The organism is Dyadobacter jiangsuensis (assembly GCF_003014695.1).
Lineage (GTDB): Bacteria > Bacteroidota > Bacteroidia > Cytophagales > Spirosomataceae > Dyadobacter > Dyadobacter jiangsuensis.
In genome coordinates this window covers 287,692-373,969 of record NZ_PYAS01000009.1, presented here as the reverse complement: position 1 = coordinate 373,969, position 86,278 = coordinate 287,692, and the positions used below count along the sequence as shown (strand labels likewise).

Sequence of the window (86,278 nt, the reverse complement as noted above, 5' to 3'; positions counted from 1 at the left end):
ATCTTGCCCATGTATTTCTAATGTCGTAATTAAAAATACAAAAAAGCCCTCGTTCTACATAGTAGAAAAAGGGCTTTTGCTTTTGGGTCACCCTCACGCTATTCGCAGGCCTCTGGCCGGTCTTGCACATCCGACCGGCCAGAGGCCTGCGAACAGTTTACGCGAAGCAACAGCTTCGCGCCATAGAACAGTTTGCGGATGGCCTTTTTTATATTTTGGAATGGCTCATGGGAGAGAAATCATACCCGATATGAAACACATAGCGTAGCGAAATCCCGAAGTTCCAGCCGGAGCCGTCGCCTTCGATCCGTGCCCTTTCGGTTTCAACACCATTCACTTTGTATACCAGGTCTGTCGTCAGTGAGTTACCCATTCCCCATTGTTTGCGGGCAAAAAGCGACATGTCAATCGATTTCGCGACCTTGATCACATATTCCGCCGACGCTTCCACCAGGCCTGTCATGGACTTGGCAATGCGTGTATCGCTCGACATGAACAACGTATCCACTCCCTGCCGGCGCCCCTTTTCCCGGTAGCCTGAAAACTCCATATAATCTTTCGATTTGCCCGAATTCGGTACCAACCCGGCACCCGCGCTGATCCAGAATGCCGACTTGCGGACGGAGGGTTTCCCCCAAAGCAGCCGCATTTTCCCACGGACAATCAGGCTGTTTTTATCGTTTTCCATCTGGTATTTCAGCGGGTTATCCCCGTAAATCATCAGCACATTGTGAATGGCGGAGCGGTCATATTCTACCTCCACATTCCATTGCTCCTTGAAAACCCATCCCGCCGTAACACCCCAGGCCGAGACCGTAGGCGACTGCGTACCGATCAGTTCATCGAAATCATTATCTATCGTATTCTTGTCGGTCCGCACAAAACCGCTTACACCCACGTACCAGCGGTCATGGACTTTCACATCGCCAAATTTTTTGAGAAACGATTCGGTGTTATACGGCTTAGCACCAATGGGTCTGGTGTAGCTTTTGCGGTAGTAATCTTGGTCCTGAGCGCGGACATGAAGAAAAGCGATAAAGAAGAGGATCGTAAAAATGGGTTTCATAGAAGTGCTCCTTTTTTCTCTCCTTACGCGCGCACAAGCCCGATCGTTGCATGAAAACCGCCGGCTAATGCAGTTGGAAGCAATTACTTGCCGGTCTGGAAACTGATCGTAAAAGTAGTCCCCACGCCCAATGCGGATTGCACTTCGATCCGTCCGTGGTGCGCATGGATAATGCTCATTGTAGTGGACAATCCGATGCCCATTCCATTGCTTTTTCCTGTGAAGTAGGGTTCGAATATCTTGTCCATATGCTCCTCGCTGATCCCCGATCCATTATCGACAAACACCACCTGAATGTGGTCTCCATGGTTCCTTGTAGCGATCCGGAGTATACCCCGGTCCTCTTCCATGGCTTCGATAGCATTGGTAATAAGGTTCAGGAAGGCCATTTGCAGCGAAACACGGTCAAGGGGCAATGCGAGCTCTTCGTCGGCAAACTCATTGACAATCTGAATCCTTTTAAGCTGCACACGGTCGAGTGCGGCACTAATGGCCTGGCTCAATACCGAATGTACCGAACTCTCTATCAGCTCAATATCTTCCGAAGAAGAGGGTTGCAACAGCAGCGTAATGAGGTCATTGATCCGCGTGCAATTCCGCTTGATGATCTGCGTGTAGAATTTGTGGTCCTCATCGGCCAACTCCATTTCCAGCTGCTCCGCCGAAAGGTTCACGTTCGTGAGCGGGTTGCGCACCTCATGCGCGAGCATGCGTACGAGCCTGCCGGTCACCGCTATTTTTTCAGAAAACAACCTTTCCTTTTCCGACTGTTTCCGCGCCGTCATATCATGCAACCGGCCCTGGATATAGGGATGGTCGTCGTCGACCTCCACCGACGCTGAAAACAGGCAGTACTTCTTATCTGCATCCTTGGTGAGCAAGCGTATTTCATGGTCGTGAATGGGCTGTTCGGCGATGTCTTTCCAGCGCGTCCCGAACAAGGGATCGTCCACCAATTCGGTGATTTTCTTCTCTTTCAATTGCTCACCCGAATAACCGGTAAGAATACTCGCGGCTTCATTGAAATCGATGATATTGCCTTCGAGGTCACTGATAAACAGGAAGTCATTGGATTCTTCGAACACCCGGCGGTAGCGGCGCTCGCTGTGGCGCAATGCCTTCAAAACCGAGGTCCGTTCCAATGCATACCGGATACTTCTTTCCAGCTTTTCGGCATCCAGCTCGCTTTTGATCAGGTAATCTGCCGCTCCGAGGCGTAGTGCTTCAACAGCGATTTTGGTGTCGCCCTTACCGGTCAGCAGGATAATAGGCTCTTCGCATTCGAAATTGCAGGCGAGTTCGATCAGGTCGATACCCGTATTTTCTCCGAGCAGGTAGTCAAACAGGTACAGGTCAAATTTGTTATTCCTGATCTGGGATTCCGCTTCTTTGAAAGTGGCGCACCAGGTGATATCAAACTTCCAGTTGACCAGATCCTGAAAATATTCACGGGTTAGGAAATAATCATCCTCATCGTCGTCCACCAACAATACCCTGATCAGTTTACTATTCATCCCTGCTGCTGTTCCGCTGTCAGATATCAAATTGTTTCATTTTGTTGTAAAGCGTCTTCCGGTCGATATTCAACAGGCGCGCCGCTTTGCTTTTGTTGAAATTGACATCCCGCAATACCTGCATGATCATGTCATATTCCGCCTCGTTGGCTACGGTTTTAAGGCTTGGCTTGGTGTCGTCCCCATCCGCATTATCCGAAAGCAGGGATGTAGCCGCACCCGCAGCCGGAGCAGGCTCGTCGTCAAGGTCTTTCAGGCGTTTGTAATTGACAATCTCGAACGGCAGCGCCTTTTCCTCGATCAGCTCACCGTCCGAAAGCAGTGTCGCACGCTTGATCACGTTTTTAAGCTCACGCAGGTTACCCGGCCATGAGTAGTTCAGGAAATCGTTTTTAACTTCCTCCGAAAATCCTTTGACATTCTTACCGAGCTCCACATTGGTCGTTTCCAGGAACGCGCCGGCAAAAAGCATCAGGTCGTCTTTCCGGTTCCGTAATGCCGGAACTTCGATCGTAAATTCGTTGAAACGGTAGTAAAGATCTTCCCGAAACTTGCCGTTACGCGCCGAATCGAGCAGCCGCTCGTTACTCGCCACGATAATCCGGACATCCAGATCAATTTCCTTCGAGCCTCCGATACGCCGCATTTTACGTTCCTGCACCACGCGAAGCAGCGCTACCTGTATTTCATACGACAGGTTCGAAACCTCGTCCAGGAACAGCGTACCACCATTTGCCAGCTCGAAATGCCCTATTTTGGTCTGCAAGGCACCCGTAAAGGAGCCTTTTTCATGTCCGAACAGTTCACTGCCCGCCAGTTCCTTTGAAATAGCGCCGCAATCCATCGCTACAAACGGCATATCCTTGCGCTTCGAACGGTTATGGATCTCCTGAGCGATAGCTTCCTTTCCGGAGCCGCTTTCGCCATAAATAATTACGCTGAAATTCGTTGGAGCCACCAGGTCGACCTGCCGGAAAAGGTTATCCGAAACATCGCTGCTGCCCATGACATAACCTGCCCTGGTGCGTGGCTGGCTCTTGCGCGCTGGTTTCGCCGGTTCGCCATTGCCGTCGGATGAGGCCGGAGCCACATATTGCTGCTCTTCATTTTCAGAAGCCTCCGCGTCCGCGATTGCCTTCTTTACGGTCACCAGGATTTCGTCGGGGAAGAGCGGCTTGGTAATGTAATCGTATGCGCCCAGCTTCATCACGTTCACCGCCACTTTGATATCCGAATAACCGGTAATGATCAGGACGGGCACATTGGGCCTTTTCGATTTAATGGTCGTGAGCAATTCGGTCCCGGTAATATCCCCGAGCCGGAAATCGGTCATGACGAGGTCGGGCGAAATGGATTCTATCAATGCGAGCCCGTCTTTGCCGTTCTGGGCTGTTTCTACTATAAAATCATTTTTTGATAAAAAACGCTTCAACAGGAAGCAAATATCCGCTTCATCATCAACAACAACTATTTTTTTCATGCCGGGTGTAAGGGCTTAACTTGGTTTTAAATAGTAACTCTCAACCTCGCGGTAGGTATATTCAATTGCTCGCGGTACTTGGCCACCGTCCTTCTGGCAACGGAATAGCCCTTTTCGGCAAGCATATCTGTAATTTGTTGGTCATTGTACGGGTGGCGCTTGTCCTCCTCGCTCACGATTTCCCGGATCGCCTCCTGGATCTCGCGGTTCGAAACCTCGGTTCCGTCCTCGTTCGTAACGCCCTCTGTGAACAGGTCTTTCAGCAATACAATCCCGAACGGTGTCTGCACATATTTGTTGGTCGTTACACGAGATACGGTAGAAATGTCCATATCGATGATTTCGGCCACATCTTTCAGGATCATCGGGCGGAGCTTCTTGATATCGCCGGTTTGGAAATAGTCGTATTGCAGCTTCACGATCGCCTTCAAAGTGTTCAGCATCGTGTTTTCCCGCTGCTTGATGGCGTCGATGAACCATTTCGCCGAGTTCATCTTGTTTTTGAGAAACTGGTTTGTAGCCTTGTCCTGCTTCTGCTCCGCCATTTGGGTAAAAACCTTGTTCAGCTTCAATGCCGGACTATTCCCCCAGGTAAGCTGTACTTCAATCTCCCCGTCCTCGGTATACCAGAGCATAAAATCGGGCTTGATGCTCTCGTTCACAATGGAGTCGTTACGCAATCCCGACGCCGGTTTCGGATTGAGCGTGGTGATGAGCTGAATTGCCTTTTTCAACGATTCCTCATCCAGCCCGGTGATCCGCATGATCTTGTCATAATTGCGTGAACCCAATTCATCGAATGCGTCCGTAACAATCTTACAAGCCCATTTCCAGGTTTCGTTCTGGTTTTCCATGCGGTTGAGCTGGATCAGCAGGCATTCCCGCAGATCACTGGCCGCGATCCCGGGTGGATCGAGCTGTTGGATGATTTTCAGCATTGTGTTCACTTCGTCGGTATCGATAAACATGCTGTTCGCAAATGAAATATCGTCCGCAATCACATCGCTTTCCCTTCTCAGAAAACCGTCCTCGTCGAGCGAGTCGAGGATGAAGTCGGCGATCAGTTGCTGGCGTTCATCCAGTTGCAGAAAGTGTACCTGCTGTTTGAGGTCGTCCCGGAACGAGATGGCCTCCACCATTGGCCGGGTGTATAATTCATTATCGGCCGACTGGTTATTTGCATACGTTTTATAGTCGGGAATATCGTCGTCGCGGAACTCGTCCCAATCGTAATAATCTTGTACTGAATTATCATCACTACCTGATGAATTGTCCGATTCGTCGAATTCTTCGGGTGCATCCTCCGACGTACTCTCCTCCTTCCCCTCTTCCAGTATAGGGTTTTCTTCCAGTTCTTCTTTAATCCTTTGTTCAAGCTCCATTGTAGTCAGGTGCAGTAAATTCAGCATCTGAATTTGCAAGGGAGAGTATTTTAAAGTCTGTCTCTGCGTCTGCGTCTGTCTTTGCATATAGCAACTAAGGGTAAAATTTACATTCTCTTGGTGCTTTAAATTTACGACTCTTTATTCAATCTTGCCTCAACGGAGAGGTGCGTTACCGAAGATTGCGTAGTTATTTCCACATACTGAGTATTATAATTCAGAATGTAGAGCTAATCCCCATTCAAAAACGCCTCTCTGGTCACTCTGGGAGCCTTTTGAAGCCTCACGACAGCAAGGTGCGTCGCTATGGCCGCTGCCGGCGCCACCTGCGCTCCGACCGCTTCATCTGGCTGAAAATCAAAAGATATCGTACCTTCAAATGGATTCCGGCTTTCGTATCCCCGGTGTTATCGCGCTGTCGGTGCAACGTTTAACATTCGAAAACCATACAGTACAGAATGCAAAACCCTTGCCTATCCCTATAAACGACGAAACCCTCCGGCAAGGGAGGGTTTCTTATCTGGTTCGAGTCTGGTCAGGCAGGCTGTAGAGGCTTTTCGTCGGTCGCATTCTTGACCCAGTACAATCCTTTCAGCAGCAGCTCACGTCCTTCCTCGATACCGTGCTTCATAATCACCTTTTCGATCAGCAGCGGTGCGATCAGATTGAGCGGCATCGGAAGCCGCCTTAGTACGGTCTTTCCTAACAGGGCTCCCAGCCCTATTTCTACACCGCGGCCTGCCATACCTTCGGGACCGGCCATCATCAGGTCTTTGAAATAGTCGACCGTTTGAGCAGCGGTTCCCTTTTTCTTCTGCGACTTCATTGGATCACCTTTTGGTTCCATAGCTATTCCGATCAAATGTTTCCTACCTGTTCACGAGCGGCGCCTGCGTACTCTTCCGCGTACGCCTCCCCTTCCTTTTTCAGTTGGTCGGCAGCCTCGGCCGCCTTCGCCTTACTTTTTTCCAATGCCGCTATCAGGTCGCCCGCCAGCTCATTGGTTTTCTTTTTCAGTTTTTTGATCGTTTTCTTACTATCCTCCGGTGCCAGCAGCAAGCCAATCACCGCACCGGCTACCGCCGCTGTGACTATCCCTAAAATGATTTTGTTCGTTGACATAACACACTTGTTTTAATGTGGATCATTTTGTTTCACCCGGAATTGCCGCAAATCCTGTACCAAACGGAGCGATCGGGTTTAGTCCGCATATGGCAGGGTTATTGCTTTAATTACCGTCAAAGGTTAGTTCGTAATTCAAACGCCATGCGAGTGGCGCCGGAAAATACCTCCGCTACCGATGGCTGAAATTTTTACTTCTCACACAGCGCTATGAAAATTGTTATTATTGAAGATGAACGGGATTTGGGAGTGTTGATGCGCAATTTTCTAGTCAGGCAATTGAATATTAAAACACCCGATGGCAACGTCAGGGTGGTAGCCTCATTAATGGAAGGCATTGATTGCGTCCGGGATATGCGTCCCGATTGGATATTCATAGACAACAACTTACCCGATGGAAAGGGTATACAGGCAATCCGGCAAATACGCGACGTACACCCGGGTAAGCAAGCAAAAGTGGTGATGATGAGCGCCATGACGAATCTGAAAGAAGAAGCGTTCAGAAACGGCGCCGACTTTTTCCTCGATAAACCCATCAGCTTTGTAGAAGTCAAGAATATCTTCACAAAACCTGCAAACGAAATCTGAGCCTGGCGGCTACTGGCATCACAGCGAATCGTGGAAATACTTGCATCAATTGGGGATTTGTTCCGGTTGTCCGTAGAAAATATTGCTCAAACCGGCCATTTGCTGCTGTTTAACCGCAGTTAACTTCTAAAACAACACAGGGCATTTCGTCCCCGACCGCCCCTTGCCGCCGGGCATTTTTACCTTCTGGCTGCGGTACCGCACACGTTTCTTCTTACCGGTATCTGTTTTCTTTTTCTCGTAGGGAACCAGCTTGAAGTCATACTCGGGAATAAAGTAATCTTCCTTATACTCGGCCACAGGCAAAGGCATGTAGTGGCGCCCCGGGAAGGTCAATACGTCGTACTCGTAGTCGTACAGATAAATGGTCACGAAACCGTCTCTACTGTATTTGATACCAATGTCGGAGAAAGGGCTGTCTTCGTCTGAAGACGCAACGAGCCGCATGATTTCTTTCTGTTTGCCCTTCACGAGTACCGACATATTGTACTGGAAAACGCGGTGCAGCGAGTCGATCTGAATGGCGATGCCCAGGTAGTATTTCGCGTCTTTGAGCCGCTCCTGGCCTGCATACATCACGGCCGTATTGTTCAGCGCGCTCTTATCCTGATAAGTCTGGTAACTCAGCTTCGCGTCGTCGTACCGCTCCATATACCGGTACACATTCCCCTGATTCACATTATAGAACTTCCTGGCGGGTGCGGCGGCCATAGCGAGCTTGAAATCTTCAAATGCGCCGTCGTACCGGGCATTGGCTTCATTTACCTGATGTTTCTGGGAATGCCGGTTACCAATGTAGGCCTGCACGATCCCGTGGTTGTTGTGCAGGAACGGCAATTCCGGCTTTTCGCGGACAAGGCTGTCGAATACAGCCATCGACTTATCGAGCTGATCGTTTTCCAGCAGCACAATTCCCCAGCCATTCTGGGCATTGACATTTGCCCGGTTCAATGAAATGGCTTTTTTGAATACCTGATACCCCTTTTTGTACATATCAAAATGCAGGAGCAGGTTTCCGTAGTTACTCCACATCAGGTCGTAGCCCTGCTCGTATTGCAACGCTTTCGCCAGGTACTGCCCTGCTTCCGAAAACCGCTTTTGGTCTATCATAATGCCGCTCAGCCCCGCCAACGCTTCATAACGAATCGGATCCAGCTTGATCGCCTTCTGAAAGTCCTCCTGCGACTGTGCGGTCTTTTTCAGATAGTATTCCGAAAAAGCCTTGGTCACAAAAAGGTCTGCGAAAAACTTGTTGTCCTCATTCAAAGCCTTCTCGCCTTTCTTGAAATCTTTCAGAGCAAGGTCATACTTCTTTTGCCCATAGTATGCCACCGCACGGCCAAGGTAAGCCGGCAAATAGGTGGAGTCATTTTTGATCACCCGGTCAAAAAGGTTGAATGCAGTCTGATACTCGTGTTTGGTAAGATGGGTATTCGCGATCCCGGACATTAATGCAGGTGTTTCGCGCTTCAAAGTCGATGCGAGTTTGTAGTATCGTTGTGCTTCGCTGGTCTGTTGCAGGCCGTAGCACGAATGCGCCATCCCGAGATAGGCATCGCCGCGGAAGGTACGGTCGTCGGTTTCGAGGTATTTTTCAAAAACAGCTTTCGCCATTCCGAACTGATTGAGCGACAGCAGCGCATTCGCATAGCGTATCTGCGCTTTCGGGTGGGTACGAGCGACTTTTTCGAAGTCTTTTACGGCCCGTTTCTCGTTGCCGGTGCGCATCAGGATGTCGCCGCGTTGCAAGCGATAAGCCATTTCGTCTTTCTGGCGGATCGCCGTAGTGAGCTCATCCACGGCCTCTTCCATCCGGCCGCCATACTTGTGCACCATGCCGAGATTGAAATTCCATTTACCGCCGGTGTTTTTCGCGGAATTATCGGTGGCGTACCTCGCAGCCTCATTGTATCGTTTCTGCTTGCCAAGCGCCACGAGCGTATTCACTGTCGCCGCGGAGCCTCCCGGCGCATCGAAGAAATCTTTACGTGCCGCATCGTATTTTCCCGAAAGCATCGCAAAAAGGCCCCGGTTATAATGCAGATGAGCGTCGAGTTCGCCGAGGTCCAGCCCTTCCATGATATGTAGCGCCTTTGAATAGTTACCCGAAAGCGCGAGGATCACGGCCTCGTTGTTCATGCGCTGTACGGAATCGGAAGGTTGGAAGGCCTGCTTGTGGTAGATCGCATAAGCGGCCTGCAAATTGCGCACGCCGCGTTGGTATACTTCGTCGCGCAGTAACGCAGGATTATTCTCCTCGAATGACTTGTTAAAAATAGGTAGAAGTTCTTTTACAAGTCGTTGGCACTCACTAAAATCCTGCGCTGAGAGCTGCCGCGGCGCTAACACCGTCAACATCAGCAACATACCTGTCATTACAAGTAGGTGGATTTTCTGTACCATAGGGGTGCGTAATGGCTCAAAAAGCCCCTAACCTACAAGTAATCAGGGAAAATTACAATTATTGCTTAGACCGTTTGATAAATTTCGGTTAAAATATAATTTTTTAAATAAATAACATTATTTTAAGTAAACCACCGGTGATTAAAGTTGCACGGAAGTCAGAGCGTCGATAAACACCCTTTTATCGTTAACCAGTACGGTCAGAGCTCTTTCTGAGGCGTTTTCAATCACGATCGCCTGCTTCGAGACAGACACTTTCAGCAAAATCCCCCTGAAACCGATCCGGAACGAATAGCCTTCCCATTGCTCGGGAATATAGGGCTTGAACGACAGCAAGCCGTCGATAACCCGCTGTCCGGCAAAGCCTTTTACAACACTCATCCAAGTGCCTGCCATAGAAGTAATATGCAGGCCATCCTCGGTGTCGTTATTGTAATCATCCAAATCCAGACGGGCTGTCCGCAAATACATTTCATACGCCTTTTCCCGCAGGCCCAGGCCTGCCGCCAGGATCGAATGCACGCAGGGCGAAAGCGACGACTCATGCACGGTCATTGGTTCGTAGAACTCGAAATTGCGACGGATTGTCGCCGCGTCGAATTCATGTTCGAAGAAGTAAAGCCCCTGCAACACATCGGCCTGCTTGATAAAACACGACCGCAGGATCCTATCCCATGACCATCGCTGGTTAATAGGCCGCTGGCTGGCGATGTCGGCGACCGTCAGCAGCTCCTTATCCAGGAAACCCTGCTGCTGTAAATACACCTGCCGGTTTTCATCGAACGGATAATGCATGTTGTCGACAATGTGCTTCCAGTCTGCCAGTTCCGTATTGAGTTGGAGATTTGTCTTGAAAATCACCTCATTCAGCTTGCGGGAATCTTCTTTCCAGAGCTTATCGATCACTTCCAGCGTGTAACGCAGCGTCCAACAGGCGATGTAGTTGGTATACCAGTTGTTATTAACGTTATTTTCGTATTCGTTCGGCCCGGTCACGCCCAGCATCACATACTGCCCCTTATCCTCCGACCAGTTGATCCGCTGCTTCCAGAACCGCGAAATACCAATCAACACTTCCAGGCCGCTGTCCTTCACATAGGTTTCGTCGCCCGTGTAGCGGGTATAATCGTAAATCGCATATGCAATGGCGCCGTTCCGGTGAATCTCCTCGAAAGTGATCTCCCATTCGTTATGGCACTCCTCGCCGTTCATAGTCACCATCGGGTAAAGCGCCGCGCCGTCGGTAAAACCCAGCTTTCCGGCATTCTCGATCGCTTTTTCCAAATGCTTGTAACGGTAAACGAGCAGGTTGCGCGCTACCTTTTCGTCGGCCGTAGAAAGGTAGAACGGAATGCAGTAAGCTTCTGTATCCCAATACGTACTGCCGCCGTACTTCTCCCCGGTAAAGCCTTTGGGCCCGATATTCAGGCGCTCGTCCTCGCCGGTGTAGGTTTGTCCCAAATGGAAGATATTGAACCGGATACCCTGCTGCGCGGCCACGTCTCCGGCGATGGTGATATCGTTCTTCTCCCATTTGCCTGCCCACGCCTGTACCTGCTCCGCATACATACGGTCGAAGCCCTTTTCCGCAATGCGGGCAATGTAGGCTTTGGCTTTCGGAACCAGCTCGTCGTGTGTGTAGTTGGCCGAAGAGAGGTTTACAGCATATTTATAGATCGTAATCTCCTGCCCTTCTCCCGCTTCAAACTGTACAGTTCCCGCCACGTATTTTTCCCTTGAAGCGATCTGTGCCGCTGCCGTTACGGGTAATCCATTCAATTTAATATCGAACTGCATTCCGGTAGCCACACGGAATTGCTCTACCTGGTAAGGATTGCTCTTCGTTTCGAGCACGAGGTAGCCTTCCTGCCCGTACGCCTCATGCGCAATGCCATTCCAGAACGACTCATCGTAATTGGAATCGCGGTTGCGGATATGGCCGTCGAGGAATGGAGTGATGCTGAAATGGTCCGTGAAATTGAGCGGCACCATGCTGTAACTGATCGCGCCGGCCTCGTCGTCAGCCATACTGCAATAGCGTTTGGAATGAATACGCAGCTTCCTGCCGCCCGACAGCGTCACCGTAGCCGTACGTTCCAGCACACCTTCCTTCATATTGAGCACACGGCGGAATTCGTCGATTTTGCAGGTATTCAAATCGAGGAGTTCCGTACCGATGCGTATCTCAATGCCGGTCCAGTTACAGGCATTGAGTACTTTGGCAAAATAGTTGGGATAACCGTTCTTCCACCAGCCTACCCGGGTTTTGTCCGGAAAATAAACCCCCGCTACATAGTTCCCGAGCAGTGTTTTACCTGAATATCCTTCCTCAAAATTGCCTCGCTGACCCATCCGGCCATTGCCGAGGCTCATAAGGCTTTCTGTGATTTCGTTGTGTTCGGGGTGAAAACCTTCTTCTACGATGCACCATTCATCGTGCGTGATGTAATTCTTCATATGTTTTCCAATTGGGGCAAACCAAAATTTTCAAAACCGGCGATCACGATGTCGGCTTCGGTAAGCACGGACGCTTCCCCCACACCCACTGCCAGCATACCGGCCGCTTTCGCCGATTCTATACCGGCAACAGCATCTTCGAACACCGCACAATGCGCGGGCTCCACATTCAAATCGGCCGCGCCCATCAGGAACACCTGCGGATCGGGCTTACCTTTGGTGATGCGGTTGCCATCGACGATCGTGTCGAAATAATGCAGCATATCAATCCTTTCGAGAATGACCTTCGCATTCTTGCTCGCCGAGCCGAGACCACTGGGAATCCCGTTCTGTTTCAGCTCATCGAGGAAATGCCGCACACCCGGTAACGCATCTTCAGGCGTCATTTGCATGCAAAGTTCCAGGTAACGGGCATTCTTGGCGGTGGCTCTGCGAAGCTTCTCTTCGTCGGACAATGTCACTCCGCCGATCGACAGCACGATTTCGAGCGATTCCATGCGGCTAATGCCTTTGAGGCGTTCGTTTTCCTCGCGCGTAAGGTCGAAACCGAGGTCCTGCGCCATTTCGCGCCAGGCAATGTAATGGAATTGGGCCGTATCAACGATTACCCCGTCGAGATCAAAAAGGCAAGCTTGTATTGAGGGCATATCATTTCAAATTTAATATCTTGCAAAATAGTAAAAATTAGCAATTTGCTGCGCCAGGGCCGAAATACGGGCTATCCAGTCCCACCGGACCGTGCAGCAGGCTATCCCCGAACATTTTCAAAACCGAAAAAGATGTCCGCCGTTAACAAGGATAAATTCGTTATATACCAGCTATTTACACGCCTCTTCGGCAATCAGAAAACGACCAACAACGTCTACGGCACGATCGAGGAGAACGGGTGCGGAAAGTTCAACGACATCGACGATACCGCGCTGGCGGCATTGAAGGGTTTCGGCGTGACCCACCTCTGGTATACCGGCGTGCTCGAACATGCCACCCTCACCGATTATTCGCAATTCGGCATTAATCCCGACCATCCGCTGATCGTGAAAGGCATTGCCGGTTCGCCTTATGCGGTGAAGGACTATTATGATGTGGATCCCGACCTCGCCGTGGACGTGCCTAACCGGATGCAGGAATTCGAAAGCCTCGTTGCCCGCACGCATACGCACGGACTGAAAGTAATTATCGATTTTATCCCCAACCATGTTGCGCGGCAGTACCATTCGGATGTTCGGCCGGAAGGTGTCAAAGATTTCGGTGAGGACGACGACAATACGGTCGCTTTCAGCCCTTCCAACAACTTTTACTACATCCCTAACCACGATTTCGTGGTACCTGAGGGCCACAAGCCGCCATTGCCTGTAACAACACCGTACCAAGAGCGACCTGCCAAAGCGACGGGTAACGATGTTTTTCAGGCTCAGCCCAGCCAATTCGACTGGTACGAGACTATCAAGCTCAACTACGGCGTCGATTACCTCGACGGCCGATCGCCCCATTTTGATCCTATTCCTTCTACCTGGCTCAAAATGCGCGACATTCTCATTTACTGGACCCGTAAAGGCGTGGACGGTTTCCGTTGCGACATGGCGGAGATGGTACCCGTCGAGTTTTGGGGCTGGGTGATCCCGGAAGTAAAGAAGGAAAATCCTGCAATCATTTTCATTGCCGAGATCTATAACCCGCTCGAATACCGCAATTACATCAATATCGGCAAATTCGATTATCTGTATGACAAAGTTGGGCTGTACAACTCGCTTCGACGGATGATCGAGGGGTACGGAAGCGCCTCGGATATCACACGTATCTGGCAGCACGAGTCGGGTGATTTCAGCGAGCACATGCTCCGCTTTCTCGAAAATCACGACGAACAGCGCATCGCCTCCCGGTATTTTGCGGGAAATCCATGGACCGCGTTGCCGGCCATGGTGCTGAGTGCCACGCTGCATACCGGCCCACTGATGGTGTATTTCGGTCAGGAACTCGGCGTGGACCCTACCCAGCAGGAGGGTTTCCAGGGAGAGGACGGCCGCACGACCATCTTCGATTACTGGGGCGTGCCGGAATTCCAGCAATGGGTCAATGGCGGCCAATTCAATGAAGCGCTGCTCACTACCGAGCAAAAGACGCTGCGTCAGTTTTATGGCAATCTGAATGCATTTGTGCTTAAAAACGAGGCGATATATGCGGGCGGGTTCTACGATTTGCAATATGTAAATGCGAACGGACAATCGTTCAACTACGACGGCAACATCATTTTCAGCTATTTACGGCATACCGACGATCAAAAAATGCTGTTTGTATACAATTTTCATTCTTCCCACACTGTAGAAACGCTGGTTAAAGTGCCTCAGGAAGTCTGGACGGACGTGCTCAAACTAGGCAATACCGGCGAATACAAGTTAAAACCCGTGTTTCCGCTCGAAGTACCTCAGGTACAGTTGCGCACTGCCGATATTACTTCTACCGGCGTTCACCTGGAACTCCCCCCGATTTCGGCATATGCTTTCGAAATCGTGCCGAAGTAAGCCGGTTAACGGCCCGTTTGCCGTTGCAAAAGGGGCTTTTGATCATTAATTTTACATTGTTCACGAATTTTTGACTATTTTATTCTGGCAAGTTTTTTGTCGTTAACGTACCCTGGTTTTAAAGAAATTCAAGTATGATCCGATTTGTAGTCCTTTCCATTTTGTTGCTGGGTTCTGTTGCTTCTTTTGGGCAGGCCGGCCTGCAAAAGACCTTCGTGCAGAAAATGGAGCTGCCCGCCAGTCCGGATATCGGCACGCAGGTCCTGCGTATGAGCGAGTCGTTCCTGGGCACGCCTTACGTCGCCGGAAGTCTGGAAGGGAACCCTACCGAACGGCTGGTATGCAAGTTCGACGGGCTGGATTGTACAACTTTGGTAGAGAGCGTGATCGCGCTGGCCGTTGCTAAAACTGAAAATTCGACTTTTGACGAATATAAAAATGAGCTTACCCGCCTTCGTTACCGCGACGGCGTGATCGACGGTTATCCTTCGCGGCTGCATTACATCCTCGACTGGATGTACGAAAACCAGAAACGCGGCCGCCTCGAAGACATTACTTCCAAAGTGGGCGGTGTCCCTTTCAATAAGGAAATCAATTTCATGACTACCCACGCCAATTTGTACCCGTCGCTGGCTGCCAGTGAGGTGTATGAAAAATTGAAAGAACAGGAGGCGGTGATCAATTCCAGGGAGCACAGTTACATTCCCAAAAGCGCCATTCAGAAAGCCGAACCAATGCTGCACGATGGCGATATCGTCGCGTTCACGTCGTCGGTGGAAGGGCTGGATGTGAACCATATGGGCGTCATATCGAAGGTGGGCAGCCGTGCTTACCTGATCCACGCGTCGCTGACGGGCAAAAAGGTGATCATGACGAACGTCCCCCTGGCCGAATATGTGGCTTCCGTGCCGAAACATACGGGTATGATCGTGGCCCGTCTCAACGATATCTGAACCGTGAATGGATTTAACCGACCTGATTAACTACCGGAATTCCCCCTGGCTGTTGCTGTTGCTCGCCGGCGCCATTGGATTGGTCATCAGCATTATCGTCATCAGCCTGATCAAAATAACGGCTTCGAGGAAGGACTGGACGGTGGTGCGCGCTGTCCGTGAAAATCTCACCAGTGTGCTGCATTTCTTTGTGCCAATTGTACTGATTACGGCGGCCGCCAAGACTTACTCGTACTCCAATCCGCAATACGACTGGGTTTTCGCATTGAGCAAAACCGCGCTCATTGGCATTACCACATGGCTTATGGCCCGGATCGTGATCATCGTAGAAAAGATCCTGATCTCCAAACTCGACTTCAACACGCCCGATAATAACAACGCACGCCGGCTTTTTACCAAGATCAAATTCATCAAACGCATTGTGGTGATTATGGTCGTGACTATCGGCGTTTCGATATTATTGCTCAGCTTCGACAGCGTGCGGCAATATGGCGTCGGGATCCTTACATCGGCCGGTATTGCCTCGGTAATCATCGGTTTCGCAGCCCAAAAGTCGCTGGCGAACCTGATGGCGGGGATTCAGATCGCATTCACGCAGCCGATCAAGATCGACGACGTGGTGATTGTGGAAGGCGAATGGGGCCGCATTGAGGAAATCAACCTGACTTACGTGGTGGTGAATATCTGGGATTTACGGCGCATTGTACTGCCCATCACCTATTTCATCGAAACGCCCTTCCAGAACTGGACACGCAACGAAAGCGCATTGACAGGCGCTGCATTCTTCTATCTCAATTACCACACGCCCGTTGACAAGCTCCGCACAAAACTGAAAGAAATCCTGGAAGCTACACCACTTTGGGACGGCCGCGCATGGGCATTACAGGTGACGGACACACAGGGACAACTGATGGTGGTACGCGCGCTGATGTCGGCACGTAATTCCAGCGAGACTTTCGATTTAAGGTGCCTCGTACGCGAGAAAATGATCGAATTTATCGTGAACGAGCATCCCGAGGCGCTCCCGGCAAGCCGCGTGGAGGAGACTACGCAGACGAAGTTCAAAATATCCGAAACGGGTATATAAAAATTGGCCTCCGGAAGATCCGAAGGCCAGTCTTTTCTTACTACTCACCTAACTCAATTTAACTCAATACAGTTTTTCTTTGATATTTTGATCCGTTCGTTCCCCCATTGTCACAGGTGCCGCTTGGTTTAAAAAAAGGGAAATAACGGCCTGCAAAAAAGGAGAATTCCGACGGGTGAAAGCTACTGAAAATGCCTGACGGCGTGCCGTAAATCAGAACGTGCGATTTACACTACAAAAGAGCTTTTCCGTTGTTAAAGAGGCATTAACGCTGAATTAAAAAGGAATTAAAAAGGCGGGAATTTCAAAATGAAGGTCGTGCCGGAGCCCAATGCGGACTCCACCTCGATGGTCGCGCCCTGCATATTGATAATGCGTTTGGTGAGCGCAAGGCCAATGCCATAACCTGCTTTGCTGATCGTGGATTGGCTCCGGTAGAAGGTATCGAAAATATAAGGCAATTCTTCCCGCGCGATGCCAATACCCATGTCGCGGAAATAGATAATGATCAGCCGGTTTTTGATTTCCAGAAAGACGTTGCAGGTTTTATCCGGCGAATACTTGCAGGCGTTGTCCATCAGGTTCAGGAATGCCGTCCTGAGCAGGCTTTCGTCGCCGAAACGCTTCAATTGCTCCTCATCCTCCGGGATCTTATCATAATGAATATGCACCTGATAGCCCGGATTCTTCTGCTGCACCGAACCTTTCGCCTGCCAAAGCACCTCGTCGATCCGGATCTTCGAAAATGTTACCCTGAATGCATTCTCCTCCGTCCGCGCCAGTTCGAGCAGGCGGCTTACCAGCTCGTTCATTTCCTTCGCCTCGGACCAAATGCCTTTTAATGCATCCTGGTAATCGGCCGGTGAGCGTTCTTTCATCAAACTTAATTCTGCCTCGCTCATAATGAGTGCGAGGGGTGTGCGCAGCTCGTGCGAGGCATGTGAGACGAAGTTTTTCTGCGCCACGAATGCGATTTCCAGCCGGGTAAGCATCTGGTTGAATGTCTCCGCCAGCAATGCTAGCTCATCCTTTTCCCGCCCTACCCGCACTTTTTCATGCAGGTTACCGGCGGAGATGTTGTTCACCTGGTCGATAATGTCCGCCACGGGTTTGATCGCGTCATTGGAAAACTGCCAACCTGCGACGCCCACAAGGACCATAGATAACAGCCAGCCGATCAGCAGGATTTCACGCAGGCGGTTGAGCTGGTTCATACCCAGGTAATCATTCGCGATTACGGCCACAACCCACGGCTTCCGGTGATCCTGCAAAATATGCCGGATGATGACTACCTCCTTCTTCTGATGTTTCGTATGGATCTCCTTCCCGGCCCGCGCCTCGGTGAGCATCGGTTTCGATAGCCTGAAATGCTCTTTGCCGCTCACGAATATGACCGAATCGGAACCATCGTAAATCGTGATTTCCTCGTCGAGCAGGATGGTTTTGTTCTCCTTCTCGATCTTTTCAATGTCCGCTTTGCTGATGCCGTGGCTCGCTTCCACGAGCTGGGCGATCGTCTGGCCGCGCTCATTCAGGAAGGAATAGAATTGCGTTTCGCGGTATTGGTCGTAGAAAAAGTAAATAGCGAGACAAAACAGCGCCATAATGGAGCCTACCAGCAAGGTAAACAGCAACGTCAGGCGCGATTTGATATTCATTCTTCCTTGAAAATGTAGCCCATGCCAACCACCGTGTGAATCAGCTTGGTAGGATAATCCTTATCGACCTTTTTGCGGAGAAAATTGATATATACGTCGATCACATTCGTACCGGTATCGAAGCGGATGTCCCATACCTGCTCGGCAATGTCCACGCGCGAGACCACGCGCCCGCGGTTGCGCATGAGGTATTCGAGCAATGCAAATTCCTTGGCGGTGAGATCAATGCGGTTTCCGCCGCGTCGGGCCACTTTTTCGTCGAGGTTCAGTTCGAGATCCGCGAGGGTCAGTACCTGGCTGGATTGCTCGCGGGCGCTGTTGCGTTGCGAGAGTACCTTGATCCGCGCAATCAATTCCCGGAATTCGAACGGTTTTACCAAATAATCGTCGCCACCGGCTTCGAAACCATCGAGTTTGTCATCGATCGTACCCAATGCCGTCAGAAACAGGATGGGGGTCGTGAGACCGTCGGCGCGGAGCTGCTTGGCGAGGTCGTAACCGTTGAGCAACGGCAGGTTTACATCCAGAATGATCACGTCGAAACGGTAGTTGGAAGCCATTTTCTTACCGACTTGTCCGTCGTAAGCCAGTTCCACTTCCCACGATTGTTCTTCGAGGCCTCTTTTGAGAAAACCTGCGAGTTTCGGTTCGTCTTCAACGATTAGTATTTTCATAGAATGATCCAGCGGTTTAAAGTGCCAAATGTTGCACAGATTTTTGCTTAAAAAAAGGCTGCCCGAAATATCGGACAGCCTTTTTGTCTATATCCACACCATTAGAACGTTGGCATTTCTCAACATCCCACGTTCCATTATAATGCAAAATATAAAATTTAAATTATAAACAATAGGTAGTTGCCTATTTTTACAAAATTTCATGTAAGTATCAGTAATAATCTGCGGAATTGTCGTAATCCGAACGGTCGCCGTAAGCGCCGTAATCATCATCCTCTTCCAGACGCATGGCTTTCGCTGCTTTTTTAATGAGTCCGATCTGCCCTGCGTGGTAAACGTCATGCTGGATCACACCGTGAATCAATGTATAGTAGGAGTAATCACGGCCCGGCACGAATTCTTCCAGGAAGCTGTCGTCCTCGATCTTTTCGAGTTCCGAAATAAGCTCTTCCTGTGAAAGGCTCAGCTCCATCTGGATCGCCTCCCATTCAAATTCATCCACAACCGGGAATTTCTTCCAGTCCTTATCCTGCGTCTTGATATCAAACTCAGCGTCGCCCTGCAACTTGCGAACGGCGAAAATGCGCCAGGTGGTCATGTGGTACACGATTTCCGCGATCGAGTGCGTGTTGCTGCTCAGGCGCGCCTCCGCGATTTTCGGGGTAACGTCGCGCAATGCCTCTACTACCGACGGCCCATACCATGCCTCTTCGCTTTCGTAGGTGTCGTTGAGTACATCTATGATTCTTAAAATCTCTTCTTTTGCTTCCATATGATTAGATTAAACAGCTGCAAATTTACGGGGATTCGGACGAAGATTCTCCAAATGTGTTTTCAATATTAAAGAGACATTTTGCCGGCTTCCATACTCTCCTGAGCATCTGCGGGAAAGCATAACGTTCCAACCAATCCGCGAACGATGCGGTCAAGGTTTATGAGTGGATAAGTTTAAAGCTCAAAGAATCGAAACGCTCTGTCTTATGAACGCCGGACTCATGGACTCTAAACTAATCGACTCAAAACTTTCGTTTATTTAACAAATTTTAAAATGCAACTCAAATGTTCAAGAAAGCCTCTTTCCTCTTACTGATCGTCGGCCTTGGGTTGATGTCGTGTTCGAAAGACCCGATCAGCGACCTTTCCAATGAGGAGTCGTTGGTATACATAACAAATCACGATCAATCCGCCAATTTCACGCAGTATAAGACATTCAGCATTGTGGATTCGGTGCTGATCGTCGAGAATACCCGCGCCGGCACTTCTCTGGACGACATCGACCGCGCCATGCTGCAACGCCTGATCACCAATATGGAAGCAATGGGTTACAAACACGTGGGCCGCAAGGAAAATCCGGACGTAGGTATCAACGTGTCGTGGATTACCAATACTTACCTGAATGTTTACCAACCGCTATCCTCCTATTATGGCGGCTACTGGGGCGGCTACGGATACGGTTACCCGAGCTATTACAGCTACTATGAAACCAGTGAAAGTTCCTGGGTGATCTCGATGCTCGATTTTAAGAATCCGCAAACGACACCTTCCGGCAAGACTTTCAATGCGATCTGGGAAGCGCAAATCCGCGGTGCGGCCATCGGCGACCAGAAACTCGTAGACAAAATGGCGGATTCCATTTTCGGCCAATCCGGTTATCTTAAAATCAAGTAACAAATGAAACGCATCATCATTATTGCCCTTTTTCTGGGAAGTGTACTGCCTGCTTTGGCACAGGAAAAACCCAAGATATATACCATTGCCTCCCCGTTTGAACGCTACACCTATTACCTGGCTACCGCGCGCTATACGGTAGCCGTGCCTATGGGTTCTTTTAAAGACAACTATATCGACAAGTCTTCATTCCAGAACGCCTCGATCTCTATTGAATGGGTTTTAAGAAACTCGCCTGTTTCGATAGGAGGAGAAATCGGTTCAACTTATTTTGAAAAACGCGTTCCGCGCGCACTGTACGAAGGTTCGGAAGGGACGATTTCAGCAGTACAAACACGCACCGTTTCGCAATACCCGGTAGAATTGTTTGCCAACTACCACTTCCTGCCGCGCAACGCGCAGGTGCAGCCATATGTGCAGGTCAGCGCCGGTGCCAGTATTTTGGATTATACCGTTTATTACGGCACATTGTCGTCGCAGGACCAGAAAGTACGCTTCAAGTACGGTATCGGGGCCGGCTCCAAATTTTTATTCAAAAAAGACGGTAACGTCGGCCTCGACGTGCGTGTCAAGTATGATGCGACGGCTTATAAATATGACTACATCGACAAAGGCATATCATCCGTGAGCGGTTCGATAGGCCTATTCTATCGTTGGTGGTAAACAACGCATCGTGACACATAAAAGGAAGGTTTTGACCAAAACATCGCTTATCTGGCTTAGTGGCATTCTCGCATTCCTGATCGGTTCCGGCCTCTGGGCCTGGAACCGCTTTGGTCCCAGCAGCCACAAAACTTACGTACAGGTTACAGAAGGTTTCGCTATGGCGCGCACGCTCGATTCCGCCTCCCATGCGTGTGACCTGACCATCCGGCGGTACCGCCAGATTGGCCGCGAAATGCAGTTCGAACTTGCAGCCAATGCCGGTGGGCTTGCGCCTTATGACGTAAAAATCACACAGAATGGTCAAACACAAACCTTCCAGGCCGTGCCGCATCGCTACGGCACATGGCTCACAATTGCTGATGTGCAGGTCAAAGGCGGTGAAGCGCAAATCCATGTTTCGAGCCTCGGCCAGCAGGGCTGCCAGACAACCGCCGCATTCAACTTCGAAGCTGCCGCGGCCAATGAGGTGGTGGATCTAAAGGAATGGATCCGGCAGGGAAGCAAAGACAACTGGCTCGATGTACGGCCAATCCGCAAGGATGGCAAACTGTACCTCCGCGACTTTGCCAATTATAACGACAGCCGCACGAAAGTGGTGATGATCGACGGCATTGTGGTACAAGGTCTCGAAAATGGTATTGAAGTAAAACCGGGGTATTTGTACTCGGTAACCGCCAGGTGGATCGACGCTCCTTACAACGACTGGTGGAATGCCGCCAAAAACCGAAGTGTCCGCCAGCAGAATATCTACATTGCCGGTAAATCCGATCAGACAACCGCCAACGCTTTAACGCGCATCGGCATTCCCGACTGGTTCTCTCCTTCGCGTACCATTAATGTCGATTTCGATACTAAATTTCCGGAATTTGAGCCCATCAAAGGCAAACTGGTAATGCAATACCGGCTGAATAACTACGTGCCTTCCGATAACTATTACAAAAGAGGCATCGGGTATTTGTCCAACACCGAAAAAGACTACCCTGCGGAAAAGCTGCATTATACGGCCACGCCCAATTATTTTGGTGATAAGGACGAAAAATGGTTTGCGGGCCTTTCCAAAGAACAGGTGGAAGCGCTGGCAGGCGTACCTGGGTTCGGAGTGTATGCCTACGATTTTGAGTTCTGGAACCAGCATTATCCCAAAGAAGTCATTCAACGGCTGATATGGTTTTCGAAGGTGGTTAAAAAGAATCACCCGAATATGCATTTGATGGATTACTGGGGTGGCGGGGCGTACACCAATCCGCATATCAATACCGTCGGCGGGGCTAACCCGAAAGATTTCATTAAAGAATACAGCGAGCCGAAAGCCAACAATCCGAATTTCGATCCGCTGCCCAACGGCGACAGCTTCCGGGACATATTCAATACCGTCCCGATCGATGTGTATCCTAAACCGATGTTTGCGATCGATAATGCGGGTAATTCGCCCAACAATTTCGTATTGCTCTCGGCGATTCACTCGCTGCGCATCAATAAGCTCCTGCCCTATCAGAAAAACAACAAATTCATTTTCTACGGCTGGAACCGGTATATGCCTTTGTACAAAGACCCCATCGTTCCCTGGAACTACCAGCTTACCGACCCGAAAGGCGAGCTTATCATGAACCAGCTCGAAATGATGCCCGCCAGTCAGGCGTTGAGTTTCTCGCTGTTCTCATTGATCCTTTTTGATGGCTACTACCTCTGGCACGACGGCGCCCCCAGCGCGAAAAACCCTAATGCCTATAAATTATCGAAAGATATGTGGGGCTGGGGTTACGAATGGTACGCAGCCGATGGAAAAACACCTGAAAGTGAAGTCGGCCGCAACACTTCCGGCCGAACCGCGGCTCCTTACTGGGATTTCCCTACCGAATATTATGCATTGGGCAACTGGATGGCCAAGCAGGTCGAGGATGTGATTGTGGGCGGGCAGAATCAGGACCTGGCATTTCAACTGAACGGCCAATGGGTTCAGCCTAGAAAGGAACAGGCGTTGCTGGCTATCGATGGCAAGCAGCCGTTCGTTACGTCGATCGTGAAAGGTAACCAGATTGTCGTGTTAGGCGTCGATTCGTTCCAACAGCCTTCGGCCCAACGGAAGATGAAAGTGCGGTTGCCGGATGGTACCGAAGCCGAAATAGAATTATATGGCAACTGGCCTTCGCTGTACCGCGGAACTTTGAAGAAATGATTTTGAAATACGTGATAAAAGCAGAAAGCTCGCCGATGAAGCGAGCTTTCTGCTTTTAAATACACATATATTATGCAACCCTTACGTATATTATGCAACCCTTACGTAGCTTCCGAGCCATTTCAAATGCGTCCCGTACTTGTGCATAATCTCCTGCACCTGCGGATCGTCCATATGCCCGAGGAATTCCACCAGGAACCACGCCCGGAACGACGCCTCACCGCGTAACGGCCGGCTTTCGATCTTGGTCAGGTTAATGCCGCGGTCGTTGAAGTCTTTCAAGAACTCGTACAACACGCCCGGGCGGTTGGTATTCGGGAGGTTGGCGATGATTGTCGTTTTATCGTCGGCACTTCTCATATTCGTAAAATCCTTCGCCAGGATCAGGAAGCGCGTCTGGTTCTGATCGCTGTCTTCGATATTGTCGAAAAGAATAGGTACACCGAAAAGCCGGGCCGAAATCGATGAGCATATCGCCGCCGCGTCGGGTTCCTCGGATGCTAGTTTGGCCGCTTTGGAAGTAGAGTCGACTGCGATCAGCTCGATGCCCATTCCTTCGAGATACTCCCCGATAAATTTCCCGCATTGCCGGAATGCAATGTCTTTCGAATAAATCCTTTTGATTGATTTCAGGTTGTCGGACTGCGACGCGAATGTAAAATGCACTTTCAGGAGCATTTCAGCCACAATCGACAGGTTCTTTTCCCGCAGAAAATCTGCTGTTTCGACCACGATCCCCTCCTGGTTATTCTCGATAGGCACTACTCCGAACTTGGCACGCCCGGTTTCCACGCTTTCGAACACCGAATGGATCGTTGGCAATACCAAATATTCGCTCATAGCACCAAAACGACCTTCGGCCGCCTGATGCGTAAAACTTCCTTCGGGCCCAAGGTAAGATACCCGCTCGGGCAGTTCGAGGTTGCGCGATACTGCGAATATTTCGAAGAAAATGGCGTCGATCGCCTGACGCGTGAGTAAGCCGTTGTTATGTTTCGCCAGCCTGTCGAGGATTTGTTTCTCTCTTTCGGGGCGGTAGATAATCGACTGGGAAGAGCGTTTCAGCTCGCCTACCTTTTTGACAAGCTCCATGCGCTCGTTCAAAATGCTCAGCAGCTGATCGTCCAGCCCATCGATCCTGTTTCTTAAATCCTGTAATTCCACAAAAACACTTTAAATAGGTTGATCAAACCGGGAGGTGCGTTTACACTTTTGAATAAAGAACTTCCCGGCCCGATATTACTTGACCACGCCAAAGATAATGCACGCCAGGCCTAGCCCGCGAGTGCAAGCTCTTCGACATTCTTCTCTACTTTGAGATTATCGATGATAAACCGCTGTCTCTCAGGCGTATTCTTACCCATAAAATAACTCAGCAGTTTTTGAATGGATGTCTCCTTTTGCAGGATCACCGGTTCTACCCGCATATCCTCGCCAATAAACTTGCCGAATTCTTCCGGGGAAATCTCTCCCAGCCCCTTGAAACGGGTGATTTCCGGCTTGTTTCCCAGCTTGTCGATAGCCGCCTGCTTTTCTTCCTCGCTGTAACAGTAAATAGTTTCTTTCTTGTTGCGGACACGGAACAATGGCGTTTCGAGCACAAACAAGTGTCCGTTCCTGACCAGATCCGGGAAAAATTGCAGGAAGAAGGTCATCAGCAGCAACCGGATGTGCATCCCATCCACATCGGCGTCCGTAGCGATGATAATGCGGTTGAAGCGCAGGTTTTCCACACCATTCTCCACATCCAATGCATGTTGGAGCAGATTAAACTCCTCATTTTCGTAAACAATCTTCTTCGTAAGCCCGAATGAGTTCAAAGGCTTGCCGCGCAAACTGAATACGGCCTGGGTCTGAATATCCCGTGATTTGGTGATCGAACCACTCGCCGAGTCGCCCTCGGTAATGAAAAGGGTCGTTTCGTAACGCTGCTCGCTTTTCTGGTCGGTCAGGTGCAGGCGACAGTCGCGGAGTTTTTTGTTATGCAAATTGGCCTTTTTCGCGCGGTCGTTGGCGAGTTTCTTAATGCCGGCCAGTTCTTTCCGCTCCCGCTCCGATTGCTCGATGCGCTTTTTCAGTGCATCGCGCGATTCGGGGTTCATGTGCAGGAAGTTGTCCAGCCTTTCCTTCACGAAATCATTTACAAATGTCCTTACCGTCGTACTGTTTGGATCAGGCGTAATAGTATTGGAACCGAGCTTCGTTTTGGTTTGAGATTCAAAAACCGGCTCCTGCACGCGGATCGCAATGGCCCCGATAATCGACGAACGAATGTCCTCCGGCGCGTAATCTTTACCAAAATGTTCACGTACGGCTTTAACAACTGCTTCCCTGAATGCAGCGAGATGGGTACCTCCTTGTGTCGTATACTGACCATTCACAAAAGAGTAGTATTCTTCACCATATTGGTTACCATGAGTCATCGCCAATTCAATATCCTCGCCCTTCAAATGGATGATCGGATAACGGAGTGTTTCTGCGTCGGATTTGCTCTTCAGAAGGTCAAGCAGGCCGTTCTGCGAAAAGTATTTCTGCCCGTTGAAATTGATCGTGAGCCCCGCGTTGAGATAGCAGTAGTTCCAGATCATATTATCCAGGTATTGCGGGATATACCGGAAATTCTTGAAAATAGTACCGTCCGGCTCAAACGCCACATGGGTTCCGTTGCGCTGGCTGGTAGTGCCCTCCGGCGATTCATTCAAAAGTGCTCCCTGGTTAAACTCCGCGCTTTTGGTCTTGCCATCCCGGAACGACTGCACCTTAAAATGGCTCGAAAGCGCGTTTACCGCCTTGGTACCCACGCCATTCAGCCCCACCGATTTCTGGAATGCGCCCGAATCGTATTTACCACCGGTATTGATCTTCGAAACGCAGTCCACGACTTTACCCAGCGGAATACCGCGGCCGTAATCGCGCACTTCCACACGGTGTTCGGAAATTTTAATCTCGATCGTTTTCCCGTTGCCCATCATGTGTTCGTCGATCGAGTTATCCACCACTTCCTTCACGAGCACGTAGATTCCATCGTCCACCGACGAGCCGTCGCCGAGCTTTCCAATGTACATCCCGGGCCTGAGGCGGATATGTTCTTTCCAGTCAAGCGACCGGATACTGCTCTCGTCGTACTGAACATTTGTACTTTCCATATTTATAACTATTCTTTTAGGAGTATTATCGCTTTTGGATGCGGTATTTTAATATTTTGAATCTTTTGTCGTTACCCTGTTATAACTTTGCGGGGCTTCCCGGCAAGGGACCCCGATTAATAGAAATTCTTTAAAAATAGGAAAAATCTAATTTACTTTGCCATGATATACACTACCACAATATTGCGTGTACTCGAATCCCAAATTCAAAAATACTAGTCTTATACATAGTTTTAATGAATTTTCAGACTTTCAATAGTACAATAATTCTTCTTATGAACAGATCCAGGTTGGCTAAAAGTTATAAATCTGTACTTCCCTATTTCCTGAGTTTAATCATTTCGTTACCCGCTTTCTCACAGGTTACTGCCCCAACAGCCCCTTCCGGAACTGCCCCGACGTCTACCGGCGCCCAGGGCAACACGCAGTCGGGTGCGAGAGGCACTACGGGAGGTAACACACAATCCGGGGCCGGCAATCCGCAAGGCACCACGCAGCAAGGCGGAAATCAGCAGGGAGGCAACCAGCAGTCGGGTAACCCGCAGCAGGGGAACGACGGGCAGGGTGGCGACAAAGGTAAGAACGCCGCAAACCAGAACGCCCAGAATCCCGAAGGCGGAGACCAGAGCAAAGTCAATACCAGCACCAGTACCAAGCTGACTCCCGAAGAGCAGGCGAAAGAAGCGTTTCGTCAGAAAATCTACGGATATTCGATTTTTGCAGATAAAAATCTCGGACTAATCCCTGATTTACAAATCGTTACACCCACAACCTACGTCGTTGGCCCAGGTGACGAGTTGAAAATATACCTTTATAACTACGCCGAAAGTACCTACGAAACCATTGTCAACAAAGACGGCTTCATCAGCATTCCCCGCGTTGGGAATGTGATGGTAGCGGGGCGTACGATCGAAGAAATCAAGAAAATCCTGATCGACAAGTTTGCCAAATTCGTACCGGGAATGATCGGTACAGGTGGCGAAGGAGCCCGTACCAAACTGATGGTTACGCTCGGAGAAGTTCGTTCTGTAAAAGTTTTTGTGACGGGTGAAGTGGTCAATCCCGGGACCTATACAGTGTCCTCGCTGTCCTCCGCATTCAATGCATTATACCAGGCCGGCGGTCCTAATGAAATTGGATCTTTCCGTGAAGTGCGCGTTGTTCGCCAGGGCAAGGTTGTATCGAAACTGGACATTTACGACTACCTCGTAAACGGGAAAATCGATGGCGATATCCGCGTTCAGGAAAACGACAACGTGGTGGTTGGCTACTACCTGAAACGCACGGAAATCGCGGGTATGGTGAAACGCCCTGGGATTTATGAGTTGACGCCGGAAGAAAAACTGGGCGACGTGCTCCGTTATTCGGGTGGTTTCAGCGACAAGGCTTACCGCGCACGACTGAAAGTACAACGTATTACTTCCAAGGAGCGCAAAATCCTCGACGTACCGGAAAGCCAGTATGACTCTTTCGAAATGGCCACCGGCGATTCTATTAATGTTGAAACTGTACTGGACCGTTTCGAAAACATTGTGACGGTTCAAGGTGCTGTGATGCGTCCCGGCGAGTATTCGCTCGACAACAGCCCTACCCTGAAAGCACTGATCGAAAATGCACAGGGAATGCGTGAAGATGCTTTCGTAGGCCGCATCAATGTACTCCGCACCCGCGAAGACCTGACCATACAGACCATTCCACTTAACTATACCGACGTGCTCAACGGCACTACACCGGATCTGGTACTGACGCGCCTGGACGAAGTAATCGTCCCATCGAGATTCGAAATGGCCGAAACGGCATTTGTGAGCGTAGAAGGAGAAGTAAATAATACCAAAATCGGCGAGAATGAGGGCAAATTCCCATACACTGCCGATATGACGCTCGAAGACGTGCTCGTGCAAGCGGGCGGTTTGAAAGAATCTGCTTATACATCGGAGATTGAGGTTGTCAGAAGGAAAAGAAATTCGGTGGCTGGTGCAGCGAATGCACAGATTTCCGAGGTCTATAAGTTCAATGTAAACCGCGACCTCTCCCTGAATTCCAAAGCGACCAATTTTGTATTGTTCCCATTCGACCAGGTAATCGTTCGCAAATCGCCTAACTATGTGGAGCAGCAAACAGTTTTCGTAGAAGGCGAAGTGCTGGTAACAGGTCCTTACACGATCGTGAACAAAAACGACAAGATCAGCGACATTATCAAAAGAGCGGGTGGTCTGACAGAGCTTGCTTACCCCGAAGGAGCCACGCTTTTGCGCCGTACGATCGTGAAAAACCTTGACGAGCCGGTGGATTACACGGAAGTTCAGCAAACAGAGAAGCAAATCAAGCAAGGAACGCTGACTGGTGACCTGCCGAATGTAAAAGAGGAGAAAATCGGTATTGTGCTGAAAAACATCCTGAAAAACCCTGGTTCATTCGAGGACCTCGTGGTGCAGGAAGGTGATATTATCCGCATTCCGAAACGTCTGGAAACTGTTCAGGTGACAGGCTCGGTACTTTACCCTACCACTGTGAAGTATGGTAAAGGGATGAACTTCTCGGATTACATTTCACAATCGGGAGGTTTCACGGTACAATCGCTTAGAAAAAGCTCCTACATCAAATACCCTAATGGCAATATCGATCGTACCAGAAGATTCCTGTTCTTCAATGTGTACCCGAAAGTACAGCCTGGATCAGAGATTTTCGTTCCGACAAGAAACGCTCCGGCTCTGAATACGCAGCAAAGCATTCAAACAGCTACAACCCTGTTGAGCTCAATTATGGGATTGATTGTAACAGTATTGGCATTCCGTTCACTTAAATAACTATGGCGACAGCGACCACACAACAAATCCCGGACGACGAGTTATCTCCAAAGGAAGTCGTCGAGAAAATATTGGTAGTCAAAAATGCATTGATCCGTAACTGGCAATGGCTTTTGCTCCTGCCAGCCGTAGGTTTCGGTATCGGGTATGCCATGGATACTTACCAGAACAAGCCCCCGACCTATGAAGCAACCGTGGTGTTCAACCTCGGCGCCGCAGGTGCGAGCTCCGGCTTCGGTGACGTAGCGGGTCTGCTCGGTCTCGGTGCTCAACCGGATGCAAATATCTTCACCGGAGAGAACTTCTTTTACTTTGTGAAATCCCGCCCGGTATTGGAGCGGAATTTGATGAAGGAAGTTGAAATCAACGGAAAAAAGCAGCTTCTAGCCAATTTCTATATCGATTCCAGCGGTATCAAAACTTCCGACTGGGCTGATTACCCCGATTTGCAGAAGTTCCATTTCACATCTAATGATGTAAAGAAAATGGACCTCAATTCCCGTATCAACCTCAACACCATCGTGAAGCGTGCGGCTGAGGCAACCGAGATTGCATCCCTGGATCGCAAGTCGTCGTTTACGCAGATTTCTACCAAGATGGAGAACGAGCACCTCGCGGGTATGTGGGTAACTACCCTGCTGGAAACGGTGGAAGAAATGTATACTGAAAACCAGACGCAGAAAACGCGTAAGACGCTCCGCCTGCTTCAAAGCCGCGCCGACTCTTTGGCGGCGGTATTGGGTATTGCAGAACATAAACTGGCGAAACAGCTCGATTACAGCGCCCAAATCATGATGCCGGAAGCCAAAGTATCGGCGACCAGCATGGAAAGAAAATCATCGTTCCTGCAACAGCTGTATTACGAGGCAATGGCCAACGCGGAAAAAATGCGTGTTTCCCTCGTGAAGGAAGCCCCTCTGTTCACAGAAATCGAAGGTATCAAAGTACCTCTGGATGTGAAATATGAAGATAAGCGCAATGCCAAAATCGGGGCATTGGCAGGTTTGATGATCGCACTGATCTTTGTTTATTTCAGAACAGTGTTTTCCACACCTACCACCACAATCGTGCGTAAGGAGGCAGTAACGGCGTAATTATGGCAACTCAACACTCTATTACAATCAAAGCCGGCGGGTCTGAAAAGGATTATTGGAAGGACCTATGGCTCAACAAGCAATTACTCTGGATTCTTTCTAAAAGAGATCTTTCCGTTCGCTATAAACAAACACTCCTGGGTGTTGCGTGGAGCGTACTGCGCCCGCTCATGACAATGACTGTCATGGTATTTGTTTACAGCTATGTAGCTAAAATCAAAGCGGATCCCGGCATTCCGTACCCGCTTATGGTCCTTGGGGGCCTTACGATCTGGACGTTCTTTGCCAACACTTTCACGCAGATCAGCAACAGTATCCTGATCAACCATAACCTGGTTTCGAAAGTATATTTCCCTCGGTTGCTTATGCCGTTGAGCTCGGTAGCCGTTGGTTTTGTAGATTTTCTGATCACATTCGGTATTTATTTGCTGGTTACGGCATTCTTCCAAACGCCCATCAGCTGGCAGATCATATTTCTTCCTTGCTTCATTTTGCTTACATTTATTACATCAATGGGCTTCGGTCTGTTTTTTGCTGTGCTGAATGTACGCTTCCGGGACATCGGACAGTTGATTCCCTTCATGGTACAGGTGGGCATGTATGTATGCCCAGTGGCTTATCCCAGTAGCCTCGTGAAAGGCACCTGGTATGAGAAATACTATAACCTGAACCCGCTTGTTGGGATCATCGACGGTTTCCGCTGGTGTCTTTTGGGAAGCAAATCCTATTTCAACCCGCAGAGTTTGTATTCAACGGTTATTACATCATCGATCATTTTGGTTATTTCGCTGATCTATTTCCGCAAAAAAGAGAATACTTTCGTAGACCATATCTGAAATAACTACTCTTGGGCATGTCTGTAATTGTAGCTGAAAATATCAGCAAAAAATATATCATCGACCATCAGCGTAAAAACGGGTCGTCCGGCCTGCGTGACATTGTTTCCGATACGGTTGACAAATGGTTCCGCAAGCCGGAAAAGAACGGTTTCGCCGAGAAAGAGGAGTTCTGGGCGTTGCAGGATGTAAATTTTAGTATTGATCAAGGAGATCGCATTGGTATTGTAGGCCACAATGGCGCCGGAAAATCGACGCTGCTGAAAATCATGAGCCGCATTACCGAACCTACCACCGGCCAGATCAAGATCGACGGCCGCATTGCCAGCTTGCTGGAGGTAGGTACCGGCTTCCACCCTGAATTGACAGGACGCGAGAATATTTTCCTTAACGGTGCTATTCTCGGCATGTCGAAGGCTGAAATTCGCGAGTCGTTTGATGCAATCGTTGATTTTGCGGGAGTTGAAAAATTCCTGGATACTCCCGTTAAAAGATATTCTTCGGGGATGTACGTCCGCCTCGGTTTCGCAATTGCGGCGCACCTTAACCCGGAAATCCTGATTGTGGACGAGGTACTCGCCGTAGGTGACACCGAGTTTCAGAAGAAATGTCTCGGTAAAATGCGCGATGTTTCGGAAAGCGGCCGCACGCTGCTTTTCGTGAGCCATAACCTTACCGCCATTCAGGCACTTTGCAATAAGTCGTTTTATTTTGAGAAAGGCCGGTTGATAGACCAGGGTGACACAACGCACATTGTGACCAATTATCTCAGCAAGGTTTCGCACAAATCGCTGGAAAAACACTGGGATAATATCGACTCCGCGCCCGGAAACGACCAGGTGCGCGTAAAGAGTTTCAAACTTTTCCCGGAATATCAGGACGATCTGAACCACATCGACGTCCGTACACCGATCAACTTCCAGTTCGAGTTCTGGAACCTGGTAGAAGGCGCTTCATTGAACCTGAGCATGCACCTGTACACATTCACCGGTGAATGTATTTTCAATGTAGGTACACAGGCCGAGAACTTTGGCAAAGGACTGGTGAGCGGGACTTGTGAAATCCCCGGTAACTTCCTGAACGACGGCTCTTACGTGGTTTCGATGATGATCGTGAAAGACACGAGCACCGTGCTTTATAATATGGAAGAAGCCCTCGTTTTTGACATTGAGGATTACCGTGAAAATGTGACCTGGTATGGCAAATGGCCAGGATATATTCGCCCTCAACTCAATTTTTCCATTCGCCAATCTGAACACGTAGTGAATGATTAACGTCACTAAAACCTTTCTACCTGACCAGGAAGAATACCTGCAATATGTCCGTGGAATCTGGGAACGTGGTTATCTGACCAACAACGGCCCACTTTTACAACAGCTCGAAGGACAGCTTAAAGAATACCTGAAAGTCGATCATCTTTACTTCTGCGGTAATGGAACGATCGTTCTGCAAATAGCGATCAAGGCGCTGGAACTGAAAGGCGAGATCATTACGACGCCATTCTCATATGTAGCTACGTCCAATGCAATTCTGTGGGAAAACTGCACGCCGGTTTTTGTAGACATCGATCGCGCGACATTCAACATCAATCCCGAATTGATCGAGGCGGCCATTACACCGGCAACGTCGGCCATCCTCGCGACGCACGTATACGGTAACCCCTGTGATATCGAAGCGATCGAGGCCATTGCCCAAAAACATAACCTGAAAGTTATTTACGACGCCGCGCATGCATTCGGCGTAACCTATAAAGGAAAATCACTCCTTTCGTACGGCGACCTGAGCACTTGCAGCTTCCACGCCACGAAAGTTTTCCATACCATCGAAGGCGGAGCATTGATCTCCAACCACCCGGAACTCGACCGCAAGCTGCATTTGCTGCGTGCATTCGGCCACCAGGGCGACGAGCATTACGAATTCGCGGGAATCAACGGCAAGAACTCCGAATTCCATGCGGCAATGGGTCTGGTGAACCTCCCGCAGGTACCTGCGATCATCCAGGCGCGCAAGGAAGTTTTCGCGGCTTACGACAGCCTGCTCAACTGGGATATTTTGTTTAAACCGACATTGAGCGCCGACATTGAATATAACTATGCTTATTACCCTGTGGTGTTTCCTTCGGAAGCAATTATGTTCAAGGTAATGGATGCATTGAGAGTGGAAGAAATCATTCCGAGGAGATATTTTTACCCGTCGCTTAACACCCTTTCCTTCATGCCAAGGCAAATTGCCTGCCCTGTTTCCGAGGATATCGCGGCAAGAGTGTTAAGTTTGCCATTATATGTAGGGCTTCCTTACGAAGATATCGAAAGGATTTCCCGCATTATCAACGGTCATTTATCACCATAATCGCATGGTCATTTTTTATTGGCTAACTTTTTTCCTGTTTTTATACGGTATCAGCTTTGTTGCAAAAAAAATTGCTCAACCTTCGCTCACGGAGCTGATTATTACCTTCTTCATCCTTTTTGTCGGTAGCATAATCCCTACCGGCTTCGTTTTGTCGGCACTCGACCTCACGGCGAATGTCCTCGCGTGGATCGGCGGCACCTACATCGTCCTTGCATTGCAATATCTGCTCTGGACAAGGCTTGTACCCCAGCAAACACCTTATTCCATTCGCGGGCTGATCGCTAACCGACTGGGCACTTTCCGGCTTTGGTCGCGCGAACTTTCTGTGTACCTGAAAGTTATTTTTGGTGCGCTGTTCCTCACATTGGCCATTATCGGGATCACCAACCTGGTACTCGTGTTATTCACTGCCCCGAACGAATGGGACAGTATGACCGGGCACCTCAATCGCGCGATTCGCTATATTCAGCGGGGCACGATGGAACATTTCGGGGGCGCCAACTGGAACATGGATACCTATCCGAAAAGCCTGACCACGATCCACATTTATTCGTACCTGATCAGCGGGGATATTGAGAATGCATTCAAACTCATTCACCAGATGGCCTATTACGTCACGCTGGTGTCCGTTTTTGGCATTGCTCAAAGGATCGGGCGGAACTTGTCGGCCAGCTTCTTCTGCGCCCTGGCATACAGCCTTTTCCTGGACTTTCTCATGCAGGCGGTTACGACGGAGACCGACATTATACTGACGGCCTACCTGAGCTGCCTTCTGTATTTCCTGTTTACCTTTTACACCAGCCGCGACAACCGCTACCTGTATCTCGCAGGGATCACATTCGCGATCGTGACCGGCCACAAAGCAACATTTGCATTGCTCATGCCGTCGGTGTTCGTGATCATGATCTACACCGTTTTCCTGGCGCCCAGCTTCAAGGTATTCTTCGAAAGGACGCTTAGGCTCGGGCTCGCGATCGCTTTTTTCGCGTTGATTTACACCATTCCTACGGGTTACATCCGCAATATCCAGGTTTTCGGGCATCCTATCGGCCCTCCTACGGCACGTTACCATCAGTCGTACGAGCGGGCGGGCGGCGCGGCCAACCTTTTTGAGCAGGGCAGCCGGAATGTGATCCGGTATACCTATGATTTCTGCAACCTCGACGGCATTCGTAATGCACAATGGGGTTACGATCTCAATACCGCCATCCGTAAACCGCTGGTGTTGTTGGAAGATAAACTGAAAATGCGCCTAGATGAAGAGCAGGATTTCACCATTGTACCATTCTCTTTTCAGCGCGGTTTTTACTATTACAATGCGAACCCGTACTGGGGCGTGTTTGGATTTGCATTGATCCTCCCGCTCATGTTCCTGGTGTTGATACGGGTTTTCAGATCGCGGGTGCATTTTTTCCTCGTGATTGCATTCTGCCTCAACCTGGCTACTATTTCCTATTCGGCAGCTTATGATCCGTTCAAAGGCCGGTATTTCATGGAAGCAGGGCTTTTCGGAGTGCTTTTCCTCCTGCTTCTTTTCTCCCACCACCGCTTGTCGATCATCAAGCCACGCAGGAATGTATGGAAAGGCTACATTATGCTGGTTGTAGGGCTTGCCTGTATTTCGGGCATTATGGCTGTTTATTTGAACATCCGCTGCCTTCCCTTGCCGTCATACGGGATGGAATCGGCGTTGACGATGGATCGCATCCCTTACCAGACCTTCGCAAGACCTGACATTACCAAGGCTTACGTCCGTTTCGATTCCATAGTGCCAGAGAATGCTACTGTGGCACTCGCAACGGTGAACAGCGATTTCGAATACCCGCTTTACGGCAAGGATCTCACACGGAAGCTGATTTCCATCAATCCGTTCGAGGAGGGCCTGCGCCCAATCCCGAAAGACGCCGATTACCTGTTCTATGCGCGCAAGGTGGTGAACGACACCAGCAAGATCCGTGCATTGCCGACCGATATCCGTCTCGGCTCCGACACTACCCTGTACCACCGCATGTTTTTGAGTGAAAAAGGGGAAGATTATTATCTGAGAAAACTCAAATAGCCCAAGCCATGACTATTGCCATCATGCAGCCGTATATTTTTCCATATATCGGCTATTTCCAGCTGATCAATGCCGTGGACAAGTTCATTATCTACGACGATGTGAACTTTATCAACAAGGGCTGGATCAATCGAAATAACCTGCTGGTAGGCGGAAAGGCCCACCTTTTTACCATCCCGCTGAAAGACGCGAGCCAGAATAAACTGATCCTGGAAGTGGAACTTGCCAAGCATGAGCAGTGGCAAAAGAAATTACTGAAAACCATTCAGCAGTCATATCAGAAGGCTCCCTGTTATCAAAAGGTTTTTGAACTGATAGAAGAAATCGTAAATTTAGAAGTTGATTCAATCAACGAGCTATGTATATACGCCTTGCAAAAAACTTGCGCGTACATGGGCATAGGCACGGAGATTGTTCCCTCTTCAACGATATATAATAATAAACACCTGAAAGGACAGGACCGGATTCTGGATATCTGTAAACAGGAGCAAGCAAACCACTACATCAATCCGATTGGCGGCGTGGAATTGTACGATAAAGGGAAATTTGAAAACGAGGGAATAAGACTGGACTTCATAAAAAGTATATCTAGCCCGTACCCCCAATTTAAAAATGCTTTCGTACCTTGGTTGTCTGTTATAGACATTCTGATGTTTAACGGTCTCGACGATATCAGGAAACAATTAGAGGCATACGAACTGATTTAGTAATGGCGAAAGTTATCGTTTTTGGAGTACTCGACACAGCAGAATTAGCGCACTACTATTTAACCCATGACTCTGATCATGAGGTTGTTGCATTCACTGTCAATCGCCAATACATCGAACAAAACAATTTTCACGGCCTGCCGGTTGTAGCATTCGAAGATGTGGAAACCATTTTCCCGCCCTCGGAATACAAATTCTTTGCGCCTATGACTGGCCGCAATATGAACCGCAACCGCGAGGCGATTTATAATCACGCCAAAGCGAAGGGTTATCAGTTCATTTCCTATATCAGTTCCCGTGCGACGCTTTTCAACAACGAGATCGGCGAGAACTGCTTTATTCTGGAAGACAATACCATCCAGCCTTTCACGACCATCGGTAACAACGTGGTACTGTGGAGCGGCAACCATATCGGCCATCATGGCCAGATCAAAGACCACGTTTTCTTTACTTCGCATGTGGTGCTTTCGGGGCATTGTGTGGTAGAATCGTACTCTTTCTTTGGGGTGAATGCCACCATCCGCGATTACACGACCATCGCGCAGGGTACACTTGTGGGCATGGCATCGGCGATCATGAAAGAAACCGAAGAATGGGGAGTCTATGTAGGAAACCCTGCGAAAAAAGTACCCGGAAAGTTGAGCTACGAAGCTTATTGAGTCGATCCGGTGACGAAAGTTTGAGCTAGCTAATATCGGTAATGGAGCAGAAGAAAATACTTTTTGTAAGTCACGATGCTAACAGGGCAGGGAGTCAGTTGCTGCTGCTGCAGTTATTGCGGCTATTGAAAGAACGGGGCGTTCCGATGCACCTGCTGCTTTGTAACGGAGGGGAACTGGAAGCGGAATTTGAGGAAGTAGTAGGCGTCACGCGTCTTTTTCAAACCAAAAAGATTACCACTCCCCCGTTTACCGGCAAGCTGCTCCGCAAAACCAACCTGCTGAAATTCTACGAAGAGCATTCGCAGCATAAAGGAAACGAAAGAGTGCTGGCGGAGCTCGAACAACAGAATATCGGCCTCATTTTCATCAATTCCATTGCCAACGCGGAGGTTTACTACGATTTTCTGAAATCCTTCCACGACTTGCCTCTTGTACTTTTTGTACACGAGCTGGCCATGTCTGTCAAGATTTATACACAGGAACAGCAACTTTCTTTCCTGCTTAAAAAGACGGATCACCTGATCGCCGTTTCGAACGCCGTAGCTGATCATTATATCCGCAAATACGATTTCCCTGCCGCACACGTCAGCACATTTACGCTGATCGACCACGAGCATATCGACCAGCGCCTGGCAGATGTTCAGCACGACATTCTTGAAAAAACCTATAAAATCCCCGACGACGCCATCGTAATCGGTGGCTGCGGAAATGCCGAATGGCGCAAAGGGAATGATATATTCAACTGGATCGCCAGCAGGGTTATCCGCAAAACACAGCCGCTTCCTGTTTATTTCGTGTGGGTAGGCGCAGGCCCGCAGCACGAGATCTACGAGCTGATCGAAAACGATATCCGGCTGATGGGGCTGTGCGAAAAAATCATCCTTATTCCGCCAACGCCGCGTGCATTGGACTATATCAACCGCTTTGATGTATTGCTTCTGAGCTCCCGCGAGGATCCTTATCCGCTGGTCGTCATGGAAGCCGCATTGCAGGAAATTCCCGTAGTGTGCTTCGAAGGGGCAGGCGGCGCTCCGGAACTCATTGAGGGCGATGCGGGGTTTGTAGTACCATACATGGATATCTCGGCGGCCTCGGATGCAATCATCCAGCTGATCCTCGATCCCTCATTGCGGAACACCCTGGGTCAGAATGCACGTAAAAAAGTATTGGAAAGGCATAACACAGACAAAAGCGTAGCGAGCGTCGAAGCCATTATTCAGAAGTATTTACCTTTGCAGGTTTCGGAACAGCACAATCAATGACCATTGCCTTTACTATTTGCTCCATCAATTACCTCGCGCAAGCCCGGACATTAGGAGATTCGCTCAAAGCGACCAACCCGGATGTCCGGTTTTTCATTGGCCTGGTAGACACGCTTCAGGGAGTTGCATTTGAAGATTCGTACGCACCGTCCTATCCGATGATCGAGATCGACAAGATCGAAATCAGTGATTTTCAGGAAATGTGCGCACGCTACAACATTACAGAGCTGAATACAGCGGTAAAGCCATTCTATTTTACCTATTTTTTCAAGCATTATCCCGAAGCGAAAAACGTCATCTATTTCGATCCGGATATTATTGTTTTTCAGCCGCTTACCGAACTTAAAAACTCGCTAGCCAGGCACAATGCCGTGCTCACGCCGCATATCAATACGCCAATCGACGACCAGTTGACGCCCAACGAACTGCATCACCTCAACACCGGTGTTTATAACCTCGGTTTTGTGGCATTCAGCCGTTCGGAAGAAAACGACCGGTTTATCGCATGGTGGGAAGAAAAGTTGCGCTTTGAATGCCTCATAGACCTTTGCAACGGACTTTTCGTGGACCAGAACTGGATGAATTTCCTACCGGTTTTCGTCCCGAATACCTATATTGAAAGGAGTCCGGGCTATAATGCGGCTTACTGGAATCTGCACGAGCGTACATTTTCGCAGCGCGAAGGCCATTGGTATGTGAACGAAACAAATCCGCTGATCTTCTTCCATTACAGCGGCTACGATCCTGCCAAGCCTGATATTTTGTCCAAATACCAGGACCGCTTCGAACTGAATGTCCGCACCGACCTCACAGCGCTTTTCGCATTGTACAAAAACAGTTTGATCAACAACGGGAACGCTTATTATCGCAAATTCCCCTGTGCGTATATCAAGCCTGCACCTGTGCGCCGGTACCTGCGCGTGAGGAAATATCTGAAAATGCCCTTCAACTACCTGATCGGCAAGCTGCAAACGATCTGATGAAAGAGCTGGTTACCGTTATCGTCCCTATTCTTGAACCTCAGATCAACCCAACGGAGGAGAAATTGCTGCATCATGCGCTGGAAATCCTTGCCGACTATCCGATCATTTTCGTCGCCGGCGAAGGTGCTGATCTTTCGGTCGTGCGCGAACATGCGGAGCAATTCGACGTTGTGCATTTCCCGAAACGATTTTTTGAATCACGGCAGCATTTGGGGCAGCTTTTGCTCATGGCGGACTTTTACGATCGCTTCAACTGGTGTGACTTTTTATTGATCCACGAGCTGAACAGCTGGGTAGTCAGAGACGAGCTGCATTACTGGTGCAAGCAAGGTTATGATTATATCAAAGCGGGTTCGGTATTGCCCCAGCCGGGCACAGCACCCGGCATGCTCAAACGCCTTGCAGGACTGTCGGAGGATGAAAAACGATTATACGGGGCGGGTTATGCCGATAACGGGCTTTACCTTTGCCGGATTGAGCGGATGACGGCCACTTTGAAAGGCAAACGAAGTGTCGCCCATCAATACCGCCACAATGCAAGCCTCCTCAATGCCGATTCGGTGTTCTGGGACCTGGAAGCGAACAGGTTTTTGCCGCATTTGAGAAAGCCCACCGACATTGTACGCAGCCATTTTGCGCAATTTGGTGTCCAATATCAAAACGCAGCTTTGCCTTTTGCCTTGACGGGCATTTCGAGGGATAATATCCACGAAATACCCTACTTTAAAACTTTGCCTGAAACGGAATAATCGTTCATGAATATTATATACACAGTTTGTAACCGAACCAACCTGGCGCATGCACTGGCTCTGGCGGATTCTGTGTTACAACACCAGCCGGGGAGCACGTTTTACATCGGCCTGGTTGACTCCCTCCATATTGAAAAACTACCGGAGCATGTAAAACTGTTTCCGGTTTCAGAGCTCGCCATTCCCGATTTTAACAGAATGGCCGCTGAATATTTCGATTTCGAGCTTCTACCCGCGACTCGTCCCTGGTTCGCATTAGGTTTATTGAAAAAGCATCCCGAATGCGCTCAACTGACTTTTTTAAGCCCCACAGTATGGCTCAAAAATGCGCTCGACAGCTTACTCGAATCGGGTTTTGAAATGTTTTTAACACCGAATATTTCGGCGCCATTAAAGAAATCGGCCATTCTGAACGATAAGCGCATTCTCAACGCGGGCATGTTCCATTCGGGGAGCTGGATATTACGGCCTTCTGATAAGACTATCGGGGCGTTGGAATGGTGGGCTCATCGGACGGTCGATCGCGCCTATTTCGACCTTTGTAACGGTATGAATACCGATCAGCTGTGGTTGAATTATATTCCGTTGTGGGTGCCTGCGACAAAAACATTGCACAACGCCGGGTGGCATTATGGATTGAATGCTGTTTTGAATAAAAACCTGGTTATTCAAAACGGTAAGCAGCAAGTCGATGGCCAACCATTGGTTTCACTTGACTTCGCCGGCCTGGGCTACTTCGATCCGATCTGGTCGGATCATGCTCCGCTGGTTACCGAAAATAAAGTATTTCAAGACCAGTTTATGGAATACCAGCGTGCTGTCATGAAAAAGAAATACGAACTGGAAATAACCGGTGAGCCCGCATTCGGGAAATACGCCAATATTGCTCCCAACCGGTTAATGCGCAAAGGTATAGCCGCGAAATTGAAGGAGTTGACCACTTATATTGATCAGTTTTAACCAGCGAAACAGGATTCCATGCATTTTTTAGAACAAACCACACAGGACCTGCGGAACTTCGTATCAGCATTGAAACCGGCCCAATCCTCTGGTAATGCGCAGCGGTACCCGAAACTGACGGTTATCACGCCTTCTTACAACCAGGCATCTTTCCTCGAAAGGACAATCCTGAGCGTACTCAACCAGGGCTACCCCAATCTCGAATATATCATCGTCGACGGCGGCTCGAATGACGGAAGCGTGGAGGTGATCAAAAAATATGAAAAATACTTGTCGTGGTGGGTTTCCGAGAAGGATCGCGGGCAGGTGCATGCCATCAACAAGGCATTGGAGCGGGCTACGGGTGAGTATATCAGCTTCCAAAACTCCGACGATGTATATTTCCCGGGCACTTTCACTCGTTTTGGAGAAGCAGCATTGAAATATCCGGTCGATATCCTTTACGGCGACCTGTACATGATCACGACCGACGACGAAGTGACCGAAATACTCAAAACGACTTCCTACGATTTCGATTGCCAGATCCTGGAAGGGATGCAGATCCATAACCAGTCGCTTTTTTTCAAGCGCACGCTGGTGGAAAAATACGGCATGTTCGACGAGTCGTTCCGTTTTGCATTCGATTACGACTTCATTACCCGGTACACTTCGCACAAATCAACGACGACCAAAAAGATCGACGGTCTCGGAGGCGCGCTGCGCGTACATGCGGAAGCGAAGTCGTCGACCATCGCGACGACGATCGGCCGGGAGGAGCATGCGAGAGTGCAAAAATTGTACATTTCAACGAACACCGTACTCAACAAAATCAAGTATCTTTGGTGCCGTGTCCGTAAAATCGCCTATTTCATTCTGCGGTTCGATATTCAGTACATCAGATTCCGGCTTTCCAGATGAATTGGAGCTTATTTAATGTAGCCAATAATTTTAACTATCTCCGATATTCGGTGGGCATCGCGATGATGTTCAACGGGTTTCCGCTGATATTTTTTATCCGCGACACACTCGGCGTTGGACCTGCAAGCAGCGTTTTTACAGCGATGTTCTTCTCGCTGGCGTTGTTGCTAATGATCCCGCCCACACTTTTCAAGCGACTTTACAAACCAAACGTCATCCTGATCAACCTCGGAGCAGGTTTTTTGCTGCTAACACTCTGGTATTTCATGTTCATGAACCACCAGGGAAAATCCATCGCTGATATTGGTAACTTCGTGTTCACGTTCGGGTTCCTCGCATTGCTCATGCACGTTCCTAACGACGTGAAAGACACACTGATACAAGTGCTGTTCGTATTTTCATTCCTGACCAACATTACCCTCGTCTACTCGCTCATCACCGACCCCAACTGGACGCCGGGTATGCGGGCTGCCGTAAATTTTGCCAACGAAGGTGCCCAGCCGGGAGGTAATCCGCACATTACTGCGCGTAACGGGGTTATTACTTTACTTTCAGCCCTGGTTTTATTGGGAAACACCAAAAACCTGTTAACCAGGCTATTTCTGTTCTTTTCAGTATTGTTTGGAATGGGTGTGGTGGTGTTGTCGCTCGCGAAATCCAGTTATCTCGGTCTGGGAATCGCTTTCGGAGCCTACTTTTTGTTTCATTTCAAATTTTCGAACATCACCTCCGGCATCGCCAATGCATTCAAGTTCAGGAATATGGTGTTTATCATACTCATATTGCTGGCGATCAACTATTTCCTTTCGCGCTACGGTAACATCCTGAACCTGTTGCTAGGCTATTGGGACATTTTCCAGGACCGGATCATGAACGTAATCTTTACGTCCACCGGTGTGAGGCTTTCCGAAGAAGCAGACGTCGATTATTCGGCGATGGGCCGGGTGAGTGGTTTTGGAGAATTTTTAGAGACACTCTATTCGTGGGATATTTTCCTCGGCAGGGGCTATAAGAATGACTATCTCGACGTTCCGATCCTGGAATCGTGGGTGAACCACGGGATTTTCGGGTTTATTTTCTTTACGAGCTTTAACTTCTTCATGATCGTGTACGTGATACGCGAAGTGCGCCGCCATACCAATCCGCTGACGACGTTCCTGGCGTATTTCTTCCTGTCGATGGTAGTGCTGCTCTTTACCGGCGGCCGACCCTACGATATCGCATTCTGGTTCCCGTATTCGGTTATGATCCGCTTCCTGGGCATTAAATATCTGGACGCTATTCCCCGGTTTAAGAAGGTCAGGAAACCTGTTCCACAACCCGTAAGCACCGTAACCACCTGACACGCTCCCCCGAGCCGTGGGACCTTCCCGAGAGGTTCCCAGCATTCCGCGCATGAAGAACAGAGTTGAACAACTGGATGGGTTAAGGAGCATATTTGCCGTCCTGGTCATTGCCCATCACCACAATGCATTCAAAGAGTCGATTCTTTACAACAACTTTTTCGTGATCAACGCGAGCTTGTTCGTCGACTTTTTCTTTGTGCTGAGCGGCTTCGTGATTGCGCTCAACTATGTCGACCGCATTCACAGCACCGGCGATTTCCTGACTTTTCTGAAAAAACGCTTTATCAGATTATACCCCCTGCTGTTTTATACGGAGGTCGTTTTCGTTGTTGCCAACCTGCTCGGCGAGCACAGCGCATTGAAAAATGTCGCCGGGATGGGCCTAAGCTATTATCTGTACACATCCCTCGATGCCCTCACATTCATGGGTTCCAGCACGGTATTCGGCGGGTGGATCAGCAACAACTACCCCTCCTGGTCGATCTCGGCTGAAATGATTTCCTATGTGGTATTCGGACTGGTGGTTTTAATACTACCACGGTTTAAGTATGCAGCATTCGCGCTCATCGGGCTGTTGTCCGGCATTTTCATTTATTCAAGAGGCGAATATTTGCTTGCTTACGATTACGGATACGTACGCGGGTTGCTTTGCTTCTCATTAGGCATATTCACCCATAGGCTGTTAAAGCAAAAAACATTTCAGCTCTCCGCATTCGAAATTCCTTTTCTGCTTTTCATGATCGCGGCTATGTATTTCGTGCATCATTGGGAGCTTAATTTGTGGAAACTCATTTTCCCGTTCATTTTCTCACTCGGTATCATCATTTTCGCCAGCTCAACCGGCGTCGTGACGCAAATGCTGAACAGCAAGCCTTTCCAGTACCTGGGCAAAATATCCTACTCTATCTACCTGAACCACGCGATCGTGTTGATATTCGTCAACATCGTGTTATTCAGATTCCTGAAATCGCCTGAAAATGAAGGGATGTTCGCCATTTCCCTGCTCACCTCGATCGGGCTCACCATCCTTTACTCGCATTTTACCTACGAATTTGTGGAAAAACGCGTGGGCAAGTTTCTGAGAGACAATTGGAAATAATGGCATGACCTTTACTCCTGCTTTTTCGGGAGGTTTCATTAAACCTTTCGCAGCCCGGATGGGTTATCCATATAGACAAAACAGCAACGTTATGGCAACATTCTCAGAATTGATCAACAGCGATAAACCGGTTTTGGTAGACTTCTCGGCCGAATGGTGCGGCCCCTGTAAAATGATGAAGCCTATCCTTGAAAAAGTAAAAGCCGATTTGGGCGACTCGGCTACGATCATCAAAGTCGATGTCGATAAAAACCAGTCGGCTGCGCAGGCCTACCGCATTCAGGGCGTTCCGACGCTGATCGTCTTCAAAAACGGCAAGCCGCTCTGGCGCCAGTCGGGCGTAGTGCAGGCCGACCAGCTCAAATCCGTTATCAAACAATACATTTAATATTTCACTGGCTCAATGCGTAATACCCGCAATTTCGACACGATTGAAAATAAAGATTTTAACATTGAGCCATTACTGGAAAGCAGCTATGAGCAGGTCCGGTTTGTACAATGCAACATCCCGGACCTGGCCGGCATCGACTTTATCGACTGCGTGTTCGAGGAGTGCAACCTGAGCAATGCGTCCGTAAAAAATTGTAAAATTTCCGATATCGAGTTCGTTAGCTGCAAGCTCACCGGCGTCAACTTTTCGGAGGCTAAAGACTTTGCATTTGCGGCCGTTTTCGAAAACTGCATCCTCGATTATGCCATATTCGAGCGCAAGAAGCTGAACAAAACCGTTTTCAACAGCTGCAAAATCCACAACGCCGATTTTACCCAAACCGACCTGTCCAAATGCAAAGTGCATAACTGCGACTTCTGGGATGCGGTTTTCGACGGTACCAACCTGAGCGGCGTCGATTTTTCGACCAGCAAAAACTTCACGATCGACCCAACGGCCAACAATATCCGCAAGGCGAAATTCAGCTCATCGGACCTTGCCGGACTTTTGACCAAGTTTGACATAATTATCAAATAGTGCTTTGACCGGCTCTGCGTTTTTTGTTTCTTGGCCGCTTCTAAACCAAGCCTTTGATTATGTCCACCCAATTCTTTGCAGAGAAAGTTTTTACGGGAAAAGAACTCCTATTTAACCAGATTATCGTTGTCGAAAATGGCCGTATCCGCAGCGTAGAAAGCGGTACACCCAAAACCGGCATGCCACAGGTTACCAACCTCGCTCCCGGGCTTTTCGACAGCCACATCAACGGCGGCGAGCAGTTCTATTTCACAGAGCGCGCCGACGAGGAAACGATCGACGACATTTACCAGGCCAGCGTGAAAACAGGCGCAGCTTACGTGCTCCCAACCCTGATTACCTCGCCGCACGATAATATCCTGAAAGGCATTGAAGCTACCCGCAGCTACATGGCCAAAAATCCGGATTCCGGTGTTTTGGGAATGCATTTGGAGGGGCCATTTCTGAATCCTATCAAACGTGGGGCGCATTTGGCGGCATTCGTACGTAAACCGACAAATGCAGAACTGGAAGAAATTATCCGTTACGGCAAAGGCGTGATCAGCCTGATCACCATCGCGCCGGAGATGTTCACGGAAGATCAGCTGCAAATGCTGCTCGCATCAGGCATCACCGTTTCCGCAGGACATTCCAATGCGACTTACGCCGAGGCCATGACCGCGTTCGACCAGGGCATTCAGCTGGTGACACATTTGTACAATGCCATGTCCACATTCGGCCATCGCGCTCCCGGCCTTGTAGGCGCTACTTTCGACACCGAATCCGTTTACGCACCGGTGATTATCGACGGTACCCATTGCGATTTCGGTGCGGCAAGCGTGGCTTACAAAATCAAGCGCGACAAGCTCTTCCTGATTTCCGATGCATTGTTTTTAGGGCAGAAAGTCACCCAGTTCAAATGGGGAGAATTTGACGCAAGCCTGAAAGACGGGAAGTATATCAACTCGGATGGCAACCTCGCGGGTGCTACCATTTCACTTGGCGATGCGGTACGCAACGCAGTAGAGATCATTGGAATACCGGTTCAGGAGGCGATTGAAATGGCGACCATTCGTCCGGCCACCGCATTAGGGATTCAGGACAAGATCGGCAGCATTGCACCAGGTTACCCTGCCGTTTTCACCACGTTTGACGACAATCTCGAAACTTTCGAGATACTGCGCTACTAAGTATTACAACACCAGCATACCGCCATTCTTCAACTCCTGCCACGTGCGGGAGTTGAGAAATGTTTCAAAAGAGCCTATTTTGGCTGATTCAAAATCATTTTTAAACTGTTCGAATGCGTATGCCTCCGGATTGGCGATCAGTAGTCTGGGCAGCATTTCAGTCAGCCACTCTCCTACTTCAACCTCCGCTTCCACTGCCCATTCCTTCTTTTTGTTATAAAAAACGAGTTCGGCTATTTCTACGACCTTCTTGCCTCTTTTCTCTTCAAAAACGGCCATTTCAGGCAAACTGCCCGTCCAAACGATCACGGCATTCGGCCGTGCGGCGAGTTCCGTCGGTTCGTGAATGCTTTTTTCCAGATAATTGGGAGGAATAGAGGTCGGCGGCGTCTTGAAATCGAACCATTTGGACAATGGAAAATCGAGGCATACGCCGTGCATATAATTGAAAAGCGACTTGCGCAAACCTTCGGCAAATCGATCATGATCAGCGCCCAGCGGGTCATCGTGTTCGAGATCATTATTCGCAAATGTGCCTGTATGAGGCCCTAGCCGCATAACATCGAACTCCTCGGGGTGCAATCCCACTGGGCTATGCGCCGTCATGGCAAACCGATGCCAGAAGCCCGACTGCACAATGCCCAGCCGAAACATTTGCCGCACCATTTCCAGCGAATCGATCGTCTCCTGCGCTGTTTGCGTCGGGAATCCGTACATCAGGTACGCGTGCACCATAATGCCCGCCTGCGTAAATGCATCTGCCACGCGCGCTACCTGCGCTACGGTGACGCCCTTCTTCATACGGTCGAGCAGGCGGTCGGAAGCCACTTCGAGGCCCCCGGAAATAGCAATGCAGCCGGAGGCTTTCAGCAGCACGCAAAGATCGTGTGTAAAGTTCTTCTCGAATCGGATATTGGTCCACCACACGACAGTTAGTTTCCGGCGGATAATTTCCAGCGCCAGATCGCGCAGCAATGCGGGTGGCGCGGCTTCATCTACAAAATGGAAGCCATTCTGCTGCGTCTGTGCGATGATTTCTTCAATGCGATCACAAAGCAATGAGGCTGTCATCGGCTCGTACCGACGAATATAATCGAGCGAAATATCGCAGAAAGAGCATTTACCCCAATAGCAGCCGTGTGCGAGCGTTAGTTTGTTCCAGCGGCCGTCGCTCCAAAGGCGGTGCATCGGGTTCACGATCTCAATCACCGATAGGTAATCGTGCAAGGGCAAATCGCTGTAATCCGGCGTGCCGGTTTCGCGTTGCGGCACATCCTTTTCCTTGGCGCCGTTGTGGTACACCACTTTTCCATCGACCCGCGAATACACGCGTTTCAGGCTGGGCAGGTCGCGTTCCCCATCCAGGTAATCCAATAATGATTGCAGCGGTGCCTCGCCGTCGTCCAGACAAACAAAATCGATATAGTTGAAAACCCTCGGCTCTTCCAGCGAACGCAATTCCGTATTGGCAAAGCCCCCACCCATCACGATTTTGATGTGCGGGTAATGCGTTTTCAAATACTGCCCGCATTTGAACCCGCCATATAAATTACCCGGAAAAGGCACGGAAATGCAGACAATATCGGGTTGGTACCGCTTCACTTTTTGTTCCAAAACGTCTTTTAGCGTCTGCGAAAGCAAAGTATCCGGCGCCTCGAGTGCTGCTTCCATTTCATCGAAACTCGTTGCGGAACGGCCGAGGCGCTCGGCATACCGGCTGAAACCGAAATGCGGGTCGACCGCTTCCTGGATCAGATCGCCAAGGTCTTCGAGGTACAATGTCGCCAGGTGGCGAGCCTTGTCGTGGATACCCATCGTCCCGAAGGCCCAATCGAGGTCTTCGAGCTGCTGGAAACGGCTCGCCTCCGGCAAATAGGTACGATCGCAAATGCTATGGGCGAGCGTGGGATTGCTGTTTTTAAGAAAACGGATCACCGGATCAATCGTCGAAATGTACTCATCCCGCAATGCGTAAATGCGGAAACTATTGTCAGTCAGCTCGATATCGGATGCTTCCAGCATTGCAAAAAGCTTTTTCAGCCCTTTGGACGAAAACAATTCCAGGATCACATCTATTCCCAGATCGGCCTGATACGACTCCCTTCCCAAAGTATTCAAAAACCCTTTGAGGTAAGCGGTAGCAGGATAAGGCGTATTGAGCTGGGTAAATGGCGGGGTAACCAGGAGTGTCTTCTTTTTCACGGATGCACGTTTTCTTCGGTGCAAAGGTAGGGGTTTTGGATTTGAAAGAATACTGGTAACTTGGTTGGTTGGCCAACCTGCGCCGCTTTGCCTATGAAGATCCTGTCCGATGCTTTACTGGAAAGTTACCGAAACCAAGCCGGGATCGGCATTCAAGCCGCATTACAACGGCTGGATGAAACATTTGTCAGGTCCGACTCTTTTAACTTTTACACTTCCGTTGCCGTCATTACATCCTCCAAAATCGAGGGTGAACCGATGGAGATCGACAGTTACATCAAACATAAAATACAGCAGGTAGAATACCTCCCGGAGCTTACCCAAAAGCCCAACGACCTTTTCCGCGCTTACATTTATGCGAAAGAAAACAGACTGACCAGCAGTCATTTTGCACAAGCCCATCGACTTCTTACCGAACACTTGCTATCGGAACATTCTCGCGGCTTTTACAGGCAAAACCCCATGGTGGTGATGGAACACAAAACCGGCCGCATTCAGTTTGAAGCAGCGCCGGCCCATTTGGTACAGGAGGAAATGAGAAAGCTGTGGGAAGATATCGGCTTGCTCCTGCGGAGTGAGCTCTCATTGGAAGAAACCTTCTATTATGCGGCCTTCATCCATCTCGTATTTGTTTGCATCCATCCTTTCAACGACGGCAACGGCCGAGCGGGAAGACTGCTGGAAAAGTGGTTTCTCTCAGACAAATTAGGCCCCGCGGCCTGGTACATCCAATCGGAACAGCATTACTACAAGCACGTAAAGGAATATTATCTAAATCTGAACCGGCTCGGCATTTTCTATGAGCAGTTGGATTTCACAAAAGCAGAGCCATTTTTGATGATGCTGCCAAAAGCGTTGGATAATTGAGGCGTGTTCTTTGAGAAGTTAGTTCGCAGGTGAGCTGTGTGTGTATTTAGATTTACGTCTAAAAATATTCACACATACTATACATGCCCCCTCGCTATTATCTTGACACGTCTGTGTTCGGAGGTGTTTTTGACTCCGAATTTACCTATGAAACCAGCGTTCTATTTGAGCAGATAGAAACAGGTTATATCAAATGTGTTTATTCTGCGCTCGCCGAGACCGAATTGAAAAGAGCCCCCGAGAGAGTTAGGGTATTCTTTCAAAATCTCCGTTCGGATAATCTCGAAAAAGTCGATGTCAACCAAGCCGTCTTACAATTGGCGAGGAGATATATTGACGAGAATGTTGTGGGTATCACAAGTTTTGACGATTGCATTCACATCGCTCTGGCTACGTTTTATCAAGTGGATATGCTGATCAGTTGGAACTTCAAGCATATTGTAAATCCCGTTCGAATTCCCGGTTATAATTCGGTAAATTTACAATTAGGCTACAAAGTCATCGAAATACGTTCACCGAGAGACATTTTGCACGCATGAAAACCAAAGAACCCAAAATCAAAGAGTTTGATACGGTGAAGACCTTTCGCAGAATCAAAACCAGGATTTCGCAGGAAATCAAGGATATGAATTTGGAACAGTTACAGAAATATTTGGAAGACCATCGGCTCAGGCCAAAAGCTTAAAGTCAATACCCTAACCGAGAAACCCACTGAATCAATGCGGCTCCGGGTGTTCCAGGTACCCGTGAAAATCAACCTGCCGCATGCGCTTGCCCCTGCCGGGATCCTTGTATTTTGAAAATGCCCAGAGCACGTACGAAGTAATGTCCTGATAAAATTCCGAGCGGATCGGGAACAGGCCATCGCCGTTACGCAATGCGTTGGTGAAGAGAACTACGGTAATATCCTCCGGACAATGCATCCATACGCTCCTGAAACCCTTCGGATTGGCAATCCCGATTCCCGAATACCACCAGCCGTCGTGGTAGCTGAATTTCCCCTCGGGCATTGAGGCGCTGTAACTACCTAAGCCATTGTTTACGATCTCGTCACGGATGTCCTGTGTAATGACGGTATTGTTCTCAGGCGAGAAAAGCGCGGCATACAGCTTTACACCCTGGTTGGCTGTAAGATAAATACCATAACCGCCGGTAGTAGAGCTGAAATCGCCGGGATCGAAACCGTACTCGCCCGAATAAGGGAAGTCGTAACCAAAAGTGGGTGTGGGCAAACCATTCGAAAAGGGCTCATTCAAAACAATTCCCGCCTTTTCGAAAATATTTTTCTGGATATATTCCTCGTATCCGTTCAATGCAGCTACGGCATCTTCATTGTCGCTACCCGTCATTTTCAACCCGTTGATCATTGGTATCAACACCCTGAAAAGCCCGAAGTTGGCATTCTGATAACAGCTCGAACCGTGGTTTTCCTTTTTAATACCATTTTCGATAAGCAATTTCAAACCGTACCAGACATTCTCGGCGAATGCACCATTCCTGCAACTTTCGGTCATGCCTGTGATCCCGCTCGTATGCGTGAGCAGGTCCTTGAACGTAATGAGTTCTATATTAGGACCTTTCACCCAGGTCTTGGGGAGGTAATCGATGATTTTATCGGTTGTTTTAATCCCCTTTTGTTTCGCCAGTTTGAGAAAAGCAGCCGAAGTAATGGTCTTCGTCATGCTGGCAATCTGCATTTTGGTATCGGGCGTTATGGCCTTGTTTTCCTGTATCTCCGTATTTCTGGCATAAAAACCGCCCACTCCCGTGCCGATCAGCTGGTCTTTTTGATACACCGCAAAACTGTATCCGAATCCCTTTCCTTTCAACGAATCGTCGAGGATTTCAACAAACTTCTTGGCGGATTCTTCCTCTGTTACCGGATCAGGATCTTTATCTTTTTTACAGGCAATGACAGTCGCAATAAAAAGAAGGGAGGTATAAATCAGTCGTAAATGTGGCTTCATGACGTGCAATATTATCAAAATGTAAAATGAAGATAGCAACTAGTCCGATTGCTTTCCAAACGGGTATTATTGTGACCAAAATCGCCATAATTCAACATGCAATCTTTCAGTCATTTATATGCCAAATTCCTTTTTGCGGGAATTCTACTAACAGCCGGCACTGCGCCCGGTTACGCACAACAAAATAAAACATATCCGCCTTCCTCCTTCCCCGATCGTATCATATTGGGCTACAAGGGAAATCCGGCAATATCCCAGGCCGTCAACTGGCGTACCGATTCGACCGTGACGACCGCCATTGCCGCCATCCACGAAGCTGACCCGTCGCCCGACTTCCCGTCCAAGGCGCGTACTGTGCAAGCCGCTACGCACCAGGTTGTGATCGACGGCAAAACGATCCACTATCACGAAGCGAATTTCGGGGACCTGAAACCTGCCACACAGTACGTATACCGCGTTGGCGATGGAAAGGCGTGGAGTGAATGGTTCCATTTCAAAACGGCGTCCGACAAGCCGGAACCGGTTTCGTTCCTCTATTTCGGCGACGCGCAGAACGACATTCGTTCGCTATGGTCGCGGGCGGTGCGGGGGGCGTTCGCGAATATGCCCAAAGCCAATCTGATGATCCACGCGGGCGACCTCATCAACAATTCCAATGCGGATTACCAATGGGGCGAATGGTTTGAGGCGGGCGGCTGGATCAATGGCATGGTGCCTAACCTGGCCACTCCCGGCAACCACGAATATTACCGTGACGAAAAACGTAACCTCTTCGTTTCAAAGCATTGGAAACCGCAGTTTGCATTGCCTGAAAACGGTCCGCAAGGCCTTTCAGAAACCGCATACTATGTAGATTATCAGGGTGTACGCTTTATTTCACTCGATTCGCAGGCTGCGATCCTCGATTCGACGACCATGAAAAAGCAGGCGGGCTGGTTCGAACAGGTTACGATCAATAATCCGAACCGCTGGACGATCGTGGTGCATCACCACCCTATTTACTCCACCAAAAATGGCCGCGATAACGACGAATGGCGGGATACTATGGAGCCATTGTACAAAAAGCATAAGGTGGATATTGTCTTGCAAGGTCACGATCATACTTACGGACGCGGGTTGAATATCCCGGTCGGCCAGAGCCGTAAGAAACCCGACGGACCCATTTACGTAGTATCCGTAAGCGGCCCGAAAATGTATGACATCGGCCTCCAAAACTGGATGGACCGCGCGGCTTCTAATACGCAACTATATCAGGCCATTACAGTTGATCAGAACAAACTTGCCTTCAAAGCATTTACCGTCAACGGCGATTTGTACGACGCATTTGATTTGAATAAGGATAAAAATGGCGTCAACACATTGGTGGAGCTTTCTAATACTTTAAAAATGCAAGAGCGGCTCGATCTGCCCGAGCATTATATGAAAACTTTCAAGGAAGAAGAGTTGAAAGAATATAACCAGCGTTATCAGGAATATAAGAAACGCAAAGGAATTAAGTAACCGAGAAAAAGGCTTGTATCAAGGATCACACTTCATTGTCACGCTGAGAGTACGGGGCCGCTCGGCGTGACAACTTGATACAACCTTTTTCTTGATTTCTATTTCAGTTTAACTGCATACAATGCATTACGGCCGGTAATGAAAAGTGTGTCGCCCGCTACCGTCACCGTGGAAGGTCGTTCCGGCGTTTCGATCATATTAATTTCCTTACCGGAAGGATCGAATACATACACCTGCCCATCCGCAACATAAACATTACCCTGGCTGTCCACCGCTGAGCTGAATTCTCCCTTTTCGGCAAACAATTGCGGTTCCGACAGATATCCCTGCGGCCCCACTTTGAACCGCACGGTCCTTTTCAAATACTCGTCGGCGCCGTAAACCACTTTTCCAGGATAACCCTCTACCAATGCATTCGAACGAGCCAGGTCGTATACTACCGGCACGATCGTCACGCCATCCGGTGCAAGCCAGCATTCTTTGAACTGATTGGTACTTACTTTCAGGAAATCGCCCGAATCGCGGCGGCGGTTGGATGGATTCAGCGTTTTGGCAATGCCTGTAACCTTTTCCAATGGCACTTTTTGAAGCAAATGCATGGATTCTTCGGGTTGCTCAGGATTCATAGCATACACCAATATTCCGAAACCACTGTTGCCCCAACCGCTGAACGAAGTTCCCGCAGCATCCGGCGGATTCGGGAACGTCTCTGGTTGGCCCTTGTTCAGGTAACCCGGCTTGGGGGCATATTTGAATACCACGATCAGATTATCCTTCGTATCGACGCCCAGCGATAGCGGCTCCCAGGGGAAATCAGCGACGAGGCTCAATGCATTCGTTTGTGCCGACCATTTGTAAATCCGCCGCGCCCGCGATTCGCTGAAATACACGTTACCCTTGCTATCGTGACAAAGACCATCCGCAAATTCGAAGCCTTTTGCCAGTTGAACGGCTTTCCCGACCTGTAAATCAATCCCACGCGGTTTCGGGTTATCGATCACCAACCGGTTAAACTCCCAAGGTCGCACTTCGATGTCCGAATTCACATCATACAGCGGCACTGTCGATGGGTACTTGGTCTGACTGTAATTATGCACATTCAGAAATTCCAGCTTCCGGTTGTTCCACGAGCGGATCGAGTGTGGATAAGGCGTGCTTACGCGTATCACCCGGAACATATACAGGTTCGCAAACAGCATATTATCACACGATTCGATTTCCAGCGGCTGGCAACCTGAACTTTCTTTGCTTTCCTCTTCGAGCTGCAAGGCGTAGACCTTCCAGTTGGATACATTTTTGAACCGCACTTCATTCCGCACATGGTGCTCTACCGACATCGCATACACGCGCCCAGGCGCAGACGTGTTCGATACGTATGTACCTGCGGATGCGAAGGTATTCGCGGTCCAGATGTTCTTAAATGTGCCACCGCCGCCATTAGTTATCCAAAGGCTCCAATATTGGGTATCCCAATGCTGCTCGTTGCCTACATGCGATGCGTTATTCAAAACCTCCTGCCCAGGACGTTTCCGGGCGATATTACCGTGGCCGCCCAGAAATTTCACGTCATTTACATAGGAATCGGCACCTGCCATCCACTTCAAACCCACCGCGCGGGTATTGCTCGCTGCGGTCGAAATACCGATGCCGGTGAGGATATTGCTCCCGCCTTTCGACGATTCCACCATCGGCTTCGGCGGCCCGAAACTGCCGAATGCTTCGGTGTTATCGTGCAAAATGAATTGAGTAGAAACCGGATTAAGACCTATTAATACCGACTTTTCCTTCAATTTCAGGGTTTCGGTAATGCGGTACCAGCCTTGCGGAACGTAGATCGCCTCGTGCTGGTCGATGGCCGCCTGAATGGCTTTGGTATCATCGGTAACGCCGTCACCTTTCGCGCCCAATGCTTTGAGGTTTACCCACGTGTTGATATCAGGAAATGCCGGAATGTCCTTCACCGCTGGTGCGGATTCCGTTTTAAGCACCTCGATGTTTTGGGTAGTGGTGTGCACCGGCTTCGCATCGATGGCAGCCATTTGCAAACCGTGGTTCAGGCTTTTTACCCGATACATTTCGCCTTGCCCCGCAATTTGCTTTCCACTTACGCGGAAATGGGCGAGTACAGGCACTTTTTTGCAATCGACATTTCTTAAACTGATCTGGGTATACGCATTGTTTTCATTGCTGATCACCAATGCCGGGCCGCTCACATTCTCAAAGCGGCAGTCCTCCATGAACAGCTTTTCATAGAAATTCGGATTGATTTCCAACACCGTAGGCACATTCTTAACCGTCATTCGAACGATCGTCAGCCCCGACTCCTGCGAACGAATCGCCGCTTTCCGCTGGCCTTCGAAGTACGTATCGACCATCATAAACTGCCAACCGGGCGACGGCTTAAAGGTGTAGATACCATAATCTCCCCCGAAAAAGCGTACATCTTCCATTTCATTCCCCACGTCGAACATCCCCGCCTTACCGGTGCCCGCGTGGATATCCACGTGCGAGATAAAGCTGTGCTGCGCGAAATGCGTCCGCAATGCCACCGCCGACGGGTTACCCTGCCCGATTCGCAGATCTACGTTCGACATCGCGCTGTAAAAAGTACTCGCACCGGCATCCGGGATCGGCTGACCGTCTTTCGGAATCGAGGATGTAAACCAGAACATGTATTTCGCATTGCCCTTGTCCTGCGGGTATTCCTCCTGAAAACCGAGCGCATTGTCGGCCAGAACGATCAGCGGTCGCTTTTTTCCATAACCGATCACTCGCACGGCTGTGGGAATGTAGATCGTCTTGCTGATCTTATACGTGCCCTCGGGAATGAACACGATCCCGAAATTGTAATTCGTTTTCACCTCATTGATAGCCCGTTGCAGCTCATCCGAGACGTCTGTTTTCCCATCATTCGTGATTTTGAAATTTTGAGGGGTGAAATAGGTTGCGTCCTCGTCGTTCAGCCGCGCCTGGTAAAACGACTTGCTTTCGGGCACCGGGTTAACCTTCGGCTTTTTCTTTTGCGCAAAGCCGGTTTGCTGCGCCAAAACCATCAGCGCAAGCATTAAAATTCTGTTCAGCATATCCGTCTATTTTTGCGAAGCCCAGAGAATGGCGTTTTTGAAAATGGTTTTGTACGCGGCGCTCTCGAACAGCACCGGCGAATGGCCCATGAAAATGTACACATTCTTCGCCTTCTTTTTCGGGTTCGACCACACGACGGGGTGATCACCCATTTTGATCTTCGAATCGGGCTGGTAGGTAGATTCGTCGACGCTTGCGATTACATCCACATTTGCACGAGGACTTTTGTCGTAGATATACCATTCCTCTTTCTGCACCCGGAATGTAGCCGGCACACCTTTCATAATCGGATGCTTCCCATTTTCGACTTTCACCGTCGCAGCTGCAAAATCGGCGATGTAGTTTTTGTAGCGGATACCGCCCATAAAATCCGAAAACCACGGCCAGATTTTATAGCCATCGAACTCGCCCAGCAAAGTGGCATGGTGAAACCCGATCCAACCGCCCTTGCCTTCGTCAATGTATTTCTCAAATGCGGCAGCCGCCTCCGGCTTCCATGCGTAAGGCACATAGTCGAGCTGGATAATGAGTTGATATTTTGCCAGGAAGGCTTCATTAATCGGATCCGTTTTATCAATATAATCAATACTGAAATGCTCTTTGGCCGCCAGCGAATCCAGCCACGGACGGGCGGCCTTCGAATACGCGATGTGGTGACCGCCGGGTTCGGCCATCGCCAGAACGCGAAACCTGGGCTTTGGCTGAGCCCAGGCAGCCGTCGCGCCGGCCACAAGCCATAGCACGACGCAACAAACCGGGATTTTCCGGAATACATTTTTCATTGGATTTAGGATTAAGGGATTTAGGATTTAAAGGTGTTATCTTACTATCAGCGCATGACCGGCAAAGTAATGCTGCTGGGATGATCTGCGTCGTGATGGATCGAAATCCGCGATTTCTGAAAATCCGATTCGGATGCCTCAAATATATTCATGAATTTCTGCGGATTACGGTCCACCAACGGAAACCAGCTGCTCTGTATTTGCACCATCACACGGTGGCCTTTTCTGAATGTGTGCGCTACTTCGTTCAGCTTCACTGTTACCTTTTCGATCTTGCCTTTCACAAAAGGCTCCGGTTTTGAAAAGCTGTTCCGGAACTTTCCGCGAAGTACTTCCGCCCGCACCATTTGCTGGTAACCGTCCATTACTACCGGCTTTCCACCCTCCTGAGCGCCCGGCATCGTCGCCCCTGCCGGCCAGACATCGATTACCTTCACAATGAAATCTGCATCTGAGCCAGTCATAGAAACCATCAGATTTGCCACGATTTCGCCGGTCAGAGTCAAGTCCTCCGTCAAAGTATCGGTTTGGAAACTGACCACATCAGGGCGACGGGATGCAAACCGTTGGTCTTCGGCCATGTATTCGTTATTTCGATGTCCGCTGATCACATTCGTGTAAGGAACCGGTTTGGCGGGGTCGCTTTCGTAGGTAGTCGAACTCGGCTCCGATAGCAGTTTTGCCACAGCCATTCCACCGTTTTTGGCAAAATAATAGGTCGTCGGCTGAACGTTGATCGGAGGCCATTCCTGGTAATGCTTCCATTGGTTAGAGCCAGTCTCAAAAACCGTTACCTCCGACTGCTCAAATGCACCTTTACCTTTGAGATAAAAATTGAAAAACTTAGTCTCGATTTCTTGCTGATAATACTTGTTCACATCCGCTCCGAACTGATATTGCGCAAAACCTTTCCACGCAGGCGCGGCCCAGCCCCCGTGCGTCCACGGGCCCATTACGAGGCGATTATTGTTCCCCGGGCTTTGCTTTTCAATCGCCGCGTAGGTTTTCAATGCGCCATACAAATCCTCTGCATCAAACCAGCCTCCTACCACGAGTACCGCAGGTTTAATATTCTTCAAATGCTTTTTGATATTCCGCGACTGCCAGAATTCGTCATACACCGGATGCGCGGTGGTCTGCCGCCAGATACTGTTCGGATCGGCGAAATAGGGAGCGGCATTGCTCTTTTTCAGTGGGCCGAAATCGAGGAAGTACTTGTAGGCATCGTTGTACTGCGCATTGAAATGACTCTGGTAATTGGTACCGTCCTTGCTCTTCGGGCCGTCGAAACCACTGTAAAAACCGAAATTATCCATCAGGAAGAATGCCCCATTATGATAGCAATCGTCGCCGATGAATTCGTCGGACATGGGCGCCTGCGGGGAAACGGCGGCCATGGCAGGGTGCGCATTCGGTAATCCGGCAGAAGAATAGTAGCCGGGAAACGAAATACCCCATTGTCCTACCTTGCCGTTGTTTTTGGTGTTTTTTATCAACCATTCGACGGTGTCGTACGTGTCGCTCGACTCGTCTACATCCTTGTTGCTCTTTTTGTGCTCGATCGCCGGCGTCATTTCACGGAAATTGCCTTCGCTTTTATAGCGGCCGCGCGCATCCTGGTACACAAAAATGTATTTCTCACGCATGAGGTACCCGTTAGGCCCGAGCGATCGGCGGTAATTATGCTCTCCATAAGGCCGCACCGAATACGGCGTGCGCTGCATGATGATCGGGTAAGTCTGCGAATCGTCTTTGGGAGTGTAAATGGCCGTGAAGAGTTTCACGCCATCCCGCATGGTAATGTATTGCTCTGTTTTGGTGTAGTTGGCTTTGACCCAGCTGGTGTCGGGCGCCGAATTTTGGCCCACGGCCGCCCATGATAAAAAGCATAACAAATAGAGCAATACATTTCTCTTCATGACTGTTTGGTTTTGTTTGGATTAGTAAATTCAAAAATACGTAAGAAACCGTACATTCGTCCAGTTTAAACTTTCACCACTCCTCCACATGCTATGCGTAAACGGATCATTAAATTTTCCTTCATGATATTCTTCATTTTCCTGGCATTGATCGTCCTTGGCGCGTATGCATTCATGCAGCAGCCATTATTCGGAAGACACCCATCGGGCGCGCGGCTCGAAAGAATCCAAAAATCGCCGCACTACCGCGACGGGCAGTTTCAAAACGAGAGCTTTACCCCGGACCTCGCCGAAGGCAATAGTTATTTTAAGGTTTTCACGAAGTTTTTCTTCGGCAAAAGCAAATACAATGTGCCTGGTCCATTGATCCCCTCTCAAAAAACGGATCTGCTCCATTTGAAACCGGAAGAAAATGTGCTGGTATGGTTCGGGCATTCGTCGTATTTTATGCAGGTCGACGGCAAAACCATCCTCGTCGACCCGGTTTTCAGCGGCAGCGCCTCGCCTCTTAAATTCACTACACCGAGTTTCAAGGGTAGTGATATCTATAAAGTAGAAGATTTGCCTGCCATCGACTACCTCTTCATTTCGCACGACCACTGGGATCACCTCGATTATGAAACCATCCTCAAACTCAAAAACAAAGTCGGGAAGGTCATAACCGGCCTCGGTACCGGCGAGCACCTTGAATATTGGGGTTACGACGTGGCCAATATCATCGAAAAAGACTGGAACGAAAGCGCCGACCTTGGCGGCGGCTTTACGGTGAATGTAACACCCGGAAGGCATTTTTCCGGTCGAAATTTCAGCCGCAACCGTGCATTATGGGTGTCATTCGTATTGCAGACGCCGACATTAAAAATCTTCATCGGCGGAGATTCGGGTTATGACAATCATTTCAAAAAAATCGGTGCGCAATTCGGCCCGTTCGACCTTGCATTGCTGGAATGCGGCCAGTACAACGAAGCCTGGAAATACATCCATATGATGCCCGAAGAAACCGTCACCGCAGCCCGCGAGCTCGGCGCCAAAAAGCTGATGCCCGTCCATTGGGCCAAATTCGCACTCTCCATCCACGACTGGAACGAACCGATCATCCGTGCCACCGCCGAAGCTCAAAAGCAAGGTATGCCCCTGGTAACCCCGCTCATCGGACAAAAAGTGGAATTAAAAGGAAATCAGACATTTACACAATGGTGGAAGGAGGCGCGGTTGCAGCCGGAGGGGTAGGAAAAGCACCGGAAATTTTTGAACTTTGAGTATCTGACAACCGGGAGGTACTCCCTAAACACACTACGAAAATGACACAGGAACTGGTTGACAAAGTGCGGGCTTATGTGGCCGAGCGCAGGAAAGAGATCAATGGGTCAGAAGATCCCCGTCAAGCTTCGATTGATCATTTGAAGGAAGTCGGCTATTTGGATGAGAATGGCGAGGTTGCCGAGAAATATAGGGGCGGCATAACTGATAATCAGCATAAATCCGTCGCTCATCCTGCGTAGCGACATTTTTCTTCACACACTATTTTTTACATAATGCATCCCTTCCACTATTGCGATGTCGCGGTATATGGTTTTCATGGCTGCGATATCAGGGTTAAAGAGCAACTGTTGAATGGCTCTATTAAATTTCAGAGCAGCACGAACCGGTACGATTGGCTGGGTCCCGGGGTCTATTTCTGGGAAAATGATTTCATTCGGGCTCACGAATGGGCGCTGGAAGCCCACGGCAAAAATGCCGCCGTACTTGGTGCGAAAATCCGTCTAGGTCACTGCTTTGATTTATCTAATTCATTTGCCAAAGAAATCCTCCGAATTTCCTACGACGATCTGGTCCAAGACTGGAACAACACAAAGACGGCGTTTCCGGTTAACCAACCCCACCCAAGAGGTAAAGGCAATCCGGATGATTTAATTTTGAGATATCTCGATAGAGCTGTGATAGACTATGCCTTTTCGCTAGCCTCAAAAAGAAATATTCCAAGGACTTTCGACACTGTTCGCGCTCCATTTCAAGAAGGTTTCCCCGTCTACCCAGGCAGCGCATTCCGCGAGCATGACCATATTCACCTCTGTGTAAGAAATCCCGATTTACTAACGGAGCTTTTTGATCCTAGTCAATAGAAGCTGGACTATGATCTACGCAATTGGAAAGGGATCCCCAAACACAGGAAGCCGGAAAGCTGTTCTTAGGCATATTCGAATTCTATATCGGATGCCTATATCACTTCCTCCCCAACTCCCGCTCCAACTCCGCTATCCGCTCATCCTGGCTTTGCAATGCCTTACGCTGCAAATCAATGTACTCGTTTTTGGATAAAATGACATTCTCACCTGGATCGAGAACTTGGTTGACAACGCTACCATCTTTCAGCATTGTACCAGCGCCAGCAACCAGCCATTCGAGATTTATCTGAGGATATTCATTGAAAATTTTCTCCAATACTTCCACGCCGACCGTCTTGCCGTTCTTGATAGGTTTTGCCAACGCCCCCTTTGAAACGCCTATTTTCGCTTCAAACCCGGTTATTGAAGTACCGAGATAATCGATAAAGGCCTTTAAGCGGATCGAAAACATTTTTGGGTAAAACTTTCCTTAATAACTCATTTGAATTTCATGTTGAAGTAACTTGGGACAAAGACAAGGGACAAAAAATTATGGCTTTCAGGTAGTATCAAGTACTACATCACTTCCTCCCCAACTCCCGCTCCAACTCCGCTATCCGCTCATCCTGGCTTTGCAATGCCTTCCGCTGCAAATCAATGTACTCGTTTTTACTAATGGTGATGAGTTCAGCATGATTAAAAAACTCAGGCTCATTGCCGCCGCGTCCGAGCAGTAACCAATAGGGATCTACATGGAATAGGGTGATGATTTCGCTGATCGCTTCCGCAGTCAAACTTGCCGCGCCCTTTTCAAATCTATGATAGGTGCTTTGCGCAACACCTATCTTCTTAGCAAACTGTGTTTCACTAAGTTGCAAATGCTCGCGAAGTCTTCGAACTCTCTGATAATCAAACATTAATTCAAAAAGAGTAAATATTTATTCATTTTGAATTGTATTTAAATCAAATTGAATTAAATTTGGTAAAACACAATCTGTTAACCGCAAATTACACATTATGCACATCGAAACAAGTTTGGATGATCCGGCATTGGTGCCGATCAAACAGCGGCTATTACATCGTTTTGCGAAAGCGAAGGAGGCAGTCGGGCCAAGATGGCGGGAGATGCTCGCGCAACACGATCCATTCTTCGACACCCGCACGGGCGAGGCGTACATGCGATCAGTAGCGCAGGCCTATTCCGACGCCCGGCGCGGACACGTGGACCGCATCGAGCGCGTCACGCGGGCGCTTGAAAGAATCGCCGGGATCCCATCCAGCCCTATTTAAAGCATTAATACAAAAAAACGGCCGGGTCTCAACAACCCGGCCGTTTGGCATTCTAATGCTATTTGATTGATTATTCAGCCTTGATAAAGCGCAGCTTCGTCGCTTCGCCTCCATGGTTGATTTTCACAAAGTAATGTCCGCCGTTCAGTTTCTTCACATTCAGGCGATGGGTGTTTTTGCCTTCTGTGATATGGATCGACGCATTGCTCACCGGCTGACCGGCCAGGTTGTAGATCGTAACGTCCGAAGTTCCGGCGGTGCGGGATGAGAACTGGATGTTCACATAATCCTGAGCAGGGTTTGGTGCGATCACCGTTCCTGAAATAATGCCCGGATTAACCGCAACGATTTTACTTTTGGTATAAGTACCGTCGATATCGATCTGCTTCAATTGGTAGTAGTTTGTACCCAAGAGCGGATTCGCATCCAGGAAGCTGTATTTGCCGATACGCTGGTCGGTGAGCGCTACTTTGCCCAGAATCTCTTCGTTCTGCATACGATCGTCATAGCGCAGTACTTCGAATTCTTTTCCGTCTTTTTCTTCCACAACATTCCAGGTAAGTTCCACCCCTTTTTCAACGGATTTACCTTCAAAGTTCGAAATGTAGATCGGAAGCGGAACGTTCACGCCAAATGCGATGGTCGAAGGTGTCGATTTACAGTTTCCACCCTGAATTTCGAGGGTATATGCACCAGTTGCTAATGTATTGTAGCTGATCGTCGGTTTGTTGCTCGTAGGCGCAACGCTGTTCTGGCGCATAAGAACGCCGTCTTTTTTGACCTTCCAGTCGATCGCAAATACATTATCCCCATCGAAAAGGAATTGCAAGCCTGTTTCACCAGAGGATACGATCGACTGCAAACTTGGACCGCGGGTACATGCCGTACGTGTGTCGGCCGCCGAAACACTGAAACTCTTCGTAGCCACCGATGCCGCTTTGCAATCCTCAGCTTTCATTTCGAAAGTATAAGTACCATTTTGCAGGTAGCTGAATGTCAGGTTAGTTGTATTGGAAGTAAGGGTACCGGTTTTACCACTTGCGACCGCGAAATTGCTGCCATCCAAGATTCTCCATGAGAACACGTGCAGATTAGTACCGGCAAAATTGATTGTAGCGCTCCTTGGCGTGATGGATCCGACGCTGCTTACGGATGGGCCGTTCAAACAGTCGGGAATCGTTACCACCGGCTCGTTGATCGTGAATGCGCGGCTGCTCACTCCCGAAGAGCAGTTGTTGCCTTCGATTTCCAATGTATAATTGCCCGGAGCAAGCGAAGAGTACGATATGTTTGTCGAAGTCGCACCGCCGAAATCATTTGTCGTGCCTGATCTTACCTCGGTACTACCCGATTTAATCCGCCATTTCAGGCTGGTAACACCGGAGCCGGTAAAAGAAACCGTCAAAGCCGTTTGGCTGATGTTGCTCACGTTGCTGATGGCCGGGCCGGATGCACAGTTATTATCAGGTAGCGGAGTGGCTGTCTTAGGAGCATTTGGCCAGAAACAGCCTGTAACCATGGCGGTAGTCAATACACCTCTCCATTGCGGATCTAGGTAGCTACCGTTGTTTCCTGTAACGGTCTCGGACAGCAATCCCATGTAGTAGTTATCCTCACGCGAATCGTTCTCTCCCTGCTTGATTTTCACACGCAACAAACCATCCACATACTTAATAAACTGGTAGGTATTACCAGTACTACCTACAAACACACCCAAACGGTTACCATCCGGCATTACGACACCGTTACAGGTAATCTGGCCCGCGCCATTGGTTCCTAGCATGTTCACAGGTGCCGTGCTCGGGTCAACCGGGTTAATACAGCCGAGAATCAGCGCGTCGTTCGAAGCATTGGGCTGGAAAGTCCCTTCTTGCAAATGGTAAAGAATAAACAGGTTATCCGCAATGGTACCTGCCCAGTTGAGGTATATCCGGTTGTCCTTAAGAAGAATATTCACCGCTTTGCCGTCGCCTGTTCTTCCGAGGTACTCGCCGTCGGTCCAGGTACGGCCTCCGCATGAGACGCGGGAAGCCAGAGGCGCAGCCGCCTTAGCCGCAATGGTAAAAGATTCGTCCGCAGACTCTGCATAAGGATTCCTGATGTTGTAAGAACCGTTCAGGTCATTTGCAATACTGCTTTCCAGATTTACGCTGTCCACAGGCATTCCCATGCTTCCAGCGTCGTTGTTAGGAGCCGCTGCCACTGAGCTTATCACTCCTCCCGCAAAAACAAGTTTCAGTAAAAATTTCATAGAGCGTAAAAAATAAGTGGGCGATGCGAACGGAATAATCGAATGTTATATACAATTTGAAGCCGATACTTTCGTTCGTTCCAAATATACTACAAAGACCTAGAAAAGATTTTATACTTGTAGAATAATATTGCTCGCAAAATCATTGAAACGCTCCACTCGATAAGCAATAAATTAACAAAATCGGCCCTAGTGTATTCTCAGACACAATTTTTGTGACAAGCAACCCTAAAATTTAATGAGAAAAATAAAAGTTGAAAAAATGCAAAATCTGCAAATGACTGATCCTAAGCGAGAACTAGCTCCACAATTGCGTGAACTAGTTGGTAAATCGAGATTGAAATAAGAAGCAATTTGGAAGGTTGTTCAGCCATAATAGGCCATTAGCCGGTTGCTATATTCGAGGTACCACCGGGCAAATTCCGCTATTCCCCGGCTGAGGGAAACCTGAGGTTTATAATGCGTGATCTTTTCAAGGTTTTCACCACTTGCCCAGGTTCTGGGGACATCTCCTGCCTGCATTGGTAAAAAATGTTTGATCGCTTTTGCCCCCAAACTCCATTCGAGTTCTTCAATAAATTTCATGAGATTGACAGGCGACCCATTGCCGATATTCAATACCCGGTACGGCGGCTCTTCATCAAAATTCGCGGTCATGGTCTGCGCCACACTTTCTACAATGTCGCCGACAAATGTAAAGTCGCGCTCCATTTCTCCATTATTAAATACCTGGATCGGCTCACCTTCCTGGATCGCCCGGGCGAAGAGCATCGGTGCCATGTCGGGACGCCCCCATGGGCCATACACCGTAAAGAACCGCAGGCACGTGACGGGTATTTGATAGAGATGACTGTATGCATGCGCCATCAGTTCATTGCCCTTCTTTGTTGCCGCATAGAGACTCATCGGTGAATCGGCTTTATCATCTTCCACAAACGGGATTTTAGCATTCGCGCCGTACACCGACGATGACGATGCATGTACAAGATGCCTGGGCGGGAAATAGCGGCATGCTTCCAGCACGTAATGAAACCCGATGATGTTGGACTGCACATAAACATCCGGGTTCTCGATCGAGTACCGCACACCCGCCTGCGCGGCGAGATTGATCACATAATCGAACCGTTCCGACTGAAAAAGACTGAAAAGCTGCTGCTTATCTTCCAGGTTCATCCGCACGAACCGGTAACGGCTGCTAACCGAGCTTTGTACAAGCTGGTACCATTTGATCTGGTCCTGCCTGATTCCCGTTTCTTTGAGCCTCGCGTATTTGAGCTGGGGCGAATAATAATCGTTGATATTATCGAGGCCTACTACTTCGAAACCCTCTTGGAGCAGCTTCACCACAGTATGAAACCCGATAAACCCCGCGCTGCCGGTTACCAATACTTTCATAAAGAAATATACCGATTGACCGGATTGGAAGTAACTGCACCTTACAGATTTAACGAATTCTTCACATCCGAAACAAAGGTTCTCGTGCACGCCTGAAGGTGCACGCCGACATGCTTTCCGACCACTTTCAAACCGCACAACTACACTATCGGTCACATATCATGCGATATGTATTGAATTATTTCGACTAATAAATTATATATTATATTAGAAATACTTCGCAATATTTGGAAAACATAGCGGCTCACCCGGGACGTCGCTCTTCGCAACTCAACGTTTTCAGGCAATCACTTCCTATATGAGAACCAGCACTATACACATACCCAGTCAATTCCATTCTACCACCTTCCCTCACCCGCAAGTTAGTACCGGTCTTCACAGCCCGGATCGCTAGCCATTGTTCCATGCTTGCAATCTGTATTTGAAACCTTCGAATGTCCAAGGCAAAGGATCACTATGCCCGAACAAAATGTAACCGTTTTTACACCTAATCTTTACTTGACGTCCATTTAACCATTTAACTCATGAAAAAAACTACTTACCTGGCAGCAACGCTGCTCTCATTTGCATGCGCTGCCGTGTTCGCTCAAACAGGAAATGTGGGCATCGGAACCACTTCGCCGGGAAGCAAGCTTTCCGTCAATGGCAACACCGCAATCGGAAGTACGTTTGCCAATTCGGCCGCCCCGGCCAACAGTGCCGCCATCGAGGGCCAGCTTTCAGTGGGAACGCTCGCACCGGTTGGTTTAATAGAAGTGGTTGCCGACAACAAAGGTACCGGTGCCGGTAACGATCATTATTTTAAAGGATACGGAACCTCAACCGGGCCGGGTCTATTTCTGATGTCCGCGCAAGGCACTTACGCCTCTCCGACCCCGCTGGCCAATAATGATATAATCGGAGGATTGTATTTTGGTCCGTATGCCAATGGCTTCTTTACAACATCCGCGAACGTCATGGGCATTTACAAAGGTGATGGAACTTCTAACCAAACAGCAATTGCCTTCAATACTTCCGGTAATCTCGAGAGAATGCGGGTCAACGAAGACGGAAACGTGACTATCGGGGTAGTTGACCCCTTCGTAGGTTTCTCCGAGAACTCAAGACTTTCCCTGCAAACTCCATCAGGCGTTGGTCAATGGATCAGGTCTTCCAGCAGCGATTTGAACGGGCTCTTAACTCTCGAGAAGGCCACTGCCGGAACAGGTCTTGACCAATTTATTATGTTTAGAGCCGGAGGTACCTATTATGGAAACATATCTGCCGGTGCAGGGAGCGGGGTAACTTACAACTCCACCTCGGATCAACGCTTGAAAGAGAATATTCGCGATACAAAGTATGGCATTGAGGACCTGATGAAAATTCAGGTTAGCGACTATAACTACAAGGCCAACAAAACAACCAACCACACGGGGTACATTGCCCAGCAGCTTTACACGGTGTTTCCGGAAGCTGTTACCAGAGGTGGCGCTGATGTTTCGAAACCCTGGATGGTCGATTACAGTAAAATGACCCCACTGCTTACCAAAGCGATTCAGGACCAGCAGGCCGAAATCGAAGCATTGAAAAAAGAGAATGCAGCACTCAAAGGAGGCATGGCCGGGATGAGCAGCGAGCTCAATGGCTTAAAAGCAAGCGTTGAAAAGCTCCTAGGCAACGGCGGTGCCGACAAGTCGGTGGCGAAGTAATTTCCCTTTCTCTCTTTCAACCGGATTTAATTATGAAAAGAAAACACATCAACATGGCCGTCGGCGGCATGCTGCTGTTGGGCTTCCAGCAGGCCAATGCCCAGGTCTTTGTTGACGGGACCACATTTAACAATTTCGGTTACGTCAGCAATTACGACACGCACACCGAAGTAACCAGCGCCGTGGGATCAGCTTATACGGCTGCATTTGGCTCGATATTCGATCATTTCGAATCGGCTACCAATGCCCTAAGGGTAAATGGCTCCTACAACGCGAACGGTACCGGCGGCAGTACCGACAATTTCAACGGCCCGCTGGGCTCTCCGGGTGCGCAACAGATAAGCGGAACCGTGGCACCCAATTTTTCGACGCTGGTACTCAAAAATGGCGCCGCCAGCCAGTTTGATATCACCAATACGGCGGGGGCGAATGTATTTACATCGGCGAATTTCCAGAACGGCATTACCACAACAGTTCGGGCGAATACATCAGCCGGTGAATTGCGCTTTCAAAATGACGCATCATACACCGGCGGGACCACGGACGCGCAACATATAAACGGCTACGTGGGCAAGGTGGGGAACGACTCATTCAGCTTCCCAGTCGGAAGCGGCACCGATTCCCGCTTGCTGTCCATATCCGCCCCGGCGAGTGCAACAGCGCACCTGTCAACCGCCTACCAGACTTCCAATATCGAAGATGCCAGTGCAGTTTCGGCGCCGATTGAATCAGTATTTACATTGGGTAGCTGGGACTGGATCGCCGCCAATGCAACCGACGATGATGGCCTGGCCGTCACCGTTTCGATGCCTGACGCCGCCGGCTTTGCTGCAACCTCAAACCTGCGTCTGATCGGATGGAACGGCTCATCATGGATCGATCTGAGCGGCGCTGCCAACGCAACAGGCAACACCGAGGGCAGCACGATCAGCGGCACCATTCCGGCGGGCACGACCATCACCCAGATCGGCATTGGGTCAGTTGCACCGCCATTGCCCGTAACATTGGTGGCGTTCGACGTTGTTCCTGAAAACCAAACGGCACTCCTTTCCTGGTCGACGAGCATGGAGACTAACAGTGAGTCTTTCGAAGTCCAGCAAAGTACCGACACCCGTAACTGGGCTGTAATCGGGTCTGTCAAATCATATGGCGAAAGCAATGTCCTTAAAGAATATCGCTTCGTCGACAAAGCCCCATTGGCCGGAAAGAACTACTACCGCCTTAAAATGATCGACCGGGACGGGACGTTTGCATACAGCCGCATCCGCACCGCCGAATTTGAAAAAGGAGCGCTCATCATATGGCCAAATCCGGCGACTGATAGAATCACCGTTCACACGGGCAATGGTAGGTCGGTTTCTCGCATTCAGATCATTTCAGCTGCCGGTATCATCGTTTCCGAGCATATTCGACCGGCAGGATTCGAAAGTGACCAGTCGCTGGATGTAAAAAATCTCGTGAGCGGGACATACCTCGTCCGGCTGGTTCAAACTGACGGCACTGTCAACACACACAGATTCGTTAAGAAGTAGATCGCACGATTATCGTGCGATGCACATCATGCAAAAAGCGCGGAAGCGGTGATATGAAAACATACCACCGCTTCCGCATTTTTTGCAAAGGCGCCGACGCGAACGAGCCGACGTAATGCAAGAAAAAAAGCCAGTCAAGATGATGCATCTGACTGGCTTTAAACAAGTTACTTAAAAGTGCCGTTGCACGGTTTTGTGACCCATAGGGGAATCGAACCCCTGTTTCAACCGTGAAAGGGTCGTGTCCTAACCGCTAGACGAATGGGCCGACTGGTCTCCTACTTCGTGCGTTTTTTCAACACTTTCTTTCACTTTTTCCGTTTGCGTTTCCGTAACGTGGTGCAAAGATGCAGGGTCGGATTTTAAAAAGCAAGTTCCGGCCGCAAATAAAAATCAATTAATTTTTAGTTAACTCATTTTCAACAAGATTTAACACAAACTTTTTTTTATCACTTTCGCCGTGGCTGTAATTCCGGTAACTTTTTAACTTTGGGTTTACCTACTTACGCCGTTTCACTTCCTATGACCAGACTGATCCGCTTCCTTTTCATTTTGCTTTCGATTCAAACTGCATTTGCACAAACTCAGACGCCGGATCAATTCCTGGGCTTCCCGCTCGGTTCCCGATTTGCGTACCACCATCTGATCGTTGACTATTTCAAAACGGTTCAGTCACAAAACGCCGACAGGATGAAGCTCGTCCGATATGGCACCACCAATGAGGGCCGCCCGCTGATGCTTGCATTTGTGTCTTCACCGGAAAACATCGCGAAACTCGAAACGATCCGCACCAATCACCTGAAAAGTATCGGCCTGCTCCCAGGCAAAGCCGATGCCGCCGTCCCGCCGATCGTCTGGCTGAGCTACAATGTCCATGGGAACGAATCGGTGTCGGCCAACACGAGTATGAAAGTGCTCTACGAGCTGCTCAACAAAGACAACGCACTCACACAGGATTTTCTCAAAAACATGGTGATCCTCGTCGACCCCTGCATCAATCCCGACGGTTACGAGCGCTATACACAATGGTACAACCGTGTTCAAAATGCTTCACCAGATGTTACACCATTTGCACTCGAACATGACGAACCGTGGCCCGGCGGGCGTTTCAACCACTACCTTTTCGACCTCAACCGCGATTGGGCCTGGCAAACGCAGAAGGAAACCCAGGAGCGCATTGCATTGTACAACCAGTGGATGCCGCATTTCCACGCTGATTTCCACGAAATGGGCGCCGCGCGGAGCTACTACTTCCCTCCTGCCGCAAAGCCCTACAATAAGGACGTAACAGCCTGGCAACGTCAGTTCAACGACCTCGTGGGCGAGTATTGCCGCAAGTATTTCGATAAAAACAACTGGGCCTACTTCACACGGAACGACTACGACTTGTTTTACCCCAGCTACGGCGACACCTGGCCAACGGCCAATGGCGCCATAGGCGTTACGTACGAGCAAGGCGGGGGCGGACGCGCGGGCCTCGCGCTCGAACGCGTGAACGAACATGATACGCTTACCCTTAACAACCGCATTGCGCATCACTACGCTACCAGCCTGGCCACATTGGAAGCGGTAATGTCCCAAAAGGAAAAAGTCGTAACCGAGTTTATCCGCTTTCATCAGGACGCAGCCACCTCGCCGGCAGGAAATTTCAAAACCTATGTAATCAAAGCCGGCAATGGTGAAAATACGCGGGCATTCGGTAAATGGCTCGATCGCCAGGGGTTCAACTACGGTATCGCGGGTAAATCATCGTCGGCGAAAGGTACGGAGCTAACTACCCTAACCGAACAGACGCTCAAAATAGATGATAATGACCTGTTGATCAGCGCCTATCAACCCAAATCCAATTTACTGCGCATCCTGTTTGATCCTAAGCCGGCGCTCGAAGATTCTGTGACATACGATGTTACCAGCTGGGGCCTCGCCTATATTTTCGGATTAAAGGCCTATGGTTTGAAAGAAAAACTGGCGCCGGCTGCCATTCAGGCAGTTGCGGCTGAAAACACGATACCCGCCTCTCCGCCTTACGCCTATCTGGCCAACTGGTCGAATGCAACGGATGCCGCTTTCCTGGCGGAACTCTTGAAGGGTGGCGTGCTGGTCAAAACCTCCAATACGCCGTTTGAAATGGACAAAAACAGCTACGCGGCCGGTACATTGATCATCACGCGAAAGGGCAATGAACGCATTCCGTTCGATAACCTGGTTACGTCACTGGCAAACAAGCACGCCGTGAAACTCACGCCCGTCAAAACCGGCTTCGTGAGCACCGGTCCTGATTTCGGGAATGACAACGTCGTGGCGCTCAAAGCGCCGAAAGTGGTGGCCGTGGCTGGTGACGGCGTTTCTGCCACAGCATTTGGGGCAGTCTGGCATTATTTCGAACAACAGATCAAATACCCGGTAACGATTGTCAACGCCGCCAAACTGGCTACCCTGCCCTGGAACGAAGTCGATGTATTGATTCTGCCGGACGGCCGCTATGGCGACATTATCCAGGACAAGCAGTTCGAAGCCCTTCAAGGCTGGATCAAAAATGGCGGCAAGCTGATCGCCATGGAGCACGCCACCGATGCATTCGTCAATAAACCGGGTTTTGGTTTAACCAAAAAATTCTCCGACAAAAGGAAAGACGAGGATACTTTCAAAAAATACGGCGAACAGCAGCGTGAAGACGCGAGCGACTCCTCGCCGGGCAGCATGTTCCAGATCACGATGGATCGCACCCACCCGCTCGCATTTGGGTGCGGCGATGCCTATTTCACGATCGTCCGCGACGCCTACGAGCGCGATTACCTCAAAGAAGGCTGGAATGTGGGCTATTTGAAAGAAGATAATTACAAAGCCGGATTCGTGGGTACCAAGATGGCCGGCAAGCTGAAAAACACCCTCATCATCGGCGCCCAGGAAATGGGCCGCGGGCAGGTAATCTACCTGATGGACGACCCGGTGTTCCGTGCAATGTTGGAAAAGGGCAAGGTGCTGTTTGGGAACGCGGTGTTTAGGTAGTTTTGAATGGTCACTATTGTCAAAAATAGTCAGGTGTAGTCAAGTGTTGTCAGATTCGGCTTTAATCGTTTACATTTAGAATTTCAACATCTATAACTATGCCTGACAATCAATGACCATCTTGACAATATCTGACCACATCTGACGATTCGGTCATAGAAAATACCTTACCGCCAATTCATACCCCCTAAGCCCCAACCCGGCAACGATGCCCTTGCAGCGTGACGTAAGGTAACTGTGATGCCGGAACGACTCACGAGCGTGGATATTTGAAATATGTACTTCAACCGCCGGTGTGGTAACGGACGATAGCGCATCCGCGAGGGCAATGGACGTATGCGTGTAACCGCCTGCATTAATCACGATCCCGTCGAATGAGAAGCCTACTTCATGAATTTTATCGATCAGCGCTCCCTCGTGGTTCGACTGGAAGTAATGCAGCTCTACGTCCGGAAAAATAGGTTTCAGCGTTTCGAAATAATCTTCGAATGATTGATTCCCGTACACACCGGGCTCTCTTTTGCCCAAAAGATTCAGGTTCGGGCCGTTCAGGATCAATATCTTTTTCATTTGCTTTGTAGCATTCATTAATTCTTCTTTCGCTATGTGGCAAAGCTACATCAAACATTTTAAAAATTATCTCCGACTCGAACGCTCGCTGTCGGGCAACTCGGTGGAAGCATATGTACGGGATGTGGAAAAGCTGGAAGAATTTCTGGAACTAAGCAAAATCGACGTTGCGCCTGCCCGCGTGCAGGAAGAGCACCTTTCGGCATTCCTCAAATACATTGCCGAGCTCGGCCTCGCAGCGCATTCGCAGGCGCGCATGCTCTCGGGAATCAAGGCGTTTTTCAAATATTTATTATTGGAAAACGAAATCACGGAAGACCCCACGGAACTGCTGGAATCCCCTCGCCTGCCGCGTAAACTACCCGATGTGCTTTCCTATGAAGAAATTGAAACAATGCTCAGCGCTATCGACCATTCCACGCCCGAAGGCACCCGGAACCGTGCGATCATTGAGGTATTGTATAGTTCGGGGCTGCGCGTTTCGGAGCTCACGGACCTTCAACTAACCAACTGCCATTTCGATATCGGCTTCCTGCGCATTATCGGGAAGGGCGACAAAATGCGGCTGGTACCTATTGGCCGCGAGGCTATTAAATACACGCAAATCTACCTCGACCACGTGCGCGGCGATATTGCACCTCAAAAGGGCAGTGAAGACATTGTGTTTCTGAACCGGCGCGGCGGCCAACTTTCACGGGTGATGATCTTCCTGATGATCAAAGATGCGTCCGAAAAAGCGGGGATCTACAAAAACGTCAGTCCGCATACGTTCCGGCATTCGTTCGCGACGCATCTCATCGAAGGGGGAGCGAGCTTGCGGGCGGTGCAGGAAATGCTGGGACACGAGTCCATTACCACTACCGAGATTTACACCCACCTCGACCGCGATTACCTCCGCCAAATCATCACCGAATTTCATCCCAGAAGCTGAGCGGCTATTCTTCCACTTCTTTCAAAAGCGAATCCAGTTTCAGGGAGTCGGAGTCGGGCGTAGCACCGGGTAGTGCCCGTTTCAATTGTTTGGGTTTGTTCCATGGCGCTGTTGTACGGCTCGACATATCGTATGAAATGTAGGCAAACAACGCTACGAATGCGATAAAAACGAAAATGAATATTTTCCTGTTACGATTTGGCTGTTCCATTTTAATCCTCTTCTTCTCTCACCTGCTTAGGCGTCTTGTAACGCACCAGATCACCCGTTTTGGCAGATATTTCTTCCCATTTCTGATCCTTAAATTCAATAAATGCTGCGCTTCCTTTTTTCATGGAACCGATGCTTGCGCCCGACAGGTATTCCGCGAAATAGGTAATGTCGGGATTATGGCCGAACAACATCAGCGTCGAATACTGTTCCGAAGCGCCGGTCACGGCTTGCAGGTACGCCCTGGGGCCGCCGTCATAAATCCCCTCCTGTTTCTGAATCTCATCGACCGACACTTTAAATTGCCCTGCAATAATCTCGGCCGTCTTGAATGCCCGTGAGGCCGGGCTCGACACGAAGACATCGGGTTTTACGCCCTCCTGCACCAGCCATTTCCCCATTGCAAGCGACTCCGACAAGCCCTTACTGTTCAGATTTCTGTCAAAGTCCTTGATTCTGAAACTCTGGTCTTCTGCGGTTGCGTGCCGGACTAAAATGAGGGTCTTTTTCATGTGCTGGTTTTTTCTCCAAAAGTAAATAATCTGCTTTTCTAAAACTGCCGGTTCAGCCCGAAAAATTGGAACGGTTATTTTCAACCACTTAATACCGATAAACTACCTTTTGACATTATTTCCTCCACAAACCGCGACAATTAATACGTAATTTTGTTCCTTGATCAACTTATAGAGAAGAAATCCATTTGCAATAGATTATGTTACAATTCTTTAAATATGTCCTCGCGACAATCGTAGGCCTTATCCTCTTCATGGTCCTCTCCCTTTTTATCCTGGGTGGCATCGGTGCGATGTTTTCTTCGGATGAAAAAGTGACGATTTCTGACAAATCCGTGCTCAAACTAGACCTTAATCAGCCTATCAGCGAAGTGGGTGTCGATAATCCGCTGTCGGAATTTGGGTTGCCTTTCACCGGTGAAGAAACAGTGGTAGGATTGAAGGACATTCTCGACGCGTTGAAAAGCGCTCAGAAAGACGATAAGATCAAAGGCATTTACCTGAAAACAGAAGGCCCGGAAGCAGGCTGGGCAACGTTGGAAGAAATCCGGAACCAGCTTTTGGAATTCAAAAAATCGAAGAAATTCGTCGTCACCTACGGCGAAAGCTACTCCGAAAAAGGCTACTACATCGCCTCCGTGGCCGACAAGATCTACCTCAATCCCGCGGGTGGCATCGAGTGGAACGGACTCTCGGCGGAATACAGCTTCTTCAAAGGCACATTTGATAAACTCGAAATCAAGCCATTGGTATTCAGGGTAGGCGAATTCAAGAGTGCAATTGAAATGTTCTCGCGCCAGGACATGAGCGAGGCCAGCAAAAAACAGTCCATTGAACTGATCGGCGCGATCAATAACAACTTCCTGAAAAACATCTCTGCTTCCCGTGATGTTCCGGTAGATCAGCTCAAAAATCTCGCTGATTCACTGGCCGTTGAAAACCCAAAATCCGCATTGAAATACAAATTTGTTACCCACCTGGGTTATCAGGATGAACTGGAAACCGCATTGAAAAAGGAATTGAAAGTGGATGCGGATAAGTCGATTTCCTACCTAGGCGTAAGTAAGTACCTCGACGGGGCCAGCACAGCTGAAAAAGGCGATTTCAACAAGCGCATCGGCGTACTTGTGGCAGAGGGTGAAATCACCAGCGGCGACGGTGGCGACGAGAATATCGGCTCCGACAAGTTTGTTAAAGAATTGAAAGAGATCCGTGAAAACGACAAAATCAAAGCGGTTGTGATCCGCATTAACTCGCCCGGCGGCAGTGCATTGGCCTCGGATGTGATGTGGCACGAGATTCAGATTACGGCTAAAAAGAAACCGGTGATTGCATCGATGTCCGACGTAGCTGCTTCGGGCGGGTACTATATGGCGATGGGTTGCGATACCATTGTGGCCCAGCCTAATACAATTACCGGTTCTATCGGTATTTTCGGGTTGATCTTCAATGTAACCGACTTCATGAACAACAAACTGGGTATTACCTTCGATGGCGTCGGCACCAGCCCGCACGCCGACTGGCCTACCGCTACCCGCGAAATGACCGAGTTCGAAAAGTCGATGATCCAGAAAAGCGTCAACGAAGGCTACGAAACATTTACACGCAAAGCTGCCGAAGGCCGTAAAATGCCGGTTGAAAAGCTGAAAAGTCTCGCACAGGGCCGGGTATGGTCGGGCGTAGAGGCCAAGCAAAATGGACTTGTGGACGTGTTGGGCGGGGTGGATGATGCGATCAAAATTGCCGCAAAAGCTGCCAAACTCAATGAAGGCGACTATCGTGTGCGCTATTATCCCGAGAAAAAACGTCCGTTAGACGAAATGATCGACAAATTCCTGGGAAGTAATGAGGAAAAGGCCACCAACAAGGCATTGGGCGACCTCGCTCCCTATGTCAAAATGTATCAAAAACTGATGAATATGGGTGGTATGCAAACTCGCATGCCTTTCGAGCTGGTTATTCGCTAGATACCGGTTAGCATGTTAAAGTAAGAGGCCCGCACAGCATTGCATGCGGGCCTTTTTTAGTCTGTGATTTTGACGCCCGTTTTCCGGTCCAATTCCTGCCGAACGATCAACACGGCATGTTTGTTAGGCGCGATCGCTACGCCATCGAGGCGCGCGTAGACTTTCGTAAACTCAGCTCCGAAATAGAGGATAATCGACGAGTAGTAAATCCAGGTCAGTAGAATTACGATCGATGCGGACGTACCGTAGGCCGCGCCGAGGTCGGATTGTCCGAGGTAGAAACTAATGATAAATTTCCCGATCAGGAATAAAATCGCCGTAAATGCGGCACCGACGAGGCATTCTTTCCACCGTAGATCCCCATCGGGCAATACTTTGAATATTACCGTAAACAATGCGGTAATAATTGAAAGCACCAATGCGAGGTTTACAATATAAAAAACGACGACCGACGCCTCGGAAAACAGTGATTCCAATCGCGAGCTCAACACATCCACCACAGCGCTCGCACCCAACGAAACTACCAGCAAAAAGCCCAGCGTGAGGATCAGGGAAAAAGAAATCAGCCTGTTTTTCAGGTATTGTAACCAGCCCTTTTTCGGTTTGGCTTTGATAGCCCATATAAAATTGATGGAATCCTGCATTTCCGCGAACACCCCCGTAGCACCGACCAGCAATGTACCGATGCCTATCGCCGCCGCCATTCCGGACTTGTTCGACAGCTCGGCATTTTTCAGGATTTCCTGTAACTGAGAAGCGGCGGAAGCGCCTACCAGCCCGCTGATTTGCCCGAATAACTCGCCTTGGATCGCGTCCCTTCCAAAAAAAATACTGAACACCGAAATAATTACGAGCAACATAGGCGCCAGGGAAAATATGGTGTAATACGAAAGCGCGGCACTCAGCTTCATACCGTTATCGTTCAAAAATTCAGTGAAGCTATCTTGGAGTAAAGACCAGAAGAGTTTAATGTGTTTCATTGTATAATGTGTTGATAAGGTTTTTCAGATGCTGATAGCCTGCAGGTAAAAACTTTTATGCCAAACCGGGCTGTACCTATTGTTCGGGCAACCTCCTAAAACAGGAAAAGAGCAACCAATGTGCTCTTTTCATGTCTTTTCGAATAATATTTCACTTCCGCTTTTACAAAAGCAAACCTGCAAGTGTAGCCGACATATAAGACGCCAGCGTACCGGAGATTAATGCCTTGAACCCAAGTCGCGCCAAGTCGGCCCGTCGTGAAGGGGCTAGCTCGCCGATACCACCCACTTGAATGGCGATGGAGCTGAAATTGGCAAAACCACACAACGCGAAGCTGGTAATCACAATGGTTTTATGGTCGAGCGTGTCTCTCAATTTTACCATATCCAGGTAAGCCACAAATTCATTGATTACCATTTTGGTACCCATCAATGAGCCCGCAGCTTCGATATCCTTAGCCGGGACACCCATGGCCCATGCAAAAATGGAGAATACCTTACCCAGGATAAAGTTGAAGCTCAACTGTGGAAATGAGAAAATACCACCGATGTAACCCAGCAAATAGTCGAGCAATGCAACGAGCGCAATAAAGCCGATCAGCATGGCAATCACATTGAAGCCTACTTTGAGACCTTCTCCCGCTCCCGCGGCGATCGCATCCAGCAGGTTGGCGTGCGTTTTCTGAATTTCCAGCTTCACCATTCCCTTCGTATCCGATTTATCGGTTTCAGGAAACACAATTTTAGAAATAACCAATGCCCCTGGTGCGGCCATCAAACTCGCCGCGATCAGGTACGGCGCCGGTACGCCCAAAGAAATGTACACAGCCATTACGCCACCTGCAATACAGGCAAAACTTCCGGTCATGGAGGCCATGAGCTCGGAATTGGTCATGTTTTTCAGATATGGCTTGATCATAATCTGCGCTTCAACCTGCCCTACAAACGTGCTCGCCACATTGGAGAGCGCTTCCGCGCCGCTCACGCCCATGAGCCAGTACACAGCCCGCGCGATAACTGACACGACGCGCTGCATAATGCCCAAATGGTAGAGCATATTCACCAGCACCGCCACAAAAATGATCGTTGGAATAACCTTGAAGAAGAAAACGAAATCGTTGCCCGGCCCGAACGCGCGTTGCATTAATTCAGGCCGCACCAGCGTACCGAAAACGAAATCGGCACCTTTATCGGAGAAGGAGAGCAGCTTTTGAACCTTTTCCCCCAGCCATTGAAAGACTCGCTGACCAATGTCGGTTCGGAGGATAAAGACTGCGAGCCCGAATTGCAGGCCCAGGCCAACGGCGACCGTGCGGTAATTAATGGCCTTTCTGTTGTTCGACATCGCAAATGCAATGCCCAGGATCAATATGATACCCAGCAATCCTGTAAATCTCTCCATGCGTAGTTTGTTGTCACTTTTTAACCAAAGGTGCAAAATAACAACAAATTAGTCGCATGGCGGCAACTAACCTAAAATATCAGGAAGAGAGGCAATTATTTAGAAGTTTTGTCTGATTTTACGTCAGTTGGGAAGGAGTCGGCCTGGCGATGAGCGATTTTCCAGACGTTGTTTTCTTTCCGGAACAGGACTGTAACGTGCAAATCTGCTTTGCGACCGTCGGCGAAGCGATAATGCTCTTTCTGAATCAGGTAACCTTGTGTGCTACCTTCCTGGCTGGCGACTTCTTCGTAAGTGTACGTTACATCTTTCGCAGGGACCGATCCGGTGTTGTTCAAACTTGCTTCTACCGCCTTCCAGCCTTTTGAATCCAGGTTTTCAGCACCGCCGAACAAAGTAACATCGTCCTGATGCGACCATAACGATTTCAAGAATGCCGGATTACCTTTCGCCATTTCGAGATTGGCCTTGTGAAGGTCGGCAACCGCAGCGTCCAGAGAGGACACTGCAATGGCCTTGGGTGATTGTTGTTTGCTGTCATAACCTGCGGTAATGACTGGCAGCGTGTTTTCCCTTGTCATGCTCCTGTATTTAAAGGACGATGCCAGCAGGATCAGGAGGATAAAAACAGAGATATTTCTTTTCATGGCTAATAAACTATTAAGTTCTCACTTAAGTCATGCAAATATCAGGCGGTTCTCTACAAAAAAATAGCGTATAAATACCTGATTACGACACGGCATACCACCTAATTACGCCCTTTTGTAAAAATTAGTATGTTTTGGGCACAAAAAAAGAGAATAGTAACGAACTATTCTCTTTTTGCACTTTTTAAATAATACTATCTTAATATGCAAGCACCGGCGAAAGCCATTTCTCGATTTCCTCTACCGGCATGTTTTTGCGCCTCGCATAATCTTCGACCTGATCCTTGTGAATCTTGCCAACCGGGAAGTAACGGCTCTCCGGATGCGAGAAATACCAGCCGCTGACACTGCTAGCAGGGTACATGGCGAAGCTCTCCGTAAGCGTAATACCGAGCTCTTCCGCACCCAGCAAATCGAACAAATGGCGTTTTTCGGTGTGATCCGGACAGGCGGGGTAACCCGGAGCCGGACGAATGCCACTATAATCTTCTTTGATCAGCTGCTCGTTGGTGAAGCTTTCCGTTTTGGCATATCCCCACAATTCCTTGCGCACTTTTTCGTGCATCAATTCTGCCAGGGCTTCCACCAGGCGGTCGGCCAGCGCCTTGATCATGATACTGTTGTAATCGTCATGATCCTTTTCATATTTCTCTAACAATGCCTCTATGCCCACGCCAGCAGTTACCGCGAAACCGCCTATGTAATCCGTATGACCCGATTCCAGCGGAGCCACGAAATCCGACAAGCAATAGTTAGGCAGGTTAGCCGCTTTCTGACTTTGCTGGCGCAAATGGTGCAATACAGCTGCCGTATCCGCTACCAGCTCACCCGCATTCAGGTTTTCTACACCTTGCTGACTGATTTTGTATTCAATATGCTGGTGCGAGCCGTGGCGTTCGCAAGGCACTTCTTTCGTCTCTTCACTAAAATGGTGCAGCACGATATCGTCCTGGATCGAGTTGGCCGGCCAGAAACCTACTACCGCACGCGCTTTTAGGGTTTTGTCACGAATGATTTCACCCAACAGCACCGCAGCGTCTTCGTACAGCTTCATGGCTTCCTTACCTACAACCGCATCATCAAAAATTTTCGGGTATTTCCCGTGCAGCTGCCAGGTCTGGAAGAACGGCGTCCAGTCGATATATTTAGAAATGTCGGCCAGATCATAATCATCGTACACACGCGTGCCCAGGAACTGCGGCTTCACGGCCTGGAAGCCAGTCCAGTCGATTTTCGCTTTGTTGTCTCTCGCATTACCAATAGCGACATGCGCTTTTTCACCGCCGCGTTTGGAGTGATCGTCGCGCAGCTTGGCATATTCTGCCTTGATATCTGCCAACACTTCCGCCTGGCTTTGCTCGCTCTGGATCAGCTTGCCGGCAACCGGTACCGAACGCGACGCATCGAGCACGTGAATAACTGGCCCGGAGTAGTTCGGATCGATTTTCACAGCCGTGTGAATGCGGGAAGTTGTCGCACCACCAATCAGCAACGGCATTTTCATGCTTCGGCGCTCCATTTCTTTGGCAACACCTACCATTTCGTCCAGCGACGGCGTGATAAGTCCCGAAAGACCGATAATATCCACATTATGCTCCTGCGCCGCGGCAAGGATCTTATCGGTCGGCACCATTACGCCGAGGTCGATGATCTCGTAGTTGTTACATCCGAGCACCACCCCCACGATGTTCTTGCCGATGTCATGCACGTCACCTTTTACAGTCGCCAGCAGGATTTTGCCAGCCGAAGAACCGCCCTCCTGTTTTTCAGCTTCAATAAATGGTTGCAAGTAGGCGACGGCTTTCTTCATCACACGCGCCGATTTCACCACTTGAGGAAGGAACATTTTACCTTCACCAAACAAGTCGCCGACGATGCTCATACCATCCATCAAAGGGCCCTCGATCACTTCCAGCGGGCGGTCGAACAGCAAGCGGCATTCCTCCGTATCTTCATCTACATAATCAGCAATACCTTTCACCAATGCGTGGGCCATGCGTTCCTTCACGGGAAGCTGTCTCCACGAAAGGTCCGGACCGGTTTGCGTTTTACCTTTATCTTTTACGGTTTCTGCATAACTTACCAAACGTTCGGTAGCATCCGCGCGACGGTTAAGCAATACATCTTCCACCAGTTCCAAAACATCTTTCGGAATTTCATCATAAATACCGATCTGGCCGGCATTCACAATACCCATATCCATTCCCGCCTTGATCGCGTGGTAAAGGAATGCGGTGTGAATAGCCTCACGAACCGGCTCATTACCCCGGAAACTGAATGACACGTTGGACACACCACCCGACACTTTCGCGTGCGGAAGGTTTTCCTTAATCCACGCTACGCTTTTGATAAAATCGACGGCGTAGTTGTTATGCTCCTCCATTCCCGTTGCGACGGTCAGGATGTTGGGGTCAAAAATGATATCCTCGGCCGGGAAACCTACCTCGTCTACCAGAATGCGGTAAGCACGTTCGCAGATTTCAATGCGGCGTTCGTAGTTATCGGCCTGCCCTTTTTCATCAAAAGCCATTACTACCGTAGCAGCGCCATAGCGCAATACAGTCCGTGCCGATTCCTTGAATTTCTCTTCACCCTCTTTGAGCGAAATCGAGTTCACGATGGATTTGCCCTGCACGCATTTCAGACCCGATTCGATCACCTCCCATTTGGAAGAGTCGATCATCAAAGGCACTTTGGAAATATCAGGCTCGGATGCGATCAGGTTCACAAATGTCTTCATCGCCTCCACGCCGTCGATCATACCTTCGTCCAGGTTCACGTCGATTACCTGCGCGCCGCTTTCCACCTGCTCACGCGCGATGGTCAGGGCTTCGTCGTATTTGCTTTCGCGGATCAGGCGGGCAAATTTCTTCGAGCCGGTCACGTTACAGCGCTCACCGATGTTCACAAAATTGGTCAGCGCATTGATTTTCACGGGCTCCAAGCCCGACAGTTTCATCACCGTTTCCGAAGCCGGCAACGGGCGCGGGCTGTGCTTCCCTGCGATGTCCGCAATCACACGAATGTGATCGGGTGTAGTACCGCAGCAACCGCCGATGATATTGACCAGGTTATCCCTCAAAAACCCGTCAATGATCTCGCCCATTTGCTCCGGCGTCTGGTCATACTCCCCCATTTCGTTCGGCAATCCCGCATTCGGGTGCGCAGAAGTGTAGAAAGGCGATTCCTTGGCCATAATCTGCACATAAGGGCGCATCAAATCCGCTCCCAATGCACAGTTCAGACCCACTGACAACAATGGTAAATGCGATACCGAAGTCAGGAATGCCTCGGTGGTTTGTCCCGAAAGCGTACGTCCCGAAGCATCGGTGATCGTTCCCGAAATCATGATCGGCAATGCCTGCCCCGGCTCAATCCGCCACGATTCGAGGTGGGGTACCTTACCCGCTTTCGCATCCACAAAGAACTGATCAATTGCGAAAAGCGCCGCCTTTGCATTCAGTGTATCAAAAATCGTTTCCACGAGCAGCACGTCGCAGCCACCGTCGGTCAGGCCTTTTACCTGCTCATAATAGGCTTCCACGAGTTGGTCGAAGCTAATGGCGCGAAAACCGGGGTTGTTCACATCCGGCGAAAGTGATGCTGTACGGTTAGTTGGACCAATCGAACCAGCCACAAAACGTGGCTTGTGCGGCTCACGAGCGGTAAATTCGTCGGCTACCTCGCGTGCCAGTCGTGCGGATTCGTAGTTGAGTTCATACACGATCTCCTCCATGCCGTAGTCGGCCATGGCAATGGTCGTTCCTGAAAATGTATTGGTTTCGGCAATGTCTGCCCCTGCCGCGAAATAGGCGGCGTGAATTTCTTTAATAATGTCCGGACGTGTCAGCGAAAGCAGGTCGTTATTCCCCTTCACATCGTGCGGCCAGTCTGCGAACCGTTCTCCCCGGTAGTCGTGATCCTGCAATTTGTACCGCTGGATCATCGTACCCATAGCGCCATCCAGTACCAGAATACGGTTTTTAAGAATTTCGCGGATATCTGCTTTTTGAGTTGCTACCATAAGTGTTTTAAATGTCTGATTATCATTTCGCCGGAAAAGCATAGCGCTTCTGAACTGACAAATTTAAGCCAATAGATGTTTTGTTCAATAAAATCAAAAAATTCAGACTAAAAGTCTGGCAGTTTCACCTAACCTAAATTATTTATCTATATTCGAAGCCATCTCGGAGTGAATAAAGATATTCTATCTATGCATAATCTGGACGATATTGACGCCAAAATCCTGCATTTGCTGCAACAGGACGCGACTTTGAAAACACGTGAGCTGTCGGAAAAGTTGAACCTCTCCTACACGCCCGTGTACGAACGCGTACGTAGGCTGGAAAAGGAAGGGATCATCAAAAAGTATGTCGCGCTGGTCGACCGGGAGAAAGTAGGAAAGAAACTGATGGCCTTCTGTAATATTGCTTTGAAGGAACATTCGAAGGTAATGGGGGAGAAATTCGTGAAAGCCGTTTCGGCGATGGGTGAGGTAATGGAATGCTTCAATATCTCCGGCGATTATGATTTTCTGCTGAAAGTGGTGGTGGACGATATGTCGCAGTATCAGCAGTTTTTAATGCAAAAGCTGGGGTCACTGGAAAACATCGGCAGCACGCACAGCCTGTTTGTGATGGGGGAAATCAAAAACTCGTCGGCGCTGGAAATGCTACCGTCCAAAAAATAAATACGGCCCCGGAAAATCCAGCACCGTATTCCAACTCACCCCTAACAAAATATCGTTACGATCTCTGCGATCGGTTAATGTCTCTTGTGTGGACGCCCAAATGCAGGCTTGTCCAGTTCTTTATTAAATGACCCATCGGCATTAAAAAGCAGTATTTTCACTTTACTATCCACCAGAATACCCACGTAGTATTCACCGGCGTCGTTGGTTGCGGCAAGTTTGATCTCGGCTCCTGAGTAGTTGGAAGTAATGTATGAAGTAACATTCGCAGGCAATGCGCTCACTTCGATCTTCGTGAGTTTTGCTTTCTGCACGTGCTGTTTAAGCTCTGCTTTAAATGTTCCGTTTGCGTCAAATAGCAATCCTTTGACCGCGCCGTCGGCCAGTGTAATAGCCACCACGATTTTTCCTGATTGATCCTTTGCAGCGTATTTGATTTCAGCACCTGCGTAGGCGCTATCAATGTAAGCAGTTACCGCCGCAGGCAAATCTGCCGTGGCCACTTCCGTAAGCTTTCCTTTACATCTTCCCAACGTCACAGAGTCCGTTTCCACCGCGAGTCTTGCGGCCGATTCAACCACACTTTCGAAATCACTCGCCTCAGTTTCGGGGCTCAACGACTCGCTATTCTTCTGACAGCCTACGAACCAGATGCCTGCCAGCACCACCAGTAAAAGTGAAACTTTTTTCATGATATACCCACGGGTTTTTGTGAAAGTATCAAACTGTTTTCTGCCTTTACGCCCCCTCCAATGCCCGCGTTGCATGCCTGACGCATTTTTTTGTGATTTTTTTCAAGGCAGCTTCCATTTCCGAACCAGGAAAACTTTTCGTAAATTTTTGCAACAGAATGGACCCCAGGCACGTATTCGAATGTGAGAAATTCTATCCCTGACAATTTGATACCCTGACTTTGCTTTTTAGAAGAAAAATATCTTTTAACGAAAACGACTTTGAGTCGGTGGTAGCGGCATGTATTGCCGGGGATAACCAGGCACAGCGGTATTTGTATAAACAGTTCTTCGGCTATTCAAAAAGCATTTGTCTGCGGTACACGTCGTCGACGGAAGAGGCCGAGGAAGTTTTAAATGAAGGTTTTTTAAAAGTATTTAACAACCTGGGAAAGTACGATGCCAACCACCCTTTCAAGGCATGGCTGCGTACCATTATGGTGAACACGGCGATCAGCTACTACCGCAAGCACAAGAAGCACACGGAGGATGTGATCGCCCTGGAAGACGCCCCTTATCCCAAATTCGATGAAGATGTAATAGGCCAGATCACTGCTGAGGAAATACTGGAACTGATCCAACAGATCAAACCGGTTTATAAGAATGTATTTTTGTTATACGTGGTGGATGGTTACAATCATCGTGAGATAGCAGACCTGCTGCAAATCAATGAGGCAACGGTAAGATCGCATTATGTGCGTGCCCGGGCTCGCTTGCAGCATTTGATCAAACAATATTACCCACATCTCTTCCCAAGTGATTGGGCTGTCAAGTCATTCAGAGGCAATGAAAACTAATAGATTTGAAAATACTATACGCCGAAAATTAGAGAGTATTGAACCGGACTTTCAAGAGCAGGACTGGGCCCGTATGCAAAAATACATGCAGACGCACACGCCTCCGTCTTTCTTGCAACAATACGGTTCGTGGATCGGGTACGCCGCCGCCGCCTCAGTGACGTCGGTGATGGCATATATGTACGTCAACCAGCTCTCTCAGAACGACCATCTCGTGCGGGATGTAAAGAATCTCCAGAGTCAGATCGAGCTGATCCGCAACCAGCCGGCGCCTGTTGCGAAGGCCGACACTGTGTACGTCCTGCAAACCGCACCGGACGGACAGAGCCTTCAGGCTTCGTTGCAGCCTCTGAATTACCGCCGAAACTTGTCCCAAAATGGTGTACAGCAGGATTTGGGTCAGATCAATCTGGCCGATACTGAGCCGGTACGTTCGACTTCTAACGCGGAACCCGGAGCCGTCGAAAACATCCCGGATCCGGCTAATACGCGTAAAAAAGTAACCTACCAGGCCGACAAATCCAGTGAATCGCTGGCAGCGGCTCAGCCTGCCAAAGAAGCAATCATCACAGGACCGAATGCTGCGGGCAACGCGAACACCATAGATGCTAATGCGGGTCAAATGCCGAAAACACCTTCCAATGTGGCCGCCGGCAAAACATTCGGCAGTGAATTCAGCATTGCCTCCATCAGTAATCCGGTTGAAATGCACGCCGGCATTTCCCTTCAACGGAAAATGCAT

70 protein-coding genes and 1 tRNA gene (1 of these 71 cut by a window edge) are annotated in these 86,278 nt (G+C 49.3%); 39 read left to right on the top strand and 32 right to left on the bottom strand.

What is annotated here, in order from left to right; translation table 11 throughout:
- Positions 1–208 precede the first annotated feature (208 nt).
- The 6 genes from CLV60_RS20225 to CLV60_RS20200 form a co-directional block, all read right to left on the bottom strand.
- A complete protein-coding gene (locus tag CLV60_RS20225; RefSeq protein ID WP_106597171.1) occupies positions 209–1,066 on the bottom strand; it encodes a hypothetical protein in 858 nt (285 codons plus the stop codon).
- A gap of 83 nt (positions 1,067–1,149) precedes the next feature.
- On the bottom strand, positions 1,150–2,580 hold the full coding sequence (locus CLV60_RS20220; protein WP_106597170.1) for a hybrid sensor histidine kinase/response regulator: 1,431 nt from the start codon (positions 2,578–2,580) through the stop codon (positions 1,150–1,152).
- Between the two features lie 19 nt (positions 2,581–2,599).
- The gene (locus CLV60_RS20215; RefSeq protein ID WP_106597169.1) at positions 2,600–4,060 is read right to left on the bottom strand and encodes a sigma-54-dependent transcriptional regulator; all 1,461 of its coding nucleotides are present in this window, start codon (positions 4,058–4,060) and stop codon (positions 2,600–2,602) included.
- Between the two features lie 26 nt (positions 4,061–4,086).
- Entirely contained in the window at positions 4,087–5,529 is a 1,443-nt protein-coding gene (rpoN, locus tag CLV60_RS20210) for an RNA polymerase factor sigma-54 (RefSeq protein WP_106597168.1), read from the bottom strand.
- 448 nt (positions 5,530–5,977) lie between these two features.
- Positions 5,978–6,268, bottom strand: coding sequence for a hypothetical protein (locus tag CLV60_RS20205; RefSeq protein WP_229211057.1), 291 nt, complete (start codon positions 6,266–6,268; stop codon positions 5,978–5,980).
- Between the two features lie 32 nt (positions 6,269–6,300).
- The gene (locus CLV60_RS20200; RefSeq protein ID WP_106597166.1) at positions 6,301–6,564 is read right to left on the bottom strand and encodes a YtxH domain-containing protein; all 264 of its coding nucleotides are present in this window, start codon (positions 6,562–6,564) and stop codon (positions 6,301–6,303) included.
- 210 nt (positions 6,565–6,774) lie between these two features.
- Between CLV60_RS20200 and CLV60_RS20195 the strand changes: the two genes are divergently transcribed.
- Positions 6,775–7,152 carry a response regulator gene (locus tag CLV60_RS20195; RefSeq protein WP_106597165.1) on the top strand — a complete coding sequence of 126 codons (378 nt, stop codon included), beginning with the start codon at positions 6,775–6,777 and terminating at the stop codon, positions 7,150–7,152.
- Positions 7,153–7,278: 126 nt separating this feature from the next.
- Here CLV60_RS20195 and CLV60_RS20190 read toward each other — a convergent pair whose 3' ends face one another.
- From CLV60_RS20190 to pgmB, 3 genes are all read right to left on the bottom strand, one after another.
- Positions 7,279–9,528 carry a tetratricopeptide repeat protein gene (locus CLV60_RS20190; RefSeq protein WP_229211056.1) on the bottom strand — a complete coding sequence of 750 codons (2,250 nt, stop codon included), beginning with the start codon at positions 9,526–9,528 and terminating at the stop codon, positions 7,279–7,281.
- 168 nt (positions 9,529–9,696) lie between these two features.
- Positions 9,697–12,012 (bottom strand): glycoside hydrolase family 65 protein, encoded by a 2,316-nt coding sequence (locus CLV60_RS20185; protein ID WP_106597163.1) that lies wholly within the window; start codon positions 12,010–12,012, stop codon positions 9,697–9,699.
- Entirely contained in the window at positions 12,009–12,659 is a 651-nt protein-coding gene (gene pgmB / locus CLV60_RS20180) for a beta-phosphoglucomutase (RefSeq protein ID WP_106597162.1), read from the bottom strand. The genes CLV60_RS20185 and pgmB overlap by 4 nt, the downstream gene beginning before the upstream one ends.
- Positions 12,660–12,791: 132 nt before the next feature.
- Between pgmB and CLV60_RS20175 the strand changes: the two genes are divergently transcribed.
- From CLV60_RS20175 to CLV60_RS20165, 3 genes are all read left to right on the top strand, one after another.
- Complete coding sequence (locus CLV60_RS20175; protein WP_106597161.1) at positions 12,792–14,531, top strand: alpha-amylase family glycosyl hydrolase; 1,740 nt, start codon at positions 12,792–12,794, stop codon at positions 14,529–14,531.
- A gap of 134 nt (positions 14,532–14,665) precedes the next feature.
- Positions 14,666–15,484 (top strand): N-acetylmuramoyl-L-alanine amidase-like domain-containing protein, encoded by an 819-nt coding sequence (locus CLV60_RS20170; protein WP_106597160.1) that lies wholly within the window; start codon positions 14,666–14,668, stop codon positions 15,482–15,484.
- Positions 15,485–15,491: 7 nt separating this feature from the next.
- A complete protein-coding gene (locus CLV60_RS20165; RefSeq protein ID WP_106597159.1) occupies positions 15,492–16,571 on the top strand; it encodes a mechanosensitive ion channel family protein in 1,080 nt (359 codons plus the stop codon).
- 287 nt (positions 16,572–16,858) lie between these two features.
- On the opposite strand, the gene CLV60_RS20160 is transcribed toward CLV60_RS20165, so the two are convergent.
- From CLV60_RS20160 to CLV60_RS20150, 3 genes are all read right to left on the bottom strand, one after another.
- Positions 16,859–18,229, bottom strand: a complete 1,371-nt coding sequence (locus CLV60_RS20160; RefSeq protein ID WP_106597158.1) for a HAMP domain-containing sensor histidine kinase — start codon at positions 18,227–18,229, stop codon at positions 16,859–16,861.
- A complete protein-coding gene (locus CLV60_RS20155) occupies positions 18,226–18,903 on the bottom strand; it encodes a response regulator (protein WP_090156860.1) in 678 nt (225 codons plus the stop codon). The genes CLV60_RS20160 and CLV60_RS20155 overlap by 4 nt, the downstream gene beginning before the upstream one ends.
- A gap of 211 nt (positions 18,904–19,114) precedes the next feature.
- On the bottom strand, positions 19,115–19,675 hold the full coding sequence (locus tag CLV60_RS20150; protein WP_106597157.1) for a DinB family protein: 561 nt from the start codon (positions 19,673–19,675) through the stop codon (positions 19,115–19,117).
- 287 nt (positions 19,676–19,962) lie between these two features.
- Here CLV60_RS20150 and CLV60_RS20145 point away from each other — a divergent pair, with 287 nt between their 5' ends.
- From CLV60_RS20145 to CLV60_RS20135, 3 genes are read left to right on the top strand one after another with little or no spacing between them, the layout of a single operon-like run.
- Positions 19,963–20,571: a DUF4136 domain-containing protein gene (locus CLV60_RS20145; protein ID WP_106597156.1), complete on the top strand. Its 609-nt coding sequence runs from the start codon at positions 19,963–19,965 to the stop codon at positions 20,569–20,571.
- A 3-nt stretch (positions 20,572–20,574) separates the two neighbouring features.
- The gene (locus CLV60_RS20140) at positions 20,575–21,234 is read left to right on the top strand and encodes a porin family protein (protein ID WP_106597155.1); all 660 of its coding nucleotides are present in this window, start codon (positions 20,575–20,577) and stop codon (positions 21,232–21,234) included.
- Positions 21,235–21,244: 10 nt separating this feature from the next.
- Positions 21,245–23,413: a hypothetical protein gene (locus tag CLV60_RS20135; protein ID WP_106597154.1), complete on the top strand. Its 2,169-nt coding sequence runs from the start codon at positions 21,245–21,247 to the stop codon at positions 23,411–23,413.
- Positions 23,414–23,503: 90 nt separating this feature from the next.
- On the opposite strand, the gene pheA is transcribed toward CLV60_RS20135, so the two are convergent.
- Together pheA and CLV60_RS20125 are read right to left on the bottom strand one after the other, a co-directional pair.
- A complete protein-coding gene (pheA, locus tag CLV60_RS20130; RefSeq protein WP_106597153.1) occupies positions 23,504–24,577 on the bottom strand; it encodes a prephenate dehydratase in 1,074 nt (357 codons plus the stop codon).
- A 110-nt stretch (positions 24,578–24,687) separates the two neighbouring features.
- Positions 24,688–26,559 carry a DNA topoisomerase IV subunit B gene (locus CLV60_RS20125; RefSeq protein WP_106597152.1) on the bottom strand — a complete coding sequence of 624 codons (1,872 nt, stop codon included), beginning with the start codon at positions 26,557–26,559 and terminating at the stop codon, positions 24,688–24,690.
- Positions 26,560–26,834: 275 nt separating this feature from the next.
- Here CLV60_RS20125 and CLV60_RS20120 point away from each other — a divergent pair, with 275 nt between their 5' ends.
- From CLV60_RS20120 to nagA, 18 genes are all read left to right on the top strand, one after another.
- The gene (locus tag CLV60_RS20120; RefSeq protein WP_106597151.1) at positions 26,835–29,366 is read left to right on the top strand and encodes an SLBB domain-containing protein; all 2,532 of its coding nucleotides are present in this window, start codon (positions 26,835–26,837) and stop codon (positions 29,364–29,366) included.
- 2 nt (positions 29,367–29,368) lie between these two features.
- Positions 29,369–30,460: a GumC domain-containing protein gene (locus CLV60_RS20115; RefSeq protein WP_106597150.1), complete on the top strand. Its 1,092-nt coding sequence runs from the start codon at positions 29,369–29,371 to the stop codon at positions 30,458–30,460.
- A gap of 2 nt (positions 30,461–30,462) precedes the next feature.
- Positions 30,463–31,296 carry an ABC transporter permease gene (locus CLV60_RS20110; protein WP_106597149.1) on the top strand — a complete coding sequence of 278 codons (834 nt, stop codon included), beginning with the start codon at positions 30,463–30,465 and terminating at the stop codon, positions 31,294–31,296.
- A 17-nt stretch (positions 31,297–31,313) separates the two neighbouring features.
- Positions 31,314–32,570 (top strand): ABC transporter ATP-binding protein, encoded by a 1,257-nt coding sequence (locus tag CLV60_RS20105; RefSeq protein ID WP_106597148.1) that lies wholly within the window; start codon positions 31,314–31,316, stop codon positions 32,568–32,570.
- On the top strand, positions 32,563–33,645 hold the full coding sequence (locus tag CLV60_RS20100; protein WP_106597147.1) for a DegT/DnrJ/EryC1/StrS family aminotransferase: 1,083 nt from the start codon (positions 32,563–32,565) through the stop codon (positions 33,643–33,645). The genes CLV60_RS20105 and CLV60_RS20100 overlap by 8 nt, the downstream gene beginning before the upstream one ends.
- Before the next feature lie 4 nt (positions 33,646–33,649).
- Entirely contained in the window at positions 33,650–35,707 is a 2,058-nt protein-coding gene (locus CLV60_RS20095; protein WP_106597146.1) for an ArnT family glycosyltransferase, read from the top strand.
- Positions 35,708–35,715: 8 nt separating this feature from the next.
- On the top strand, positions 35,716–36,414 hold the full coding sequence (locus tag CLV60_RS20090) for a WbqC family protein (protein WP_106597145.1): 699 nt from the start codon (positions 35,716–35,718) through the stop codon (positions 36,412–36,414).
- Positions 36,415–36,416: 2 nt separating this feature from the next.
- Positions 36,417–37,073 (top strand): acetyltransferase, encoded by a 657-nt coding sequence (locus tag CLV60_RS20085; RefSeq protein ID WP_106597144.1) that lies wholly within the window; start codon positions 36,417–36,419, stop codon positions 37,071–37,073.
- 41 nt (positions 37,074–37,114) lie between these two features.
- The gene (locus CLV60_RS20080; protein ID WP_106597143.1) at positions 37,115–38,338 is read left to right on the top strand and encodes a glycosyltransferase family 4 protein; all 1,224 of its coding nucleotides are present in this window, start codon (positions 37,115–37,117) and stop codon (positions 38,336–38,338) included.
- Positions 38,335–39,318, top strand: coding sequence for a glycosyl transferase (locus CLV60_RS20075; protein ID WP_106597142.1), 984 nt, complete (start codon positions 38,335–38,337; stop codon positions 39,316–39,318). Before CLV60_RS20080 ends, CLV60_RS20075 begins: the two co-directional genes overlap by 4 nt.
- Positions 39,318–40,070 carry a DUF5672 family protein gene (locus CLV60_RS20070; protein WP_106597141.1) on the top strand — a complete coding sequence of 251 codons (753 nt, stop codon included), beginning with the start codon at positions 39,318–39,320 and terminating at the stop codon, positions 40,068–40,070. The genes CLV60_RS20075 and CLV60_RS20070 overlap by 1 nt, the downstream gene beginning before the upstream one ends.
- Positions 40,071–40,076: 6 nt before the next feature.
- Complete coding sequence (locus CLV60_RS20065; protein ID WP_106597140.1) at positions 40,077–41,030, top strand: hypothetical protein; 954 nt, start codon at positions 40,077–40,079, stop codon at positions 41,028–41,030.
- Between the two features lie 18 nt (positions 41,031–41,048).
- Positions 41,049–41,927: a glycosyltransferase family 2 protein gene (locus CLV60_RS20060; protein WP_106597139.1), complete on the top strand. Its 879-nt coding sequence runs from the start codon at positions 41,049–41,051 to the stop codon at positions 41,925–41,927.
- Positions 41,924–43,270: a hypothetical protein gene (locus CLV60_RS20055; RefSeq protein WP_106597138.1), complete on the top strand. Its 1,347-nt coding sequence runs from the start codon at positions 41,924–41,926 to the stop codon at positions 43,268–43,270. The genes CLV60_RS20060 and CLV60_RS20055 overlap by 4 nt, the downstream gene beginning before the upstream one ends.
- Positions 43,271–43,322: 52 nt before the next feature.
- Positions 43,323–44,372: an acyltransferase family protein gene (locus CLV60_RS20050; protein WP_106597137.1), complete on the top strand. Its 1,050-nt coding sequence runs from the start codon at positions 43,323–43,325 to the stop codon at positions 44,370–44,372.
- A gap of 91 nt (positions 44,373–44,463) precedes the next feature.
- On the top strand, positions 44,464–44,760 hold the full coding sequence (gene trxA, locus CLV60_RS20045; protein WP_090375102.1) for a thioredoxin: 297 nt from the start codon (positions 44,464–44,466) through the stop codon (positions 44,758–44,760).
- Positions 44,761–44,775: 15 nt separating this feature from the next.
- Positions 44,776–45,339: a pentapeptide repeat-containing protein gene (locus tag CLV60_RS20040; protein WP_106597136.1), complete on the top strand. Its 564-nt coding sequence runs from the start codon at positions 44,776–44,778 to the stop codon at positions 45,337–45,339.
- A gap of 59 nt (positions 45,340–45,398) precedes the next feature.
- The gene (gene nagA, locus CLV60_RS20035; RefSeq protein WP_106597135.1) at positions 45,399–46,508 is read left to right on the top strand and encodes an N-acetylglucosamine-6-phosphate deacetylase; all 1,110 of its coding nucleotides are present in this window, start codon (positions 45,399–45,401) and stop codon (positions 46,506–46,508) included.
- 3 nt (positions 46,509–46,511) lie between these two features.
- Here the strand turns inward: nagA and CLV60_RS20030 are convergent, their stop codons facing one another.
- Positions 46,512–48,710: a B12-binding domain-containing radical SAM protein gene (locus CLV60_RS20030; protein ID WP_106597203.1), complete on the bottom strand. Its 2,199-nt coding sequence runs from the start codon at positions 48,708–48,710 to the stop codon at positions 46,512–46,514.
- 93 nt (positions 48,711–48,803) lie between these two features.
- Between CLV60_RS20030 and CLV60_RS20025 the strand changes: the two genes are divergently transcribed.
- The gene (locus tag CLV60_RS20025; RefSeq protein WP_106597134.1) at positions 48,804–49,577 is read left to right on the top strand and encodes a Fic family protein; all 774 of its coding nucleotides are present in this window, start codon (positions 48,804–48,806) and stop codon (positions 49,575–49,577) included.
- 716 nt (positions 49,578–50,293) lie between these two features.
- Here the strand turns inward: CLV60_RS20025 and CLV60_RS20015 are convergent.
- The gene (locus CLV60_RS20015; RefSeq protein WP_106597132.1) at positions 50,294–51,544 is read right to left on the bottom strand and encodes a serine hydrolase domain-containing protein; all 1,251 of its coding nucleotides are present in this window, start codon (positions 51,542–51,544) and stop codon (positions 50,294–50,296) included.
- 96 nt (positions 51,545–51,640) lie between these two features.
- Here CLV60_RS20015 and CLV60_RS20010 point away from each other — a divergent pair, with 96 nt between their 5' ends.
- Positions 51,641–53,044, top strand: a complete 1,404-nt coding sequence (locus CLV60_RS20010) for a purple acid phosphatase family protein (protein WP_106597131.1) — start codon at positions 51,641–51,643, stop codon at positions 53,042–53,044.
- Between the two features lie 98 nt (positions 53,045–53,142).
- Here the strand turns inward: CLV60_RS20010 and CLV60_RS20005 are convergent, their stop codons facing one another.
- The 3 genes from CLV60_RS20005 to CLV60_RS19995 are packed head-to-tail and all read right to left on the bottom strand — an operon-like array spanning position 53,143 to position 58,829.
- A complete protein-coding gene (locus tag CLV60_RS20005) occupies positions 53,143–56,127 on the bottom strand; it encodes a glycosyl hydrolase family 28-related protein (protein WP_106597130.1) in 2,985 nt (994 codons plus the stop codon).
- Between the two features lie 6 nt (positions 56,128–56,133).
- Positions 56,134–56,910: a ThuA domain-containing protein gene (locus tag CLV60_RS20000; protein WP_106597129.1), complete on the bottom strand. Its 777-nt coding sequence runs from the start codon at positions 56,908–56,910 to the stop codon at positions 56,134–56,136.
- A 47-nt stretch (positions 56,911–56,957) separates the two neighbouring features.
- Positions 56,958–58,829 carry a CocE/NonD family hydrolase gene (locus tag CLV60_RS19995; protein ID WP_106597128.1) on the bottom strand — a complete coding sequence of 624 codons (1,872 nt, stop codon included), beginning with the start codon at positions 58,827–58,829 and terminating at the stop codon, positions 56,958–56,960.
- A 123-nt stretch (positions 58,830–58,952) separates the two neighbouring features.
- On the opposite strand from CLV60_RS19995, the gene CLV60_RS19990 reads away from it, so the two are divergent.
- The 3 genes from CLV60_RS19990 to CLV60_RS19980 all read left to right on the top strand — a co-directional run bounded on the left by CLV60_RS19990 (position 58,953) and on the right by CLV60_RS19980 (position 60,952).
- Positions 58,953–60,059, top strand: coding sequence for an MBL fold metallo-hydrolase (locus tag CLV60_RS19990; RefSeq protein WP_106597202.1), 1,107 nt, complete (start codon positions 58,953–58,955; stop codon positions 60,057–60,059).
- 71 nt (positions 60,060–60,130) lie between these two features.
- Positions 60,131–60,331 carry a hypothetical protein gene (locus CLV60_RS19985; protein WP_106597127.1) on the top strand — a complete coding sequence of 67 codons (201 nt, stop codon included), beginning with the start codon at positions 60,131–60,133 and terminating at the stop codon, positions 60,329–60,331.
- 33 nt (positions 60,332–60,364) lie between these two features.
- Positions 60,365–60,952 carry a hypothetical protein gene (locus tag CLV60_RS19980; protein WP_106597126.1) on the top strand — a complete coding sequence of 196 codons (588 nt, stop codon included), beginning with the start codon at positions 60,365–60,367 and terminating at the stop codon, positions 60,950–60,952.
- A 100-nt stretch (positions 60,953–61,052) separates the two neighbouring features.
- Here CLV60_RS19980 and CLV60_RS19975 read toward each other — a convergent pair whose 3' ends face one another.
- Positions 61,053–61,406: a hypothetical protein gene (locus CLV60_RS19975; RefSeq protein WP_106597125.1), complete on the bottom strand. Its 354-nt coding sequence runs from the start codon at positions 61,404–61,406 to the stop codon at positions 61,053–61,055.
- 109 nt (positions 61,407–61,515) lie between these two features.
- Positions 61,516–61,851 (bottom strand): helix-turn-helix domain-containing protein, encoded by a 336-nt coding sequence (locus CLV60_RS19970; protein ID WP_106597124.1) that lies wholly within the window; start codon positions 61,849–61,851, stop codon positions 61,516–61,518.
- A 100-nt stretch (positions 61,852–61,951) separates the two neighbouring features.
- Here CLV60_RS19970 and CLV60_RS19965 point away from each other — a divergent pair, with 100 nt between their 5' ends.
- Complete coding sequence (locus CLV60_RS19965) at positions 61,952–62,224, top strand: hypothetical protein (protein ID WP_106597123.1); 273 nt, start codon at positions 61,952–61,954, stop codon at positions 62,222–62,224.
- Between the two features lie 70 nt (positions 62,225–62,294).
- Here CLV60_RS19965 and CLV60_RS19960 read toward each other — a convergent pair whose 3' ends face one another.
- Positions 62,295–64,475: a T9SS type A sorting domain-containing protein gene (locus CLV60_RS19960; RefSeq protein WP_106597122.1), complete on the bottom strand. Its 2,181-nt coding sequence runs from the start codon at positions 64,473–64,475 to the stop codon at positions 62,295–62,297.
- Positions 64,476–64,841: 366 nt separating this feature from the next.
- Positions 64,842–65,870, bottom strand: a complete 1,029-nt coding sequence (locus CLV60_RS19955) for an NAD-dependent epimerase/dehydratase family protein (protein ID WP_106597121.1) — start codon at positions 65,868–65,870, stop codon at positions 64,842–64,844.
- Between the two features lie 524 nt (positions 65,871–66,394).
- On the opposite strand from CLV60_RS19955, the gene CLV60_RS19950 reads away from it, so the two are divergent.
- Together CLV60_RS19950 and CLV60_RS19945 are read left to right on the top strand one after the other, a co-directional pair.
- On the top strand, positions 66,395–67,558 hold the full coding sequence (locus CLV60_RS19950; RefSeq protein ID WP_106597120.1) for a tail fiber domain-containing protein: 1,164 nt from the start codon (positions 66,395–66,397) through the stop codon (positions 67,556–67,558).
- A 32-nt stretch (positions 67,559–67,590) separates the two neighbouring features.
- The gene (locus CLV60_RS19945; RefSeq protein ID WP_106597119.1) at positions 67,591–69,090 is read left to right on the top strand and encodes a T9SS type A sorting domain-containing protein; all 1,500 of its coding nucleotides are present in this window, start codon (positions 67,591–67,593) and stop codon (positions 69,088–69,090) included.
- Positions 69,091–69,286: 196 nt separating this feature from the next.
- Here the strand turns inward: CLV60_RS19945 and CLV60_RS19940 are convergent.
- Positions 69,287–69,358 (bottom strand) — tRNA-Glu (locus CLV60_RS19940).
- 254 nt (positions 69,359–69,612) lie between these two features.
- On the opposite strand from CLV60_RS19940, the gene CLV60_RS19935 reads away from it, so the two are divergent.
- Positions 69,613–72,099: a M14 family zinc carboxypeptidase gene (locus CLV60_RS19935; RefSeq protein ID WP_106597118.1), complete on the top strand. Its 2,487-nt coding sequence runs from the start codon at positions 69,613–69,615 to the stop codon at positions 72,097–72,099.
- A gap of 153 nt (positions 72,100–72,252) precedes the next feature.
- Here the strand turns inward: CLV60_RS19935 and aroQ are convergent, their stop codons facing one another.
- Positions 72,253–72,669 (bottom strand): type II 3-dehydroquinate dehydratase, encoded by a 417-nt coding sequence (aroQ, locus tag CLV60_RS19930; protein WP_106597201.1) that lies wholly within the window; start codon positions 72,667–72,669, stop codon positions 72,253–72,255.
- 34 nt (positions 72,670–72,703) lie between these two features.
- On the opposite strand from aroQ, the gene xerD reads away from it, so the two are divergent.
- Entirely contained in the window at positions 72,704–73,600 is an 897-nt protein-coding gene (gene xerD, locus CLV60_RS19925) for a site-specific tyrosine recombinase XerD (RefSeq protein ID WP_106597117.1), read from the top strand.
- A gap of 4 nt (positions 73,601–73,604) precedes the next feature.
- Here xerD and CLV60_RS19920 read toward each other — a convergent pair whose 3' ends face one another.
- Positions 73,605–73,811, bottom strand: coding sequence for a hypothetical protein (locus tag CLV60_RS19920; RefSeq protein ID WP_106597116.1), 207 nt, complete (start codon positions 73,809–73,811; stop codon positions 73,605–73,607).
- A gap of 1 nt (position 73,812) precedes the next feature.
- Positions 73,813–74,322: a SixA phosphatase family protein gene (locus CLV60_RS19915; RefSeq protein WP_106597200.1), complete on the bottom strand. Its 510-nt coding sequence runs from the start codon at positions 74,320–74,322 to the stop codon at positions 73,813–73,815.
- A gap of 200 nt (positions 74,323–74,522) precedes the next feature.
- Here CLV60_RS19915 and sppA point away from each other — a divergent pair, with 200 nt between their 5' ends.
- A complete protein-coding gene (gene sppA, locus CLV60_RS19910; RefSeq protein ID WP_106597115.1) occupies positions 74,523–76,289 on the top strand; it encodes a signal peptide peptidase SppA in 1,767 nt (588 codons plus the stop codon).
- 56 nt (positions 76,290–76,345) lie between these two features.
- On the opposite strand, the gene CLV60_RS19905 is transcribed toward sppA, so the two are convergent.
- The 4 genes from CLV60_RS19905 to metH all read right to left on the bottom strand — a co-directional run bounded on the left by CLV60_RS19905 (position 76,346) and on the right by metH (position 83,342).
- Positions 76,346–77,269: a YihY/virulence factor BrkB family protein gene (locus tag CLV60_RS19905; RefSeq protein ID WP_106597114.1), complete on the bottom strand. Its 924-nt coding sequence runs from the start codon at positions 77,267–77,269 to the stop codon at positions 76,346–76,348.
- Positions 77,270–77,432: 163 nt separating this feature from the next.
- On the bottom strand, positions 77,433–78,671 hold the full coding sequence (locus CLV60_RS19900) for a NupC/NupG family nucleoside CNT transporter (RefSeq protein ID WP_106597113.1): 1,239 nt from the start codon (positions 78,669–78,671) through the stop codon (positions 77,433–77,435).
- A gap of 95 nt (positions 78,672–78,766) precedes the next feature.
- Positions 78,767–79,318, bottom strand: coding sequence for a nuclear transport factor 2 family protein (locus CLV60_RS19895; RefSeq protein WP_106597112.1), 552 nt, complete (start codon positions 79,316–79,318; stop codon positions 78,767–78,769).
- 199 nt (positions 79,319–79,517) lie between these two features.
- Complete coding sequence (metH, locus tag CLV60_RS19890) at positions 79,518–83,342, bottom strand: methionine synthase (RefSeq protein WP_106597111.1); 3,825 nt, start codon at positions 83,340–83,342, stop codon at positions 79,518–79,520.
- A gap of 189 nt (positions 83,343–83,531) precedes the next feature.
- On the opposite strand from metH, the gene CLV60_RS19885 reads away from it, so the two are divergent.
- Positions 83,532–84,008, top strand: coding sequence for an Lrp/AsnC family transcriptional regulator (locus CLV60_RS19885; protein WP_106597110.1), 477 nt, complete (start codon positions 83,532–83,534; stop codon positions 84,006–84,008).
- 74 nt (positions 84,009–84,082) lie between these two features.
- Here CLV60_RS19885 and CLV60_RS19880 read toward each other — a convergent pair whose 3' ends face one another.
- The gene (locus tag CLV60_RS19880; RefSeq protein WP_170118826.1) at positions 84,083–84,700 is read right to left on the bottom strand and encodes a PepSY-like domain-containing protein; all 618 of its coding nucleotides are present in this window, start codon (positions 84,698–84,700) and stop codon (positions 84,083–84,085) included.
- A 221-nt stretch (positions 84,701–84,921) separates the two neighbouring features.
- Here CLV60_RS19880 and CLV60_RS19875 point away from each other — a divergent pair, with 221 nt between their 5' ends.
- The gene (locus CLV60_RS19875) at positions 84,922–85,536 is read left to right on the top strand and encodes an RNA polymerase sigma factor (protein WP_106597108.1); all 615 of its coding nucleotides are present in this window, start codon (positions 84,922–84,924) and stop codon (positions 85,534–85,536) included.
- An 85-nt stretch (positions 85,537–85,621) separates the two neighbouring features.
- Positions 85,622–86,278 carry the 5' portion of a hypothetical protein gene (locus CLV60_RS19870; RefSeq protein WP_229211055.1) on the top strand. The gene runs 741 nt beyond the window's last position, so 657 of the gene's 1,398 nt are visible here — the first part of the coding sequence; it begins with the start codon at positions 85,622–85,624; the stop codon falls past the right edge of the window.

Bases quoted from the DNA above. Each gene is read 5' to 3' on its own strand.
- CLV60_RS20225 (WP_106597171.1), bottom strand. From the start codon at position 1,066: ATGAAACCCATTTTTACGATCCTCTTCTTTATCGCTTTTCTTCATGTC.
- CLV60_RS20220 (WP_106597170.1), bottom strand. From the start codon at position 2,580: ATGAATAGTAAACTGATCAGGGTATTGTTGGTGGACGACGATGAGGAT.
- CLV60_RS20215 (WP_106597169.1), bottom strand. From the start codon at position 4,060: ATGAAAAAAATAGTTGTTGTTGATGATGAAGCGGATATTTGCTTCCTG.
- rpoN (WP_106597168.1), bottom strand. From the start codon at position 5,529: ATGCAAAGACAGACGCAGACGCAGAGACAGACTTTAAAATACTCTCCC.
- CLV60_RS20205 (WP_229211057.1), bottom strand. From the start codon at position 6,268: ATGAAGTCGCAGAAGAAAAAGGGAACCGCTGCTCAAACGGTCGACTAT.
- CLV60_RS20200 (WP_106597166.1), bottom strand. From the start codon at position 6,564: ATGTCAACGAACAAAATCATTTTAGGGATAGTCACAGCGGCGGTAGCC.
- CLV60_RS20195 (WP_106597165.1), top strand. From the start codon at position 6,775: ATGAAAATTGTTATTATTGAAGATGAACGGGATTTGGGAGTGTTGATG.
- CLV60_RS20190 (WP_229211056.1), bottom strand. From the start codon at position 9,528: ATGACAGGTATGTTGCTGATGTTGACGGTGTTAGCGCCGCGGCAGCTC.
- CLV60_RS20185 (WP_106597163.1), bottom strand. From the start codon at position 12,012: ATGAAGAATTACATCACGCACGATGAATGGTGCATCGTAGAAGAAGGT.
- pgmB (WP_106597162.1), bottom strand. From the start codon at position 12,659: ATGCCCTCAATACAAGCTTGCCTTTTTGATCTCGACGGGGTAATCGTT.
- CLV60_RS20175 (WP_106597161.1), top strand. From the start codon at position 12,792: ATGTCCGCCGTTAACAAGGATAAATTCGTTATATACCAGCTATTTACA.
- CLV60_RS20170 (WP_106597160.1), top strand. From the start codon at position 14,666: ATGATCCGATTTGTAGTCCTTTCCATTTTGTTGCTGGGTTCTGTTGCT.
- CLV60_RS20165 (WP_106597159.1), top strand. From the start codon at position 15,492: ATGGATTTAACCGACCTGATTAACTACCGGAATTCCCCCTGGCTGTTG.
- CLV60_RS20160 (WP_106597158.1), bottom strand. From the start codon at position 18,229: ATGAATATCAAATCGCGCCTGACGTTGCTGTTTACCTTGCTGGTAGGC.
- CLV60_RS20155 (WP_090156860.1), bottom strand. From the start codon at position 18,903: ATGAAAATACTAATCGTTGAAGACGAACCGAAACTCGCAGGTTTTCTC.
- CLV60_RS20150 (WP_106597157.1), bottom strand. From the start codon at position 19,675: ATGGAAGCAAAAGAAGAGATTTTAAGAATCATAGATGTACTCAACGAC.
- CLV60_RS20145 (WP_106597156.1), top strand. From the start codon at position 19,963: ATGTTCAAGAAAGCCTCTTTCCTCTTACTGATCGTCGGCCTTGGGTTG.
- CLV60_RS20140 (WP_106597155.1), top strand. From the start codon at position 20,575: ATGAAACGCATCATCATTATTGCCCTTTTTCTGGGAAGTGTACTGCCT.
- CLV60_RS20125 (WP_106597152.1), bottom strand. From the start codon at position 26,559: ATGGAAAGTACAAATGTTCAGTACGACGAGAGCAGTATCCGGTCGCTT.
- CLV60_RS20120 (WP_106597151.1), top strand. From the start codon at position 26,835: ATGAACAGATCCAGGTTGGCTAAAAGTTATAAATCTGTACTTCCCTAT.
- CLV60_RS20115 (WP_106597150.1), top strand. From the start codon at position 29,369: ATGGCGACAGCGACCACACAACAAATCCCGGACGACGAGTTATCTCCA.
- CLV60_RS20110 (WP_106597149.1), top strand. From the start codon at position 30,463: ATGGCAACTCAACACTCTATTACAATCAAAGCCGGCGGGTCTGAAAAG.
- CLV60_RS20105 (WP_106597148.1), top strand. From the start codon at position 31,314: ATGTCTGTAATTGTAGCTGAAAATATCAGCAAAAAATATATCATCGAC.
- CLV60_RS20100 (WP_106597147.1), top strand. From the start codon at position 32,563: ATGATTAACGTCACTAAAACCTTTCTACCTGACCAGGAAGAATACCTG.
- CLV60_RS20095 (WP_106597146.1), top strand. From the start codon at position 33,650: ATGGTCATTTTTTATTGGCTAACTTTTTTCCTGTTTTTATACGGTATC.
- CLV60_RS20090 (WP_106597145.1), top strand. From the start codon at position 35,716: ATGACTATTGCCATCATGCAGCCGTATATTTTTCCATATATCGGCTAT.
- CLV60_RS20085 (WP_106597144.1), top strand. From the start codon at position 36,417: ATGGCGAAAGTTATCGTTTTTGGAGTACTCGACACAGCAGAATTAGCG.
- CLV60_RS20080 (WP_106597143.1), top strand. From the start codon at position 37,115: ATGGAGCAGAAGAAAATACTTTTTGTAAGTCACGATGCTAACAGGGCA.
- CLV60_RS20075 (WP_106597142.1), top strand. From the start codon at position 38,335: ATGACCATTGCCTTTACTATTTGCTCCATCAATTACCTCGCGCAAGCC.
- CLV60_RS20070 (WP_106597141.1), top strand. From the start codon at position 39,318: ATGAAAGAGCTGGTTACCGTTATCGTCCCTATTCTTGAACCTCAGATC.
- CLV60_RS20065 (WP_106597140.1), top strand. From the start codon at position 40,077: ATGAATATTATATACACAGTTTGTAACCGAACCAACCTGGCGCATGCA.
- CLV60_RS20060 (WP_106597139.1), top strand. From the start codon at position 41,049: ATGCATTTTTTAGAACAAACCACACAGGACCTGCGGAACTTCGTATCA.
- CLV60_RS20055 (WP_106597138.1), top strand. From the start codon at position 41,924: ATGAATTGGAGCTTATTTAATGTAGCCAATAATTTTAACTATCTCCGA.
- CLV60_RS20050 (WP_106597137.1), top strand. From the start codon at position 43,323: ATGAAGAACAGAGTTGAACAACTGGATGGGTTAAGGAGCATATTTGCC.
- trxA (WP_090375102.1), top strand. From the start codon at position 44,464: ATGGCAACATTCTCAGAATTGATCAACAGCGATAAACCGGTTTTGGTA.
- CLV60_RS20040 (WP_106597136.1), top strand. From the start codon at position 44,776: ATGCGTAATACCCGCAATTTCGACACGATTGAAAATAAAGATTTTAAC.
- nagA (WP_106597135.1), top strand. From the start codon at position 45,399: ATGTCCACCCAATTCTTTGCAGAGAAAGTTTTTACGGGAAAAGAACTC.
- CLV60_RS20025 (WP_106597134.1), top strand. From the start codon at position 48,804: ATGAAGATCCTGTCCGATGCTTTACTGGAAAGTTACCGAAACCAAGCC.
- CLV60_RS20015 (WP_106597132.1), bottom strand. From the start codon at position 51,544: ATGAAGCCACATTTACGACTGATTTATACCTCCCTTCTTTTTATTGCG.
- CLV60_RS20010 (WP_106597131.1), top strand. From the start codon at position 51,641: ATGCAATCTTTCAGTCATTTATATGCCAAATTCCTTTTTGCGGGAATT.
- CLV60_RS20005 (WP_106597130.1), bottom strand. From the start codon at position 56,127: ATGCTGAACAGAATTTTAATGCTTGCGCTGATGGTTTTGGCGCAGCAA.
- CLV60_RS20000 (WP_106597129.1), bottom strand. From the start codon at position 56,910: ATGAAAAATGTATTCCGGAAAATCCCGGTTTGTTGCGTCGTGCTATGG.
- CLV60_RS19995 (WP_106597128.1), bottom strand. From the start codon at position 58,829: ATGAAGAGAAATGTATTGCTCTATTTGTTATGCTTTTTATCATGGGCG.
- CLV60_RS19990 (WP_106597202.1), top strand. From the start codon at position 58,953: ATGATATTCTTCATTTTCCTGGCATTGATCGTCCTTGGCGCGTATGCA.
- CLV60_RS19985 (WP_106597127.1), top strand. From the start codon at position 60,131: ATGACACAGGAACTGGTTGACAAAGTGCGGGCTTATGTGGCCGAGCGC.
- CLV60_RS19980 (WP_106597126.1), top strand. From the start codon at position 60,365: ATGCATCCCTTCCACTATTGCGATGTCGCGGTATATGGTTTTCATGGC.
- CLV60_RS19975 (WP_106597125.1), bottom strand. From the start codon at position 61,406: ATGTTTTCGATCCGCTTAAAGGCCTTTATCGATTATCTCGGTACTTCA.
- CLV60_RS19970 (WP_106597124.1), bottom strand. From the start codon at position 61,851: ATGTTTGATTATCAGAGAGTTCGAAGACTTCGCGAGCATTTGCAACTT.
- CLV60_RS19965 (WP_106597123.1), top strand. From the start codon at position 61,952: ATGCACATCGAAACAAGTTTGGATGATCCGGCATTGGTGCCGATCAAA.
- CLV60_RS19960 (WP_106597122.1), bottom strand. From the start codon at position 64,475: ATGAAATTTTTACTGAAACTTGTTTTTGCGGGAGGAGTGATAAGCTCA.
- CLV60_RS19955 (WP_106597121.1), bottom strand. From the start codon at position 65,870: ATGAAAGTATTGGTAACCGGCAGCGCGGGGTTTATCGGGTTTCATACT.
- CLV60_RS19950 (WP_106597120.1), top strand. From the start codon at position 66,395: ATGAAAAAAACTACTTACCTGGCAGCAACGCTGCTCTCATTTGCATGC.
- CLV60_RS19945 (WP_106597119.1), top strand. From the start codon at position 67,591: ATGAAAAGAAAACACATCAACATGGCCGTCGGCGGCATGCTGCTGTTG.
- CLV60_RS19935 (WP_106597118.1), top strand. From the start codon at position 69,613: ATGACCAGACTGATCCGCTTCCTTTTCATTTTGCTTTCGATTCAAACT.
- aroQ (WP_106597201.1), bottom strand. From the start codon at position 72,669: ATGAAAAAGATATTGATCCTGAACGGCCCGAACCTGAATCTTTTGGGC.
- xerD (WP_106597117.1), top strand. From the start codon at position 72,704: ATGTGGCAAAGCTACATCAAACATTTTAAAAATTATCTCCGACTCGAA.
- CLV60_RS19920 (WP_106597116.1), bottom strand. From the start codon at position 73,811: ATGGAACAGCCAAATCGTAACAGGAAAATATTCATTTTCGTTTTTATC.
- CLV60_RS19915 (WP_106597200.1), bottom strand. From the start codon at position 74,322: ATGAAAAAGACCCTCATTTTAGTCCGGCACGCAACCGCAGAAGACCAG.
- sppA (WP_106597115.1), top strand. From the start codon at position 74,523: ATGTTACAATTCTTTAAATATGTCCTCGCGACAATCGTAGGCCTTATC.
- CLV60_RS19905 (WP_106597114.1), bottom strand. From the start codon at position 77,269: ATGAAACACATTAAACTCTTCTGGTCTTTACTCCAAGATAGCTTCACT.
- CLV60_RS19900 (WP_106597113.1), bottom strand. From the start codon at position 78,671: ATGGAGAGATTTACAGGATTGCTGGGTATCATATTGATCCTGGGCATT.
- CLV60_RS19895 (WP_106597112.1), bottom strand. From the start codon at position 79,318: ATGAAAAGAAATATCTCTGTTTTTATCCTCCTGATCCTGCTGGCATCG.
- metH (WP_106597111.1), bottom strand. From the start codon at position 83,342: ATGGTAGCAACTCAAAAAGCAGATATCCGCGAAATTCTTAAAAACCGT.
- CLV60_RS19885 (WP_106597110.1), top strand. From the start codon at position 83,532: ATGCATAATCTGGACGATATTGACGCCAAAATCCTGCATTTGCTGCAA.
- CLV60_RS19880 (WP_170118826.1), bottom strand. From the start codon at position 84,700: ATGAAAAAAGTTTCACTTTTACTGGTGGTGCTGGCAGGCATCTGGTTC.